This window comes from uncultured Paraglaciecola sp., assembly GCF_963977085.1.
Taxonomy (GTDB): Bacteria; Pseudomonadota; Gammaproteobacteria; order Enterobacterales; family Alteromonadaceae; genus Paraglaciecola.
This window is the reverse complement of sequence record NZ_CAXBNC010000001.1, coordinates 1-115,343: the sequence shown is the minus strand read 5'-3', so window position 1 is coordinate 115,343 and position 115,343 is coordinate 1. Positions and strand designations below refer to the sequence as shown.

89 protein-coding genes and 1 other RNA gene (1 of these 90 running past the window's edge) are annotated in these 115,343 nt (G+C 41.2%); 54 read left to right on the top strand and 36 right to left on the bottom strand.

All coding sequences use genetic code 11. The features are described 5' to 3' along the window. Both AAC000_RS00450 and AAC000_RS00445 read right to left on the bottom strand, forming a co-directional pair. Positions 1-1,065, bottom strand: partial view of a LamG domain-containing protein gene (locus tag AAC000_RS00450; RefSeq protein WP_339719073.1) — the beginning only. Its footprint begins 1,422 nt before the window's first position; 1,065 of the gene's 2,487 nt are visible here — the first part of the coding sequence; it begins with the start codon at positions 1,063-1,065; the stop codon falls past the left edge of the window. A 5-nt stretch (positions 1,066-1,070) separates the two neighbouring features. Continuing rightward, positions 1,071-2,303 carry a hypothetical protein gene (locus tag AAC000_RS00445; protein WP_339719071.1) on the bottom strand — a complete coding sequence of 411 codons (1,233 nt, stop codon included), beginning with the start codon at positions 2,301-2,303 and terminating at the stop codon, positions 1,071-1,073. 676 nt (positions 2,304-2,979) lie between these two features. On the opposite strand from AAC000_RS00445, the gene AAC000_RS00440 reads away from it, so the two are divergent. From AAC000_RS00440 to AAC000_RS00350, 19 genes are all read left to right on the top strand, one after another. Further along, on the top strand, positions 2,980-5,703 hold the full coding sequence (locus AAC000_RS00440) for a hypothetical protein (protein WP_339719069.1): 2,724 nt from the start codon (positions 2,980-2,982) through the stop codon (positions 5,701-5,703). Positions 5,704-5,774: 71 nt separating this feature from the next. Next, positions 5,775-6,479, top strand: a complete 705-nt coding sequence (locus tag AAC000_RS00435; RefSeq protein ID WP_339719067.1) for an SH3 domain-containing protein — start codon at positions 5,775-5,777, stop codon at positions 6,477-6,479. Next, a complete protein-coding gene (locus AAC000_RS00430) occupies positions 6,449-7,084 on the top strand; it encodes an outer membrane beta-barrel domain-containing protein (RefSeq protein ID WP_339719065.1) in 636 nt (211 codons plus the stop codon). Before AAC000_RS00435 ends, AAC000_RS00430 begins: the two co-directional genes overlap by 31 nt. Before the next feature lie 30 nt (positions 7,085-7,114). Then, a complete protein-coding gene (locus tag AAC000_RS00425) occupies positions 7,115-7,657 on the top strand; it encodes a TlpA disulfide reductase family protein (protein ID WP_339719063.1) in 543 nt (180 codons plus the stop codon). 12 nt (positions 7,658-7,669) lie between these two features. Continuing rightward, positions 7,670-7,906, top strand: a complete 237-nt coding sequence (locus AAC000_RS00420) for a DUF4266 domain-containing protein (protein ID WP_339719061.1) — start codon at positions 7,670-7,672, stop codon at positions 7,904-7,906. A 7-nt stretch (positions 7,907-7,913) separates the two neighbouring features. After that, positions 7,914-9,080: a DUF3570 domain-containing protein gene (locus AAC000_RS00415; protein ID WP_339719059.1), complete on the top strand. Its 1,167-nt coding sequence runs from the start codon at positions 7,914-7,916 to the stop codon at positions 9,078-9,080. 39 nt (positions 9,081-9,119) lie between these two features. After that, positions 9,120-9,686: a hypothetical protein gene (locus AAC000_RS00410; protein WP_339719057.1), complete on the top strand. Its 567-nt coding sequence runs from the start codon at positions 9,120-9,122 to the stop codon at positions 9,684-9,686. A gap of 1 nt (position 9,687) precedes the next feature. Further along, on the top strand, positions 9,688-11,736 hold the full coding sequence (locus AAC000_RS00405) for a tetratricopeptide repeat protein (RefSeq protein ID WP_339719055.1): 2,049 nt from the start codon (positions 9,688-9,690) through the stop codon (positions 11,734-11,736). Beyond that, a complete protein-coding gene (locus tag AAC000_RS00400; RefSeq protein WP_339719053.1) occupies positions 11,733-14,783 on the top strand; it encodes a tetratricopeptide repeat protein in 3,051 nt (1,016 codons plus the stop codon). The genes AAC000_RS00405 and AAC000_RS00400 overlap by 4 nt, the downstream gene beginning before the upstream one ends. Then, positions 14,770-15,498, top strand: coding sequence for a tetratricopeptide repeat protein (locus AAC000_RS00395; protein WP_339719051.1), 729 nt, complete (start codon positions 14,770-14,772; stop codon positions 15,496-15,498). Before AAC000_RS00400 ends, AAC000_RS00395 begins: the two co-directional genes overlap by 14 nt. After that, positions 15,498-15,791 (top strand): hypothetical protein, encoded by a 294-nt coding sequence (locus AAC000_RS00390; RefSeq protein ID WP_339719050.1) that lies wholly within the window; start codon positions 15,498-15,500, stop codon positions 15,789-15,791. The genes AAC000_RS00395 and AAC000_RS00390 overlap by 1 nt, the downstream gene beginning before the upstream one ends. A 64-nt stretch (positions 15,792-15,855) precedes the next feature. Then, positions 15,856-16,527, top strand: coding sequence for a MotA/TolQ/ExbB proton channel family protein (locus AAC000_RS00385; RefSeq protein ID WP_339719802.1), 672 nt, complete (start codon positions 15,856-15,858; stop codon positions 16,525-16,527). A 44-nt stretch (positions 16,528-16,571) separates the two neighbouring features. Beyond that, positions 16,572-17,135 (top strand): biopolymer transporter ExbD, encoded by a 564-nt coding sequence (locus AAC000_RS00380; protein WP_339719049.1) that lies wholly within the window; start codon positions 16,572-16,574, stop codon positions 17,133-17,135. Beyond that, entirely contained in the window at positions 17,132-17,698 is a 567-nt protein-coding gene (locus AAC000_RS00375; protein WP_339719048.1) for a biopolymer transporter ExbD, read from the top strand. Before AAC000_RS00380 ends, AAC000_RS00375 begins: the two co-directional genes overlap by 4 nt. After that, positions 17,695-18,750 carry an AgmX/PglI C-terminal domain-containing protein gene (locus AAC000_RS00370; protein ID WP_339719047.1) on the top strand — a complete coding sequence of 352 codons (1,056 nt, stop codon included), beginning with the start codon at positions 17,695-17,697 and terminating at the stop codon, positions 18,748-18,750. The genes AAC000_RS00375 and AAC000_RS00370 overlap by 4 nt, the downstream gene beginning before the upstream one ends. Positions 18,751-19,026: 276 nt before the next feature. Continuing rightward, positions 19,027-19,911: a hypothetical protein gene (locus AAC000_RS00365; protein ID WP_339719045.1), complete on the top strand. Its 885-nt coding sequence runs from the start codon at positions 19,027-19,029 to the stop codon at positions 19,909-19,911. A 78-nt stretch (positions 19,912-19,989) separates the two neighbouring features. Further along, an RNA gene (rnpB, locus tag AAC000_RS00360) (RNase P RNA component class A) lies at positions 19,990-20,372 on the top strand. 97 nt (positions 20,373-20,469) lie between these two features. Next, a complete protein-coding gene (locus AAC000_RS00355) occupies positions 20,470-21,381 on the top strand; it encodes a hypothetical protein (protein WP_339719043.1) in 912 nt (303 codons plus the stop codon). A gap of 77 nt (positions 21,382-21,458) precedes the next feature. Then, positions 21,459-21,782 carry a tyrosine-type recombinase/integrase gene (locus AAC000_RS00350; protein ID WP_339719042.1) on the top strand — a complete coding sequence of 108 codons (324 nt, stop codon included), beginning with the start codon at positions 21,459-21,461 and terminating at the stop codon, positions 21,780-21,782. Positions 21,783-21,886: 104 nt separating this feature from the next. Here AAC000_RS00350 and AAC000_RS00345 read toward each other — a convergent pair whose 3' ends face one another. From AAC000_RS00345 to AAC000_RS00330, 4 genes are all read right to left on the bottom strand, one after another. After that, complete coding sequence (locus tag AAC000_RS00345) at positions 21,887-22,612, bottom strand: hypothetical protein (protein ID WP_339719041.1); 726 nt, start codon at positions 22,610-22,612, stop codon at positions 21,887-21,889. Next, positions 22,602-23,444 (bottom strand): hypothetical protein, encoded by an 843-nt coding sequence (locus AAC000_RS00340; protein WP_339719039.1) that lies wholly within the window; start codon positions 23,442-23,444, stop codon positions 22,602-22,604. Before AAC000_RS00340 ends, AAC000_RS00345 begins: the two co-directional genes overlap by 11 nt. Before the next feature lie 570 nt (positions 23,445-24,014). Then, positions 24,015-24,440 (bottom strand): hypothetical protein, encoded by a 426-nt coding sequence (locus AAC000_RS00335; protein WP_339719037.1) that lies wholly within the window; start codon positions 24,438-24,440, stop codon positions 24,015-24,017. Between the two features lie 248 nt (positions 24,441-24,688). After that, a complete protein-coding gene (locus AAC000_RS00330) occupies positions 24,689-25,516 on the bottom strand; it encodes a hypothetical protein (protein ID WP_339719035.1) in 828 nt (275 codons plus the stop codon). Positions 25,517-26,277: 761 nt separating this feature from the next. Here AAC000_RS00330 and AAC000_RS00325 point away from each other — a divergent pair. The 8 genes from AAC000_RS00325 (at position 26,278) to AAC000_RS00290 (ending at position 40,368) form a co-directional block, all read left to right on the top strand. Further along, positions 26,278-27,360 carry a purine nucleoside permease gene (locus AAC000_RS00325; RefSeq protein ID WP_339719033.1) on the top strand — a complete coding sequence of 361 codons (1,083 nt, stop codon included), beginning with the start codon at positions 26,278-26,280 and terminating at the stop codon, positions 27,358-27,360. A 50-nt stretch (positions 27,361-27,410) separates the two neighbouring features. Further along, positions 27,411-28,832 (top strand): adenosine deaminase, encoded by a 1,422-nt coding sequence (locus tag AAC000_RS00320; RefSeq protein WP_339719031.1) that lies wholly within the window; start codon positions 27,411-27,413, stop codon positions 28,830-28,832. A 393-nt stretch (positions 28,833-29,225) separates the two neighbouring features. Beyond that, positions 29,226-30,920, top strand: coding sequence for a serine/threonine-protein kinase (locus tag AAC000_RS00315; RefSeq protein WP_339719029.1), 1,695 nt, complete (start codon positions 29,226-29,228; stop codon positions 30,918-30,920). A 66-nt stretch (positions 30,921-30,986) separates the two neighbouring features. After that, complete coding sequence (locus AAC000_RS00310) at positions 30,987-32,654, top strand: caspase family protein (protein ID WP_339719027.1); 1,668 nt, start codon at positions 30,987-30,989, stop codon at positions 32,652-32,654. Between the two features lie 80 nt (positions 32,655-32,734). Beyond that, positions 32,735-34,231 (top strand): autotransporter outer membrane beta-barrel domain-containing protein, encoded by a 1,497-nt coding sequence (locus AAC000_RS00305; protein ID WP_339719026.1) that lies wholly within the window; start codon positions 32,735-32,737, stop codon positions 34,229-34,231. Then, positions 34,221-38,627 carry a hypothetical protein gene (locus tag AAC000_RS00300; RefSeq protein ID WP_339719025.1) on the top strand — a complete coding sequence of 1,469 codons (4,407 nt, stop codon included), beginning with the start codon at positions 34,221-34,223 and terminating at the stop codon, positions 38,625-38,627. The genes AAC000_RS00305 and AAC000_RS00300 overlap by 11 nt, the downstream gene beginning before the upstream one ends. A gap of 295 nt (positions 38,628-38,922) precedes the next feature. Then, positions 38,923-39,465 carry a phosphoglycerate mutase family protein gene (locus AAC000_RS00295; protein ID WP_339719024.1) on the top strand — a complete coding sequence of 181 codons (543 nt, stop codon included), beginning with the start codon at positions 38,923-38,925 and terminating at the stop codon, positions 39,463-39,465. A gap of 60 nt (positions 39,466-39,525) precedes the next feature. Then, on the top strand, positions 39,526-40,368 hold the full coding sequence (locus AAC000_RS00290) for an alpha/beta hydrolase (RefSeq protein ID WP_339719022.1): 843 nt from the start codon (positions 39,526-39,528) through the stop codon (positions 40,366-40,368). Positions 40,369-40,440: 72 nt separating this feature from the next. On the opposite strand, the gene AAC000_RS00285 is transcribed toward AAC000_RS00290, so the two are convergent. After that, the gene (locus AAC000_RS00285; protein ID WP_339719020.1) at positions 40,441-41,388 is read right to left on the bottom strand and encodes a CvpA family protein; all 948 of its coding nucleotides are present in this window, start codon (positions 41,386-41,388) and stop codon (positions 40,441-40,443) included. 276 nt (positions 41,389-41,664) lie between these two features. Here AAC000_RS00285 and AAC000_RS00280 point away from each other — a divergent pair, with 276 nt between their 5' ends. Both AAC000_RS00280 and AAC000_RS00275 read left to right on the top strand, forming a co-directional pair. Further along, on the top strand, positions 41,665-42,744 hold the full coding sequence (locus tag AAC000_RS00280) for a cytochrome-c peroxidase (RefSeq protein ID WP_339719018.1): 1,080 nt from the start codon (positions 41,665-41,667) through the stop codon (positions 42,742-42,744). 60 nt (positions 42,745-42,804) lie between these two features. Next, positions 42,805-43,188 carry a hypothetical protein gene (locus AAC000_RS00275; RefSeq protein ID WP_339719016.1) on the top strand — a complete coding sequence of 128 codons (384 nt, stop codon included), beginning with the start codon at positions 42,805-42,807 and terminating at the stop codon, positions 43,186-43,188. Between the two features lie 226 nt (positions 43,189-43,414). Here AAC000_RS00275 and AAC000_RS00270 read toward each other — a convergent pair whose 3' ends face one another. Further along, positions 43,415-44,863 (bottom strand): hypothetical protein, encoded by a 1,449-nt coding sequence (locus AAC000_RS00270; RefSeq protein WP_339719014.1) that lies wholly within the window; start codon positions 44,861-44,863, stop codon positions 43,415-43,417. A 378-nt stretch (positions 44,864-45,241) separates the two neighbouring features. Between AAC000_RS00270 and AAC000_RS00265 the strand changes: the two genes are divergently transcribed. Beyond that, a complete protein-coding gene (locus tag AAC000_RS00265) occupies positions 45,242-45,871 on the top strand; it encodes an OmpA family protein (protein ID WP_339719012.1) in 630 nt (209 codons plus the stop codon). Between the two features lie 145 nt (positions 45,872-46,016). Here the strand turns inward: AAC000_RS00265 and AAC000_RS00260 are convergent, their stop codons facing one another. Next, positions 46,017-48,251, bottom strand: a complete 2,235-nt coding sequence (locus AAC000_RS00260; protein ID WP_339719010.1) for a TonB-dependent receptor — start codon at positions 48,249-48,251, stop codon at positions 46,017-46,019. Between the two features lie 563 nt (positions 48,252-48,814). Here AAC000_RS00260 and AAC000_RS00255 point away from each other — a divergent pair. Continuing rightward, positions 48,815-49,336, top strand: a complete 522-nt coding sequence (locus AAC000_RS00255; protein ID WP_339719008.1) for a MarR family transcriptional regulator — start codon at positions 48,815-48,817, stop codon at positions 49,334-49,336. Between the two features lies 1 nt (position 49,337). Then, positions 49,338-50,459, top strand: a complete 1,122-nt coding sequence (locus tag AAC000_RS00250) for a pectin acetylesterase-family hydrolase (protein WP_339719006.1) — start codon at positions 49,338-49,340, stop codon at positions 50,457-50,459. A 53-nt stretch (positions 50,460-50,512) separates the two neighbouring features. Here the strand turns inward: AAC000_RS00250 and AAC000_RS00245 are convergent, their stop codons facing one another. The 3 genes from AAC000_RS00245 to AAC000_RS00235 form a co-directional block, all read right to left on the bottom strand. Next, positions 50,513-53,680, bottom strand: a complete 3,168-nt coding sequence (locus tag AAC000_RS00245; RefSeq protein ID WP_339719004.1) for a multidrug efflux RND transporter permease subunit — start codon at positions 53,678-53,680, stop codon at positions 50,513-50,515. Positions 53,681-53,694: 14 nt separating this feature from the next. Continuing rightward, a complete protein-coding gene (locus AAC000_RS00240) occupies positions 53,695-54,807 on the bottom strand; it encodes an efflux RND transporter periplasmic adaptor subunit (protein ID WP_339719002.1) in 1,113 nt (370 codons plus the stop codon). A 133-nt stretch (positions 54,808-54,940) separates the two neighbouring features. Then, positions 54,941-56,419, bottom strand: a complete 1,479-nt coding sequence (locus AAC000_RS00235) for a hypothetical protein (protein WP_339719000.1) — start codon at positions 56,417-56,419, stop codon at positions 54,941-54,943. A 296-nt stretch (positions 56,420-56,715) separates the two neighbouring features. On the opposite strand from AAC000_RS00235, the gene AAC000_RS00230 reads away from it, so the two are divergent. The 5 genes from AAC000_RS00230 (at position 56,716) to AAC000_RS00210 (ending at position 62,729) form a co-directional block, all read left to right on the top strand. Then, entirely contained in the window at positions 56,716-59,388 is a 2,673-nt protein-coding gene (locus AAC000_RS00230; RefSeq protein WP_339718998.1) for an ATP-binding protein, read from the top strand. Positions 59,389-59,399: 11 nt separating this feature from the next. Next, positions 59,400-60,221 carry an MBL fold metallo-hydrolase gene (locus tag AAC000_RS00225; protein WP_339718996.1) on the top strand — a complete coding sequence of 274 codons (822 nt, stop codon included), beginning with the start codon at positions 59,400-59,402 and terminating at the stop codon, positions 60,219-60,221. A gap of 26 nt (positions 60,222-60,247) precedes the next feature. Further along, the gene (locus AAC000_RS00220; RefSeq protein ID WP_339718994.1) at positions 60,248-60,661 is read left to right on the top strand and encodes a VOC family protein; all 414 of its coding nucleotides are present in this window, start codon (positions 60,248-60,250) and stop codon (positions 60,659-60,661) included. A gap of 144 nt (positions 60,662-60,805) precedes the next feature. Further along, positions 60,806-61,285 carry a thioredoxin gene (locus AAC000_RS00215; protein ID WP_339718992.1) on the top strand — a complete coding sequence of 160 codons (480 nt, stop codon included), beginning with the start codon at positions 60,806-60,808 and terminating at the stop codon, positions 61,283-61,285. A gap of 145 nt (positions 61,286-61,430) precedes the next feature. Next, a complete protein-coding gene (locus AAC000_RS00210) occupies positions 61,431-62,729 on the top strand; it encodes a ribonuclease J (RefSeq protein WP_339719801.1) in 1,299 nt (432 codons plus the stop codon). Between the two features lie 64 nt (positions 62,730-62,793). Here the strand turns inward: AAC000_RS00210 and AAC000_RS00205 are convergent, their stop codons facing one another. Next, positions 62,794-63,681 (bottom strand): LysR family transcriptional regulator, encoded by an 888-nt coding sequence (locus AAC000_RS00205; protein WP_339718990.1) that lies wholly within the window; start codon positions 63,679-63,681, stop codon positions 62,794-62,796. Positions 63,682-63,842: 161 nt separating this feature from the next. On the opposite strand from AAC000_RS00205, the gene AAC000_RS00200 reads away from it, so the two are divergent. Beyond that, the gene (locus AAC000_RS00200; RefSeq protein WP_339718988.1) at positions 63,843-65,018 is read left to right on the top strand and encodes an MFS transporter; all 1,176 of its coding nucleotides are present in this window, start codon (positions 63,843-63,845) and stop codon (positions 65,016-65,018) included. A 39-nt stretch (positions 65,019-65,057) separates the two neighbouring features. Beyond that, positions 65,058-65,972 (top strand): TIGR03571 family LLM class oxidoreductase, encoded by a 915-nt coding sequence (locus AAC000_RS00195; protein WP_339718986.1) that lies wholly within the window; start codon positions 65,058-65,060, stop codon positions 65,970-65,972. 106 nt (positions 65,973-66,078) lie between these two features. On the opposite strand, the gene AAC000_RS00190 is transcribed toward AAC000_RS00195, so the two are convergent. Further along, positions 66,079-66,468 carry a Cd(II)/Pb(II)-responsive transcriptional regulator gene (locus tag AAC000_RS00190; protein ID WP_339718984.1) on the bottom strand — a complete coding sequence of 130 codons (390 nt, stop codon included), beginning with the start codon at positions 66,466-66,468 and terminating at the stop codon, positions 66,079-66,081. Positions 66,469-66,545: 77 nt separating this feature from the next. Here AAC000_RS00190 and AAC000_RS00185 point away from each other — a divergent pair, with 77 nt between their 5' ends. Further along, on the top strand, positions 66,546-68,615 hold the full coding sequence (locus AAC000_RS00185; RefSeq protein WP_339718982.1) for a TonB-dependent receptor: 2,070 nt from the start codon (positions 66,546-66,548) through the stop codon (positions 68,613-68,615). Between the two features lie 283 nt (positions 68,616-68,898). On the opposite strand, the gene AAC000_RS00180 is transcribed toward AAC000_RS00185, so the two are convergent. The 10 genes from AAC000_RS00180 to nspC all read right to left on the bottom strand — a co-directional run bounded on the left by AAC000_RS00180 (position 68,899) and on the right by nspC (position 80,645). Further along, the gene (locus AAC000_RS00180; RefSeq protein WP_339718980.1) at positions 68,899-70,062 is read right to left on the bottom strand and encodes a porin; all 1,164 of its coding nucleotides are present in this window, start codon (positions 70,060-70,062) and stop codon (positions 68,899-68,901) included. Between the two features lie 166 nt (positions 70,063-70,228). Continuing rightward, positions 70,229-71,287 carry a cyclase family protein gene (locus AAC000_RS00175; protein WP_339718978.1) on the bottom strand — a complete coding sequence of 353 codons (1,059 nt, stop codon included), beginning with the start codon at positions 71,285-71,287 and terminating at the stop codon, positions 70,229-70,231. An 88-nt stretch (positions 71,288-71,375) separates the two neighbouring features. Next, positions 71,376-72,821: an NAD-dependent succinate-semialdehyde dehydrogenase gene (locus AAC000_RS00170; protein WP_339718976.1), complete on the bottom strand. Its 1,446-nt coding sequence runs from the start codon at positions 72,819-72,821 to the stop codon at positions 71,376-71,378. Continuing rightward, entirely contained in the window at positions 72,818-74,194 is a 1,377-nt protein-coding gene (locus AAC000_RS00165) for a sigma 54-interacting transcriptional regulator (protein WP_339718974.1), read from the bottom strand. The genes AAC000_RS00170 and AAC000_RS00165 overlap by 4 nt, the downstream gene beginning before the upstream one ends. Then, positions 74,191-75,573 (bottom strand): hypothetical protein, encoded by a 1,383-nt coding sequence (locus AAC000_RS00160; protein WP_339718972.1) that lies wholly within the window; start codon positions 75,571-75,573, stop codon positions 74,191-74,193. Before AAC000_RS00160 ends, AAC000_RS00165 begins: the two co-directional genes overlap by 4 nt. Before the next feature lie 31 nt (positions 75,574-75,604). After that, positions 75,605-76,756, bottom strand: coding sequence for an iron-containing alcohol dehydrogenase (locus AAC000_RS00155; protein WP_339718971.1), 1,152 nt, complete (start codon positions 76,754-76,756; stop codon positions 75,605-75,607). A gap of 487 nt (positions 76,757-77,243) precedes the next feature. Beyond that, the gene (locus AAC000_RS00150) at positions 77,244-78,650 is read right to left on the bottom strand and encodes a M20/M25/M40 family metallo-hydrolase (protein ID WP_339718969.1); all 1,407 of its coding nucleotides are present in this window, start codon (positions 78,648-78,650) and stop codon (positions 77,244-77,246) included. Between the two features lie 124 nt (positions 78,651-78,774). Continuing rightward, complete coding sequence (locus tag AAC000_RS00145) at positions 78,775-78,975, bottom strand: helix-turn-helix transcriptional regulator (protein ID WP_339718967.1); 201 nt, start codon at positions 78,973-78,975, stop codon at positions 78,775-78,777. Then, positions 78,972-79,394: a hypothetical protein gene (locus tag AAC000_RS00140; protein ID WP_339718965.1), complete on the bottom strand. Its 423-nt coding sequence runs from the start codon at positions 79,392-79,394 to the stop codon at positions 78,972-78,974. Before AAC000_RS00140 ends, AAC000_RS00145 begins: the two co-directional genes overlap by 4 nt. Positions 79,395-79,505: 111 nt before the next feature. Further along, complete coding sequence (gene nspC / locus AAC000_RS00135; protein ID WP_339718963.1) at positions 79,506-80,645, bottom strand: carboxynorspermidine decarboxylase; 1,140 nt, start codon at positions 80,643-80,645, stop codon at positions 79,506-79,508. A gap of 619 nt (positions 80,646-81,264) precedes the next feature. Between nspC and AAC000_RS00130 the strand changes: the two genes are divergently transcribed. Continuing rightward, a complete protein-coding gene (locus tag AAC000_RS00130; protein ID WP_339718961.1) occupies positions 81,265-82,416 on the top strand; it encodes a serine hydrolase domain-containing protein in 1,152 nt (383 codons plus the stop codon). A gap of 219 nt (positions 82,417-82,635) precedes the next feature. Here the strand turns inward: AAC000_RS00130 and AAC000_RS00125 are convergent, their stop codons facing one another. From AAC000_RS00125 to AAC000_RS00110, 4 genes are all read right to left on the bottom strand, one after another. Beyond that, the gene (locus AAC000_RS00125; RefSeq protein WP_339718959.1) at positions 82,636-83,838 is read right to left on the bottom strand and encodes a saccharopine dehydrogenase family protein; all 1,203 of its coding nucleotides are present in this window, start codon (positions 83,836-83,838) and stop codon (positions 82,636-82,638) included. Between the two features lie 114 nt (positions 83,839-83,952). Then, positions 83,953-84,495, bottom strand: a complete 543-nt coding sequence (locus tag AAC000_RS00120; RefSeq protein WP_339718957.1) for an ATP-binding protein — start codon at positions 84,493-84,495, stop codon at positions 83,953-83,955. Continuing rightward, complete coding sequence (pnuC, locus tag AAC000_RS00115; RefSeq protein WP_339718955.1) at positions 84,492-85,112, bottom strand: nicotinamide riboside transporter PnuC; 621 nt, start codon at positions 85,110-85,112, stop codon at positions 84,492-84,494. Before pnuC ends, AAC000_RS00120 begins: the two co-directional genes overlap by 4 nt. Positions 85,113-85,223: 111 nt before the next feature. Further along, positions 85,224-86,141 carry a pyridoxal-phosphate dependent enzyme gene (locus tag AAC000_RS00110; RefSeq protein WP_339718954.1) on the bottom strand — a complete coding sequence of 306 codons (918 nt, stop codon included), beginning with the start codon at positions 86,139-86,141 and terminating at the stop codon, positions 85,224-85,226. Positions 86,142-86,200: 59 nt separating this feature from the next. On the opposite strand from AAC000_RS00110, the gene AAC000_RS00105 reads away from it, so the two are divergent. After that, on the top strand, positions 86,201-86,587 hold the full coding sequence (locus AAC000_RS00105) for an MAPEG family protein (protein WP_339718953.1): 387 nt from the start codon (positions 86,201-86,203) through the stop codon (positions 86,585-86,587). 246 nt (positions 86,588-86,833) lie between these two features. Continuing rightward, a complete protein-coding gene (gene soxR, locus AAC000_RS00100; protein ID WP_339718952.1) occupies positions 86,834-87,274 on the top strand; it encodes a redox-sensitive transcriptional activator SoxR in 441 nt (146 codons plus the stop codon). On the opposite strand, the gene AAC000_RS00095 is transcribed toward soxR, so the two are convergent. Continuing rightward, positions 87,275-87,793: a DUF6436 domain-containing protein gene (locus AAC000_RS00095; protein ID WP_339718951.1), complete on the bottom strand. Its 519-nt coding sequence runs from the start codon at positions 87,791-87,793 to the stop codon at positions 87,275-87,277. 3 nt (positions 87,794-87,796) lie between these two features. After that, complete coding sequence (locus tag AAC000_RS00090) at positions 87,797-89,278, bottom strand: methyl-accepting chemotaxis protein (protein ID WP_339718949.1); 1,482 nt, start codon at positions 89,276-89,278, stop codon at positions 87,797-87,799. 642 nt (positions 89,279-89,920) lie between these two features. On the opposite strand from AAC000_RS00090, the gene thrA reads away from it, so the two are divergent. The 5 genes from thrA (at position 89,921) to AAC000_RS00065 (ending at position 97,196) form a co-directional block, all read left to right on the top strand. Beyond that, positions 89,921-92,383 (top strand): bifunctional aspartate kinase/homoserine dehydrogenase I, encoded by a 2,463-nt coding sequence (gene thrA / locus AAC000_RS00085; RefSeq protein ID WP_339718948.1) that lies wholly within the window; start codon positions 89,921-89,923, stop codon positions 92,381-92,383. Between the two features lie 14 nt (positions 92,384-92,397). After that, entirely contained in the window at positions 92,398-93,378 is a 981-nt protein-coding gene (thrB, locus tag AAC000_RS00080) for a homoserine kinase (protein ID WP_339718947.1), read from the top strand. 87 nt (positions 93,379-93,465) lie between these two features. Beyond that, complete coding sequence (gene thrC, locus AAC000_RS00075; RefSeq protein ID WP_339718945.1) at positions 93,466-94,749, top strand: threonine synthase; 1,284 nt, start codon at positions 93,466-93,468, stop codon at positions 94,747-94,749. Positions 94,750-94,758: 9 nt separating this feature from the next. Further along, entirely contained in the window at positions 94,759-95,418 is a 660-nt protein-coding gene (ung, locus tag AAC000_RS00070) for a uracil-DNA glycosylase (RefSeq protein WP_339718943.1), read from the top strand. 140 nt (positions 95,419-95,558) lie between these two features. After that, complete coding sequence (locus AAC000_RS00065; RefSeq protein ID WP_339718941.1) at positions 95,559-97,196, top strand: FMN-binding glutamate synthase family protein; 1,638 nt, start codon at positions 95,559-95,561, stop codon at positions 97,194-97,196. Between the two features lie 80 nt (positions 97,197-97,276). Here AAC000_RS00065 and AAC000_RS00060 read toward each other — a convergent pair whose 3' ends face one another. The 4 genes from AAC000_RS00060 to AAC000_RS00045 all read right to left on the bottom strand — a co-directional run bounded on the left by AAC000_RS00060 (position 97,277) and on the right by AAC000_RS00045 (position 101,561). Further along, positions 97,277-97,447: a DUF3545 family protein gene (locus AAC000_RS00060; RefSeq protein WP_215930539.1), complete on the bottom strand. Its 171-nt coding sequence runs from the start codon at positions 97,445-97,447 to the stop codon at positions 97,277-97,279. Between the two features lie 510 nt (positions 97,448-97,957). Continuing rightward, on the bottom strand, positions 97,958-99,601 hold the full coding sequence (gene pgi / locus AAC000_RS00055) for a glucose-6-phosphate isomerase (protein WP_339718936.1): 1,644 nt from the start codon (positions 99,599-99,601) through the stop codon (positions 97,958-97,960). 100 nt (positions 99,602-99,701) lie between these two features. Beyond that, positions 99,702-100,655, bottom strand: a complete 954-nt coding sequence (gene tal / locus AAC000_RS00050; RefSeq protein ID WP_339718934.1) for a transaldolase — start codon at positions 100,653-100,655, stop codon at positions 99,702-99,704. A gap of 273 nt (positions 100,656-100,928) precedes the next feature. Beyond that, entirely contained in the window at positions 100,929-101,561 is a 633-nt protein-coding gene (locus tag AAC000_RS00045; protein ID WP_339718932.1) for a DUF2799 domain-containing protein, read from the bottom strand. Positions 101,562-101,715: 154 nt separating this feature from the next. Here AAC000_RS00045 and yaaA point away from each other — a divergent pair, with 154 nt between their 5' ends. After that, on the top strand, positions 101,716-102,492 hold the full coding sequence (gene yaaA / locus AAC000_RS00040; protein WP_339718930.1) for a peroxide stress protein YaaA: 777 nt from the start codon (positions 101,716-101,718) through the stop codon (positions 102,490-102,492). Between the two features lie 170 nt (positions 102,493-102,662). Here the strand turns inward: yaaA and AAC000_RS00035 are convergent, their stop codons facing one another. Beyond that, on the bottom strand, positions 102,663-103,676 hold the full coding sequence (locus AAC000_RS00035; RefSeq protein WP_339718928.1) for a hypothetical protein: 1,014 nt from the start codon (positions 103,674-103,676) through the stop codon (positions 102,663-102,665). Positions 103,677-103,880: 204 nt separating this feature from the next. Between AAC000_RS00035 and AAC000_RS00030 the strand changes: the two genes are divergently transcribed. Then, positions 103,881-106,541: an AAA family ATPase gene (locus AAC000_RS00030; protein ID WP_339718926.1), complete on the top strand. Its 2,661-nt coding sequence runs from the start codon at positions 103,881-103,883 to the stop codon at positions 106,539-106,541. A 318-nt stretch (positions 106,542-106,859) separates the two neighbouring features. Here AAC000_RS00030 and AAC000_RS00025 read toward each other — a convergent pair whose 3' ends face one another. Further along, a complete protein-coding gene (locus tag AAC000_RS00025; RefSeq protein ID WP_339718925.1) occupies positions 106,860-107,696 on the bottom strand; it encodes a hypothetical protein in 837 nt (278 codons plus the stop codon). Positions 107,697-107,900: 204 nt separating this feature from the next. Between AAC000_RS00025 and zapE the strand changes: the two genes are divergently transcribed. The 4 genes from zapE (at position 107,901) to AAC000_RS00005 (ending at position 114,988) form a co-directional block, all read left to right on the top strand. Then, complete coding sequence (gene zapE / locus AAC000_RS00020) at positions 107,901-109,091, top strand: cell division protein ZapE (RefSeq protein WP_339718923.1); 1,191 nt, start codon at positions 107,901-107,903, stop codon at positions 109,089-109,091. A gap of 145 nt (positions 109,092-109,236) precedes the next feature. Beyond that, positions 109,237-109,632 carry a DUF3718 domain-containing protein gene (locus tag AAC000_RS00015; protein WP_339718921.1) on the top strand — a complete coding sequence of 132 codons (396 nt, stop codon included), beginning with the start codon at positions 109,237-109,239 and terminating at the stop codon, positions 109,630-109,632. A gap of 301 nt (positions 109,633-109,933) precedes the next feature. After that, a complete protein-coding gene (locus tag AAC000_RS00010) occupies positions 109,934-112,501 on the top strand; it encodes an exo 1,3/1,4-beta-D-glucan glucohydrolase (RefSeq protein ID WP_339718919.1) in 2,568 nt (855 codons plus the stop codon). A gap of 135 nt (positions 112,502-112,636) precedes the next feature. Then, positions 112,637-114,988 (top strand): DNA polymerase II, encoded by a 2,352-nt coding sequence (locus AAC000_RS00005; RefSeq protein ID WP_339718917.1) that lies wholly within the window; start codon positions 112,637-112,639, stop codon positions 114,986-114,988. Positions 114,989-115,343: the final 355 nt, after the last annotated feature.

Here is a 115,343-nt window from a genome sequence, read left to right as displayed (position 1 = left end):
AGTGGTTGAACCTTGCGCTTTGCCGTTGGTTAACTGGATGCCCCAACCACCAATCCAGCTCGCATCGCCATTTAGGGTGAGGTCGATTGCAGGCTCTACTCCGCTGGTATCAAATGCAGTTGTGCCAGAGCCTGTTTTAAATTCCCACTTGGCTATGAGATCATTTTCAAAACGTCCGCCACCTGTGGCCAGTGTGCCATCAAACAGAGTTAATGCTTTGCTATTGATGAGTGCAGGGTCTAATTCAGTTAATTCAATGCCATCGGCCATATTTTGAATCGCGCTGATGAGATCATTGGCATTGCTACTGCAATCACTCCAACAATTGTGGAATCCGTCTCGTACTCTTTCCACAAAGCGAGAATTGGCCGGTGTGTCCAGTGAAATTCTCGCTTTTGATGCTTCATAGGCTTCGTCAATATCACTTGATGCAAAATACGGTGAAATAGGAATGGTGGCAGCACCAGTATGGCAATTGGCGCAGTAGGTTTCTAATAGCGGATACACAGTATCAGCAAAAAGTTGCGAATCAGCCGGAAAGTTTTTATTGGCTCCTGGATCTTTTGCAACAGGTGCCACTAGTTGTATTTCATTAGCAGCACTTTCTGTGTCCGCCCAGTTTGTGATCCAAGTTTCTATGATATCGGCGCAGGCGGCGTCGCTGCTTAACCAACAGTAATGTCCAGCGGCCACTTCTGTCACCAAAGCAGAGTCTTCTGGTGAGGTGAAATTCACTAGTTGAATTGCAGCGTCGTAAGCCAGGTTAATATCATCATTACGCACAAAAGCAGGTGACTGATTATCCTGTACATGGCACGCGCCACAGCGTTGTTGTGAACTAATATTGTCCCACAATTCCAATTTAAATTGGGTTACGTCAGGTGTCGCTGCAACAGGGCCCGAATAAGTAATAGGAGTGTTTTCTTGAGGTGGGGGCGCTGGTGTTTGTGTCACCTCAACCGAACTGCCTCCGCAGGCAGTCAATAACCAAGCTGAAAATACAAAGCCTAAACGAGAGAAAACCTTGTTGAGTTGTGTTGTGTTACAAGAGCTCATGTAAGCCATAGTGATTATTCCCCTTTGCAATAGTCAGCGGAATCGGCGAACACTTGTTTGATGTTGTAACCCGTGCTGGTGAATGTATTCGTTATACTGCTAATTTGCGCTCTATCTGCAGCGTCTTGTGGCGAGCGTAAACAAATGTTTTTGAACACTTTGGTGACTTGGCAAGTGGCAAATTGTTGACTGTTGGCGAGCTCTTGCCCCATAGATTTAGCTCCACTACCGCTAGCTGGCAAAGATTCATCCCAACCGAGGTTTTTATTAAGACCTTGTCGCCAATAGTTATTCCAGTCGTCATTGTTGGTGATAAAACCATAGGGAAAGTTGTTGCCATTAATATGGTATTTACCTTGTACTCGGGTACCGGTATCTGCATCTATTTGACCCGATTGATTGTATTGTAATGCGCCTTGTTCTCCATCTGGATCATTTTCAATATTGTATTCGTAATTATAATAAGCAAATGCCTGCGCTAAGGGATCCATACCCGAGTGACAGCCCACACAAGAATTATTGAATATACGGCTATCGCCTCCCGGACTGCGACTGACATCTTGACGAATACGGTCAGGGCTGCGACTGGTATCTTTTACACCTTCCAAATCAGTGCACAGGTGGTTAATTAAGGTAAAACGAAACATGGCGCGATTGGTACCGTCTTTAAAAAAAGATTTAGCGGCAGCACGTGTGGTCATTATGCCGGCAGTGGCTGCTGCAGGTATACCCATCACTGATGATTGGGTGGTGCCTTGTAAAACGTCTTTTAAATCTGCGCTTTGGTCGTCTAACGCCTGATAATGGGCGTTGTTAGTAGTGGAGTAGGCAGGCACACCAGCAGTTGCGTTTGCGATATATAAAATGTCACCACTGAGTATCTGCCTAAAATCAATTTCATCTCGGGTGATGCCGATTATAGTTGCGGTATAGTCATTTAAAGGAGCAAATACATCTGCGTCTTCGTTGGTCCAAGGGGTGATCCAGTTTTTTAGAGTCACTGAATAAAAAGCGGCGTCTTGCATCGCAATATCGGCTGCCTCGCTAACAAGTCCTTCACTAATAAGACTTTCCATTTGATCTAATACTTGGCTACTGGGTGGCACGCCTGTGAGTCGATCATGAATACGCTTAGCTTGTTCTCTTGGTCCTGCGTAGCTATGGGAAACACTGCTTAAAGCGGCGACAACTATGGCCAAACTGAACGCATATTTACTTCTGCCAATTTGTGCGACTAACTGTTTCAAATTGGAACTCCTCTTAGCGCCAGTAACGACTTGTTTGGCTTATGTTTTAGTCAATAAATCCATTTCTGACAATACCGCTGATACAAGTTAGGTTTGGTAATTCATACCTAACAAGGTGGTTTAGTTGAATATGCGAATTTTGCAGCAATAAAATAGCCCAAAAGTGAGCTGATATTCTCTACACGGCTGCAGAGCACGAATTACGCCATCTAGTTCAATGCTTTGAATTTCATAGAGTTTATAGGAAGTAATAGTAATAAAAAGTTGGATAGCTCGACTAAAGTGTTACTTATAACCGTCTTTTTTTTAAATTTTAAAGGTGTACTTTTGTCAGAACAACCTCCTGATTAAATGATAATTTATTATTTATCAATATGTTAGGTGTTGTTTGGATGTGGGCTTTTGGTGTCGTTAATTGCATACATTTATGCATGCATTCATTATTACTAAAATTAATCTAAATAGAGACTAGACTAAAATAGCATGACTTCCGTGGGGTTAGGGTTAAGGTATTGAATGACATTCCTAATGATAAAATCATAAATTGTCGCCCAAAGCCGTTAATGCAAGTATCTATGGCCTATTAATAGGCAAAAGGTAGCTGCCTGTAGACAGTTTTTGGCTACATCAGAAGCTGATATTCTATTAGCGAATTATTAACCATAGCGAAAATACCTTGAACCACAGGTCATTATCATTACATAGACATTTAAGCCTGACACGGGCAGTTATTGTTTTGCTTGGTGTTCAGCTTGTGGGCTGTGGTGGTGATCAAATATTGACCGCTGAGCAAGAGCCTGATCCTGTGGTGGTAGATGTCCCTATTGCCTATATCAAACGACCCGCACCTTTAGATGACGATTTACAGTTAGTTGCGCAAGATTTGCGAGCCCCTAATGACTTCTTACCCGGTGCTCAACTATTCATCAAACCAAGAGCTTCCGTCAGCGCTATTGCAACAAACATTAGCGACCGCGCATTTTTTTCTGAACAAGAAATATTAGCAGCAACAGAAACCTCCCCATTAGCAGGGTACGATATAAAGGATTTATGTGTGTCTTATGATGGCACTCGTTTGTTGTTTGCTATGCGCGCACCAGAAATTGAAGATGCTGATGAGGATGAACAACCAAGTTGGAATATTTGGCAGTTTGACCTGACAACCGATTCTTTGAACCGAGTAATCCCATCTGACTTAGATGCTGAATTTGGCCAAGATACTGCACCTACTTATTTGCCGGATGGCCGTATTGTATTTAGTTCTACTCGGCAACAGTCTAATCAAGCTCTTTTATTAGACGAAGGCAAACCCCAGTATCAAGGGCTAGATGAAAACCGCAGTCAAATTGCCTCTGTGTTACATGTTATGGATGCGGATGGCAGCAACATTCAGCAAATATCCTTTAATCAGAGTCATGATCTAGATCCTATGGTACTCAGTTCAGGCAAAATTCTATTTAGCCGCTGGGACAATATGGCAAACAACAATAGCATCAGTATTTATCAAATGAATGCTGACGGCAGTGGCTTAGAAATTGTGTATGGTCATCATAGTCATAGCAGTGAGCTCACTGATGAAGAATTACAATTTACTCAGTTAAGTGAACAGCCAAGTGGAGAATTACTAGCAGCACTTAGACCTTTTGATAGCGCTGCGTGGGGAGGGGAATACGTCAATATTGATATCCATAATTATATTGATAACACCATGGCAATTGCTGCACAAAGTGGATTAAGTGGACCTGCTCAAGAGTCAGCCATATTTGATAATGTTGTCATCGACGGCAGTATTTCACCTGGCGGTGTGTTCGCTTCGGTGTATCCACTTTGGGATGGTAGTCAAAGAATGCTGTTTAGCTGGAGCCAATGCCGAGTCTACGATCCTGAGCAAGTTTTGAATGAGGGAGATGTGCCTACTATTCTGCCTTGTGATGCTGAATTAATCACTCACCCACAAATTCAAGCCGCACCTATGTTATTCGGGTTGTGGATGTTTGATCCAATAGAAAACACCCAGTTAGTCATCAACGTGCCTGAAGAAGGTCAGTTTTATACTGAAGTGGTGGCTATGCAAGGCCGCGCCTTCCCTGCCGATCCACAACAGCCGGCAGACTTTAACCAAGATCTCGCTAACGAAGACTTAGGGCGAGTACATATAAAAAGTGTCTATGACTTTGCAGGTGTTGATGTGACAGAGCAAGGCATTGCAGTAATGGCTGATCCCACTCAAACTCCTGTCATAGATAGACCGGCGCGATTTTTACGCGTCGTCAAAGCGGTATCTATTCCCAGTAGAGAAGTACGGGACTTCGACAACGCTGCCTTTGGCCGTAGCCGCAATCAATTGATGCGGGAAATTATTGGTTATGTGCCTGTCGAGCCTGATGGTTCAGTATTATTTGATGTGCCTGCCAATGTGCCTTTAGCTTTTAGTGTGCTTGATGAAAACGGTAAACGTGTTAGCGAAAGGCATCAAAATTGGTTGCAGTTTGCCCCGGGTGAAGTACGCACCTGTAATGGTTGTCATAGCGCAGGTAACACATCCCCTCACGGCCGAGCAGATGCTGAAGTTGATAGTATTAACTTAGGCGCAACTACTACAGGTAGCCCGTTTCCCAACACCAACCCTGCATTATTTGCTGATCTAGGCGATACCATGGCACAAACATCAGGCAGAATTAATGGTATCTACTATCCTTCAGCAGATATCATTTTCGAAGATATTTGGAGCGATCCTGAGTTGCAAACCCCAGCAAGCAGTTTTGCTTATCGTTATGCCGATTTACAATCTTCTTTACCTATTACAGCCGCTTGTGCCCTTAATTGGACAAGATTGTGCCGTATTCAAATTCATTTTCCAGAGCATGTTCAACCTATATTGTCATTGGACCGAAAAGAGTTTGCAGAAGACGGCATAACATTACTCGAAGACCATAGTTGTTTAAGTTGCCATACGCCTGAAGGTGATGATGGTTTGACACAAATACCTGCAGCCCAATTAGACTTACGCGCCACACCATCTACAGATAACCCTGACTATTTTACGAGTTATCGGGAGTTGATGTTTACTGATAATGAACAAGAATTAGTTGCAGGGGTGTTGCTAGACCGCTTAGTGATAGTGACTGATGAAAATGGCAATACTGTGTTCGAACTTGATGAAGAGGGCGAATTAATATTGGACGCTGAAGGCAATGGAATTCCAGTGACTGAAACAGTCGCAGTGCGAAATAGTATGTCTGTAAATGGCGCCCGATCAAGTAGCCGATTCTTCAGTCCTTTTAATGCGGGGGGGTCACATTATGGGTGGTTATCGCCTGCCGAGCTAAAACTCTTATCTGAATGGTTAGATATTGGTGCTCAGTATTACAATAATCCTTTTTCGGCGCCGCTTAACTGATGTTATTTAGCAGCAAGCAGAGGGTTTATCATTTCATAAAACAGGCACCCATTATTTGCTGGATTTTGGTATTGATAACAAGCCAGGTTTTAGCTGATGAAAACATACAAGTGCAGATTGTAGAGCCTTATATTGAACTACATTCAGGACCCGCTGGTGGGTTTCCTGTTATTCATGTAGCGGCAAAAAATGAATGGATTACCGTGCTAAAGCGTCGTACTAATTGGTTTAAAGTCGAAACCAATAAAGGTGTGCAAGGGTGGATCAAACAAGAAGCACTGCACCTGACTCAAAGCAGTAGCGGTGAGTCTGTAAGGCTGGCAGATGGCTCATTTGAGTTATTTTCTGAGCGTGATTTTGAATTTGGGGCGTTAGGTGGATCCTTTGAAGGTGTGCCTGCAATGACAGTATTTGCTGATTGGGTGGCAACTGAAAATCTAATAGCAGGTATAACTGTGACCCAAGCCTTAGGGGATTTATCTGAAAATCAGTTGTTTTTAATACGCTTACAGCACACCACTTTTCCAGATTGGCGCTTGTCGCCTTATGTCACTTTAGGTGCAGGGAAAATTCGCACCACACCTAGAGCTAATCTAGTACAAAGTGGTGATGAAACCCGTACCAGTGATTTATTGGCTGCAGGATTAGGGCTGCGTTATTACATGGCGCAAAATTTTATACTAAAGCTTGAATATCAACACCTTCAGGCTTTAACCGACATAGATGAAAACGAGGATTTAGAACAATGGAAATTGGGATTCGCAGTTTTTTTCTAGCACTGCTGAGCACAGTAATCAGTTTATCTTCGTTTGCACAACAAGAAACGCAGCAAAGTGTTATCGAGCCTAGTGTTGAACGCAGAGACATCAACGAAGCGAATATAGATTCTGAAAATTTTGAGTTTGGTCTGTTAGTAGGAGTGATCAGTGTAGAAGATTTTTCATCGAGTATGGTTGTGGGCGCGCGAGCTGCTTATCACATCAATGAAGATTTTTTTGTTGAAGCCACTTATGGGCAGGCAGAAGCGGGACAAACCAGTTTTGAAGTACTCAGTGGTGGCGCTCCGTTTTTAACTGAAGAAGAGCGAGATTACCGTTATTACAACGTGTCTTTAGGTTACAACCTCAATGGTGAAACCTTCTTCAGCGACCGATGGGTGTTTAATTCTGCTACCTATTTCACCTTAGGTGCCGGTAGCACTGAGTTTGGCGGCGACGAACGCTTTACCTTGAGCTTAGGAGCCGGTTACCGATTGTTACTGACTGATTATTTTGCGTTACATATAAATATGAAAGATCACCTATTTAACTCAGAGTTAATTGGTGAAGAGAAAACCACCCATAATATTGAATATGGCCTAGGTGCCACTTTCTTTTTTTAAACAGTTATTTACTTATTAAGAGATTTATTTATGCCGTTATCTGTTAAAAAAACTCGTCCCGCTACTGGTGCTAAAACATCGGGATATGTGGGGATAGTAATGCTCTATTTTGGCTTTTTGTTTGTCTCTTTTAATCTCTTTGCCGCAGCTAATAAAGGCCCTGCACCAGACTTTACTTTGGCGAGTAAGCATGACGGTAATGTGCGTTTGCAAGAACAACTCGGCAATGTGGTTTTAATTAACTTTTGGGCCTCTTGGTGTGCGCCATGCCGTGAAGAATTACCCTATTTAGAAGCCTTGCAACAGCAATATGCCGATTTGGGTTTTACCATTTTGGCGGTCAATGTAGATGAAGAGCCGTCCAAAGCGGATAGTTTGCTAAAGGATATTGCGGTGACTTTTCCGGTGTTATTTGATGCCAACGACCAAGTAAGCAAGTTATATGATGTACAGGCTATGCCCACTACTGTGATAGTTGACCGCGACGGTAATCAGCGCTTATTGCACCAAGGTTATAAAAGTGGCGATGAAATTAAATACCAACAAGCTGTTAAAGCGTTACTTCGGGAGTAAGCAGTGAAGTCAATGAATTACAATAAAATGCGCTGCTTATTGACTGTTGTAGTTTTAGGCTTGGCGAGTGGTTGCAGCAGCACTTTTGAACCTTGGGTAAAACCTTATGAGCGTGACAACTTAGCCGACCCAATTATGAGTATGAATCGTAATCCTGTGTCTATGTCATATACCCAACATGTGTATCAAGCACGTGAAGGTGCAAGAGGCGCTGAAGGTGGCGCTGGGGGCGGTTGTGGCTGTAATTAGGCAAAAAATGAAGAGTCCTCATGGTACAGTGCGAAAATTGATGCTTCGATTAGTTGTTGCCTGCCTGATCCTTGGAGTGTTTGTTTGGCAGGCTAATGGGGCGGTGTTGCCACAAGACCGTTCTGATGCGATGTATCACTCCTACCAAGGTGGTGGCATCTCAATTGATGGCCCTTCAATCTTATTGCGAAAAAAAATCGGAAACCAGGTTTCTGTATCGGCAAATTATTATGTTGATACCATTTCTGGCGCATCTATAGATGTATTAGCAACGGCCAGTCCTTATTCAGAAGAACGCACAGAAAATAGTGTGGGTGTTGATTTCCTTCACAATAAAACCTTAATGAGCCTGAACTACACTACTAGTTCTGAAAACGACTTTGAAGCAGAGTCGATACATTTTGGTGTGAGTCAGGACTTTTTTGGCGACCTCACCACTTTAACTTTAGGTTATTCCAAAGGTAATGATGAAGTGGGCAAAACCGGTGATGACAGTTTTTTAGAATTAGCTGAACGACAAAATTATCAATTGGGGATCACTCAGGTCATAACTAAAAATATGATACTTGGCTTGAGCGTAGAGAACATCTCTGATCAAGGCTATTTGAATAACCCTTATCGGTCGGTACGATTTTTAGATGCAACTAGTGCCCGTGGTTATAGTTTTGAAACCGAGGTGTACCCTAACACCCGCAGAAGTAATGCCGCCGCTGTGACGGCTAATTATTACCTGCCATATCGGGCGTCTATTTACGGTGAAGCAAAAGTGTTTTCCGATTCGTGGGGCATTCAAGCTAATACCTATAAATTAGGTTATATCCATACGTTTGGTGAAGACTGGATTGTGGAGTTAAGGGCCCGACATTACCAGCAAGACAAGGCCGACTTTTATCAGGATTTATATAACCGCAGTGCTGAATTTAATTTCCGTGCTCGGGATAAAGAAATGAGTACCTTTAATAACTTGTCTTTAGGTCTGAGTGTGACCTATGAATTTCAGTTTTCTGCCACTAATTTTTTCAAGAAAAGCACTGTTAACTTAGATTTTGATCATGTGAATTTTGACTATGACGACTTTAGGAATGTGCTAGTTGTTGACACTGCGGTGGGGGAAGAACCTTTTTATGAATTTTCGGCCAATATCACACGTTTGTACCTGTCCATTTTTTATTAGCGCTATTGATTTAACAAGGCCTACAGGAAGTCTACTACTATGAGATTTTATTCAGAAAAAGCATCAAAGTTAACTATGGCTCAATGGCCTATGTTTTTACTTGTTGGCCTTATCTTAAGCATCAGTTTTAACCTAAGTGCTCAACAAAGTACGCAGACAGAAAACAACACTGTAGCTGAACAATTACAACAACTACGAAAAGAAGTGGTTTCGTTAAACCGAGACCTGTTTGTGCTAGAAGAAGATTTACTGTTTCCATCAAGCACTCAAGTTGTGGTGTATCTCTCTATGGATGTAGGCACTTACTTTAATTTAGATGCAGTTGAGTTGCAGATTGACGACAAAGTCGTGACTTATCATCTGTATACCGAAAAACAAGTGCAAGCTTTGTTTAAAGGTGGGGTGCAAAAATTACATATGGATAATCTGGCGCAAGGAGAACATCAACTGAGTGCATTTTTTATTGGTAAAGGGCCACAAAATAGAGAGTACAAACGAGCCACCAGTCTCAGTTTTACAAAAACCGCTGATGCCAAATCCTTGGAAATAAGCATTATTGATTCTAGCGTTAAACAACAGCCTATTTTTGAGGCGGCTGAACTTTAATATGTTGAAGTGCATCAATGCCTTAACTTGTTGCTTTGTATTGCTGGTAAACACCCAGGTGAATGCCCAACAAGTCTCTGAGCCTAATTCTGTGCAGTTACAAAAAGCGTATCAGCAGGTTCTGTATGAATACTATCAGGGAAATTTTGCTTTAGCCTTGACCCAAATGGCGATTTTGGAACAAAAATTTCCCAATGGTTTGACCCAGATCCCAGATTTTTTGAGTGCAAACTCAGTCGAACCTGAACTGCTTAAAGGCGGAATGAGTTTAGCTTATGGATTAGACAATCAAGCTTCTGAGATTTTTTTACGCTTGTTGAAAAACAATACTGCACCAGAAGTGACGGCTTATGCTTGGTTATTACTGGGTAAAACCTATTATCAGAAGCGCCAGTTTGAGGATGCAGCCAACGCCTTTCAGAAAATTTCTGCAGACGATGCCGCTGAATATTTTGACCTGCCTATTCGCGACAACTGGTTATATATGCAGTCGCAACTCCATGGTTTTTTATTGACTCAAGCTCCATCAGGAACCGACATCCAATGGTTAGAACAATTATCAGAGAATTCAATTTATCGCCATTATGTGCAATACAATCAAGCCTTAGCTTTATTGCAACAAGGAGAAAACCAGCAAGCCATTAGTCGTTTATCTACTTTAGCAAAAAACGACAAAGGCTTTGTGCGCCGCTGGATGGGCTGGGCGGATCCAATATTTAATGATAACGATGAACAGAGTATTACCGATGAACGCGATGCTATTAGAGATCGAGCAAACCTCACACTTGGCTATACTCTGTTGCAAAACGATGCACCTCACGAGGCCTTTAGAGTATTTGAAAATATTCGTACCTATGGCTTAGACGCAGAGGCTGCAATACTGGGGTATGGCTGGGCAGCAGCTAAAAAGGATGAGTTACAAACCGCTTTGGCTGTCTGGCAACGACTGATTTTAATGCCGCTAAATAATGAGTACACCTTAGAAGCCTATTTAGCCAGTGCTTACGCCTATGAAAAGGCTTTTGCGCCGAGGCAATCCTTACAAGTATTGCAGTTAGGTATGGCGCGTTTTGAGCAGGCTTTAACTGACCTAACGCAAGCTGAGCAACAGGTTAATCAGCGTCAATTTATATTAGATTTACTGCCCAATACAAAAACCTATCTTGATCCCGGGGAAGGCGTGAACCTAGCCTCCGAGGATAATCAGCAGTCTTTTAATAACAGTGGGCTATTTAGCAGTGTCACAGTCAGCAGTGAGTTTAGGGCTGGGCTGTCGGCCTTGCAGCAAAACCGAGACATACAACAGCAATTGCAAAATTGGCAACAACGTATGCAGCACTATCATTTGATGCTAGATGAAAGGCAAGCAGAGCGAATCAATCGCGCTAAACATATTTTGCAAAATCGCACTTTGGAACAATTGGCAGAATTACAAACCCAGCGTGAGGGGCTAGCCAAGGTGGTTGCAACAGCCCAACAACAGCGTGACGGACAAGTGTTTATGCCGCTGCAAAGTCAACAATGGGTGAGCAGAGTGGCACGAGCTGAAAAAAGTCTAGAGAGTATTTCTCGGCTCAAACAACAGCTAGGTCAAGCACCATTAGCTGAGAGTTATCAACAACGTTTAAAACGGGTATCGGGGCGCTTGATTTGGCAAGCAAGCGAAGCCTATGCTGCTAATCAATGGCAAGCGCAGAAAGCCTTGAATCAACTTGATAATGCAATCATTGAAACCCAGCAGCGACAGCAACAATTATTAGCACAATTGGCGGTGCAGCCAGATTTTGCTGAACAAAGACTTAGAGTCAGCAACTTGGCGCAGCGGATTAATACTGAAATCGCTAAAAGTAAAGATCTACAAGATGCACTGATTAGTCAGTTGTCTGACATCTTTAATGCGTCTATCCAAGAGCAAAAACAAAAGGTGACACACTATATTTTGCAAGGGCAATTAGCCATGGTGAGGTTGAGTGATCAAGCTTTGCAAAAAGACAATAACAGTACAGAAAAACCAGATGATGAACCGCAAATCGAGGGAGGCCAGTTATGAGAACAGGTCTTAGTCTTTATTGCCTGATAGTTCTGGTGTTGCTTTTGTCTGGTTGTGGCATGTTTTCTGGTGAGTCGGTCCCAAAAGCTCAACAATCGATCAGTAAACCCACACTTGGAGACCTCTATTTTGAGCCACTACCGCTTGATCATACGCCTCTAGAGCAGCCTGAAACCATTACTATGCGTGATGCATACAAAACCTTGCTTGAAATGGTTGGTGATCCTGATACTAAACAAATCGTTCAGTATAGGTTGGCTGATTTAGAAGTCTTGTTAGCAGAGCAAAAACAAGAAAATGGACTACCAATAGAATCGCCACTCAATAGTGCTAACCAGCCTGAACAAAATCCGCAAAAGTTATTTGATTTAGCCATAGCACAATATCAACAGCTGTTACTGGATCACCCGCAAAACCCAGACAATGTAGAAGTACTCTACCAACTTGCTAAAGCTTACGAACAGCAAGGGCAAATGCAGGCTAGCTTTGATACCTTGCAGCGCTTGTTACAGCAATTTCCAGACAATGACTACTTAGCAGAAATCCATTTTAGAATAGGTGAACTAGAGTTCAATCAAGACAATTATGCCCAAGCTATTAGTGCCTATAGCAAGGTATTGCTCCAAGGTGAACAAAATCCTTATTACGGTACTGCGGCCTATATGTTGGGTTGGAGTTATTTTAAAAATGAACAACAAGGGGAAGCGTTAAAAGCCTTTACTACCTTGCTTGATCATAAACTACCTAATGACATAGTTGCTCAATCTATGCTGTCTCAAGTCGACAGCCAAGGGCAAATTGAGCAGTTACCTGTAGGTGAAAAACGTTTGGTCACAGATACAATCCGTATCATGAGTTTATTGTTTTCTTATCAAGACAGCCAGCTTGCCTATCAAAGTAACCAAGAGGCCAATCCTGCTCAAAGTATCGCTGCGCATTTCGCTCAGGTTAACAGTAGGCACTATGAATATGTGTTATACGACGCATTGGCGCAGAACTATCTAAATCAAGACAGATATCATGACAGTGCTAAAGCCTACCAAGCTTTTACTGAGCGCCATGGGGAGCATTTTCAGGCGCCCATTTTTGCAGTGAAGCAAATTGACGCTTACATTTTGGGGAAATTCCCTACCTTGGTGTTACCTGCTAAACAACATTTTGTGACCCGTTATGGTATTGCGGGCCAGTATTGGCCTAATTGGCCCATAGTGTTGCAAGAGCAAGTTGCCCCTTTTTTGAAAGAGTATCTACAAGAACTTGCACAATATGAGCATAGTCTTGGACAGATGTTAGCCAGCGCGAGTCAAATCGCCACTCCTACTCCTAATACGTTAGACAAAGATACTGCTACCCCTGAAGAGCTAAAAACACAAGCCACGCAAGCGTTTTTGTTGGCTTCAAAGTGGTATCAGCAATTTATTTTGACTTTTCCTAAAGATCCCCAGGCTCCTGAAGCAACTTATAGTTTGGGGGAATCCTTATTTGAAGCGCAACAATACTCTGACTCTATCAAAGCATTCGAGGACTATGCTTATCAACATTTACAGCCTAATACCCATATCACCGCTATGCATCCCAAAGCGGCAGAAGCGGCTTATGCTGCGATTTTGGCTTACCAAAAAATTCAATTAGATACTGAACTCAAACAAGACAATGGGCTAGATAACAGCTGGTTGGATAAACAACTTATTGCGCAAGAAAATTTTGTGGCTACTTTTGCTGATGACCCAAGGGCCAGCGATATTCTGTATAGCAGCATGCAACAGTTATTTACCTTAAAACGTTATGACGCAGCCATGATATCCGCACAGACATTGTTGGTTTGGCAACCTAAGGTTGATGCTGACAAAACATTAGCCAGTTATTTAGTCATAGGGCACAGTCAATTTGCCTTACAGCAATATTCACTTAGCGAAAGCACCTACGAAAAAATTACACAATTATTGCCCGTTAATGATCCTCGCCGCCTTGATATACGGGATCGACTCGCGGCGAGTATTTACAAACAAGGCGAGCTGAATGTTAAAAACAACTATTTACCCCTAGCGGTGAATGATTTTTTAAGGGTGTTGGCGAAAACACCAGAGTCGGCTATTCGTGTTAACGCCCAATATGATGCGGCAACCTATCTATTGCAGATGCAAGAATGGCAACAGGGTATCGAATTATTTGTAGATTTTAGACGACGTTTTCCAACCAACACACTCACCGAAAACATCCAACAACAATTGATATTGGCCTACCAGCAAAATGAAAACTGGCAACTAGCTGCTGATGAATTGTTGCTGTTACACCAAGCCAATCCTGAATCTGAAGAGGCAAGGCAAGCTTTGTATGTCGCGGCGCAGTATTTGCACAAAATAGGTAACAGGGGTCAGGCATTAGATGCTTATCGCACCTATGCTCATAGCTATGCCACACCTTTTGCTGAAGCTAACGAAGCTCGATTTATTATGAGTGAGTTCTACCTAGCCAGTAATGAGCACAGCAAACGTCGTTTTTGGTTAAATAAATTGATTCAGGCAGATCTTCAAGCACAAAAGTCAGCGGATATTCAGCGAGATGATCGTACTCGTTATCTGGCGGCCCTGGCATCCAATGTATTTGCAGATGACAAGTTGTCTGCCTATAAAAAAATTAAACTCACTCAACCTTTAAAAGCCAGCTTAGCCAAGAAAAAAGCGGCATTAACTGCCGCACTTGACGCCTACAATAAAACCTTGAGTTATAAAGTGGAGGAATTCAGTACCTCTGCGAATTTTAGTATTGCGGATATATATCATCAACTCGCCAAAGATTTAATGGCATCCAGTAAACCTAAGAACCTCAACGCTTTGGAGCTTGAACAATATGATTTGTTACTTGAAGAGCAGGCGTATCCATTTGAAGAAAAAGCTATCGATATTCATGAAACCAATGCCAAACGAAGTTGGCAAGGTAGTTATGATGAGTGGGTTCAAAAAAGTTTTAGCGCCTTAGAAAAATTACTGCCTGGCAGGTATAACAAACAAGAAAAAAGCGCGGAGTTCACTGATGAAATTTACTAATGTAGTTGTATTTTCAGTGTTAAGTCTGGCCCTTTTGAACAGTTGTAGTACTTTGTTTACTGTCAATGAAATCGAAGCAAACAGCAAGACTGCAGAGGTGACGACTGAGGTGTTAACACCATTACAAACTCAGGCAAAAGCGTTACAGGCACAGCCTAATTTATATCAAACACAGGCAAGTGAACATATAGTTGATACTCAGACCTTAAGGCAATTTGACGCTGCTTTATCCCTGAAAAAACAAGGTGATTTCTCCCAAGCCCAGCAGCAATTGCTTGCCTTGTCGCAACAGTACCCAGATTTTTCAGGAATATGGTTGCAACTTGCCTTGTTGGCCAAGGAACTCAACAAAGATGACATCGCAATACAGCTTAAAGAGATGTCGAAATATCTGAATAACGCTGTTGCGGTTAACCCCCTCAATTATCAGGCTCACAATGAATTAGCCTTGGTATTGCGGCAACAAGGACAGTTTCAACAGGCCCAAAGCCACTATGAATTGGCCCTTAAAAGTTGGCCTGCTTTTGCTGCCGCGTATTTTAACCGAGGCATATTATATGACCTATATATGGGGGAAAAATCTTTGGCCTTGGCAGATTTTGAACTTTATAAGGTCTTGTCTAATGATGATTCACGGCAACTAACAGGTTGGATAATGGATTTGCAGCGACAAATAAAAAGCGCCACACAAAATGCGCAATCAGGAGGGATGTGATGACTAACGTAATAGGGTATTTCACTACACTATGTTTCGCACTGCCAATAGGTTTATGGGCTACTAGTGTTATTGCTCAAGAGCCTACTGTGATTGAGTTACAAGAGACAATTCGCGGTAACCAAGAGCAACCCAAAGTATTAACTATTGTGCCTTGGCAATCGCCTAAAACCAAACAGGCTTTGCCTAGTCCAATTGTTGAACGCATTAATAAGAAGTTTGTGCCGCTACAACGAGATGAACTGAAGCTTCAAATTCAAATGTTAAACAATAAAAACATACCCCAACCTTAAGGCTCATACCTAAAGGGTAGAGGCGAAAAGATACAGTGAATAGATTAGATAGTAGGAGTTAATGATGAATTTTTTTGAAGTAGTAGTACGGTTTTTTCAAGAGGGCGGTGCGTTTATGTTCCCCATTGCGATTGTTTTGGCAATAGGTTTGGCTATCGCAATCGAGCGTTATTTGTTTTTAAGCTTTTCTAAAAGTGTCAATAAAAAAGCCTTTAAACAAATGGAGCCACTACTTAACAAACATGATTACACCGCAGTGTTAAGTTTTGCCAGTACTGATACGTCACCCATTAGCCGTATAATTGGATCAGGTTTGGCTCGTTTGAATCATAGCCAAAGGCGTGAAGATATCGAATATGCGATGGAGGAAGGGTTGATGGAAACTACGCCTAGGCTAGAAAAGCGTACTGCTTATTTAGCGACTCTGGCAAATATCTCCACTTTGTTAGGTTTGCTGGGGACTATTATTGGTTTGATTGCAGCCTTCTCTGCTGTGGCCACTGCAGATCCATCTGAAAAGGCCAGTTTGTTATCTCAGAGTATCTCTGTGGCAATGAATACCACTGCTTTTGGATTGATTGCGGCCATCCCTCTTTTAGTTTTCCACTCAGTATTACAAACTAAAACCACTGAAATAATCGACAGTATGGAAATGGCTGGAGTGAAGTGTTTAAACGCGCTAATTGCCCGACATGACCTGAATACCAAATCTCGTTCTACAGATAATAATCAGTAATTTTAAGCAACAGATTATTCTGAGTTTAAGCATAGGAATTGGATATGGCGGGTAGAGCAAAATTCGGTCGTAGTAGTCGAAAAATCAAAAAGGAAGCTGAATTAGATATCACTTCTTTTATGAATTTGATGATAGTACTGGTGCCAGTATTATTAATGATGATGGTGTTCTCACGGATAACCGTATTAGAGCTGGCGTTGCCACAGCTTGGTGAGGCCAATGAACAAAATATCGATGTAAAAGATCAACGTTTAGAGCTGGTGGTCAGAGCAAATCATATTGCGGTTTATTACCCTCAAGGTTATCTCGTAAAAGACATAGCAGTGACCGAGCAAGGTTACGATTATGCGGCTTTACAACTGGTGCTTAGACAAATAAAACAAACTTTGATAAATAAAAATATCGATAAAAAAGCGGCCACACTGTTATTAGAAGAAGACATTCCTTATCAAGTCATTGTGGCACTTATGGATACCACACGTTCATACCAAGAAGTCTTAATCGCATCTGTGGTGGACGCTGAACTTTTCCCTGAAATTTCTTTAGGCGATGCACCCATCAAGACTAATGCCGCGGCTTCAGATGAATCTACAGGGAGTGCAAAATGAAACAATCCGCAAGATCCCTGCGTATGGCACGTCACCACAAGCGTATGGCAAAAGACTCAAAACTGAGTTTAGTTTCATTAATGGATATTTTTACAATATTAGTGTTTTTCTTGATGGTGAATGCATCAGAAGTACAAGTATTACAGAACAGTAAAAGTGTTGAATTACCCGAATCCACAGCACAACAAGCAGCCAAAGAAACCTTGATTTTGATGGTCAACAATAATGAGCTCATTCTACAAGGGCAAAAATTAGCCGATGTTCAAACTATTTTGAGTCAAAGTGAAGACATTATCCCAGCTCTTGCAACCGAACTGGCTTACCAAGTTAATCGAACAAGTAACAGTGCTGAAAAAGACGCTGAAGGTAACGATATCGAAAGAGCCATTACCATTATGGGCGATAAGGATATTCCCTATACCTTGCTGAAACGCATTATGCAGACCTGTGCCCAAGCAGGTTTTACCAATATCTCTTTAGCCGTTGCTGGACAAGAGCCTGCGGTGCCCCAAGGTGAAAGAGCAGTGGTTGATGATATGAACGCCCAGGGTGAAGCCCTATGAACACCGCGAGCATGAATGTGAACACTGCTACTACTAGCAGTAAAATGTTAGAGGCAAATGCATTTATAACGGTATTACCTTGGTCATCAAGTGAGCTCGAAAACAAACGTTTTAAAACCATCACCGCTATTATTTTGTTATTGACTTTGGTTTTTGCGGCACTAGTGAAATGGCAAGACTTACCTGAACGGCCACGGGCTGAAAAAGAAAAAGTACCTGCACAATTGACGCGTTTAATGACTCCCAAAAAAGTGGAACCTCCCAAACCCTTTCCCATTCCGGAGCCTCAGCCTGTTGAGCCCAAACCTGTACCAACCGAAGTCCCTCCAAAGGTCGACAAGCCTAAAGCTGCAGAGCCTAAAAAGGTAGAACCAAAAGAGGTTAAAGAAGAACCTCCAAAGCCGGTCAAGGTTAAAGTGCCCACTCAAGCAGAAATTACCGAACAGGCTAAAACTAAAGCTAAACAATCTGGCTTGTTGGCCTTTCAAGATGACTTAGCCAGTATGCGAGACAATGCCAGTCTAAATAATTTAGCTGATACTGACACCATAAAAGGTGCCGGAGCAAGTAACCAAACTCAGCGTAAGTTTATTGGCAAAAAGGTGGCCGGTAGTAGTGGCGGTGTCGATACCAGTCAATTAACTACTAATATCGGCTCACGGGGAGAGTTAGCAGGGCGCAAGAACACTGAATATGTTGCACCAAATGAAGGTCTTGCTTCATTGGCGGCTAAACAAGCTGTTACCGAGGATACGGTTTTAGGCAGTCGAGAGACCGAGTCAATTCGAAGAGTATTGGATGCAAACAAAGGGGCGATTTATGCTATTTATCGCAAAGCCTTGCGCTCTGATCCGAGTTTACAAGGCAAGTTAACTGTTAATTTGCAGATTGAACCCGATGGCTCGGTGTCCACAGTGAAATTGGTTTTTAGTGAGTTAAATTCGGCAGAAGTTGAGAATAAGTTGCTCAATAGAATACGCCTAATTAACTTTGGTGAACAAGCAGTGACACAAACCATATTGGATTATTCATTTAATTTTTTACCTTTTTAAACACGTTAAAATATGCCTTCTGAATAGGCTAATTTATGGCGAAACCTTAAGATAATCTTTTGCCCGTTTTGGCAACCTAGGCTGCTGTAAACATGATGACTATGCTGTGAAATAAAGCTACCTTTTTTCGATTCTCGCATATATCTGATTTAGGAAGCTTGCCTAGAGGTCCTTGTGCAAATGGATTTCTAGTCATATATTGTTGTTAACAAATCATTTACTTAATTCGGGAATGTCCATGCAGCCAATATTCCAGATCTTAGCCCGATGTTTTTTGTGACCTTTGTTGTAAAAAAAATTTATGTAACGCTGTGTTTAGTTTGGGTTTTGTTATTAACCTCTACTAGTAGTCATTCTGCTATCGACATCATTAAACATGTCAATTCAAGATCCGATAGAGATCAACAAAAAACCTATTATGTAGCTTTGCTAAAATTAGCCATTGAAAAAGCACAACATAAATTTGGTCCTGCCTCTTTACAATCTTTTGGCACTTCTATGGTGTATCAACGCAAACTGATGAGTCTCAATAGTGGCAAACTTGATGTGATGTGGGCCATCACATCAGAACAAAGGGAACGAGACTTGTTACCTATTATGATACCCGTATTAAAAGGACTTATTGGTTACCGAGTCATGGTAATTCAAGATACTAAGCAACAGGCACTAACACAGATTATCAGTACACAGCAGATTAAGAATATGGTTGCAATTCAAGGAATAGATTGGGTGGACACAGATGTCCTTCTGGCAAACGGTTTTAAAGTTGAAACGTCAGATTGGCACAATAGTTTGTATAAAGGTGTAAGCAAAGGACACTACGATTATTTTCCTAGATCCATTTTAGAGCCTTGGGCAGAAATGCAAAAATATCGATTTGACAATCTAGTAGTTGAAAACAAACATCTACTTTATTACCCCGCTGCCATGTACTTTTTTGTGCAAAAAGACAATAAAGCTTTAGCCCAGAGATTGGAATATGGTTTAAACCAAGCGATTGACGACGGTAGTTTTGACAAACTTTTTTATAACTACCCAGCACATCAAGAGGCCTTGTCTAAAGGAAAATTAAGCTCTAGGGTTATGCATAAATTATCCAATCCTTTTCTACCCAAAACCGCCCCCTTAAATGACAAACGTTTGTGGCATAAACTTCATTAACGATCTCAATTATTACTACAACTAATAGTTTTGGTTTTGTGATTGTAACTCATCTATAACCTGCGTAAAATCCGCCGCGGAGTTGGCCAGACAATCGTCGTTCAGTTTTCATTCGTGAATTTCTGAAGGGAGGAAAGTCCGGGCTCCATAGGGCAGGGTGCCAGGTAACGCCTGGGCGGCGCGAGCCGACGACAAGTGCAGCAGAGAGAAGACCGCCTAAGCGCGCAAGCGCCGGTAAGGGTGAAAGGGTGCGGTAAGAGCGCACCGCGTTGCTGGCAACAGTATACGGCAAGGTAAACTCCACCCGGAGCAAGACCAAATAGGATCTCGTATGGCGTGGCCCACGTTGAGATCGGGTGTGTTGCTGGAGCCAGTGAGCGATTGCTGGCCTAGATGAATGATTGTCGCTGTTTGTTTTCGAACAAGCTTCACAGAACCCGGCTTATCGGCCAACTCCAACTAATTTCAAGCCTTTGATTCTAAAGGTTTATGTGGAATTTTATTCGAATTGAAGAATGAAGTGCTACAAAAATTGCTACAGTGAAGTAAGGAATGCTTATGCTTGCTGTAGCCAATTTTTCCCATCTATATTGTCGTAATCGACGCTACTATCTGCGTTTAACTATTCAAAATAAACAAGTTTGGATAAGTCTTAAGACTGATTCTTTGGATATAGCCGTTCATATCAGGTCACAAATCAAATCACTTTTAGCCAATTCTCTAGTTATTTCTAGATTAAGGGCTAATCAATTATCAAAATTCCTGCTCACAATTAAACAAAAAATAAATGCTGCGTTAATCTCATTTGCATACATCGGTTTCCAAAGGGATGTGAGTTTAAATGGAGTGCTGCCCTCTGTAAGTCCACCAGCAAAAAAGCGACCCTTAAAGCCCAAGTTTTCACAAGTAGCCAAAGAGTCCATATTGCGTAGCAAGGCCAGTTTAAAAGGGCTGGAAGGGTATGAGCGCAACTTGGAAATATGGCTTAATTTGGTTAAAGATAAACCAATAGACCAATACACCACTAGAGAAATAGGCCAAGCGATTGACCGATGTTTTCAGCTTCCTGTAGCTAATAAATCTCCATACAACCGCATGACATGGAAACAAAGAGTTAAATGCAAAGTTAATGATGAGTCCGATAAGGTTTCTAGGAAATCAGTAGGGGCTATTTATAAGTGGCTTAAAAGTGTTTTTGCTTATGCGTGTGATGAAGAGATTGGCTACATTGAGAAAAATCCCTGCACTATTAAGCGTGACTTTAAGCCAGCAACCAGAGGTTATTTTGATGATTGTGAGTTGAGGTTAATGCAACAGGAGGTCATGAAGCCCGAAAAGTCATGGCAAAAATGGGTAACCCTTATCGCTATGTATCACGGAATGAGAAGGGGAGAAATATGTCAGCTTAGGCGAGAAGACATTCAACTCGACTCAAAAACTCAAAGGCCTTTTTTCTTGTTAGGTCGTTAGGTACTGACCAAAATGTTAAGAATGCTAACTCGATTAGGAGAATACCTATTCATAGTAATGTTTTGGACTTAGGTTTTATGGATTGGATTAACGAAAAGGAAGGCAAAATATTTGAAGGGGTTGAGTCTCGTGCTGTAACTGGCTGGTTTTCTAGGTTTATGAATAATTGCAAAGTTGCTAGCCATGATGAATATGGAAATACCAGAACATTTCACAGTTTTAGGCATAGCTTTATTACAAAAGTGAGAAATGTTTATCCTAACCTACACCACATACAAGAAGTTGTAGGACATAAGCTACAGCATGGTAAGACGACAGATATTTATACACACAAAGTTAATCAAATGAGTTACCTAATTGCGGTGGTTGATAGCTTTAATTTTTCATTTAATAGCGTTTAACTATCAAAAGAAAACCTCTAAGTTACACTAAAGTAAAAACGTAATAAGGAGATAAATAATAGGCTCAATAGCTCTATTTCTTAAATCAACACATTGAGAAGATGTTAAATTTCGCGGGCGTATTCTTCGATCCCAGCTGATTTTAACGTTTCTAAAAATTCTATATTTTCTCGCAATGCTGTTACTTGCGCGTTGTCAAAGTATTTCATTGTTATTAATATTAATCGTATTAAAGAATAATCGGTGAAATTTAATAAAACTTCGTAATACTCTTTTCGATCCTCATTAGTAAATCCGTTCTGATCTGATAACTTTTTTTGAACTAATTTAGCAATAATAGCAAATGTTCTAGTCGCAGAATAAATACTATCGTCATTATCAAGTGATTCTAATGCCACCTTGATATCCTCATTTTTCTTCCCGTTATCCTTTAGGTGAATCACAATATCTTCGATACTTATTACGGCAGCCCCAGCGGTCTTAATGACAGCCACATCACCGGCATCAAATTTCAACTTTAAGTTGTTAAAAAGAACTTTTTGAGAATCTATCATATTGAAAAAATGAAGCTCAAAAGATCTTATTTTTTCAAATTTTTTAGTTTTGTTATTCTCGTTTTTTTGTAAAGTTAAAGACTTTATTAATATTAAAATGGTCAAAAATGTTAGTATTGGGTTTAGCACACCTCCGAGAAAGTCGCCTAATAAAGCCCATTCATTTGCCGTTTTTGATATTCCTTGGCTCTGAAGATAGCCGAAGTTATACCAATACGCTCCCCAAGTGAATGCGAGAATTAGAAATGCAAATAATACTATTTTTTTAGACGTCATCTAGTAAACCCACCACTAGAAACTTCACGGTATCTCCTGTAGGTAAAGCAATTCTTTTAACCCTCAACTTTATAAAAGTTCCTTTTTCTGGCTCTACAAGATTATTAATATGTAAGTTTCCTGAAAGTTTTTGCCTAACTAATCTTTTAGCAACACTTAAAAGTGAGGCAAATCCAAATGAATAAAATTGGCTCCCACCCCTAATGTGCAATCTTCCGTTTCCGGTCTTAGAATGATATCTGATAATAACGGCTTCAATAGTGAAAATGTCTTCATCCACATGAGTTTCAGTTAGTTTTTTTGAAGTATCTTCAGTTAAACATACAAGTTGTTTATGTTCATCCTCTCCTCTTCTTTTATATCTGAGTTTTAAATCGTATTGGTAATATTTTGAAATTTGATGCATTTCAATCAAAGGCCGCTTAACTCGTTTAAACAAGTTGTCCGAAAGATCTCCTATGTCATCAAGCACAGCTGAAGCTTCATCTGATAAATTACCTGAATCTAAATAAAGTGCTTCTAAGATGAAATATGAAAGTACCTCTAAAAATACTAGATCTCCCATCCTTCTTAATTTTTGTTTCAGTTCAGGCTTAGATATTTCGATAGAGAAACGCTGTCCAAATGAACTTCTAAAGGATTGTTTGAGTTTAGTTCTAACGTCGTTGCTTCTGTGAGTTCTCCTTCCTGACGCTGGGATTTCACCTGCAAGGATGGCTTCAGTTATAAGACTTACTACATCCGATGTGCCCTTTAGAATGTCAAGCCCAAACTGCATATCTACTTCACATTCAGGTGAGCCTATAACTACGTCCAAGTTTATCTTTTTCAATGGCCGATTCCGTTCTATTCAAGATTGATAAAAACTTGATATTGCACAAAAAAGTACCGCTTATCAATAACTAACTGAAACTAATGAAATAAGCTAATTTATTAAATGTCAGTTGTAACACATTATTCCCAGTTGTAAGTGGTTCTCACTGTTTACGAATACCACGTAAAATTTAGCGAACAGCGCCAAAAACATGAATTCTTTGAAAACTCATATTTAGAATGTGGAAAGGGGTCTGTAGCGCACCAAAATTTTTGTAATAATTGGGGTCGCAGTCAATTTAAATACGCAGTCAATTTAAATAATAGTTTCACGCAAATCTGTTATTTCTTGGTTGAAAGTCGGCATCGCTTAAGTCAGTAATATCGCATTTGCTATCACTTATTAAAGAATGACTCGACTGTCCGGTATTAGGCTCAGAGCTGCCTGTCACGAAAACCCATTTCTATTTCTGCTAATGGCACACAGGTGCCATTAAACAAAGTCGCTTGGTGTTAACAAGGTAAATTGTATTAGTTCCGACTAAATCTGACACTACTTCTTGAAAATTAGTCCCGTAACCTGCGCTTGTCAGGGCTTTTCAGGTACATTTTCTTGGCTTTCGAGCTTTTGTGGGATACCTGCCGACTCATGTAGTTCTTTGGCTTTTTCAACAATTTTCTTGTGCTTGTCCATCATCGAAACTATTGCTGAATTTTCTGTGTCTATTGTTCCCTCAAGAGCACTAGTTAAGTTACCTATCTCGGTAACATCATCTCTTGCTCTCACACATAGCTGGGCAATCCTCCATTCTTCAGGTGTTTTTGGTTGTTGCAATAATGAAATCTGATTTTGCCAAGCAGTCTGTTTTTGAATTGCACTAGCATTAATACCTGCAAGGATATACTGAAGTTCATTTTTTCTTTTTTTACTTTCGTTGATAACCGCCCATTGATATATAGCAATACCAGTACCGATAAGTCCAACTATTAAACCCATAGCTTCTGAAATATCCATCATTTCTCCTTGTAAGTATTAGCACGCCGTTAGTGGTGAGTAATAGTTGCATCTTTGTTTTACTTGCAATCAAAGTGATAGCATTGCGAATCATAAATTCATGGGCTTGTTATGCCTAGCGGCCGAAACCTTTAGCTGACATTTGAAAAGCAATTCCTCGAACAGTAATTGTATTAACGACGGTGACTATTGCCTTGGTGGCCGATAGTTTAATGTATTAGGTAAAGTTTAAGCTACTACAAGTGAGGTTAATTTTCAGTCTGAAATTCTACTTCTTCTATTTCAGTATTATTTATTAATAGCTTTAAAAAGTAATAAGAAAAGAAAGGTAAAGCAATACCCAAAGTTACAATAATTAATGCACACCAAATTAGAAGTTGAAAAAATACACTGCCAAAACCAGTTCTATTACTTAATTTATATTTGCGAAACACTTCTTTTTTACTTGCTTCTTCAATAAGCAAAGGTTCGCTTTTTTCAGGTGTTGATAAATTAATATATCCAGATGCAATCATCTTATTATTTGCAAGCTTTACTGCATTTTTTGCTTGCGCGTTTGGAACCTTATCAAAAAGAACTTCAAATTCTATATCTTTGCGAGATAACAGTAGTTCAACTAATGAATTACTCTTTTCTAGACTTATTTGTTTAGGTGTATCAGTTATTGTTGGGTTGTTTGGGGAGAATTGAAATATGTAAAACTGCTTTAAAGATGCGCTACTAACAATGACAGTTTTGTTTAGATTGCTTTCTTTAAATTTCGATACTTTTTCTGCTTCTTGCTTGGCCTGAACTTCTAACTTTTTCCGTTGGATAGTATCAACAATATTAAATGCAAATCCATGATTTTTGCTTTTTACTTTACGGCTAAATGGTTGGCCATTGCGTTCAACAACAACTTGAATAAAATCCCCTGCTTTTTCAATCGCATTATCAAGCGCTTGTCGGATATCAAAATCAGAATCATAACTTGAAATATCAACATCATTGATATGTGTAAGAATGTCTCCTTCCCTATATCCGTTAACAACCGCCCCGCATTTTATCGAGCCTAATTTCAATTGAACTTCGTACATATTACATTCATCCTTGGAGAAGTTAGTTTCGTCTGAAACATTGAGGTTAACAGTATTTGTTTTATTTCGATATTGCAAAGTTAACCTGTTAATGGCGATAGCGCCCTAAAAAGCCCCACCATTTTTATTGATAGCGTACGTTAAGGCGCTTGAATGGAAAAATTCCTTGCCAAGTCTCTTAACCGCCCCCGACTATCACAGTACCAGTTGTAATCTAACTCTTTGGAATAAAAGTGCGATTTGAAATTTGTTTACGCTTGTTGCTCATCACATAAACAAAACTTAGATGCTTAATTAGAGCAATTGAAGCGTTGCGATAAAGTCTTTAAAGATAAAGTTGAGTGTTAGCAAAAGTGACGATCTTGAATAGCATAATGATCTTCTCCTAAAACTGTAGATACTTTTATTTAGAAACAAAGTAACGTAAAAGTATGGTGAAAAAGTATCCGGGATGATTTAAACAAGAAGTTGTGCATTAAGTGGTGGCAAAAATTATTCTGCTCTATGAAACATAGTTGGAAATTATGAAGTACATGCACTAAAGACGGGCATTTGCATTTAATTGAATCTAGTACGAATGATGAATAAAAATAACCACTACTTTTTTGATTATGTTTGTTTCTCTGTTTCTACCAACAAATTGCCTGTTTTGGGGCGTTTGAAGGCGGTGAACAAACTAAAATTAGCACTATGTGTGATTTGGTCTAAAATTTGCTGACCTTTTGGTCAACTTTTATTGCTCACTATGGATGTATCCACTTATGTCATTGCTAAAATGTGCAAAAATTGCGGTTTTTGTTTTGCTGTCTTTTAACGCTTTTAGTACTCATGCTGCTGATGGCGTGTCTTCTGGCACTATCCCTGTCAAAACGGTTGTAGTTACTATGTACGAAGACGGGGAAGCAATGGGAGATGGTGCAGGAGAATTGCAACTCTGGCTAGAGCGCGGCAACTTTTCGACTAAATTGGACTTTCCTTTGGGGGAATACGATTTATATCTCAGTGAAGATGGTGTGTTAGTCATATGTGTTGGAGGAGGTATTCCTAACGCAACAGCTTCAATCATGGCCCTTGGCCTTGACCCGCGTTTCGACTTGAGCAAATCATATTGGTTAATCGCGGGTATCGCAGGTGGTGATCCTGAAGATGTGTCATTAGGCACTGCTGCTTGGGCTAAGCATGTTGTTGATGGTGATTTAATTTATCAAATCGATGCACGAGAAATTCCCAAATCATGGCCTTACGGCATTATTCCTCTTGGTGCGACTGAACCTGCTGAAAAACCAGAAGACATATCAACGGGTTGGACGTTAGACACTGTCTCGTTTGATTTAAATGGCCAGCTTGCTGATTGGGCTTATGCACAGACAAAAGATGTAAAGATTGATGACTCAGACGCTCTTAAAGCCTTTAGAACGCTATACAAAACCTACCCAAATGCGCAAAAGCCGCCTTTTGTCACTATGGGTGATACCTTAAGTGCGAGTAAATATTGGCATGGTAAATATTTAAATCAGTGGGCAAATGATTGGCTAAAGTTATACGGAGGCGATTCAGCAAACTTTATGACCAGTAACATGGAAGATTCAGGTACGTTAACCTCATTAATGCGCCTAGCACGTATCAATAAAGTTGATCCTAATCGAGTGATGGTCTTAAGAACGGTTAGTAACTACACAATGGCGCCAGCTGACAAGGAAACCAGTTGGAGTGTTACTGCGCCTTATCCCGATGGTGGCTTTCCAGCTAAAGATGCGGCCTATGTAGTAGGTAATACTATTGTCCAAATGATTGTTAAAAATTGGAGTGAATACAAGAATAGCTTACCTTACGAAGCAAAATAGTTTATCTGTAAAAATTTTAATTTAAAGATTACCCCCTTGGAGTTGCTGTTATGAAAATGGTTTATTTACTCACCCTATTGTGGGTAAATTTAGGTACTTATGCTCAGGCAGGTACCTTTGATAATGAGTTCGTAGTGTTCAAAAAGACTGCATCAGCGCAAGCGCTTTATACCTTTTTATATGCCATGCCAAAGGGTGGTGATTTACATAATCATTCAACGGGCTCCAATTTGTCTGAATGGTGGTATGAGGAAATCCTAGCCCAAGAAAAAAAAGGCTATACCTATTATACAAAAGTAAAAATCAATAATTGCCGAGGTTACGGTACCAACGAGTTTTCTGGCTCACCTTACCTGATGTTTTTCATCAATATTCAGGCCTATGAATATAATCAGCTCAATCGCTGTGAACAAGGTGAGTACTTGCGAATACAGGACCTTAATGATGAGCAAAAACGAGCATGGTTGAATAGTATTCGAATTGATAACGCCAGCGAAGGCCGCGATGAGTTTTTTCAAAGACACTGGGCTCGTATAAATTCCTTGATGTCTAATCCCTATATGCAGGCCAATCTAATTGTCAAAAACATGCAAGCGTTTGGTGCTGAAGGCTTAACTTACTTAGAAACAGACGCGGGTGTGCGTGGCTTCGTACATCCAGATGGCAGCCCATTTGACAGTGAAGAGGTGTATCAAATATACCTCGACCGTTTTGCACAAAAAGATGCCTTAGCCACAGGGGTCACTGTCAGACTGCAATACGCGTTCGTCCGTTTTAATACCCATGCTGAAGATAGGCTTAAATGGATGTATGGATTCGTAACCTCGCATTCAGCGCTGTATGTTGGGGTTGATATTGTGGGCCGAGAAGACAACGACAAAGGCCACCCTCTGCGTTTTTTACCCACACTGAGAGAGCTAAGACATCAGTATCATGGTGTGAATTTGTCTCTTCATGCAGGGGAGTCAGATGAGCCGAATTATCATATACGCGATACGCTTTTGCTAGGAGCCACTCGGATTGGTCATGGGCTAAATTTAATCGATGACCCAGACACACTATTACTGATGCGTAACAGCCAATATTTGATTGAAATAAATCTTATTAGTAATTTGCTTTTAGAGTATGTGGATGATTATGCTAAACATCCATTCCCAGAATATTTACGCTTAGGTATACCTGTGGCGCTTTCAACGGATGATCGCGGCATGTGGGACTCAAACATGACGGATGAATACTACACAGCGGTGACAAATTTCAATTTATCTTGGTCTGAATTGGTTAAATTAGGTGCCAATTCAATCACATATTCATTCCTAGATGACAAAACAAAACAACAACTTCTAGATGACTATTACCAACGAATTACGGCCTTCGAAAGCGCCTATAGCGATAAAAAAATGGCAGCATTTGATAACCTAAAACCACAAAGTTACTCTTTCGCTTGTAAGAAATTTAAAATATGTTTTTGAGTGGTTTGTTGTAATAGCCAGTTAGTATTAGAAATAGTTCAATCTGCCCATGCGCTATCACGCTTGAATTGTTTAATTAAGCGTGTTTAGCTCTTGTCGAGCGTTTAAATGTGACAAAGTTTGCTACAGTAGTATAAGGCAACCTTATGTTCGCTGTAATCAATTAAATTATCTCTCTATGATTTGTGCTCGTTGAAGCATTTTCCCATTGCCAAAAGTCGCAAGAGGACAATACAATTTAACTGGATTCAGTATTGATTATAGGGCTGAGTGCAACACTGAATGTAAAAAATACTCTCGGGCAAGTAGCATTAACATCAAATTGCGGTTAATGTTTGTACATAATAGTGATTGTTTTCCTATTCTACATATCAAAAAAGAACCCGATTTATCATGACCAAAAAAACATCAGGTTTTGCAGAAGATAACGACGCTACTGTTGTTTTTACTGCAAAAGGAAAAGCCGCAAAAGATCTACTAGAAAATGATGATGATACCCGAGTGTCACCCTCTGTATTGTCGCCTCAGGATGATGATGGCACCGTCATTTCCAGCGTGCAAACAGACAATCAAATAGACAATGCTGACTCCACTGTAGTACCAACATCGAATAAAAAAACCTCTTCTGACCAGGGAAAATCAAAGGTGGTCGCAATACCACAAGCTGAATCCGCGACAGCACCAGATAATCAACACACTGTCAAAACACGTCCACCCCAAAAGCCGCAAGTTAAGCCGTCGAATACTCATGCTCCTTACGAAGCAACAGGTTCCTTTACAACTGGGAACTCTAATCGTACTTATTCAGATACTAAAAATCCGCTAACCAACACTTACCATAAACCCTTTGTGCTTGGTGGAGAAGCAATTAAAGAACGCTTTATTATACAAAAAATACTGGGGCAGGGTGGCATGGGAATGGTCTGCCAAGCACTAGATTTACGTAGAGTTGAAGCAGAAGATGATGCGCCTTATATCGCTATTAAGTTGTTGAGTAATGACTTTGAGCAATATCCTAACGCCTTTAAATCGTTACAGAGTGAAACCAGAAAAACGCAAGCCTTAGCACATCCAAATATTATCACTGTTTACGATTTTGATCGTGATGGCGACACAGTCTTTATGACTATGGAGGAGTTGGATGGCTATCCCCTTGACGCGGTCATTAAAGGAACAACAGACGTTGTACTGGATCCTAAATCCGCTTTAAAAATTGTCAAAGAGATTGCACTAGCACTTAAATATGCACACTCGAAAGGTATAGTTCATTCTGATTTAAAACCCGGAAATATCTTCTATACTAAAACGGGTCAAACTAAGGTACTTGATTTTGGCATTGCCCGAGCACTAAATAGTGAGTTGTATAAGGATAATTTCGACGCAGGTGAATTGAACGCACTCACACCTAGATATGCTAGTTTAGAAATGTTTGAAAATGGCGACCCTGATCCCAGAGATGATATCTATGCACTGGGGATAATAGCAGGTGAACTTTTAGGCGGGGGTCACCCTTATCTTGGGAAGAAAGCGACACAGGCTCGTGATGGCAAACTGAAACCTGTGTTCAGTAAGTCGCTTGGTTTGCTATATAAAAAAGCCATTACCAAGGCCGTCGCATTAAATCGTAACGAGCGTACACAATCAGCCAGTCAGTTTTTATCCAACCTAAATTGGGCGGAAAAAGGACCGCGGCGGGTAATGGCCGGGATTGCAGTGGCGCTTTTATTAGTGATTGGCAATGTGTTTCTCATTGAGTCTGTTGATACTAGGGTGCCCTTGACTGCTTTGCCTCCTATGGATCAGCAATCTGTAATGGAAAACATTGCTGAGGCTGATACGGCGTTAAGTTTTCAGGATTATAACGGGGCTTTGATCTATCTCGAACGGGTTTACGAGCTGCATCCCAGCAACGAAGATGTCGAACAACGCAGTGAACAAATTCTTAAGGTATTTCGAGAGCAATTGCAAAATAAGCAGGACGATGCCGACTATCGCCAATTTATGCGCACGCAACTCGTAGAAGTGGGTAAATATAAATTTATGGCAAACAATGAACAGTACCAAGCATTACAAAAACAACTGCGTTGAACACGCTAGATACTTATATCAGTCGCTATTTCGCTAACTTTGTATTAGTCCTAAGGGGGCTTAATTGTGTTAAATAAATTGTATTCTTTTCGTGAAGTCGCGACAGTAACTATTGTGGTTAGCCTACTTGGTTGTGCTGCAACCGACAAAACTCCAGCCGCGAATACTGCAGCGCTAAAAAATTCGAATCTGACCCCAGAAGATATGCGCGCTAGCCGCATCGCCGAATTGCAGGTTGTCGATTGTCTGCTGCCAGGACAGATGCGTATGTTAGGTAATCGCAGTTACATGACACCTCGTAGGCCCGCGACTGTTACAGCCGCCGAGTGTCAAACCCGTGGTGGCGAATATGTGGCGTATGATCGTGCTGATTTTAAAACTTCTTTGCGGGTGTGGATGCCGGCAGCTGAACTGGGTGATGCCGATGCACAGGTCAGTGTTGGTGAAATATTTGAGAAAGGCGCAGGTGGTAGTCCCAACTACGAAGCTGCCATTATTTGGTACAACAAAGCCGCCGAGCAAGGTAACAAACGAGCGCAATTTAATCTTGGTACTTTATATGAGCAAGGCCTAGGCGTAGAGAAAGATCCCATTGCAGCCCTTGGCTGGTATCGAAAGGCTTGGGATCTGCCAGAAGACAGTATCGTGTTTCAGTCTGCAGTTGAGCAAGAGCAAAAAAACGCCTTGGACGCATTGAACAAGGAGATACGGAAAAAAGATCTCCAAGTTAACATTATGAATAAACAAATCGCGAGTCTGAGTGATGAGTTAAAAAAACAAAACAATACTGACCTGTTGCAGCAAGTACAGGAGTTGAAGTCGTTGATTGTTGAGCTAGAAGCAGAAAGTAGGGTTGCCAAAGAGCAAAGAGTTTCAATTCAACAGCGCTCAGATGGTTTTAAATTAAGGTCTTCAAATGCCATCGCTGGCGTTTCAAGTATCGAAAATTTCAGTGATGATATTAAAAGCGGTGATATCAATTTTGGGAAGTACTACGCCCTAGTTATTGCTAATCAGGATTACGATAAAATCGAAAAGCTTGATACACCAGTAAACGATATCAATGTTGTGGCTGACTTGCTGACAAACCGTTACGGTTTCAATGTGCAAAAAATCATCAATGCGAATGATGTTGCTGTGATGGAAGCCATCAATAATATCAGTGAGCAATTAACCGAGGACGATAACCTATTAATTTATTATGCCGGTCATGGTGCACGATTACAGTCGGGAGCGATGGAGTCAGGTTATTGGTTACCTACCAATGCAGAGGCTCCACCTCGAGACACTTACTGGGTAGCTAATGAATTTGTGACTCGACATCTATCCAGATTCAAAGCCCGTCGAGTATTAGTTGTGGCGGACTCCTGTTACTCAGGATTGTTATCCACTGCCCCAGGGATTTTGATGATGGGGGAGAACGGTAAGTACAATAATGATTACATAAAATATAAGGCATCTAAGCGTTCACGGTTACTACTTACGTCAGGAGGTGATCAACCCATTCTCGACGGTGTTGGTGGCAGTAACTCGGTTTTTACTAAAGCCTTTGTTGACGTATTGCGTAGTAATAACGCCATTATGACTGGACCTCAGCTTTTTATGGAGGTCAGAAAAAAGGTGGTTAATGCCGCCAAAGCCGTTGATTTTGAGCAAAATCCTGAATATAAAACGATAAAAGGTGCGGGCCATGAAGTAGGAGATTTTTTCTTTGTCCCAAATACAAAGTCGTAAATACTATTACAACTATACAATTTTAAATTAGTAGAAACGCTTAAGTAGTGCGGTTTTCAATCAAGTAGAAAAGGAATCTAATGAAAAACACTTCAAACATCTGCCGAGTTTCACTATTACTTAATGGACTTATTTTGTTGGCCTCAACAACTGCCCATGCGGACTTGTTGAGTTTCGAAGGGCAGTACCAGTCTGAGTTGGAAGAACTAGCGGCAATTTCAAATCAAGCCACCTACGATCAACTAAAGGCCAAGGGTTGCCAAGATACTGACCGAGCGGCCACTGAAAGCTGTAGTGGTACCTTATTTATAGTTTGGAATAATGTGCGTGAGTTGGTCCATACTGCCAATGAATTATCGAATGAAGGACCCACACAATATAGTCTGGACTCGGATCTTGAGGGGTTAGGCTTTGCGCTGCGCTGGACTGCTGGTGAAGAATTTTCAAGTCAGGAGTCTATGGCGGATAGTTTTGTAAGTGGACAGCTTAACAGTTTAGCCTCTCGCGTTACCGCTCTTCGAAGTGGGGCTCGTGGTTTTAATATTACCGGGCTGGCGATTGATAGTAACGATCAGTTAGTGCGTAGTTCACATACTTCGCCACAGCAATCGGGGCTTAACTCAGGGGACGAAACCAATGAAGCTTGGTCGCGACTAGGCGGTTTTATAAATGCCAGTTATACCTATGGTGATCAGAGGGCCAGTGAGCGAGAGGATGCATTTGATTTCGATGGTGCGGAGATTAGTGCTGGGCTTGATTATCGTGTTGACGACAACTGGGTAGTGGGCGCTATATTGGGTTATCAGCAGCAAGAAATCGATTTTGATTCCTCCCAAAGTATTGTTGATGGCGGCGTCACTATGGATGCTTTTTCGATTATGCCTTTTGGGCTTTATCAATCTGATGATTGGTATTACAGCTTGTCTGTTGGCTATCAACAAGGGCAATTTGAAACAGAGCGCGCGATCCGTTACCCGTCAATTAATCCTAATGTAGGCAATACCGATACTGTTGCTATCAGTGATAACAATTCAGATACTTTGTCTGCTAATTTGGCTGCGGGTTATACCTTTCGTGTCGCCGACAATTTTATCATCGAGCCATCATTAACTCTTAACTACCAAGATTTGTCTATTGATCAATATCAAGAGACAGATATCAAGAATGACGGCTTTGACTTTATCGTCGATGCTCAAAAAATTAAGTCTCTGGAGACTGTGCTTGGTTTAAAAACTCAGTATATTGTGAGTAGTGATTACGGCATTTTTATGCCTTATATTGACTTACAGTTTTATACGCAACATGAAGATGATGAACGTTTTATCGGTGCTGTTTATGCTAATGCTGCGGAACAAATTACTGATGATGCCCGCTTTTTGTTACCCACAAATAGTACAGATCCTAATTATCAAATATTTGGAGTCGGTGTAGCTGCGGTCATACGTGGAGCCCAGCAAACCACTTTTGGCTCAAGCGCAAGTGGTGGTATTCAAGTCTTTTTGAATTATCGCGAGCTAAAAGGTATTGATGATTATAATCAGAAAATCCTCTCTGGAGGATTGCGTTATGAATTTTAATGCTGCTGATACCTTAGTAAAATCGACAATATTTGCGTTACTTTTTGCCTTTCTGACTGCCTGCGGTGGGGAAAGTAGCGGCGGCGTTGGTTATCAAAAAGATGACTTACCCCCTGTGGCTAATGCCACTGCGATTGGGCTAGGAAAAAGCCAAAGTACTACCACTAAATCTTTTTCTGCCCGAGGTAAGAGTGAAATAGTACTTACAGGTAAAGATAGCTACAGTGACTATGCGCCAATACAACATTATTCTTGGCAGCAGACTGGTACGGGACCCACAGTTGAATTTATAGAGCGCACCAACACCACAGTCATGTTTAACGCCCCTAATGTGGGGGTCGATACTGAACTTAACTTTCAACTCACCATTACAGATGCTAATGGTAAAACCGATACTGACGAACTTAGCATAACCATTATTGCAGTCGATGATGCAGAAAGGTTTCTAACCGATCCGTCAGCGCCTGAGCAGCAACTGAGTATTGTAGCTGCGCTGCGGGGTGGCGAAACTACAGGTAATAGCAGCCAACCCTTTACTCTTGAGGTCATCACTACGGCACATTGGCTAAATAGGCGAGGCGAAATGGATCAGTTAGTGATTAAAACCGACACTATCAGCGATGCCTTCGAGAGCAATTTCAGTCCTGAGCTTGACTATGACCCATTGACTGAGCCCGCAAATCCTACAGTAGTGATTGAGCTTTATCCGCTAGATCTTGATGACATTAACAAACATTTTGAGACGGTTGAGCGGGATAGACGTTTAGAGCCTTATGAGGCAGGCTCTGCATATCTGGATATACAGATCAAGATTGTCGAAAAAACCAGTGTCGACTTTGAACTCATAGCCCTAAACATTTCTGGAGATGATTCCATTGATATTTCGGAGAGTAGTGTCCTAGCAAATGAAACGTCATTTGGTGCTAACGCTGCTTTAGCGAGTTTACTGACCAAGCCTACCATACGTAGCAAAATTAACGCAAAGACCTTGAGCAAATCGACTAAAAGGTCGGCAGCAAAAAACGGGGCTTTGTTGCAAACTTGGAATGGTGAACTAACGGCTACCTTATTAACCACTAATGTTTTAGCCGCTTTGGGATTGGGAAACAGCATTTCCGCCAATAACTATTATGCTTTGATTGATCCCCAGGGACAGTTTGCGACTTTAAGTAACTGGCTAGAATATGCTGGTTTCCAAGATGCTTATGGTAAGCCGATTGATGATGCGGGTATCTCTCATGCTTTGTACCTTAATAATTTCGATTTGGGTTTTGCTCGTGATATGTGGATGCGTAAAGATGTAAATGGCAATGTGTATTCTTATGTTACTAATTATCCTACATTGGAAGCGGCACTTGAGGCCCGTGGCGAGTTTGCAGTGGTGGCAATGGAATACAGTGAGAACCCTGATCCCGATGGAGAGAATGCAAAAATTGTAAAATTTTATGCCTTTGTTCCCGATGAAAGAAATGGTGACTTTATTCGTTCCGCAAGTATGAATTTTGATGGTGCGGGAGAGAAATTTTTACCTGGCGTCTGCGCTGCCTGTCACCAAAGTAACCCTGATACTCGTCAATTTACTAATGTCGCAGAAGCTGATATTGATGCCACATTTATGCCTTGGGATCTGGATTCGTTTTTGTATGCTCATGCCAGTGACTCGGAATATGTTGAACCTACATTGGACACCTCTAAATTCTCGCAAGAAGTGTTAAATGCCAATAGCCGTGAGGCTTTAGAAGAGCAACTACGACAACTAAACTTGGGCACTTTGGCCACTTATGTTGATAATCCAGAACGGCATGCCGCGTCTATTCAGTTGATTCACGGTTGGTATGGCGATGAGGAGCTAGCGTTACCGGTAGATCAGTTACCTACTAGTAGTTTTAATGGCGCTTATACACAGCCAGGTTGGGCCGGACAGGAAGATCTTTATCATGATGTATACGCGCGTAACTGTCGCATTTGTCATACCCAAGTCAATAATGAAGAGACTAACTTTGATAATTACGACGAGTTTATAAATAGACCTAATCTTATTCCATATGTTTTTGAACTTGGATTGATGCCGATGGCGCGTCTCAGTCTTGATAGACTGTGGGTACCCTATGATGGTGGCGAAAGTAGTGCCAGTATATTACGTAGTCATTTACAGTCACTTGGGAATTTTGTCCCTAGAGCGCCAGGTGCACCAGTGCCTCGTTTTACTTTTAGTACAATTACGCCAACGATTGACGATCAGGTGATCATGGATGCGAGCACCAGTTCTTATGCAGAGTCATACAGTTGGGCTTTGCTTGCACCGCAAGGATCAGCTGCTAGCCTTAGTAAACTCACTGGTGTCAGCACTGCCTTTGAGCCAGACATAGCTGGTGCAGATTTTGGCGTTAGTCTGACGATAACCAATGAAAACGGCGTGCAGGAAACACTGAGCCAAAATATTACTATTGTAGATCGCGCTCCGATTGCAACATGTTTCAGTACCGACAGTGCAGATCTAAGCAACAATGGGCTGCTTGCAGGCATACCTATAAGCACTCGTATTGGGCCAAATGAAGACGGTGATGGCGATGTCACTATTGATTCCTTGATGGACGGTACATTGGGTTCAGCCAGTATTGATGCCGGCAGCTTAGATTTTAGCTACCAATTGTTTAATCCCTTTATTCGTGGCGAAGATCGTATCGCTTATCAACTGGTTGATGCCGATGGCAGTTTGTCGACTACCAGCATTGATTGTCTAAATTCCCCTCCTGCAGGTTTTGGGTATATAACTATAGATACTAGCTCAGCTGGTTTGTTGCCAACCAATGTATTAGCTGAAGTAGATTCGATAAATAACAGCTTCGAGGTTGATATCAGTTGGGATCCACCTACAGATGTAACGGCTGACAGCTACACACTCTGGCGTGATGGAGTCGAACTTTCACTCAGTGAAGAACAGCAAAACAGCCGCAGTTATACTGACTCACCACTGACCTATGACACTTTGTATAGCTACACTGTGCGTGCAGTGATCAATGGCTTTCAGTCGGACGACTCTTTCCCCGCCGAAGTCACAACGGCCTCTCTTGTACCCGATGCGTTGGTTGGAACCAGTTTGAGTCCTACTGAGATCAACTTAGTATGGGAAGCGCCAGAAGGTAATGCCACCTCCTACAATATTTATCGAGATGACGGTACAGGTAGTGTGTTGTTACAAGCCAACATACTAGATGAGACTTATACAGATAACAGTGTGTCTGGGAATACCCTTTATGAATATGTGGTGACAGGACTTGACGATTCGGGCCAAGAATCTGTGCCTTCCAATATCGCCAGTAATGCCCCTAAACCTGAGCCTCCTACCAGTCTCAGCGCCGAGTCAGTTTCTACCAGCCAAATAAATCTAAGTTGGCCAGCGGTTACTGATGCCGATAGTTATAAAATCTATCGCAAGTTGAGCTCCGAGCCAGGTTTCCCTGCAACGCCTTTGGCCACGCCTGGAACCAATAGCTATTCAGATACAAGTGTCAGTGCCGGTTTCAGTTATGACTACCAAGTTGGCGTGACTATAGGTTTTGAAGATTCCATTGAGTTTGCCACTGACAGTGAAACAGCCTTTCCTGCAGCACCGGTATTACAAAGCGCTGCGGTCAACGGCACCAGTACCTCAAGAATTAATCTAAGTTGGTCAGCCGTTTCCGGCAATATCAGTGGTTATACCGTTTATCGAGGGGCTGTAGCGATAGCTACTGTTTCAAATGGTACAACTTATGCCGACACTGGTGCTTCTTCGGGTACCCAGCACAGCTATACGATAAAAGCATTGGCAGGTGGCCATGAATCGGCCTCTTCAAACTTGCTTTCTGCCGCGACCTATCCTGTTAATCCTGCACCATCAGCGGCAGCTGTAGCAGCAAATGTTGACGTAGATGGTTCAGGTAAAGTGACTGTAAGCTGGAATAGAGTGTCCGGAAATAATGTGAGCTATACCGTATCTGCATCAGGATCGAAAGTAGGTGGTGGCGGTGCCAACGCTGGCAGTATCGCTAGTTTTACGGATCCAAATGGGTCGATCAGTCGAACTATGACAGGACTTAGTAGTTACAGTAACTACACCGTAACGGTGACAGCTACGGCCAATGGTTTGTCAGCCAGTGCTAGCACAGCTGTGCAGACCGGGGTTTCTTATGCTGCGGATATTTTAACTGGGCCCGCTACGAATCACTCCTGCGCAGCTTGTCATGTTAATCCCGCACCCACCTTGAGACAGCGTTTTACAGATGTATGTGTAACCTCTAATAATCTTCCTTCTTGTCCTACAGGAGCTGATGCCGGCGCTATGGATGGGTATTCTTTAACGGCCTCAGAGGTAAATATGATTAATCTCTGGAATGGGAGCCAGTATAACTAGTTAATGAATGGGCTGTAATTATTTGAAAGTGTTTCATTTAAGACTGTCACATCAAACAAATAGTGGTGTGACAGCGGAAACGCTGATAGGAAATTTTGATTTTGGAGCACATTGTATAAGTTAACTTCTTTCTTTGGTTTATCCGTATCCGCTGAATTTTCGCAGGTACAACTGCTCAATATCACATGTGCTGTTTAAAGGATTGAATTTGCCATAGATTGTTTATTGGCTGTATTTTTGCCATTGCGAGGAGTGCATAAAGAAAAACCGAAGATGAATTTTGGGAACTAAGATAATGAATAGTAAAATTTCCTCCATGAAAACTCCGATCTTGTTTTTACTGCTTACAATTTACTTATTTATTAGTACTTCTCAAGCAGCGCAAGATGATTCTTTCGCAATATATCTAATCAGGCATGCTGAAAAAAACACTCTACCACCAGCGGACCTTACCTCCTGTGGCTTGCAGCGATCCAAAGACTTAATCAAAGTATTCCAAAATATTGATTTCGATGTGATCTATAGCACCGATGTTTTAAGATCCATCAGCACCGCCCAGCCAATTGCTGAACAACGAAATTTACCCATTGAATTGTATGATCGACCCAAGCTCACTGATTTTGCAAAAAAGCTATTGCAACAAAAGAAAAATGCCTTAGTCGTGGGGCATTTAAATACCACGCCAATGCTAGCGGGGTTTTTAAGTGATAACAGCTATGACATGATCAAAGGACCTGACTACAGTCGAATTTACCAAGTTGTAGTTATCGCAGGGCAACCCCATGTCTCCATCTTACACCAGTCATTTAAATGTAGTGAAACAGAAGCTAGCCCATAGACAATGGCTGAAAATCAGCTGTTTTAAATGGGTTTATTGGCCGTCTTGTAGAGGTGTTTAGTGCGTTGTCTAAATTGTATTTTGTTGTTTGTTGTTACTATTGCAGTCACGGGCTGCAGCAACGTACCGAGCTCAGCTACTAGAATTAAACACATAACCTCTACTGCCACTCAGCAGGGCTGGAAAAGTCATATTATTGAAGGGGAACAATTGGATTTGTTGGCCTTTCTTCCTCCACAAGCTCCCCCAAAAGGGTTACTTACAATTTATATTGAAGGCGACGGGTACGCTTGGAAAAGTCGTTTCGAAGTTTCTGATAACCCAACACCGGTAAAAGCTATTGCTCTGGAATTGGCACTGCAACACCCTGGGGCGGTTTATCTTTCACGTCCTTGCCAGTCGATAACAGGTCCAATTTGCACTCCAACATTATGGACTAAGGCGCGTTTTTCCGAGACAGTTATCAATGCGAGTAACAAGGCCATTGATAAGTTAAAAGCACGGTATCAGGCTAAAAACATACAACTTATTGGCTACAGTGGCGGTGGGGCAGTGGCAGCGCTGATTGCAGCAAGGCGCAAAGATGTGAAGCGACTGGTAACAGTAGCTGGTAATCTTGACCATAGCCGCTGGACTAGGCTGCACGGCGTGTCACCACTATCCGACTCGTTAAATCCTGCTGACTTTCGCCAATCTCTCGAGACTATCAGCCAATATCATTTTGTAGGGCAAAAGGATCGCATTGTTCCGGCCCAATTAGCCCAAGAGTTTGTAGCGGAGTTTAGTTTAACTGCAGACATTACCTTGCATATTGTTGCTGACTTTGACCACCACTGTTGTTGGCAAACGCAGTGGCAGTCACTAATGACGGAGCTCGACAGTACCCGTCCTACATTGCAGTAGCTAAGTATAAAGTGTCAAAAGTAATGGCAAACCATTCATGGGTTCGCTTCAATAATAATTGAACCTATACCACTATTTTATAATCCCCGAGTCCATAATGATTTGCGACATTTCTTTGACTTTAGGGCTGTTCATTAAACCAAAGACATCGCCTTTATTTAACATGCGATTAAGCCCAGGATCGTTACTAAGTGTTTTAAAACGTGGGTTTTGTTTCACTGCTTCAACGCGAATAAGGGTTGTCATTACTTCTTCTGTCAGGCGCATTTTGACCGCAGTTTTATCAGTAACATCCACATCGCCGAGCACATTGGTTCCATCCAAGATGCGTTGCACTGTTGTATTGTCGAGAACCGCATTGATCTCGCTAGCAGTCATTAATCCAAGTACATCTCTTTTTTGAACCATTCGGTTAATTCTTTGACTGTTTACCAAACGTTCTACATCTGGGTCATTAGCGAGAGCGATACCATCTTTAATGCTGCTAGCTGGATTTTTCAACACATAAGAAGCCACGCCGACTAATTGTGGTGCTTGAGGAAATTGCTGCGTCAGCACGTTATCGATAGCACCACCCATAAGTTTTTGCGACCAATTGTTGACGAGATTGTCTTCTGGTAACTCGCCTTGTGTTATGGCTGTATTTGCCATGTTTGCAAACCAAACCAATCCCAATCCCACAAATACACCGATTAGACCATTGGCAACTGCTCCAGGAATGGGCAGTGCGGATTGCCCATCTGTCGCTTTGCCTAAAATATGCAGTAAGATCCTTAATACGATTGAAATTACGATGGCGCTAACAATGAATATTGCTAGTCCTGCCACAAAATATGCGGCGAGCCCCTGAAGTGGGGTTTTTTCGCTAAGTAGAGTTGCGCCTTTGGCCGCAAAAGTGATAGCGAGAAAATAGGCACCTACCAGGCTTGCCAGTCGTGCTAACACTAAACCTAAACCAAGTCGGTAACCTCGGTAGATGAAATAAAGTAAAACTATTGAGAATATCGCAATGCCGATCATGTATATGTCCTTTTAGGTGTGAGTCGCATACTGCTAGTGTTTAAACACTATACTGGCAGATAACCCAAGACTAAAGCGGCTAATACAAAATAGTTCAATCAAATCCCTTGATTAATCTTCATTAGGTAGTATTTTATTTCACCTCTTAAATTTTTTGTTGAATAATTTATTCTCAAATTTGTGATAAAACATTTTTCTAGGTAAAAATACTACATGTATCTGAATCATCCGCAGCAAATCCAACTTAATCAGCTCTTCTTTTTCAAACACAGTTCTATGATAAAAAGCACTTTTTTGGGGGCCTTAACACTATTTTTAGTTGCTTGTAGCGGCGATGATATCGAAGAGGACGTATCAACTGATCCGGTAGACCAAGTGGATACCACTTTAGACTCAGACCTCAGAGCCATTATTGTTAAACAGGCGCTAACAGGTGACCCTAGTATTGGTCGAGCATTGCCTGATATCGAGGAACCTAAGGCGCAGTTAGGTATGAAACTGTTTTTTACTAAGAGTTTAGGTGGTGATTTCGATTCCGCCTGTGTTACCTGTCATCATCCAATGTTGGGCGGTGGTGATGATTTGGTTTTACCTATTGGTGTTGATGCCGAAATAGATGATTTGTTAGGTCCTGGGCGTTTGCATAATGTAAATGGTGATCATTTTGATGGTGGTCCTACTGTACCCAGAAATTCGCCAACAACCTTTAATGTTGCTTTATGGGATGATTATTTGTTTCATGATGGTCGCGTAGAAAGCTTAGGAAAAACCCCAAAAATGGGTGGTAAAGACGGCTTAGGGATCCGTACTCCAGACGTGCCTTTTGAACAAAGTGACGGCTATGCAGGGGATAATTTAGTGGTGGCTCAGGCTAGATTTCCAGTCACATCAGATGAAGAAATGAAAAACTTTAGTAACTTTGGTGGTACAGATAATCATCAAGTGAGAGAAAATTTAGAGCAACGTTTAGGTGATTATGGCAATCCTTTAGGTGGCAAGTTAATTGTTAATAACTGGTTAGCTGAATTTAGAGAAGGCTTTGCCGAGCCAGATGGCACTGCAGAGGAATTAATTACCTTTGATAATATTGCGAAAGCCATTGGTGAGTATGAAAGTTCACAGATATTTGTGGATACACCTTGGAAAGCCTATGTTCAAGGGGATGATTCTGCCATTAGCGATGTTGCGAAACGTGGCGCTAAGTTATTCTTTAGTGCTTATGAAGATGGCGGTGCAAACTGCAGCGCTTGTCATTCAGGTGATTTTTTTACTGATGAAGATTTTCATGTGATCGGCATGGCGCAGATTGGTCGCGGTAAAGGTGACGGTGAATATGGCACTGAAGACTTTGGTTGATTCCGAGAATCTGGGGATGAAAAAGACAAGTATGCTTTTAGAACGCCTTCGTTACTTAATGTGACTGCAACAGGTCCATGGGGTCATGCCGGTGCCTCAACCACACTAGAACAAGCGATTCGTACTCATTTAGATCCCCAAGCCGAATTAAACAATTATGACTTTTCTCAATTGGCGCCGAATATTCAAGCATTTGATATGCAAGTTAACACCCAACGAGCGATTGATAAAATTGAGCTTAACCGAGAAAATGGAATTGCTAGCATTGAACACTTGAGTTTAACCGATACTGAAGTCGCAGAATTATTGGCCTTTCTTGCAGTGCTAACAGATCCTTGTGTTGAAGACAGAGAATGTTTGAGTAAGTGGATCCCAGATGCAAGCGACACTAATCCTGATTCATTGCGTCTTAATGCAGTTGATAGTGAAGGGAATTATTTATAAAAGCCTATGCGGTGAGTTATTAATATCAATAACTTGCTGCTCCAATAGGTGAATTTTGAGTAAGTAACTATCATGCTAGGAGGCACTAATATTGGCTCTTAGCATCGTATCTATGAATCTATGAATCTATGAATCTATGAAACTAGAAAATAACCACACTTTTTTACAAGAATAGTAAGAGTTTTGTATACACAATAAAAAAGTAAGAGGCGCACATTGCGTCCTCTTAGGACCAAAGATTTTGATGCTTTTGAATGCTAAAATAACGATAGGGATTCCAAAAGCCTTTCACATAACTTGGCAATCTTGCATCGCCGAGATCCTCTATATGCACCTCATGGATTTCTGCCAAAGTTTCCTCGGTCAAATTTTCCAATTTTTTTTGTACCGAAGGATAAAATAAATTATTTTCTGGCTTCAAAGCGAAGTGTTTTGGTTCTGAGCCTTCCTCTCCTTTTTCAGTAATTTTCCGACAAGTTGGGATAGTGGGTTGTTGCGGATTTAAACGAGTGACTATGCCGTAAAAATAATCTTTTAGCTGTTCATTGGGCGAGCTATTTTGAACATATATTATGCCAAAGCCTAAAGGAAAGTGTCCCACCAAATTAATAAAGCATTGGCTAGCATTAGTGCAAATAGCGCCATTTTTAGCAGAATTGTTTAGAATTGTTATTACTTTAGGTAGATCTTGAAAGTGATACTCTGGTTTCGTTGACAGAATAAAAGATGAATAAATTTGTGGGATTTTAATGATGTTTCCGATACTACCTTCAGAGGGCTTAACAGCATCAACCAGCAAGCCTAAAACAAATTTTAAACGATTATTTTGCTTTTTTTCATAGCGTATTTTTTTTTCGAGATCATCTCCTTCATATACAGAAATACCAATACCATTAGTAATGAAATCCTGAGTCTGTTCATGATTCATGATGAGCAAAGGTATACGCGTTTCTTTATCTAACACCCGAAACTCGTCAATTGAACCATCAGCTCCTTTTAATAACCTTTGAATTTCCACATGTTGCATACCTATATCTTGTGTTATTGCGGCAATGATGACAGGAATAGCCACATCTAATTGAAATTGACTGTATTTATTGGGGACAGCAGAAAAACGAGTCTCTGGTTTGAATCGGGTAACAATATAGTTATTAGACAGTTTTTTTTCTGCCAACATTTTGTCTAATAAACGTAATGCCAAGACAGCTTTATATAAAGGTTTATATAGCTGATGCATCTGCTTTCTATTTTTACCTTCTGTGCTCGACAACATAAAAAGTGTGGCTAATAATTTAGCGCTTCTGGTGTTAGTTTGTTGTTGATTATTACCCTCTGTCAATTTCAGAACGTTAATGCAAATACTCGCAATACACTTGTAGCACTGTTGTTGTTTATGAAGTTGTTTTAGTTTCTCATCATGCAGTTCTTTTTGAAGTTTTTTTACCTGATTATGGGCTGCAGCGCGTTTCGCTTCGGGTACCGATTTTAGATACTCCTTGGTACTTGTGAGGTTTTCTTGGCAAGTACGCAGCACTCTTGCGTTAGCATCAGAAGAGGTGAAATAGAGTGCAGCAAGTTCGAACAATGAGTCTTTTTTTGCTGAGCTATTTTGAATTTGCTTAACCAGTGTTTGTACTGAGGTGGTATACTGTGAATCACTCAAGGTTGAAGACATAGTTGACTACTCACAAAATCATTTTCTTTTTAGGCCTAAACTACTTCAATTAAAGTCGTCATTTAAAGTAAGCACATTATTAATATAGGGTTTGTTTACCTTTAAAGCAATTTCAGTCAATACACCTTTCCTGTGACCAGTTGGCGATTACTTCTTTAGCGAACAACATTTTTCTACCTTTCCTAAGTAATATTTACAAATTGATTGTAAATATTATCTATTCGCCCTATCGCAAATTGAAATACCCAAAACTTTACCTTCTTAAGTTAGTTAAGTATTTGATTATTATAATAAAATAATTCTCCATGTTGTTTCTGTTATTGGAATGTTTTGTGCAGAAGACTCCATGAGTTTAATGATTGTTATTGAGGAGTAAACATGAAAAAAACAATGATTGCAGTAGCGTTAACTAGCGTTATATTTTCTGGGTGTGCATCCAATACTAGTAATACCCAAAAAGGTGCTGGAATAGGCGCTGTGCTTGGGGCACTGGCTGGAAAAGGTACGGGTGATAATGATAAAAGTCGTTATGTTTGGGGAGCTGCTTTAGGTGCATTAGCTGGTGGCGCAATTGGCAACTATATGGACAAACAAGAACAAGAGTTTCGAGAAGAACTCGCGGATAGTGGTGTAGAAGTGTATCGGGAAGGAGACAATATACGTTTATCTATCCCTGGCAACATTACTTTTGCTAACGACAGCGCTGCCCTTGTAACAGGTTTTTATCCCGTTCTTGAGGATGTCGCAAAAGTCCTTAACCGTTATGATAAAACTAAGCTAAGCATTGAGGGGCACACTGACTCTGTAGGTGACTCAAATTATAATACTCAGTTGTCGATCCAAAGAGCGAACAGTGTCGCAAATTACCTGCAAGGTACTAATGTAGACGCCAATCGTTTACAAACCCTTGGAATGGGTGAGAGTCAACCAGTAGGGAGTAATGATAATGCGCAAGGTCGTCAAGAAAATAGACGTGTTGAATTGCGTATTATTCCAATACAAGCCTAACTGATTCAAAAAAAGTGGCTGATATTCAGCCACTTTTTATTTATTCAAACCTTTCTACAACTACTGGAGATAAATACAAAAAATTTAATAAACTCAACAATTCCCCGCAAAATATTTCTATTAAGATAGTGGTAGTTGAATAACGCTAAAATTTGTATTCAAGTTCGATCCCAAATGTCCTTGGTGTACCATAGTAGTTAACTAAGGTTCCAAAAAAATCTCGGTTGTTATTGGTTAGGTAAACTTCGTCAGTTAAGTTTCTGGCCCAAAGTGAAACCGTCCAATCATCATCATGTGAAATTAAACCAAGTCGTGCATTGAGTAGAGAGTTTGACGGTACAGAACCAAATGCAACATTGTCCCCGGATGCTAATAATTGACTCTTAATATTGTTCACATCTGTGTAGTAGGAATCTGAATAGGCATAATCCAGTCGCGCTAAAAGGTCAGCCCCAAATGCATCTATTGGATAATAATACTGCAAACCTAAGTTAAATGATGATTCAGGCGCTCTAGGAAGTTGATTACCTGATGCGTCACTACCACCGGCACCACCACCTGGAAAACTAACAAATTCTGTGTCGAGTAAACCGGCTGAAAAATTCAATGTTAATTCATCAGTCAGTAAATAGGTCACCTCAGCTTCTAATCCATTTGTTTCGACCTCAGCTGCATTACGAATGCTGATAGACGTTTGGCCTTCTCCCAAATCAATGAATTGATTCACTTGGTAATCGCTGTATTTGGCGTGGAATGCGGCAAATGAAAAAGATAAATTTTTGTCTAAGACTGAGCCTTTTACACCGACTTCGAAATTATCTACAGTCTCTTTATCGTAACCAATACCGCCTTCAAGTGTAGACGTATCAATGAAGTCAAGGTTGTAGCCACCACTTTTATAGCCATTGCCGTATTTAATATAAGTATTTAGCTCGTCATTTAATGCATAATTTAAACTAACAGTTGGGGCAATGTGATTATCAGTTCTTTTATCAATTACACTGCCAGTTGCAATACCAAAAGCACCAGAGCCAGTGCCAATTGTTACCCAATCGACCTTTTTGTCTTCAGTTGATAGCCTTACGCCAAATCCCAATTTTAAATGTTCAGAGAGTTCGTAATCACCACTAACAAATAACGCCACTGTAGTGGTCTCCACATCTCCGTGGTTTGTTGTGGGATTGCTTGGGTCGGTACCAAATAGTTGTGCAGAAATTGCGGATGCAAATACCGTTCTAGATGTTTCAGAATCTTGGCTATATAGATATAAACCCGCTACATATTCGAGTTTCGAATTGGCTGGTGAAATATACTGAAACTCTTGGCTAGTTTGTTCATAGGCATCGTTATAACCTATGTATAATAAATCCAATGAAGAGTAGTCACTATCGTTACTATATGAAATTTCGCTGTCTCTAAACGCAGTAATCGAACGAACATCATGGCCATTATCTAAAGACCAATCTAAGGTGAGTGCGATCCCATTAATGTCTCGTTCTTCCACTGGATCAGAGGTTGAGCTTATCTCAAATAGTTCTGGTGATTCAGAGGTGAGTTCACTGCCAAAAGTGTTGGTAATCGGTTCCCCTGTATAGGATGTTCGGTCACTTTGCATTCCATCTATTGATAAGTTGGCCTTAACGTTTTCACTCATGTCATAGCGAATCTGAGCTCGATATGAAGTGGCATCTTGCTCGTTAATGTTGTCATTTCCGGTAGCAAGGTTGGTAACAAAACCATCTCGAGTTTGTTTATTAAAAGAAAACTTGGCTGCTAGTTTGTCACTTAAAGGTAGGTTGAGAGAAGCGGTCAATTGTTTGGCATTTAAATTACCTAATTCAGCGCCAACATGACCTTCTAAAGTATCTGTGGGCTCTTTAGAGATAAGATTGATGGCGCCTGCTACGGTATTTTTTCCAAACAAAGTGCCTTGTGGACCACGTAACACTTCAATTCGTTCCAGATCTAATAGTTCTTGATTCAGCGCTGGAGACTGGCCTAAATATACACCATCAAGATACACACCTACGCGGGTATCAAATCCAATGTTACGGCTATTTGCTCCGACTCCACGAATCCTTACTTCTGAGGAAAAATCGGTGCCATCACTGATGGTTAAGTTTGGTACAAACTCGGCAACGTCTTTGAGCTGTCTAACCCCAGTTTGCGAAATGGCATCACTGCTCATAGTCGAAATAGATATGGGGACTTCATTAATATTTTGGGTACGCTTTTGCGCAGTAACCAATATTTTTTCCAGACCTTTTGATTCTTTTTCTGCGAGAGTCGATTCCGAGTCAACTTGTGCCATGCTGTTAAAAGCAAAAACAGGGCTCATTAAGATAGAAATTAGAATCGGATTAAGTTTACTCTTATGCATTAGATGTCTCCTATAAGCCTCACTTAAGTGGCTGGTTTTACGAATTAGGCAAAGTGCAAATCCGCGTTGGTTATTTTTCTAACATTTAGGTCCACTATCTTTATCGGTTAAAACTCACAGTGAAAAAATATAACCCAAACATTGCCATGTCGCGTATTCCAATGCAACTCAAGAACCATTTGGCTGCATGACTTGTGAGATGTTATCAGTGAAGATTAATTGATGTTTGATATGAACAACCTAGGGGCAGTGACAAAACTGACACTAGTGATAAAACCATTAAATGGCCGTAAAGAACCGCCAATTAACCCGATAATAATGTGCACGCATTAAGTTCGTTTCCTTATTTAATTTAATGTTTTGGTTACATTGTGTTAAATATATTGCAATAGTTTGTTATTGAGTGCAATTACATTTAATTGTATGCTTTTGCTGTGTATATTTTCATCACGTTGAAATGATATGAGCCTAGATGTGCCGGAAGGCCTTGTGTCTATCTATGATTGATATTTACAAAATACGAAATACTTTCTGTGTCTCGCTATTATCTGGAGGGTACTATTATGTCGAATCTCGTAAAAATTAATTCACCACAGAGAAAGCTACCTAAAGATCTGATGGTCAGAAAACCTCTTAATTTGGCGGAATATTTGCCATACCGTGTTTTTAAACTGACCCGGGATCTTGCATTTCGCGGTAAAGTTGAGGTTAACGGTATCTCCGTCAGTATGCGAGACTGGAGAATTTTAGCCTTTCTTGCTGCCACAGGGCCAAAAACTAATAAGGAGTTAGCCAATGAAATTGGCATAGATTCCACGACTATTTCTCGTGCCGTAAAACATTTAAAAAAAGTTGGGGTTATTGATGTGAGACGCTCAAAACGGGATCGTCGGACTCAACTTGTCGCTTTGACACAGAAAGGTGCTGATACTCACGATGCCTTGTCACCTGAACGTAAACGGTTTGCCGAAGAAATCGAGTCTTGCCTGACAAAAAATGAACGAGATGGACTGTATTTAGCTCTGGATAAAATTGATATTTTTTTTGCTGAACAACGAATTGAACATGATGAATGGGAATCCTAATATGTTTTTACTAAACTTTCGACGAATAGTGCTATTAAGTAGTGGCTATTTGACTTTGTCTTTATTTAGTCAGTCTGCTTTTTCTGCTGAGATTTTGGACCAAACAACCAAGACTAACGCTGGTTCTACTTGGCAGGTAGTTGAGCCAGGTGGGGATACGCAGTGTTCTGATGGTAGTCCATATAAATTTCATGTTAAGCCAGGTAAAACAGACAAACTTTTTGTTTTTTTTAACGGTGGTGGGGCGTGTTGGAATGCACAAACCTGTGACGTCCGAGCAGAAAGAAAAGCGTTTGTACCTAGAGCTGACCTTGCACATAATGATCCTAGCCAGCATAACGGCATTTTCGACTTAGATAACCCCGAAAACCCTGTTAAAGATTGGAGCATGGTTTTTGCCCCTTATTGTACAGGTGATGTGCATTTAGGCTCAGCACAACGTAAATATGTCACCGCTGATAAACATGAATTCGAAATAAAACATGCGGGTGCGGCAAACAGTCAAGCTGTGTTGCAATGGGTCGAGGACAATATGTCACCAGAAAAAGTGGTGATTGCAGGGGCTAGCGCCGGCGCTTTGGCAGCACCAATATATGCTGGGCGTGCGGCTACCATGTTTCCTAATGCGGATGTACTTAGCTTTGCTGACGGTGCGGCAGGTTATCGTTCCAACCAAGTGCCAAAAATTCTAGAACAATGGTCGGTTTATACTCCTTTAGATATAAATAAATACGCTGGTTTTCAGAAGGAAATGACTAGTTTTTATTCGTTTTATGGTGTTGAAGACAAACATCATTCTAAGATCAATTTTGCGCTTTATGATAGCGCTGAAGATAAAGTCCAGGTTATGTTTAAAAAAATGCTGGGAGACACTGACGTGCTTGTTGATGCTATTGGTCAAACATACAAGTCCTTACGTAGTCAGGTTGCACCTTTAAGTTATTATTTGGCAAGAGGTGACGTACATACTATTTTACGCTTTAAACATTTTTATTCGACAGAAGTTGATGGTGTGCGATTTGTGGATTGGTTCAATAATTTGCTAAATAGTCGTTTCCCAGATGTTGTTGATTGTCGTTCTTTATCTGGCAAGTGCCAGAATGATGCGCTTACTCAACAATAACAAATAAAAAGTGGCTGTTGGCTACAGCCACTTTTTACCTTGATAGCAATATTTTACTCAGCGACTTTTACCGGTACACAACCCTTTTCATCAAGCTTTTGTCCCTTGACTAACATAGACAGTTTTCGACAGAGTACGTAAAAAACTGGCGTGAATATTAATCCAAAGAAAGTCACACCTAACATGCCACTAAACACTGTGACTCCTAACGCCTGTCGCATTTCAGCACCGGCACCAGTGGCAATAGCAAGCGGAATAACACCTAGGATAAAGGCGAAAGAAGTCATAAGAATAGGGCGTAGCCTTAGTTTTGCAGCTTCAACAGCGGCCTCGTAAAGTGGGCTGCCTTGTTGCTCTAGATGTCGGGCAAACTCAACAATTAAAATCGCATTTTTACTTGCAAGCCCTACTAAAACTATCAAGCCCACTTGAGTCAGAATATTATTATCCATACCCATTATCCAAACGCCTGTAATCGCACTAAGCAAACACATAGGTACAATTAATATAACCGCCAAGGGTAAAGTCCAGCTTTCGTATAACGCTACTAATAACAAAAACACAAATACCACGGCCATGATAAAAGCAATGATCGCCGAGTTACCGGCTATTTGTTGTTGGTAGGCTAATTCTGTCCACTCAAATCCTATTCCTTCAGGGAGTATTTCTGCTGCGAGTTTTTCCATGCTAGCAATGGCTTCACCTGAACTGAAGCCTGGAGATGTGCTACCTAATAAGTCTGCGGCGGGATATAAATTATATCTAGGTACACGAGAGGGGCCAGATTGATACTTAAAAGTCACCACCGAACTCAGCGGCACCATATCACCAGAAGAGTTTTTAACACGAATGCGGCCAATGTCATCTGGTGTCATTCTAAAAGGTGAGTCAGCTTGTGCTGTTACTCTAAAGGTTCTTCCTAAGTAACTGAAATCATTTACAAAGGCACTGCCTAAATAGATCTCTAACGCGCTAAACACCTCTGATACTGGCACCCCTAAACGTTCAACGCGCTCTCTGTCTATATCCACATAGAGTTGTGGAGTGTTGGTTTCAAACAAACTAAATACAGCTTGTGTTGCAGGCGCTTGATTCGCTGCGCCTGCTAATTGCCACATGGCTTGTTCCAACACAGGAAGGCCACGACCGGCTCTGTCTTCAATCATCATTTTAAAGCCACCACCATTACCAATACCACGGACAGATGGAGGAGGAATGACCACCACAAAGGCTTCTTTGATTTGCGACATTTGCTTGCGTACTTCAGCTAAAATTTGCTCGAAAGTTAAACCTTTAGCAGAGCGATCTTCAAAATAGTCCATCATAGTGAATATGGCCGCAGAGTTAGAAGCATTAGTAAAAGTTGCGCCAGAAAACCCAGCAAAACCCACCGATGTTCGAATTCCGTCAATTTTTAATAACCTGCCTACCGCGTCTTTTACGACGTCGTCGGTACGGGATAAAGACGACCCTGCAGGCAATTGAATACTAACAATTAGGTAGCCTTGATCTTGCGCCGGAATAAAGCCTTGGGGTACAGAAGTGAATAAATACCCTGCCAAAACCATTAGCCCTACATAGACGAAAGACATCAGCGCACCTAGTCGAATTAGTTTGGTTGTTAACCTTCCGTATAACTGAGACGTTTTGTCCATCAAGCGGTTAAACGCATTGCCTAGTCGCGTTAACAAACTCGGTTTATTTGTTGCTGGCTTATGGGGTTTAAGCAACACAGCAGATAGAGCGGGACTTAAGATTAAGGATACCGCCACAGAAATAATGGTGGCTACGGCTATAGTGATACCAAATTGGCTATAGAATTGCCCTGAAATACCTCCAACAAATGCCGTTGGCAAAAATACTGCGACTAAAACCAAACCAATTGCCATGACTGCACCACCTACTTCGCGCATGGTTTCTCTGGCAGCTTGTATGGGTTTTTGTCCTTCGGCTAGCAGTCGTTCCATGTTTTCAACTACCACTATGGCGTCATCTACTACTATGCCAATGGCTAACACTAAACCAAATAGGGTCAAGTTATTCAGCGAAAATCCTAGTGCACTCATTATTGCAAAGGTACCGATTAAGGAGACTGGAATGGCGATGATGGGAATAATCGCGGCTCGCCAATTTTGTAAAAATACCAGTATTACCAAGACCACTAAACCTATGGCTTCATAGATAGTGATTTCAACCGCATCAATAGATTGACTAATAAACTCAGTAGGGTTGTAGGCAATGTCGTAGGCTAAATCAGGTGGGAAGTTGGCTGATAATTCTTCCATAATGCTACGAATAGTGGCTGCGGTTTCTAAGGCGTTAGTACCCGGGCGTTGAAAAATGGGCATGGCTACGGCTTTTTTATCACCTAAATAACCTCTAGTGGCGTAACTCTCGGCGCCTAGCTCAACTCTACCTACGTCTTTAAAGCGAACAATTTTACCGTTATTATTTTTGATAATGACGTTGTTAAACTGTTCCGGCTCAATAAGCCGACCTTGAGTTTGTACACTTAATTCAAATGCAGTTTGACCTTGAGTGATAGGTGATTTATTTAAGGTACCACTGGCCACTTGGATATTTTGACCTTGTAATGCGCTAATCACTTCTCCTGCGGTCATGTCGATAGAAGCGATACGATCTGGATCTAACCAAACTCGCATAGAATACTGACTGGCTCCAAATACTAAAATGTTACCTACACCTTGTACTCGAGCCAATTGGTCACGTATTTGTAAGGTCACATAGTTCGCAATGTAGGTTTGATCATAAGTGCCATTTGGCGAAAACATATTCACTACTAACATTAAATCTGGTGAGTTTTTAATAGTGGTGACACCAATGCGTCGAACCGGTTCTGGTAGGCGTGGTTCCGCAATGGCAACACGGTTTTGCACTTGCACTTGAGCCGTGTCTAAATCGGTACCTAATTTAAATGTCACGGTAATAGTGACATTACCGTCTGCAGTAGATTGTGATGAGATATACAGCATGTTTTCCACGCCATTTATCTGTTGCTCTAATGGAGTGGCCACCGTTTGTGCAGCTATTTCCGCATTGGCACCGGGATAGGAAGCGGTTACTTGTATAGTTGGCGGGGCAACTTGTGGGTATTGTTCGATGGGCAATATTTGGTAGGCAAGGCTACCAATAATCAGCACAATAATAGCTAAAACAGAGGCAAACTTAGGCCGAGAGATAAAAAACTGAGAAAAATTCATTTGGCTATTCCCAGTTAGTAGCTGTATTGGCTAGAAAGGTCGACATGTTTTGGTGTCACTAAAGCACCGGGTCTAGCTCGCATCATGCCATTCACTATTACATTATCTTTTGGGGTTAAACCGTCACTAATAATACGTAACTCTTGCGTGTGTAATTCACCTAATGAGACAAATTTTCTCTCAATTTTATTTTCACTATTCACTACATACACAAATTTACGTGACTGATCTGTGCCGACACTCGTATCTGGTACTAAGATAACTGATACATTTTCTTGGGATAACAAACGCATACGACCAAAAAAGCCCGGTAAAATAAACCCTCCAGGATTATCTAAAATCGCTCTACCTTGAATAGTACCTGTACCTGCGTCTATTTGATTATCAACAAAATCCATGACACCTAAATGACTAAATTCCTCTTCATCTTGTAAGCGTACTTGTACTGGATTGGATTTAGTACGTGAGCTTTCACGTTTATCTGATTGACTCAGGCGGATATATTTTAAAAGATCTCTTTCTCCCGCATCAAAATAGAAGTGGATAGGATCCACTGATACAACTGTAGTCAGCAAGGTTGCTCCTGACGCTCCGCCAGTAACAAGGTTACCTATATTCACGAAGTCCCTAGAAACGACTCCATCTATAGGTGACTTAACTTCAGTGAACTCCATATCCAGTTTGGCATTTTCAAGGGCCGCCCAAGCGAGATCGTATTCATTGATCCTACGATCAACTTCTTCCTGCGACAGTGAATTTTTGCTACGTAAGTCTTTGCCTCTTTCCAGCTCTTTTTTGGCCAAAGCGAATCTTGATTCCGCGCTTTTAAGGGCAATTTTGAATGAACGTTGGTCTATTACATACAATACGTCGCCTTTTTTGACTGCTTGACCGTCTTTAAAATTGGTTTGTTGTAAATATCCACTCACTCGTGCACGTATTTCCACATGGTTAACTGCGGCAAATCTTCCGGTGTATTCATCCCACTGAGTAATAACAGTTTGAATAGGGGAACTCACATCAACTTCTGGCGCTGGCCTTTGTTGAGTTTGTGACTCTTGCTCAGAGCACCCTGCCAAAAATATAAATGATAGAAAAAGTAAATGGCTAGGCGTAATAAAGCGCATAACATGGGGTCCTTAAATTATTGATAAAAACGGAACGAAATTAACGAGTATGCGAGGAAGTACAAGCAACGAGGTATAGAACGTATTGTAACGATAAATCTTTCGCTAAACACGTCCTATTCATTATAACTTTTCATTTTAAGGTAATCGTAAAAGCTTGTTTAAAGTCTTTTACAGGGAGTCGCTCTTTATCTTGCTGACGAATTCGCCACGCTTGCACTGACATGCCTACACTTGCAGTATTTTTATGAAAACTTACCGTCATAAAATGTTCACGGGTGCGTTCTTTCCAATAGGCCGATAATGGGTAGCCTTTTTTGGTATGCACATTAAAGTTTTTGTCGTATTGCACAGCTTGTGCTTCAAATCCAGCTATCTCTATGGTGGCTGGGTCGGGAAAGAGTTTAGGTGTGGTTTTAGCTTTATCTGAAGCTAGGCTATTTAACCCTGTTAAATTTGACATAGGCGACGACACTACCTCAATCAACTTACCGCCGTTTGCCCCCATTTTTACCTGAGCAATACGCCCAAAATGCACGTCACCTGACATCACTACTATGTCATGTCCTGAACTGGCCATGGCAATAAGCAACTCTGAATATTGCTTTTTGAAACTCAATAAATTGCGTTCCAACTTGTTTTTTTCAGCTAGTAATACTTGCGGAATCACCAACACCCCAGGTTTATTCAGCCCTTGCGCCCAGCTAAGCATTTTATCAAAGCCTTGTTTATCGATAAATTGTGTTTTACTGCGATAAGATCGTAAATCAGCTATGCAAAATGACAGGTCACTACCAATTTCAAAGGTATCGACCTTACTACTTTGCTGCACTTTTAAAACGCCATCTCGGGAAGCCGCTTTCCAAGCATTGCGAATTTTGTTTATTTTTAACATAAACAAGGTAGGTAATAAGCTGTCGTAAAACGGGTAATCATTCCAAAATTCGTGATCATCTGGCAGCATCCAAGCTCCGCCACGTGCTAAAATGCTGCCCAAAGCTTGCCAATGTTTGGCATAGTCTTCCGCCACTCTTTGACGAACCTCATTGGTCAGCGGTGATAGAGAGTCAAGACCTATATCCAAATACACCTGATCGCCCACCATAAATTTAATATCTGGCTTAACTGACTCTTCGCCACGCTCGTACAGCGCTTTAAAAGCTCGAGCTGCCTGACCACAATCGCGATGCTCATAAAAACAGCTACTCAGCGCCACAGTGAAGGCCTTATTTTTATGTGTAGGTAGCGCTGCAGGTAAAGTTGTAAAGGTTCCACTACGTAACAATTGCCATTGGTCTAATCCCTGATGTTCCTCTCCCTCTAAGCGCTGGTAAAAATCTACTTTGTAGTTTTTCCCAGCTAGAAGGCCAGAGGCTAAACGGGTGTCGTAAAAGCGTTGGCTTAAGCCGTTGAAGGGGCGTTGCCATTGTTTAAGGGTGATATCTTCTCGCCTGACTTCATTACCTTCTAAGCTCACAATTAATCTAGCAAGTTTGGGTTTTCGCAATGTACCAAACAGAGTGCCGGCCCAAAGTTCCACTGATGTTTGACTGACCTTATGAATTACCAAACTCCACTGTGAAGTGTTGGTTGTAAAATTGACTATGTTCATATAGCTATCCATGTTTTATAGAAACAAATTAAGCATAGAAGGCAATTTTGTTATTGGTAGTTTTTTATACTGGAAACGAACTTCAAAATGAGCGGTGATTTCTAATACGGCAAAAGTGATAAAAACGTGAATATTTGAGGCTTACCAAGTTTTATAATCAAGTGTGAAATGACTCAATACGAAAAATCAGCTAAACGTGCTAGCCTCAGCTTTGGTTTGTTAATGGGTAAAAGTTGCGGGGCAGTGGTCTTTCATCCTTTCAAGTTGGCGCTTCTCTCGTGGCATAGGAATTATATGTGAAATCGCACCTACAAAAAGGTAAGCAGCTGATTTGGACACCACTGCAAAGAAAGATATTTTTGCTGGTAGTGAGCTTATTTACTTTGGTGTTTGCTTTGACCTTAGTGAGTATCTATCAGGCTGCCTATAATCAAGCCGAACGTGAATTTGTTGCTCGTTTAAACGTCGGCAAAAATGTGTTTATGAATGAAGTGGTTATTGCCAAACAGCATCTGGATTCAAGTGTAGAAACTATCGCTAAAGACTGGGCGCTGCGCAGTGCAATAGGTCAAGGTGAAGACACCAAGTCAATCAAAAGTGTGTTGTTTAATCATGGTAAACGCATAAATGCGGATATTGCTCTGGTGTTAGATAAAAGTTTTATGTTAATCGCCCAATATGGTGGGGAAGATCTCACTGTTGAGCGGTTTTTAGCTGCAGATTTAGATGACAAACAGCAAAATAATCCATGGATTGCCATGGTTGGAAACGAACCTTTTTTGATGGCAGCTAAGCCAATTAAGGCGCCAGCCACTATTGGTTGGTTGTTGATGGGCAAGAAGTTGAATCTTACTTTTCTAAATAGAATAAAGAGCCTGATTTCCTTGGACATTAACATGCTGGTGGTAGGTAATAACCAAAATGAGGTACTTTTGTCGACCCAGACTAATAGTGCCGCTGTGCAGCAAGAGCTAAAGCAAGTGACAGAGCGTTTTGTTACTCAAGGCGCAACAGTTGATATGCATGTGATGGGCTCAGAAGATTGGGTCGCCTTGCCCTTTAGTATATTTAATAATCAACAGCAGTATTTCGTCGTGTTGTTACAAGACTCAATACGTGAATGGCTAAAAACTCGCAATACCTTTATGTTGGAATTATTGCCCTTTTTTATGGTGGGGATATTACTCGCCTTGTTAGGTTCATTTTTTATTGCTCGCAGTATTACCCGGCCAGTGGGGCGTTTATTACAAGCTGCTAAATTGGTAGCAAGTGGCAGTTATACTGACCCAATCGAGGTTTCGGAAAAAAGTGAGTTGGGTGAATTGGCCCGAGAATTCAGCAGTATGCAAAGCGCAGTAATGGAGCGTGAGCAGAAAATAAAAGACCAAGCTGAAGAAATACGTCAAACCAATACGATTAAATATCAGGTAGAAATTGCGCAAAAAGAACAACATCTTGCGGCATCGGCAACAGAAGCTAAAAGCCGCTTTTTGGCTAATGTTAGCCACGAAATCCGTACTCCACTTAATTCTATTATTGGTTATTCAGAAATTCTTAGTGATGTGCATGCCAGTGAGGATGCGAAAACCAAAGCTATCTTGGCGGTGCATAATGGCGGGCAATATTTACTCAACATAGTGAATGATGTCTTAGATTTATCAAAAATTGAAGCGGGTAAGATTCAATTAGAAAAAGCCGACATCAACTTAGTTGGTTTACTGCAAGAAGTGAGCGCTTACATGGAAGGTTTTGCTAAAGAAAAGCACCTTGCTTTTAACCTCAAGCTTAACTTTCCTCTGCCATACGAATTTACATCAGACCCCACCCGACTGAAACAAATTTTGCTGAATTTGTGCAATAACGCGATTAAGTTCACTCATCAAGGTCAAGTTGATTTACAGGTTCATTGGGATACTTTTAGGCAACGTTTTATTTTTGTGGTATCTGATACGGGTCCTGGTATGAGTGATGCGCAACAATTGCGTTTATTTACTGCTTTTTCACAGGGTAACCAATCGACTAGCCGAAAATATGGCGGCACAGGTTTAGGTTTGTATATCAGTAAGCAGTTAACAGAAATGCTTGGTGGACATATCAAAGTCACTAGTCAAGAAGGGCACGGAAGTCAGTTTGCCGTGTATATGCCTTATATAGCGGCATCAAATAAACAGGTCATGATTAATCAGAGTCAGGCTGATGCAGTATTGAGTACAGGCGCTAAACCCAATCTAGAGATACCTGAATTAACTGGGCATATATTGTGCGCCGACGATAACGAAGATAATCGTCAATTAGTGGCGTATTTGGTGGCTAAAACAGGGGCGCAACTGACTCTTGTTGAAGACGGGAAGCAGGCATTAGGTGTAGCAGCAAATACGCCATTCGATTTAATTTTGATGGACATGCAAATGCCTGAAATGGATGGTTTGCAAGCCACCACTATTTTAAAACAAAGGGGCTTTGATAGGCCAATTATTATGCTCACAGCCAACGTAGACGCAAATAGTAAAGACAAAATGTTGGCAGCAGGAGCAACAGCACATTTTCCAAAGCCTATTGATAGTCGCCGTTTCTATATCATGTTGGCAAAGTACTTAGGTAAAACAATAGGGGATGAAACAAACTATCAGGCTAGCGGCATTAATTTTTACAACAATCAAGACCGCAACACAGGCTCTGAATTTGCACAATTAATACAAAATTATCGTGTGAGTTTTAAAGACAAACTAGTTGCGATACAAAGTGCAATGGAACAACAAAACTGGATACAAGTTAAATCGCTTATGCATAAATTGAAAGGCTCAGCGGGAAGTTATGGCTTTCAAGAACTCAGCGATTGTGCAATTTTAGTGGAACAGCATATAGATTCAGATAACCTGCAGCAAGCTAATCGTTGCCTTATTACTTTGCAAAAACACATGCAGCAGTTGTATAGGGAAACTGAGTCACCGAATGCAAAAACCGTTTAAAAGGATAATGAATGAAACAATTGTTTTTCTTAGTGTGGAGCATTATCTGTAGCCAATCCTTAGTTTTGGCACATCAACAGTCTATAACCTACGTAGCAAATGAAGCCGTATTGATTACTAAGGGTGACTACAAAGTGTTGTTCGACCCATTTTTTCATCAAGCTTTTGGAACATATCAGTTGGTGCCAGAAGACATCAAACAAGCCATTTTTAGTGGAACGCCTCCTTTTGACAATCTCACTGCTATTGTTATTAGTCACGCCCATGGCGACCATTTTGCCGCGGACGATCTATTACTATATTTGCAGCAATTCCCGACTACCCAATTAATTGCGCCTGAACAGGCGGTGACAGAACTCATGGCATTACAGGGGGCAGACTCAATAGGCCCTCAAGTCACCAGTATTAAATTGGCATTTAAGCAACCACCAATAACCCTTGAAATAGCTGGGTTAGTGATTGAAGCCGTGCGCATTCCTCATGCTGGTTGGCCTAGTCGAGCAAAGGTTGAAAACTTGGTTTTTAGAGTGACGTTAAAAAATCACGATTCGTCTGTCACTGTTATGCATATGGGCGATGCCGATCCAAATGATGATCACTACCTTTTGTATAAAGATCATTGGCAAAAGCGAATGAGTGATACTGCATTACCACCCTATTGGTTCTATTTTTCAGCCGAGGGTAGGGATATCTTAACGGATATTCTTAACGTTAAAAAAACGATTGGGATCCACGTACCTACAGACATTCCCAACCAACTAAAATCTAGCGGTCAGGACTATTTTTCCAAGCCAGGTGAAGTTCGCATGCTTGATGAGTCCCACAGCCATTAATCACACAAATAGCAGGCAGAAATACAATGAAACAGTTAGTTCCTTATCTTAACTTTAATGGCCAGTGCCATGATGCTTTACATTTTTATCAAAGTTGTTTTGGAGGTGCAGAAGTATCTATTCAAACGTTTGCCGATGCTAAGGTCGACGATATGCCACAACAGTCAAAAGATAAGGTAATGCACGGCGAATTTAAAAGTGATGGCTTATTTTTTATGGCTTCTGACGGTCAAGTTGGGGGCGATTTTGCAATGGGGAATAATATCCATTTGAATGTGCAATTGGATTCTGTTGATGAACAAACAGTGTTGTTCGAAAAACTGTCAGAGAATGGTTCAGTAATAATGCCGCTACAGCACACATTTTGGGATGCGCGTTTTGGCATGTTGACAGACAAATTTGGTATTCAGTGGATGCTCAACGTGATGAAAAGTCACTAGTCTTTAATACCGCGCGAGTAAATTAAGAAGTAAAATAATTAAAAATCAAGGGATTCAATTACAAGGGGGTAATTGAATTTTTTATATTCTTATTTATGCCATTCTTAGGTAGTCTAGTGCCTTCAAAAATACAAGGATATTTATATGAAGTCATTTTTGTTGGCTGTCTTGGTCATTGTGTCTGTTGGGTGCGGTTCGACAGAACAGCCTTCGGCAAAATCTGAGCCTTTTACCGGTGTAATTTCAGCCAGCCAGCTAATTGCAGAGTACCCGCAATTTCGCTCTGGGTACCAACAATACCAACCTAGCTCAGCAGAAATTGCCGCTGTTAAGTCTTTATCAGGAAAATCTTTGATCGTACTGTTTGGCACATGGTGCCACGATAGTGAGCGAGAAGTGCCAAGACTATTGAAGTTATTAGATTTGTCTGGGGTCGAGTTGCAAAATTTGTCGCTACACGGTGTCAATTACAGCAAACAAGAGCCCTCTAATTTACATGAACTGCATGCTTTAAAATACTCTCCTACTATTATCCTGATGCAAGGTGAAAATGAACTGGGACGCATAGTTGAAAAGCCAATTGTTAGCTTAGGAGAGGATTTAGCGGGCTTTGTTTCTGAGTAAACACTCCGCTTTTGTCGCGCTTCTAACAGAACGTCCTTTTTGATTTCGCACTTTATTTTGGGAATTAACTATTCAGTCACTCACACCCAGCGATAAAGATCTTTGGTTTCTGCCACTAGGTGGAACCGGTGAAATAGGCATGAATATGAACTTGTATGGTCATGCTGGGCAATGGTTGATGATGGATTGTGGTATCACTTTTAATAGTCCTCTTTGCGCCCAAGCTGAAGCAAACAATGCTGGGTTACATAAACATGATGTTGTGGCGGCTGACCCTTTGTTTATCAGTCAGCGTAAAGAACAACTAGCGGGTATAGTGATCACCCATGCCCATGAAGATCATTTGGGTGCATTGCCCTATTTATGGCGGCGCTTTAAATGCCCCGTTTACACCACAAAGTACACGGCAGAAATATTGCGGCGTAAGCTTGCCCGTGATGGTCAAGGTGACAACATTCCTATCATCGAAATAAGCAGTGGAAAGCGTGTTGATATTGGTGTGTTTAATGTTGAATGGATGCTGATTACCCATTCACTCCCTGAGCCCCATGCTTTTGTGATCAGAACGCCTGCCGGCAATGTTTTTCATACCGCGGATTGGAAAATTGACTTAGCGCCTGTGACTGATAAACCTTTCGATGCCCATTCTTTTAAATTATTGGCAAAGCAAAACATATTGGCCATGATCTGTGACTCAACCAATGCCAATCGGGAAGGTCATTCTGTGTCTGAGCAGCAATGTTATTTGGGGTTAAAACAAGCGGTCTTAAACGCAAAAGGCAGAGTGGTAGTTGGGTGTTTTAGTAGTAATATTGCCCGTTTGATTACCCTTGCAAAAATAGCTAAAGAGACAGGACGTTATTTTGCGTTGTTTGGTCGCTCATTACAAAACACTGTTGGCGCTGCTAAGGCAACCGGGCATTGGCCAGATGATTTGCCTGTGCTGGATGCTTTTAATACTGGGTATCTATTGCCGGAGGAAGTCTTGGCGGTTGCAACAGGCAGCCAAGGTGAGCCTAGAGCTGCATTAAATCAATTGGCTAAAGACAGCTATCGTAATGTGTCATTAGATGAAGGGGACCTAGTGATATTCAGCTCTATTGTGATCCCTGGCAACGAAGAGCCCATTAAAAACTTGCTTAAAGCCTACAAAGCCCGAAAAATATACACCTTGATGGCAGATGACTCAACACTCCCTATCCATGCCTCAGGTCATCCATGCCAAGAAGAGCTAAAACAGATGTACGAATGGGTACGTCCACAAATCGCCGTGCCCACTCACGGAGAAGCCGAACATCTGCAAGCTAATGCAGAAATAGCACGATTAAGCCATGTGCCAAGAAGTCTTACGGGATTAAATGGAGACTTGTTTAAACTGGCTCCAGAAGTAAAAGTAATAAAACAGGCTGTGAGAACAGGAAGGATTGCTTTGCAGCAATCTTAAGGTACCAGAGCTTTGGATAAACCAATCCCTCAAATCAATCTGCTTCCCTTTTCTGAACCATTATTCATAACCTGAATTTATCTACATAGAAATTGATAAAGGCCATTATGCGCGATGAAGCTGCAGAGTTTTTATAATATACGGCATTAACTTCTTCTCTTGGATTAGGGCTAACCACACTTTCAGGTAATACCTCAATGAGGGTTTTACTGTCTAAGTCTTTTTTTATCATAAAGTTAGATAAAATAGCGATACCATTGCCATTTAACGCGAGTTGCCGAATTGATTCGCCATTACTGGCGGTAATAGTGGGTGTGATAGGGATATCTTGTTTTAAAAACCAATTATTAAGTTTCGGTGAATCGGCAAAACCTATCAACTTATGTTCTTTTAACTCAGCAAGGTTTTGGGGTTTGTTAAATTTGGCAAAATAACGTGGGCTGGCAACTATATGCAGTTTACTGCTGCCAATATTTTTGGCGTATAAATTTGAATCTGCTAATCTCCCAATTCTGATAGCCACATCGGTCTTTTTTTCAATTAGATCCACAATATTTTCATTTGATATCAAATTTACTTGGATATCTGGGTAGGCCAATTGAAAGTCTTCCATGTAGGGAATAATTTGATGAAACAAAAATGGGCTTGCGGCGTCAATTCTGAGTTTACCTTTCGGAGTGCCTTTTAGGTTGTTTAGGGCTTCTTCGCCGCGATTCAGGGTTTCTAAGGCGTTTCTCGCATAGTTGAGAAATAGCTGTCCTGCTTCTGTTAGCTCAACTCGTCTGGTACTTCGATTAAACAAAGTGACATCAAGCTCACGCTCAAGTCGTGCAATTGATCTTGATATTTTGGCGACTTGGTTATCCAACAAATTTGCAGCGCTTGTAAAACTACCACAATCCACCACAGTGATAAAAATTTCAAGATCCTCAGTTTTTGACTTAACAATCATAGGCAACCCCTAAGCATTTAGTGACGAATAAGATGTCATAGTTCAACAAAAGTATTGTTAATTATTACATTTTTAACAAAAGTAATTTGTTATTAATGCTATTTTTGCAAGTTTGTTTTTCAATAAGAATAGCCTCACTTTAATTATGTGAGGAAGTTCAAATGCCATTGGCTCTATGGGCGCTTACTTTAAGCGCATTCGCTATCGGAACAACTGAATTTGTAATTGTTGGCTTAGTGCCAACCATTGCAACTGATTTAGCCGTTTCGTTACCTTCTGCTGGTTTGTTAGTGAGTTTATACGCTTTAGGCGTAGCAATTGGCGCGCCGGTATTAACCGCTTTAACGGGTAGGTGGAATAGAAAATCTGTATTAATCAGCCTGATGGCTATTTTTGTAGCTGGAAACATTTTAGCTTGGCAGGCGCCTAGTTATGAAACACTCATTCTGGCGAGAATTTTCACTGGTTTAGCCCATGGTGTGTTTTTCTCCATTGGTTCCACTATTGCAACTAGCCTAGTGCCTAAGGAAAAAGAGGCCAGTGCCATTGCTATTATGTTTACCGGTTTAACGGTTGCCTTAGTTACAGGTGTGCCTTTAGGTACATGGATTGGGCAAGAGTTGGGGTGGAGAGCAACATTTTTAATTGTTTCAATTCTTGGTCTCATTGCCTTAATGGGGAGCGCTATTCTGGTGCCTTCAAACTTGAAACAATCGGCTCCAGCCAAGTTTTCTGAACAGTTAAAGGTATTGACCCAACCAAGGTTATTGTTGGTGTATGCCATGACAGCTGTAGGTTATGGCGGCACATTTGTAGCCTTTACTTACCTAGCGCCGATCTTAGAAGAAGTGTCAGGCTTTGAGTCCAGTGCCATAGGATTGATCATGCTTGTGTATGGTGTATCTGTTGCTGTGGGCAATATCTGGGGCGGAAAGTTAGCCGACAAGATGGGGCCAGTCAAAGCGCTGCATATCATTTTCACTGCCCTTGCTTTAGTACTTTTAGCTTTTACCTTCACTGCGGGTAATCAAATCGCCGCGGTCATTACTGTGCTTATATGGGGGGCTTTTGCATTTGGCAATGTGCCTGGATTACAGGTTTATGTAGTGCAACTCGCTGAAAAGTACACACCTAATGCAGTTGACGTAGCCTCTGGTTTAAATATCGCAGCTTTTAATGTGGGTATCGCTTTGGGTTCAATTATTGGTGGTGTGGTAGTGGAGGAAATGGAGTTAAGTGATACACCTTGGATTGGTGCCTTAATTGTTGTTTTAGCCATCATTCTAACAAAAGTGTCTGGTTTTCTTGATTCACGAGATCAAGGTGCAGCAGCCTAATATTAAGGGGTGGGGCTGTGCCCCATCAAGGAAATTATCATGACGTTCGATAAATTAAAGGCCCGCGGCTTTACTGTAGGCGTGGAGTTACCTTTAGATAATGACTGGTCTAAAGAGGGGCAATACAAAGGCTTAAAGGCAGGTAGGCCTTTTGGTGTACCTGACATGGCCCACCATAAAACGCGCATACAGTTGGCGGATAAACTGGGATTCAGTACTGCATGGGTTCGCGACGTACCTCTATATGAGCCAAGTTTTGGTGATGCCGCTCAAGTATTTGAGGCTTTTACCTATCTAGGCTATTTAGCAGCTTTGACCGAAAATATCTTACTGGGTACAGCTGCAATAGTCTTACCTTTAAGGCAACCTTGGTTAGTAAAAAAGGCCGCCAATATCACAGCACAACTCAGCAACGACCGGCTGATATTGGGTGTAGCCAGTGGCGACCGACCTTCTGAGTATCCTTTATTTGGTGTTAATTATGGGGCAAGAGGGCAATTATTTAGAGAGGCGGTCGAAGTATTAAAAGATCACTCGAACTTTAAATTAAAGGGCGACCAAAAGATTTACCCTGAAGTGGCTAAGTTTCCTATTTATGCAGCCGGCCTTGCACAACAGTCTCCTGAGTGGGTAGGTAGTCACTTAGATGGTTGGTTAGCTTATCCTGGCACACCAGATGATCACCAAAAGCGTGTAGCAATGTGGCGTAATGTTGCTGGCTCAAAACCTTATGTCAGCTTTATACATTTAGATTTAGTGACAGATAATGATGCGCCCCTCGAAAGACATAGGTTTGGCGTTAAAACCGGTGTAAATGGCCTGATTAAAGAATTGCAAAATATGCAAAAGGCAGGGGTAGACCATATAGGGCTACACTTTAGAAAAAATGAAAGAAACTTAGAAGATAGTATGCTTGATATAGCAAATAGTGTACTACCGGTTTTTCACAAATAATCATTGAATACCAAAGTATCGCTCGTCTCATCACTTGGGATGGGCAACTTTAGCTGTAAAGAGAGGCGCTACATAACTTGGCTGCGATTAATGATTACAAGCAATGTTAAGGCGCATTTAATTGATGCAAAATAGAACAATCTTCAACCTGATGACTTTTACAAGAGGTGGCGAGTGTTGTTAAGGATTTTTCTAACTTAGCCAATTCACGTTGGGTTTGTTGGATGCGGGCAAGTTGCTCAGCAATAATATTATCGACCACTGCGCAAGAATTTTTGGGACTATGCTGAACATCTACAAGGCGTTTAATGTCATCAATTGTAATATTGAGTTCTCTACAGCGGCGAATAAAAACCAGTGTTTCAACATCTTTTAGTTGGTAATGTCTATAACCATTGTCTGCTCTTAGAGGTGCTGACAATAATCCAACCTGTTCATAGTAGCGTATGGTTTTCGCTGAGACCTTGGTAATAGTGGCGAGTTCGCTAATTATCATCTTGACCTTCCAGTTACTGTAAGCTTTATTCTAAATCATACCATTTATTACTTATGTTAAGTTGCAAGAAATCATTTATGCCTTTTTTATTCCGCTCCACCGTGGTCGTTTTCTCCCTTAGTTTAAATCCCTTAAGTCACGCTGATGATCTCAGCTCAATTTCTTTAGCCTTTAATGATTCGAATCAAATTGTGGATAAAGTGCCGACTCATCAAGATAAGAAGAAAGACTCACAAGAAAAGCATAATGATGAACATGAACATGAACATGAAGAAAGCGTTGAGAAAATTGTCATACAGGCTACGCGTTCAGGGCGTATTGCTGATGAGCAATCCATTCGTGTGGAAATAATTAACCGTGAAGAAATTGAAGAAAAAGCGGCCATGCGGCCAGGTAACATCTCTATGTTGGTCGCCGAAACCGGTGGGGTGCGGGTGCAAACGACCTCTCCTGCATTGGGCAGTGCCAATATTCGACTACAAGGCATGTCTGGACGCTATACCCAATTGTTAGCAGATGGCCTACCGCTTTACGGCAACCAAGCGGCTTCTATTGGTTTATTACAAATTCCTCCAACAGATCTTGGGCGGGTTGAAATTATCAAAGGTTCTGCCTCATCCCTTTATGGTGGGTCAGCCCTTGGTGGAGTCATTAACCTAGTTTCAAGACAGCCAAAAGATGCACTCAGTGGTGAAATGTTGCTAAATTTCACCACCGAAAATGGCCAAGATTTTACCTCTTATGTGGAAAGTCCACTGAGTGAAGGTTTAAAAGGTTCGATTACTGCCGGTGCTCACCACCAGAATGGACAAGACATTGATAATGATGGCTGGATTGATCTCGCTGGATACGAAAGGTATACCGCACGGCCTCGACTTTTTTGGGAAGGCAACAATGGTGAAACCCTGTATGCAACTGCGGGCTTTATGACAGAACAACGAGCAGGAGGAACTCTACAAGGTAGTACAGTTGCGGATGGGACTTCATTTGAGAAAACCCAAGATTCACAGCGACTAGACGGAGGCTTGGTATTTAACATGCCAATTCTAAATTCAGTCACCTTGAGTACCAGAGCTTCCGCTATGGTGCAAGATCATGAACATGGCTATGGTGGAGTGATGGAAGATGATCAACACCAGAGTTACCTGCTAGAAAGCAGCCTTGCTGGTTATAGTGATGCGAGCGATTGGGTTATTGGTATTGCTTTCCAATCTGACATTTACGCCTCTACTACTTTTCCTGAGTTCGATTATTCCTACGACGTACCTGGATTATTTGCACAAATGGATTATGAACTTAGCGAACTAGTCACTACTTCATTTAGTGCCCGCTTAGATGAGCACAGTGAGTATGGTACCCAATTCAGTCCAAGAATTTCGCTGTTATACAGACCCGGTGACTTAACCATTAGAGGCTCTTATGGCAAAGGCTACTTTGCGCCAACCCCTTTTGTTGAAGAGATTGAAGCCGCAGGACTATCGAGACTGGAAACCCTCCAAAATATTCAAGAAGAGCACGCAGAAACCGCATCTGTTGACTTCACTTATACCTATGAAAGTATTGAAACGAGTTTGACCTTATTTGCTTCGAATGTGGATAACGCCACCGAACTTGAATCCTTTGCTTCGACTAACGAAGGCGTACTCGACAGAGTTCGCTTGGTGAATGCCGAAGGCGAAAGTCAAATTCGCGGATCCGAGCTGTTGTTTCGCTACAAGTGGCAGGATATCAAACTGACTGCCAGCTACCTGTTTTTGGATGCCACTGAATTAGCGCCAAATGGGCAAGGCACAAGGGAGATAGCACTAACCCCTAAACACTCTGCTGGCTTTGTGGCGATGTGGGAGCAACACGGCAGTTTCAGAACGGGCTTTGAAGCCTACTACACTGGGTCACAACGCTTAAATGACAACCCTTATATTGATGAGTCAAAGCCATACTGGCACTTAGGTTTAATGGGGGAAATTACCATAGGTCGAGCCAGTTGGTTTATTAATCTTGAAAACCTACTGAACGTAAAACAAACCGATGAACATCCGTTGCTTTTGCCTTCCAGAGCACCAAGTGGCCAATGGACCACAGATATTTGGTCACGCAATGACGGCTTTATTGTTAATGCTGGGGTGAGAGTGAAGTTTGGCGGTTAAGGTAAAATAATTTTCGAGAGCACAACATTTATAGTCCGGTACTTCCATATGACCAACTTTCAAAGAATTAAGCGGGTGAATGGACATCAATAGTTATTGGTTTAATGGTTGTGCCCCTGCGCAAACAAATCGATGGTTTACGCAGGGGAGGGTGGATATTGTGTCTAAAACTGCCATTTAAAAGAAAATAGCATAGCCAATAAAAACGCGCCTTGAGGTGCAAAGCGCGTTGTGGGACTAGTAAAATAAACTTACTAACACCGTTTGGGGATAAATTCTTTTACTAAAAACTGAGTGCAGCGCCTAAACTAATAGCTTGGTTTTTAATCTCCCCCCCTTCTTGGTTTTCTGCATTAATGTTTGAGTATTCTGCCGATAGCGTCACCATGCTCCACAATGTATGGTATACACCAAGAGTAATTTTACTTTGTTGTTTCACTTGAATTGCGGTGTCTTCTGGGGCTAATTCAACATTAGAAATACCATAATTAATACCTAACTTAGTATTGTCCCATTTATGCGTAGCCTGTAAGAAATAGCCATCACTATCTCGTGGATTTGCCGCACTGTCTGAACCGTCGATTAATAGCCCGTAGTACCCTAAACCTTCGGCTGAAAAACCAGATGCTAATACACTCGTATCGCCGATATTGTATACGATAGTCAGGTCTACGCCTGTAGCCTTGTAGTCATTTAATGGGCTGTCGACACTCTGTGACAAAAAGGTAGTTGATACAAAACCACTGTCAAAGTCGTACCTTAATTTACCGTGTAAGCCAGGCGTTTTAGAACCACTGTCTCCGGCAAAACCATTACCACCGAAGGTAACAGGGTCAAGAGGCTGAAAGACTCCAATCGCACCACTGATGCCGTTTTTTGCAAAGGAATAAGTGAGTTGTGATAAGCGGTCGGCAAAGATGTAACCGTATCCTGCGCCGCCTAAACTGGTATTCAATGGGGTTGTCACTAAAGCTGGGGCTCCGACACCCCCTAAGGATATGTCTTGTAACACTATGTCTATGCCAAATACACCGTAATCACGGCCCGCTTTAAAGGTGCCAATGTCGTTATTTCCAACAGTGAAAAACGCGCGATACGCTTTATTGTCGCCTCCACCATTAAACGCGCTGTTATCGGTGTTACCCGGCTCGTAAGCCAATACGGCTTTAATATCCATGCCATTTTTTTGAGTGGCGGCACTAAACTGAAAACTAGCGGGACTATAACCATTAGAAACGGAAGTCGCGTCGTCGCCACTGCATAACAGTGCATTACCCGCTACGTTATCAGGATTATCATCACAGTTAACATACACAAGATGGGTATTGACGTAACCATTAAACCCAAATGTATAGCCTTTACTTTCAATTTCTACTGCCTGAGCTGCTGTGATTGAAAACAAGATACTCCCAAGTGCCGAAATTTTAAATTTATTTATACTATTCATGTGCTTACCTTAATTTTATAAGTGCTTTCATCGCTTTTTATCAAGGCAAACTCTGTGCTAAATCTTAAAATTTAGGCACAAAGAACCCTGAACAGGCTTTTGCCTATTCAAAATGCGACGAGAAATGATGTGCGGGGCAGATTTGCCCCGTCGATTTACTTACTGACTATTTGATGACCATTGGGTTGATAGGTGAACCGGTGCCACCTTTCATTTTTAAAGGCGCAACAGAGAAGAAGAAACTATATTGACCATCTTCTGCAGAGTCTGCGGCTAAGTCGTCTAGCCAATATAATTCTGTTAATACCACACCCAAATTTCTGATTAATGCACCATGTAATGGGATCACCATATTGGTTCCTTTGACATCTTGAGCGGCTAATTCAACGGCTAAATTATCGGCTGCGATAACAGGAATTTCCATGTCGTCGATCCATTTAACTAATTCAGCACTGTAACAAAGACCTGGTTCATCTAAGGCTGTCCAGTTTTGTTTATCGTCTTCATCATAAAAGCGCCCCATCGAGCCTGTTCTGATCATTAATATGTCTCTTTTTTCAATGGTCAGCTTTTGTTTTTTGGCTGTATTTTTAATGTCATCTAAAGTCACGCAGGTACCTGGGGCCAAGCGGTGTTTTTTATCGCCACGTAATCGACCCACATCAATCAATACTCCTCTTCCGGCTACGCCTACATCACCTAGTTGAGCAATATCTACATAATCGTGACCATGTACAGTGGTGTCGGCTGATTTGCCGTTATACACTTTGTCAGAATACCAAGCATGACCCAAGGCATCCATATGAGTGGTGCCTTGTAAATACATGAAAACAGCATCGTCCGAATATTTCATGCCCCCACTTAAGGGTTCAGACTTGTTTGAGGAATAAATGCCTTCATCTTGCGACATAAAATGCATTACCGGTACACGACCTGGAAATACCGGGCCTATACCGTGGATCATTGGCAGTTGTAGCGTAAAACGCTCGCCTGATTTAACGGCTTTTATGCCTCGTTTAACTTGGTTTTCGTCTAAATAATTTAAGGCTCCAATTTGATCATTTTCACCCCACTTACCCCAATTGTTAGGTGCATCGGCTAACAATTTTTCAATGTAAGTTTCGTCAGCGGCAGTTGAGGTAAGCGGAGCGCAAGCAAATGAAATACCGACAAGCAGAGCTGAAAGAGTTGTTTTTAGTGATGTTTTATTCGTTGTATGTGACATGTTTCACCTTTTTCTTCTTGTTATGCCTTTATTGGCAAAGTGTATTCTTTGTACTGATGCACAAAGAGGTAATGCCCACTCATGACGCTCATCGTATGTCATAGCAGACGTATTTCGTTTCTAAGTATTCATCTAATCCTATTCGTCCGCCTTCACGGCCCAAGCCGCTGGCTTTAATGCCACCAAATGGCGCCACAGCAGTTGAAATAATGCCTGTGTTGACGCCCACCATACCCACTTCCAACTGCGCACTAATGTGCTCAATAGTGCGGTGATTTTCACTGAACAAATAAGCAGCTAGACCAAATTGCGTGTCATTTGCCATAGCGATGACATCAGCAATAGTAGAGAAGCGTATAAGTGGCGCTAGTGGGCCGAAGGTTTCCTCTTTAGCGCAGAGCATATTTTGCGTGACATTGAGTAAGACAGTGGGGCTAAACCAGTTCCCTCCTAACTCGAGTACTTCACCGCCAAAAGCAATTGAAGCACCTTTTGACTGTGCATCATTGATATGTTCAGTGACCTTTTTTGCGGCATTTGCATCTATTAAAGGGCCAATATCAGTAGCTGATTCAAGACCATTACCGACCTTTAATTGTGCTACTTTATTTATAAATATTTGAGCAAATTTGTCGTACACAGTCTCATGCACATAAATACGATTAGCACACACGCAAGTTTGCCCTGCATTTCTAAATTTACTTTTAATTAATTCAGTTGCTGCTAGCTGCAGGTCGGCGTCTTCACAAATGATAAATGGTGCATTGCCACCTAACTCAAGGGATAACTTCTTAATGGATGGTGCACAGGCTGCCATTAATTGTGCCCCTACAGCTGTAGATCCTGTAAAGCTTAATTTTTTGACGAGAGGGTTAGCCGTCATTTGTGCACCAATCTTTCTGGCGTCACCACTTATTACATTGATAACTCCATCGGGAACCCCCGCTTCTTGTGCCAAGCCCATTAAAGCAAAGGCAGTCAAAGGTGTTTCTAAGGCAGGCTTTACAACCATAGTGCATCCAGCGGCTAGGGCCGGGGCGACTTTTCGGGTAATCATTGCAGCAGGAAAATTCCAAGGGGTAATTGCCACGCATACCCCTACAGGCTCTTTACTCACATAAAGCTTCTTGGTGGTATCGTCGCTGGGAATAATGTCGCCGTAAATTCGTCTTGCTTCTTCTGCGTACCATTTAATATAACTGGCCGCGTAAAGTACCTCACCTTGGGCTTCATGTAAGGGTTTACCTTGTTCTAGGGTCATAATAGTGGCCAGATCATCCACATGCTTAATAATGAGATCGTGCCATTTAAGCAATATGTCTGACCGCGAGGCGCCACTTAATAACTTCCAAGACCCTAACGCCTGTTGTGCAGCCTCAATAGCTAAAGTGGTTTCAGCTGCTCCCATAAAAGGGACGTGAGTTAATCGCGTACCATCGGCCGGATTAGTCACATCAGCTAATGACCCATGGGATATCCATTGCCCATTGATCAAACATTTATTTTTAAATACTGATAAGGTTTCTAACATCATGATTTGTCACTCCCTGTGGCGAGAAGGCTTTGTCGTTTTTTCACAAGCGTTGACTGGTTAATGCCTAGTGATGCGGCTGCCGCTCGGGTGGAGCCATATAAACTCATTGCATTGTTGATTAATTCTCGCTCCAAATTTGACACTTGTTGCTTAAGGCTGCCGGAAGAATAAGGGTCGCAATGTGTCATTAAAGGTCTGATAGATTCGGGTAAATCGTTAGGCAGTATTTCGGTATGCTCAGTAATTAAAACCAAGCGTTCTGCTAGGTTCATTAATTCGCGAATATTCCCCGGCCATTTATAGTGTAAAAGCACTTCTGAGGTTTCCGGGTGTAAGGTTTTTTGTGTGTTATAGCGTTTCGCATAATGAGTTAAATAATGCTCAAGTAGTGATAGTATTTCGTCTTGACGTTGACGCAAAGGCGGTAAATCAAGGGGCATAATTTGTAGACGATAATACAAGTCTTCTCTAAAACGGCCATCAGCAATGGCTTCTTTCAGATCATGATGTGTCGCGGTAATGAGCCTTATATTGGTGGTTTTAAAGCGTGTAGCACCTAAAGGTAAAAATTTATTTTCTTCAATTACTTTTAGTAATTTAGCTTGTAACGACAAGGGTAAATCACCAATTTCATCAAGAAAAAGTGTGCCACCATTGGCAATATCAAGTAATCCTTCTTTTCCTTTTACCGACGCACCTGTAAAGGCACCCGACGTGTAGCCAAACAACTCAGCTTCTATTAAACCTTCAGGCATGGCGGCACAATTTAAAGAAATAAAAGGCGCTGCAGCACGCAGACTATTGTCATGAATAAACTGCGCCAATAATGTTTTTCCGGTACCGGTTTCCCCTTGAATTAAAATTTTAACGTCTGTGGGGGCGACTTTTTCAGCCAACTTATAACATAAACGTGTATTGGTGCCGGTTAGCACTCCCGCCTTGTCTGTGTGAACATCTACATCTATCCCGTATTCCTTTCTAACGGTTAATATTTGTTCCAACTGTTCTTCAGCATGTTTAGCCCGTAATAGAGCGGTAACGTCACGTACCGAACTAATCACAAATTCAAGTTTGCCATCTTGGTCGAACATGGGATTACCACTGACTACTATTTTTCGGTCACCTTTGATGGTTTGTACACGAGTGATAGGTTGTTGCTCGCGGATCACTTCTAGGGATACTGATTTAGAAATGTAGCCGTCTGTGACTATGTCTTTCATGTGTTTACCTAACACACGATGACGCTGTAAACCGGTGATTCTTTCGTAAGCCTTATTCACCGTTATGGTAATACCCTCACCATCTGTAATGTAAACTCCGTCGGGGAGTGCGTCTAAAACGGGTTGCAAAAGTTTGGCGTTAAGTGATTTCATTGCTCTTCGTCACTCATAGTCGTTGGGTTAAAATTATTGTGGGGATCACCTTTGAAGAAGTTTTTGCCGTAAATCAACAGCACTAATAAAATGCCTACTCCAAAGGCCCAGGTGGCACCTTTAATGACTAAAATAGCGGCGATAATGCCTGCAATGCCCAAATCTCGCTGACTTTTGGCTTCCATCACGCCAATTCTAAAACTCACAAACCCTTGTATTAACAGCGTTAATGCAAGTGCAACACCCAGAATAGGCTGCACTAAACTCACCACAGGTAACAACAGCAAGCCCGAGTTGGTGCCCCATCGGAATGACCCTGAGCCACCGAAAATAGATTGCATTGCTTCTCGACCTTGCTTGTAACGTTCAACAATAACAACATGCATCGCCGCCCATAAGGGTCCGCACATCACAACATCAGGACCAAATATGCTCATGAATACATTTCTACCACCAAAAATCAGATGTGAGCGATTAGGATCATAATCAATTTTTTCATCAGGGCGCTTTTCGTCAGCTTCATCTAAAATGGCTTTGGTTTGCAGTACATCACCAAACAACACTATATAAGCGGCTAGGGCAGTGGGTAGAGCTGTCAGAAACATTGAAGCATCGGGCAAACCTACGCCAAACACAGTGTACTCTTGAAACATCAGCGCGAAATTGGGACTGGTAATACCCCATTCAATATCGGGCCAACTCGCTTCCGACACTAAAGGCGCCAAAATGACGGCCAAAATAATGATAGGGAAGATCCCCAACTTGCCTAAATTGGCCCAAAACGCATTGTGTTGTTTCAGTTGTGCAAAATGCGGAGAAAATATTAAGTAAAATGCCAATCCTACGGCAACTGTGATGGTGATTGGAAATTGCTCGAACCGACCTCCTTCTTTAAATACCACCACTATAGCGGCTAAGCCTGCGCCTATAATCACCCCTGATTTGATCGCTGAAGGGATCAGCCTGACCACCTTTGATGCTAATTTGGTTTGGCCGAGAATAATTGCCAATAACCCAAGCATGATTTGAAACGCAATTAATGCATGTACTCTATCGGTACCTGGATCAAAGGTTTGCACGTATGCGATCAGTAAAGGCACCGCTGGGGTTATCCACCCTGGTACCACGGGATCCCCTAAAATATGGTGAAACAAATATAAAAAGCCATTTATCATCACAATCGCAATCGCCGCTTCAAATGGCATTCCTAATAATTCTACCATCAGTGGAATAGCCGCAAGATCAACGGCGCACATTAGCAATCCTTGCAAATAATCAGGCCACTCGAATCGGTAATGCAAAAAAGGTAAACGTACTTTAAATGGGCCTAAAGGAAAAAAAGTAGTTTCAGTTCCATATTGGTGGTTTTTCCATTTCATGGGTTAGTATTCCAAATAATAAAAGGGTAAATTAATAGGCCGCGTTATAGATGCTTTCAATATCAGACAGGGACAATTTTCTAGGGTTGTTTTTAAGCAAGCGTTCTACTTTAAAGGCTTCTGTGGCGAGTTCAGGAATATCTTCTTCTTTTATGCCAAGTGCGCGCATACCTCGCGGAATACCCACTGTTTCACATAAATCATGCAATTGTTGGATTACCTTGTTGGCAATCGTTTCAGCATCGTCGTTGGGGGTAATGGCTGTCGACAATGCATTTGCCATATCAGTAAAACGTGTCAAACAAACACTCTTGTTCCACTCCATAACATAGGGTAGTAATAATGCGTTACTCACACCATGGGAAATATGGTAGCGCCCACCCAAAGGGTAAGCCAGCGCATGAACCGCGCCTACTCCTGCATTACCAAAGGCCAATCCTGCCATTAAACTGGCAGTAGCCATATTTTCGCGAGCATCAATATCTTGCGGTGAACGATACGCAGTTGGTAAATGATTAATAATCATACCCATGGCTTTGATTGCAAGGGCGTCTGTAATAGGGCTAGAGAAATTTGATAAATAAGATTCTATGGCATGCACTAAGGCGTCTACACCACTTGCTGCGGTAATATGTTGAGGACAACTTAGGGTCATTTCTGGGGCCACAATGGCTAAATCAGGCAATAAAAAATCGCTTACAATTCCTTTTTTAGTTTGCTCTGAAGGCACCGATAAGATCGCAATATTAGTGACTTCCGAGCCCGTCCCAGCGGTTGTGGGTATAGCAATGTGAGGTATGCCTCGTTTTACAACCTTATTTTCACCAAACATCGCACTTAGGGGCTGATTGTTAGCTGCTAAGACGGCTACACATTTGGCAATATCAATTGCACTGCCGCCGCCAACACTAATAATGGCATCATGTGGTTTGGCCTTATATGCAGTAAAACAAAGTTCAACCACATTGTTGTCTGGTTCAGCGGCAACATTGTCAAATATAGAATACTGATATGCTGCGAGTTGAGCCGTAATGAGATCTAAAGTGCCTGAATTTCTGACTCCTTTGTCGGTCACTACCAGTGGATAACGAAAGTTCAGGCTATCAATATGTTCTCTTAGAGTAGAGGAAGCACCTTGACCAGTAATCAGTACATGGGCACTTTTGAAGGACGAAATTTGCATGGGATTCCTCATTTCTATTTAATCATGGAAAGCGACGATTTAACGCTGATTTGCAAAACAGATGCCAACACCAAAATATATTTGTAAACCCAATGTTAATGGCGCTTATCTCTGCCGTTGCTAGTTTGTTAATCACTAAAATGATAATAAAGTGATTCTATTTGGAATCAAGTTGATTAGTATTGGAATCGAAAAATGAGCCTGTCTAGATTATCTGAAAGGGTTTATGGACTGAGCATTTAGGTCAGGCATTGTTAATAACGCTTAAAAGCTGACCTTGCTTGATAACAAACTTTACAGTTTGTCTGTTTTGTGGAGCGTGTTGGATTGATACTGCCAATATATTTTTGGGGTGGTGTCTTTAGTGGATAATCATTTAGGCTGAGGTTTAAAACTGCTGTTAAGTATCAATAATAAGCATACAGGGGATGTTTCCCCTAAAGCTCATAGTTAGCTATAGGGGGCAATAGGTTGATTTCTAAAGACTTTACTTGAACGTTCCAGGCCATTCAGCTGCGATATAAGTAAACACTGTCCAAGCCGCGACATTCTGGCGCATATGTTCAGGGTTGACCTTGTCAAAGGTGTCGTCTGGAGTGTGATGTAAGTCAAAATAGTCAGTGCCGTCTTGCATCAGGTTTAATGCTGGTACACCTAGTGCAGCCAAGGGCATCATATCTGGACCGCCGCTGGTATTGCCACTGCGACGACTGACACCTAGTTCGCCCATCAGTGCTGCCATAGTATCCACAACGTGAAGCGCGTTAGGTGAAATATTATCTGAAGATTGCAGACCATAAACAGGCCCGGCACCAAAGTCAGATTCTGAGCCAATGATATGCTTAGCAATAGTGCCATCTTCTTTTCGTGCCTTGGCATAGGCACGGGCACCGATTAATCCGAGTTCTTCAGCACCCCAAAGGATAACGCGTATGGTGCGTCGAGGGCGCTGTTGAGTGTTGTTTTTAATCAGGGCTGCCGTTGCCATTGCAATTGCAACTCCTGCGCCGTCATCCACTGCGCCTGTGCCTAAGTCCCAGCTATCTAAATGGCCGCCAATTACTACCACTTCGTTAGGATGTTCTCGACCCGTTATTTCGCCTATGACATTTTTGGTGACTATTGCGCCTAGATCTTTAGTTTGAATATTTAGACGAATTTTAGGGTTGTGGCCGTATTCCATTAAACGCATTAATTGATCGGCATCAGGGTTAGATAGAGCAACAGCAGGTACCTTAGTATAACCCATAGCCACATTGGTTGCCCCTGTGTGAGGGTTGCGGTGGTCGTCTGTTCCAATAGACCGAATGAGTATGGCCTCGGCGCCTTTTTGCGCCGCTAACTCATGACCTTTTGAACGGGCGATATTCGCAGGTCCATAACCCCCACCATTTTTAACGCGTTCCATACGATTACTGATGAAGGCAATTTTGCCTTTTAAACTGCCATCAGCGGCTTTCTCTAGATCTGCGTAACTTTCAAAGTGTGCTATTGGTGCTTCTAAGCCACCTTCGGGGGTTGATTTTGAGCGACCTAGGGCGGTGATGGTCATTTTTTGATAGGAAGGGATGAGGATTTCAGCTGTTTCAATACCGCGCACCCAACCATTCATGTTTACATCTTCGGTATATACTTTATCGAATCCCAGTGCTTGTAATTTTTTAATGCCCCATTCAATCCCTGCTTTTTCGCCAGGTGTACCTGGGTGGCGAGCGCCCACTTCTGTGGTCAGGGATTTTAATATTTCGTAAGCATTATCATCTTTGGCAGCTTTATCGCGCAGACTTACAGCCATTTCTTGGGTTTCTTTTGAAACTGGGATAATAGCGTTGCTGGCAAATGTTGGAGTAGTGAGTATAAAGGTGGTTAGGATCAATACTTTAGTTAATTTCAAATTAACTCCTTTGTGTGTCTTTTATTATTTTCTGCAAGTTAATCGCTGAGCATAACCAAAATCGCCGCTAGATCCATCCTTAACTTAACGGCTTACACTAGGTTTTTTTGTTTCTGAATGTGTTTTAGCTTGCGTCTTCATCGATAAATATATCTTCTACACTCAATTTAAATAAGCGAGCAATTTTAAAGGCTAATGGCAAGCTAGGGTCAAATTTGCCTTTTTCGATGGCATTGGCGGTTTGTCGTGACACTGCCAAGGCATTAGCTAAATCGGCCTGAGTCCAGTCGCGTTCAGCTCTCAGTACTTTTAAGCGGTTTTTCATTGGTACTTCCTATTGCCGATTAAAATACTGATGATGTAAGTGAATGCCATGATCATTATTAGGTGGTTAATTTCAGGTTCGAAGCTGATCAATTTGATGTCTTCTAATTGCTCATAGGCAATACCGGCTATTAAACCTACGCCTAAAGTGATCCCCATGGCATCCATAGTAATTTTGCGTTGCAATTCGTCAAGGTTGGCTAGGTGTTTCACGTTTACCATGATCATCGCTAATCCCAATGCCAGATGTGCCATTAATGCAGCAATAGAAAAGGCCACTTGATAATCCCAAATAAATTCTGCACCAAATCTCAGTAGTGCGGTACTGGCCACCCAAGCTAACGTCCATAAAGCTAACTGCTTAATAAAATGGTTGCCCTGTTGTTCACAGTTTGTTTCGTTGTGTTTAATATTATTCATAAGTCAAACTCCTAAGTCATAAAGTAAAATAAGCTTTACTTTTAAGGTGAGTTTAACCTCTAGATAAGTTATGTCAAGTGTATTTTACAAAAAGAATGCTTTACATGACAATTAAGATAGTTTGTTTTTAAAATCTTCATATTCAAACTTGCGTACAAGTTCAAAGCTACCATCCTTGCGAATGATACCAATTGAGGGGTGTTCAACGCCGTTAAAAAAGGTGGTTTTGACCATAGTGTAGTGGATCATATCTTCAAAAATAATTCGTTCACCGATCTGTAATTCGTGATCAAAACTATATAAATCAATAGCATCACCGGTTAAACATGAGTTGCCGCCAAATCGATAAGTAAACGCCTTTTCACCGGCCTTGCCTGCGCCTCGCACATCTGGACGGTAAGGCATTTCTAATACATCTGGCATGTGCGCAGTAGCAGACATATCGACTATGGCTATTTTATCGCGGTTCTCGACTATATCGATCACTTCACAGACCAACGAACCTGTTTGCCATGCTACAGCTGAGCCCGGCTCCAATATAACCTTAAGGTGAGGATGGCGGGTTTTAAATGCTTTTAATGTAGCGATGAGGTGCTCTACGTCATAACCTTGTTTAGTCATTAGATGACCGCCACCAAAGTTGATCCACTTTATTTGAGCAAAGTACTGACTGAATTTCTTTTCTACTGCGAGGATAGTCCTCTCTGTGGCATAAGAGTCACACTCACATAAATTATGAATATGAAATCCTTCTATGCCGTTTAAATCGGCATCGACTAAATCTTTGGCAAGTATTCCAAAACGAGATCCCGGTGCGCTAGGGTCATATAGCTCAGTTTCGGTTTCCCGGTGTTCTACATTTAGACGTATACCCGGCGACACGGTAGAGTTTAAAATTTGCTTTTTATAGCGCTGCCATTGGCCAAGGCTGTTAAAAGAAATATGATCAACTAAATCGACTAATTGATCGATGTCGGTGGGTTTAAATGCTGGCGAAAACGCATGTACCTGTTTACCTATTTCTTCTTTTCCTAGCCTAGCTTCCCATACTGCACTTGCAGTAGAACCTTGTAAGTACTTGCTAACTAAATCAAAAGTGGACCACATAGAAAACCCTTTCAGCGCTAAAATAATCTCCACGCCGCTCTCTTGTTGCACATGCTGCATAAGTTGTAAGTTGGTTTCGAGTTTGTCTTCTTCACACACATAACAAGGTGAGGGGATGGCAGGGTTTAACATTGGGTCGGTCATATTGTCACTACATTCTTGGCACTGATAAGTAAGCCGGTAAGAATATCTCTGACAGTAATAGAGTTAAAGTGAAAACTGTGTATGAATAAATTTAGTTCCTAATTATCTAACTAATTATTAGGTGTTTTTACGGCTTAGTTTTCAATTGCGAAAACCTCTATTTAAAATTTAGTGACCTACTCTGCAAAGCCCCATTTTTCGATGATCAGCTTATACTCGCCATTATTTTTGAATTGCTGAAGACCCAAGCGCAAAGGCTAAGTCGCTTTCCGATCGGCTAAATGTCCGATCGCCATTTCTAAATTGGCATTGAGCGTTTCTATACGCATTAATGAAGTAACGTCCTCAACACTAAACCCCGCGTTCTTAATTTCAAATTGTGCGGTCGTCAAGTTGTCTAATACTAAGTCGGTTCGCCCTTTAAATAGCATTGACCATAATTGTGTTTGACTGCTTAAATCTTCGAGAATTAGTGTTTAAACGGACTTTGTTCGCATTTTAACCTAAGGCTAGGTAAATTTTTGAATATTTGGCATTTCAAAAATCTATACAGGGTGAAATAGTATCAATGCTAATCTTGAATTATTATTTTATGAGAATAACTAAAATGCTAAACCAAATGATAACTAACTTAGTGTTTCTGTGCTGCCTTTTTTGTTTGCACGCCACTGCCCAAACCAAGCCTGATATTGAAGATATTTCTGATGCACGTGCTGCTATGTTGAACGATTCTTTTAAACAGTTAGTTGATAGGCATAAAATTAATACTGCCGGTGTGGCAGTGATTAAAAATCGTAAGGTTATTTGGCAGAATCAATTCGGGTTACAGTCTCCAAACATCCCTGCGTCATCCAGTACACTATTTAACGTTGCGTCACTCACTAAGACTGTAACAGCAGAAACCATTCTACGACTTGTTACCCAGAATAAACTTGCCCTTGATGAACCAGTCGTACCATTTTGGCTAGATCCTGACTTAAAGAGCAATCCAAGTGCCAAGCAGTTAACAGCAAGAATGTTGCTCACCCACACAAGTGGATTTATGAATTGGCGTTATTTTTCTGAGAATAAAAAACTCAGTTTTATCCATCCTCCAGGCTCGAAATTTGGCTATTCAGGAGAAGGATTTGAATATTTAGCAAAATATGCAGAAAACAAGTTAGGCATACCTTTTGAGCAGCTTGTTAAATCAACGGTTTTTAAACCACTTGGCATGAATAACGCTTTTTTAGGTGTATATGAGAAAAACTTTTCGCGCATTGCTAAGTCGCAAGATGAAAATGGAAAAGTTTATAGAGATTACTGCACGCCTTATGGCTATTGCAGTCAGGAAGGAAGTTATTCTGCTGCGGCCAATTTGGTTATCACCGTAGAAGATTATGCCAAGTTCCTAATTTCTTCGATGCAGGGTCAAGGGCTGAGCAGCGAATTAAAAGAAGATAGAAATACAATGCAGGGGATTCAGTTTGATAAAAGTGATATTGATTGCAGCAGCTTACCTCACGTCCTTTGCCCTACTAAACTGGGGTACGGTTTGGGTTGGGGCCTGTCATACCTTGCACATGACAAGTTGATTGGTCATAGAGGCACAAATTGGACTGTGGTATCGATCGCCTATTATTACCAGAACAGTGGTGATGGTTTGATTATTTTTCTAAATGCGCCTAACAAAAGCGGTATGGCAGGGATGATTGATGCACTTTATTTGCTTGATCCTGACTCCCCCGAAATTCACGGTTACAAACTGCGCCTTGCAAGAGCCAACAGATAGCGCGTTTTTTATATGGCTACCGAATCAAAATCGACAACCTATCATACTTGCCCTAGTGAGTTTCCGTGCTTCATTAAATCTTGATGCAAACTTTAGGTATCTTTTGTATTGTATTTAACCAGGCCTAGGTAGCATTTTTCTTTTACAGAATGTGATCATATTAACGGTGTGTCTCATACAATAAATGTTAAAAGCCTCAATCCATCGAGGCTCTAGCTTCTATTGTTTAAAAGGGCTTTGCTCACATTCAATTACATGCCATGGCAAACCATGAATATTCAGCATATCCATAAAGGGGTCTGGATCAAATTGCTCCATATTCCATACACCCGGTTTTTTCCATGTGCCATTTAACATCAATGACGCGCCAATCATGGCGGGAACACCTGTAGTGTAAGACACCGCTTGTGCACCTACTTCTTCATGACATTTGGCATGTTCACAATTGTTGTAAATAAAGATGGTTTTTTCTTTTCCATCTTTTAGGCCTGTGATGTAGGTACCGATACAAGTTTGACCTGTGTAGCCATCAGCCAATGAACCTGGATCTGGCAACACTGCTTTCAAAAACTCTAAAGGTACAATTTGTTGACCTTGGAAGTTAATCGGCTCGATGCTAGTCATGCCTATGCCTTCGAGCACTTTTAGGTGAGTTAAATAGGCGTCACCAAAAGTCATCCAAAAACGTGCACGTTTAAGGGTAGGGAAGTGTTTAACGATAGACTCGAGTTCTTCATGGAACATCAAATAAGAGGCGCGTACACCTATATTTTGGTAATCTAAGTCTTCACGGACACTTAATGGATCGGTTTCTTTCCATTCGCCATTTTCGTAAAAACGTCCACGCTGGGTGATTTCGCGAATATTGATTTCTGGGTTGAAGTTAGTCGCAAAGGCCTGACCGTGATCGCCGCCATTACAATCGACTATGTCTAGGTAATGGATTTCATCAAAGTAGTGCTTAGCTGCGTAAGCCGTGTAAACATTGGTGACACCGGGATCAAACCCACTGCCTAATAATGCCATCAAGCCTGCTTTTTGGAATTTCTCTTGGTACGCCCATTGCCAAGAATATTCGAATTTAGCGACATCTTTGGGTTCATAATTGGCGGTATCTAGGTAGTCTACGCCTGTCTCTAGGCAAGCATCCATAATGGCTAAGTCTTGGTATGGTAAAGCCAAGTTTACCACTAAGTCAGGTTTAACTTGGTTGATGACCGCTGCCACTTCGCTAGCATGATCGGCATCTACAGCAAATACGCCTTTGACTCTGTCTATTCCAACTTCTTTTTGTAGCGCTTCACATTTTGAAACTGTGCGGCTCGCTAAGTAAATTTCATCAAATAGCTCAGGTAAACGAGCACATTTTTTAATGGTCACTGCGGCCACGCCGCCAGCGCCAATTATCAAAACTCGGGACATAGGTTGTTCCTAGTATTCAGGGTTAGGTAATAAAACGTGAATGCTAGCAGTAATTTATTGAGGTGCAAGTTGAATATTGAAAAACTCAGTTGAGCGCCTGAATTTGAGGAGCGTTTAATTGGTACACACTTCCTTGGTTACTAGACTAAGCGCATCAAGCACGGCTTGTTTTCTTTGTAAAATGTCACCGGAAACTTGAATGTGTTTAATGTTATTGTCTTGCAGATATTGGCGGTTAAACGCTTGGAATTCATGGCGATTGGCATCTCCTGAGCGCTCCCAAGTATCGTCGTAAGGAATATCGTCATCACATAACACCACTAAGTCATAACGTTGCCAACACGCATTAGCTAACTTTTCCAACTCTGGAAGGGCAGTTTGGTGGTAATGTAAAGCAAAATGCCAAGTGGTAAATGCACTGGTATCACAGAATAGAAATTTGTTTGCCCGTGATATAGCTTGGTCTTCCCACTGGTTTTGAGTTTTAGCTATATGCAACAGTTGTTCTGGCGTTAATCGTCGGTCTACTTGGTGGGTTATCCAATATTCGCGACCATATTCTGGCACAGTGATTGTTCCCAGTTGATTTGCGAGGATTTCACACAAGCTGGTTTTACCGGTAGACGGGCCTCCTAAAAATACAATTTTTTTAATCACGAAATGCACGAGCCTTTATTAGAATTGAATGAAAAGTGTTTATACCATTGCCATTGGCCGATAATCGCCATAACTAAGAAACAGGCGTATAAAACTGAAGTGGGAAATAAACCCTTTTGCCAATATATTGTCATAGCCACTATGTCTACGATAATCCATACCGCCCAGTTCAATAATTTTTTATGTGACAATAACCATTGTGCTACCAAACTTGCGCAAGTCGTAAAGGCATCAGGGTAGGGGAAGCTGGCATCTGTGTAGTGAGCCATTACCGTACCGAGTAAAGCTGTACTAACAAGAATAGCGAAAACCCAAGAAACATATTCTTTGGTTGTACCTTGGTTGACTATGACGTGGCCCGTTGAGTCTTGTGCATTTTTCCACAGTAGCCAACCGTATATTTGAAAACCAATATAAAATACATGTAGCGCCATGTCTGAATACAGCTTCACATCATAAAATATCCAAGTGTAAATACTGACTTGTACAAAGCCAAAAGCAAAACACCAAATATTACGTTTAATGACCAAATAGACGCAGATAAAGCCTGAGATTGTGGCGACCCATTCATGAGGTGATGCGCCAGCAAAACCTTGCAACCATTCAAGCCAGTTCATAAAAATCCGCAGAATATATTCAAAAGTGTCATCATTGTAGGGAGTTTTGTAAAATTAAAGGAGAGCTAAGTAACAATTTACCGTACCTTTGACGCGTAAAGCAAACAAGACTTACCTAGCGCCCTGTAAACCACCAGTATGTAACGCTAATATACGACTTTTAGCTGGAAAGTAGTCCTTATTAATTAGATCTCGTAACGCGAAAAACAGTTTTCCACTATAGACTGGCTCTATTTCTATTGCGGTTTGTTGATAAAAGTCATCACAAAATTTCCCAAGTTCATGATTAGACTTTGCGTAACCACCAAGATGGTAATTGTGATTAATTTGCCAGTTTTTTGTTTGGTGATCTTTTCCCAATAGATCTGTCACCAGCTGTTCTAAATAGAGTTCCCCCTTGAGCACTGCAATCCCCAATATTTTACAGTCTGGTTGTTTTGTGTGTTTACCTATACCCGAGATTAACCCAGCAAGTGTGCCTCCGCTGGCAACAGGCGCCACAATATAGTCGTAGGCATTACTTAATTCTTCCACAATTTCAGTCACACCCTTTAAGGCTTCTTGCTGAGAACCGCCTTCTGGAATAAGCAAAGCACCGGGGTTTTGTTGCTGCAGCATGAGTAAATAGTCTGGTTCAGTTCGTTTTTGGTAAGTCTTACGGTCAACATATTGAATCGTTGTTTTCCAATTACTTAAATCTTGCAACATAGGGCTAGGGTTGTGTGAATAATCCCCTCTAACAATAGCGGTGAATTGTATGTTGAGTTGCTGACAGCAGTAACCTAAAGCATGTAAATGATTTGAAAACCCGCCTCCAAAACTGATGATGTGTTTTGTGTCAGCGGCTATTGCAGGTGTTAACGCATATTTTAATTTACGCCACTTATTACCCGATATAATTGGGTGTAACATATCGTCACGTTTTACCGTTATTGTTAAGTCATGGGGGAGTGCCCAATCTGGTTGGATAATTGCCTCAGCTGAAGGAGCGACTATATTTAATTGGTTCAACAAATTATTTTTATTCAATCTAGTTCTGTTTTAATCTCTTGGGTTGGATGCTAGCGAGTTAACATTAAAGGTTTACCATGACTATCATAATTATCTGCTTATTTATCGCCACCGCAATGCCCATTATCGCTAAAGCGCCCTTAGCCATAGCCATGAACAAAGCTGGTGGTTATGATAATCGAAACCCTAGGGAGCAACAAAAGTCTTTAACGGGTTTTGGAGCTAGGGCTAAAGCGGCGCACGAAAACTGTTTTGAAGCCTTAATCATGTTTACGCCCGGCGCTTTATTAGTGCTTATAACCAACAATACTGGGCAGTTAGCCGAGTATTTTGCCATAGGATTTGTTGTTTCCAGAATTGTCTATCTATTCGCCTATTACGCCGATAAACATCTGTTGCGTAGCTGCAGTTGGGGCATAGGTTTTATCTCTTCCCTAGCCCTTATTTGTTTAGCCATTCCTTAAGTTAGCTGTTTTGTTCTAATACCTGTCTGCATTATTTTAAATACATAGTGCCATTGTAGGTCTCTAGGGTGATTGCGGTGATGTCTCCAATATTATTTTTGAGTGTATTGATTAGATTTTTCAAACTACTATTCCTCATTACTGATTCTAAATTGATTGATATACATACTAAAACCTCAGGTTAACTTGAGGTAAAGCCTTTTTTTCCTTATATTCGAAGTGCAGGTTTATTGAGGAGTTAAGGGAATGCTAGACGCAAATTTGTCGGTAGGTTATGTGGCTAAACGCACTGGGGTGAAAGTGTCCACTTTGCATTTCTACGAACAAAAAGGCTTAATAAAAAGTTGGCGTAATCAAGGAAATCAAAGACGTTACAAACGTGATGTGTTACGCAGAATTTCAGTGATAAAAGCAGCCCAAAGGTTAGGTATCAGTTTGCAGAGTATTCATCAAACTTTCCTAGGCATGCCAAATGAACGCACTCCTGATAAAAACGACTGGGCACAATTGTCGAAGCGTTGGCAGCAACAACTTGATCAACAAATCAATTCGTTAATTAAGCTTCGAGACTCACTGGATGGATGTATAGGTTGTGGGTGTTTGTCGATGCAAAATTGCCCTATCTATAATCCTGATGACGAATTAGAAGAGTTGGGACCTGGCCCAGTTATTTTAGACAGAAAGTGACTAGGTTTGACAATAGCAGCCTTTTGCATCTGTTATCAGTAGAGTATTTTCAACAGCAGAGCTATTTATTTTCGGAAGAATTGCATCGACTAATCCGGTGCCTTGTAAGCAGCCGTAACCTTCTGAATAAGGGCCCAAATATATCAGCTCTTTTAGCGCTCCAATTATTGCTACTGCTGGCGTAGAAGGAACAAAGCGAGCAAACTCAGGAAGTGCCTTTACATTGATATAAACATTTTGGAAACCGTTAGCAGCCATGTCGTTAGATAAGCGAGCAATGTGGCTTTGCGCTATGGTTTCACAGAAACAGTTGTTGTCAGAAAAATGTATGATCGACTGGGCCTCTAAGGTGTTTTTTTGTTGTAGTTGAGAGATGAAATTCTGCTCAAACTTGACGTCAGTTATTGCTAACGAGAGTTTCGAATCAGGATCAAACTCGTCTAGCTGATTAACCGATAACATCAGTAGCCCAGCCAGACAAGTTAAACCCCACAGAGCCACAATCCATTTTGCAGACAAAACTTATACCGAAAATTGTTGCAATTGATGTTCAAGCTTTTTGCATAACTGGGCCAATTCTATGGCCTCGTTTTTAACGATATTGACGTTGCTTTGTTCCTCAGCTGATAACTCTCGTAATAAGCGAGTAGAATCGTTAATGGATTTTACATTTTTAGATTGTTTGTCGGCAGATGTAGCTACATTGGTTATATTGTCTGATACCAATTGAAAGCTATTGACCACACTATCCATCTTTTCCATGGCGGTGCTTGAAGAGTGAACCGCTTCGTCAACCATAATCACACAGTCATTCATTTGGGCGACTGAAGCATTTGCACTGGTGATTAATCCCACTGTAATTTGTTCTATTTCTTCTGCGCTTTCTTTAGACTTAATGGCCAAGTTTCTCACTTCGTCGGCTACTACAGCAAAACCTCTACCATGCTCTCCCGCTCTAGCAGATTCAATGGCGGCATTTAGCGCCAGCAAATTGGTTTGTTCAGCGACAGATTTAATTGATTGCATCACTTCTGAAATGTTATTGCATTTGTCGCTCAGTGTTTGGATTGCATCTGATGCGACAGTTAAAGTTTGCCTTAATTGGGACACATTTTGGCTAGAACCTGCAATAGACTCTTTGGTTTCTACTGTGCTACTTTTGGCTTTTTCAGCATGCACATTTGACTCTTTGGAGCGTGTGGCAACATCTTCTATTGTATGACTGATTTCTTCTATTGAAGCAGAAATTAACTTTACTTGTTCAGCGCTGAGTGTCACCGATGTATCGAGTGTCCCTGACGACGCATTCACGCGTTGCGCTACCGCTGACACGTTACTGCTGAGTGTATTGGACTCTATAATTAACGATTTAAATGCTTCAATTAGAGACTTAAACTCTTCAATACTTTGAATGTCATGGGGAATTTCAACCTTGAGATTGAGTACGCCTTTTTCATGCATAATGCCTGATACTGACTTATTTAATAAAACTGCTCCTCTCGCTTCAACGAAGCTACTTTGGGCCATGAATCCCAGAATGACACCTTCAGCGACAGCAAATGCTGCGTGAATGGCCAGGATGTAAAATGCGACGCGGCCCTCTTCGAATATCACTAGGCTGCCACCACTACTCTGTACAAAGTAAAAAAGAATATGATGTACAGCAACAGTTGCAGTGCCAACCGCAATTGTTTTCCAATCACGAAAATAAGATAAAAACGCCAACATCACGAACACTTCAAAGTGTAGCTCCGTCATGCCAAAAGCTTGCTGAATATGTAGCGCCGCGAACAGTTGTACTGCAATAGCAAAAGCATAGCGACTGACAGGATTTGTCCCATGGGTATAGCTGAGAATAATAGGCAAAGCCAAAATAGGTAAGCCGAGTAAAAAGGGTTCGAGCCAACTAGTCGTTAGATAAGCGATAAATAACGATATTAGCCATTGAACAACTACAACAATTCTAAAAATTTTATTAGCGCTGTGTAACCAAGGGTAATTCATAAATGCTCCTAGAAAAATTGACCTTTGAGTATTATCGACCTTCTTTATAAATTTAGAATAGTCAATTAGTCGCAGGTATCAATGTAAATAACGCAGCGATGTGGCGACGCTTTGAACTGATTGTTCTAAAAACAACTAATTTGTTGGCAGCAAATGTTTGGCCTAACTAAACAACTGAATCGTAACAACCCCTGTACTACTTGCTTTGCTAGGCAATAGATCAATTTTAAAGTTTAAAAAGTGTGTCACAGAGTAAGTAGTCAGCCTCTATCCATTAAACTCAACGGATAAATTATTAATGATGCGCAACCTTGGAACATTCTCATTCAAATGGAGAGGCATAAAATCCAGCAATTTTCTGGCTTAATTCTTTAGGTTTTTATGGCTTTTGACAAAGCAGCTATATCAAATAACAAAACATCGTTAACAGCCAGTTGACATATAGACGTCTATACGGCAAATTGCGCACATGAAAAAAATAATAACAATCACCACCGGCATGACGATTATCACCTTCGATAGGGTGGTCGCTGGCTAGTGCATAAGAATTACACATAAAAAGCCCGCAACCACAGCGGGCTTTTTTGTAGCTCAAAAAAATACGTGATAATTATAGTGTTGAAACTTTTAAGGAATTAAAAAATGAAGGTATTGAAGTTTGGCGGATCGTCTCTCGCTGATGCAGAACGTTACTTAAGAGTGAAAGACATCAGTGTTGCATGTCACACCGAAAACGGTGCGGCTGTTGTATTGTCTGCTCCAAAAGGCGTTACCAATGCCTTGTCGTTATTATGTGATGAAGCGGCTGCGGGCAAAGATTACGGCGAGTTATTTGCCAAATTAAATATGGTGCTTTTTGGTATCTTGGATGATTTGCAAACAACTTTACCCAACTTTTCGCAAGCTAAATTAGCGGAATTCATTCAACAAACGTTAAATGAACTTAACCAGCATTTAGAAGGTTTTGCATTGCTTCGTTGTGCGCCTGAGCAAGTTGTCGCTAAAGTGTTGAGTATTGGCGAATACGTCAGTGTGAATATTTTTAGTGAAATTTTAAGCACCTTAGGTCATAAAAACAGCATTATAGATCCGGTTAACTATATCATTGCTGAGGGCGACTATTTAGACAGCATCGCCGATGTATCTGCCAGTAAAGCTCGCTTTAGTGATGTCGATATTTCTGGTGAACAAATTTTAATCATGCCTGGGTTTGTCGCAGTAAATGAAGAAGGTGAAAAAGTCACCTTAGGTCGCAATGGTTCTGATTATTCAGCGGCTATATTAGCTGCATGTATCGATGCACAATGTTGCGAAATTTGGACAGATGTAGACGGCGTATATAATGCTGATCCCAACCAAGTAGAAGGCGCTGTGTTACTCGATAAGCTGACTTATCAAGAAGCCATGGAGTTATCTTATTTTGGTGCAAAAGTATTACACCCAAAAACTATCGGTCCCATAGCGCAGCACCATATCCCGTGTTTAATTCGTAATACCCTTAATCCAGCTGCTCCAGGTACCTTAATCAGTAACGAAGCCAGCACTAAGTGGACGAGTGTAAAAGGTATCTCGCATTTAGATGATATGACTATGTTTAACGTGGCAGGTCCGGGTATGAAAGGCATGGTGGGCATGGCGAGTCGCGTGTTTGAAATTATGTCGAATGCTAATATTTCCATTAGTTTAATTACCCAGTCTTCGTCTGAATACAGCATCAGTTTTTGTATTCACAGTAAAGATGCCAGTCGCGCACAGGATTTATTAGAAGATTCATTTGCGTTAGAGCTTAGCAACCAATTATTAGACCCTATAGAAGTGCGTCACGAATTGGCCATTGTAACTTTGGTAGGTGATGGAATGCGTCATTCTCAAGGTTTAGCGGCTAAGTTCTTTAGCTCACTTGCACAAGCTAGAGTGAACAATGTGGCTATTGCGCAAGGTTCATCAGAGCGCTCAATTTCTACTGTTATTGAATCAAACAAGGCTAAAAAAGCAGTGAAAGTGGTACATCAGAACTTTTTCTCTAATTTACATGCCATAGACGTTTTTTTAGTGGGCTGCGGTAGTGTAGGTAAAGAGCTTTTAGCTCAAATTGCTCGTCAACAAGCGTCTTTACTTGAAAAAAATATCAGTTTAAAGGTGTATGGCATAGCCAACAGTAAAAAATTATTACTGCAAGCCAATGGCATAGATTTGAATGTGTCTTGGCAAGCAGCTTTAGAGCAAAGTGACAAACAGCTTTCTATCGATACTTTGATGAATTTTGTACATGACAATAGTTTAGTTAACCCAGTTATTATCGACTGTACCAGTAGCGCACAGATTGCTGAGCAATATCCTCAAATGATGCTTGATGGCTTTCACGTTGTGACACCGAATAAAAAAGCCAATACCGCTAGCACCGAATTTTATAAGTTACTAAGAGATACGGCGCAACAGACCAATCGTCAATTTTTGTACGAAACAACAGTAGGCGCAGGTCTACCCGTTATCGATAATTTACAAAACTTGTTTTATGCCGGTGATGAATTAGTCCGTTTTGAGGGGATTTTGTCTGGTTCGCTGTCTTTTGTGTTTGGAAAATTAGACGAGGGTTTGACCCTGTCTGAGGCAACTGAGATTGCTAAGCAGAATGGATTTACTGAGCCTGATCCTCGTGATGATTTGAGTGGTATGGATGTCGCTAGAAAACTTCTTATTATGGCCCGTGAGTCTGGTTTAACCCTTGAGTTATCTGATATCACAATAGAACCCATCTTACCGGCTTCTTTTGATGCCAGTGGCAGTATCAAAGACTTTATGTCGCGATTACCGGAATTAGATAGTTTCTACGCCCAAAAAGTCGCAGCTGCCAAGGACGAAGGTAAAGTATTACGTTATGTAGGTTCGATTGAGCATGGTAAATGTGTTGTCAGTATCGAAGCTGTCAATGAATCCCATCCACTGTACATGGTAAAAGAGGGCGAAAATGCCTTGGCGATCCATAGCCATTATTACCAACCCATACCTTACGTTATTAGAGGTTATGGTGCCGGTGCGGCGGTGACTGCGGCAGGTGTATTTGCTGATGTCATGCGTACTATGCCTTGGAAACAATCTATATAATGTCAGAAGCTAATATGAAAAATACTATCCTAAGGGCCTATGCGCCTGCTTCTATCGGTAATGTCAGCTTAGGTTTTGATTTACTTGGCGCAGCATTAAAACCAATAGACGGCAGTTTATTGGGAGATGAAGTTGATATCGAAATTGCAGAGCAGTTTAGTCTAGTCGTCAAAGGGCGCTTTGCAGATAAATTACCGCCTGATGCAGACAGTAATATTGTTACTCGTTGTTACCAGCACTTTATTGGCGAATTGGAAAGTCAAGGTCACCCCAAAAGTGCTATACCTGCACTGAAAATGACACTTTATAAACATCTGCCCATTGGCAGTGGATTAGGATCAAGCGCCAGTTCGATTGTGGCGGCATTGTTTGGTCTAAATCAGTTTTTTACTGAATATTTTGGTAAGGCACCATTCAACGACAACGAGTTGTTGTTAGTGATGGGAGAGCTCGAAGGACAAATAAGTGGCAGTGTACATTACGATAATGTTGCGCCATGCTTCCTTGGTGGACTAACCTTAATGGCCGAACATAAAGACCAGGTTGCCTTGCAGTTGCCCGTATTTGAAAATTGGTATTGGGTGTCTTGTTATTCAGGTATTAGCGTGTCCACCGCAGCAGCGCGGGATATTTTACCCAAACAGGTTTCGATGCCTGATACCATTCAGTTTGGCCGGCAGTTAGCAGTGTTTGTTGATGCTTTGTACCGCCGCGATGAAAAACTCGCTGCTGCCATGATGTTTGATGTGATTGCTGAACCTTACCGTAAGTCACTGTTGCCAAAATTTGATGAATCCCGTACGTTCGCAGAACAACAGGGCGCACTGGCTTTTGGTATTTCAGGCTCTGGCCCAACAGTGTTTGCCGTATGCGACAATTTAGAAAATGCGAAAATAATTAATCAATGGCTAGCTGATAACTATATTCAAAATGACACGGGTTTTAGTCATATTTGCCAGCTAGACACGAGTGGTGCATCCGTAAGCCACTCTTGAAAGCAGATGCTTTCAAAGGAGCTAGTCACAACGAGCCTACAAGCCCTGTAACTAGCGCAACATCAAAAGTATTAAAAAGGTAGTAAAGTGGAACTTGTTAATTTAAAAGACGCCTCTGAGCAAGTAACGTTCGCAGAAGCGGTAAAAAAAGGTTTAGGAAAGAATCAAGGTTTGTTTTTTCCTAAAGAATTACCCAAATTTGATGATATTGAATCAATATTGGCCATGCCTTTTGTTGAGCGAAGCGTAGAGATATTAAGTGCCTTAATTGGTGATGAGTTACCTCGTGAGACTGTCGCTGGCATAGTAGAACGCGCTTTTGTGTTTGAAGCTCCTTTGGCTAAAGTCACAGATAACGTGTATACATTAGAGTTGTTTCACGGCCCTACACTGGCATTTAAAGATTTTGGTGGCCGTTTTATGGCGCAGTGTTTGGTTGAAATTTCTAATGGGCAACCGATCACTATTTTGACGGCAACTTCCGGTGATACGGGAGCTGCTGTGGCTCATGCATTCCATGGTATCGACAATATCAATGTGGTGATCTTGTATCCAAAAGGTAAAATCAGCCAGCTACAAGAGAAGTTATTCACTACTTTAGGTGACAATATCCATACAGTCGCAATTGAAGATGATTTTGATGCTTGTCAGCAATTGGTTAAAAGTGCTTTTGATGATCCTGAAGTACGTGATGGTTTACACCTAAACTCTGCAAACTCCATTAATATTAGCCGTTTAGCCGCACAAGTTTGTTATTACTTTGAAGCAGTGTCACAGCTCACATCAGAAGAGCGCAATGACTTAGTGATTTCAGTCCCTAGCGGCAACTTTGGCAACTTAACTGCCGGTTTAATTGCTAAAGTGATGGGGCTTCCGGTTAAACATTTTGTGGCCGCCACTAACTTGAACGATACAGTGCCTCGTTATTTAAAAACCGGTGAGTGGTTACCTAAAGATACAGTGGCTACTTTGTCTAATGCTATGGACGTGAGTCAACCCAACAACTGGCCGCGTATTGAAGCACTAATTGAATTAGGAATGGTCGATAAGTCTGTTATCTCTGGTGACACGGTAGACGAAGAATATACCCAAGTAGCCATGCGTCAACTAGCCCAACTGGGTTACGTGAGTGAGCCCCATGCTGCTATTGCTTACAAAGCCTTGACCAGAAAAATGGAGGAAGGGCAAACCGGTATTTTCCTAGGTACTGCTCATCCAGCTAAATTTCGCGAAACTGTGGAAAATGTTTTAGGCCAACCTATCAGCTTGCCTAAACCTTTGGCAGATTGTGCGGGTAAAGAAGGGTTATCAGCTGAATTGCCCAGTGATTATCAGGCGCTAAAAGCACATTTGTTTACTATTTTAAGCTAAAGATATTTGATGACCACTTGGGAAGATATTTTAGGTCAGGAAAAGCAGCAGCCTTACTTTCAACAAATGATGCAATTTGTTGAAAGTGAGAGAGCTGCTGGCAAGACCATTTATCCTCCCAAACAAGATGTGTTTAACGCCTTTAATCTAACTGAGCTAGACAAAGTGAAGGTAGTGATTTTAGGGCAAGACCCTTATCACGGACCTAATCAAGCCCATGGATTATGTTTTTCGGTTTTGCCTAAGATAAAAACGCCCCCCTCTTTGGTTAATATGTACAAAGAGTTAGCCGCAGATATTCCCGGTTTTACTATCCCGCAACATGGCTATTTAAAGAGTTGGGCAGAGCAAGGTGTATTGCTACTTAATACTGTGCTCACTGTAGAACAAGCTCAGGCACACTCCCATGCTAAAATTGGCTGGGAGCAATTTACCGATACCGTTATTCATCAATTGAATGAACATTGCAATGGATTGGTGTTTTTGCTGTGGGGCAATCATGCTCAGAAAAAAGGTGTGGCCATAGATACCCAAAAACATCACGTGCTTACTGCCCCTCATCCTTCGCCATTATCAGCACATCGCGGCTTTTTTGGATGTAAACATTTCTCTGAAACCAACACTCTTTTAAAACAGCAAAATAAAACCCCAATTATTTGGCAAGTTTAACTTTCTAATTTTACTCTCAATCTTCTTCTAAACTTCACTCTTGATATTTATATTGAAAGAGTTTGTTAGCTATGTTGTTCTTATGATGCGCTAGTAAGGTTGGAACACGAATTTATTCTCCATATAAATGAGGTCACGAAATGAGAAACACTTTTGTTAGAGCGAATGTCACAGCTTGGGTTGTGATGTTATTACTGAGTTTTAAGTGGCCGAGTATTATTTGGTTGAGTTTATTGCTTATTCCAATATCTGTAATCGGCCTATATGACATGAATCAAACTAAACATGCGCTTAGGCGAAATTTTCCTTTTGTAGGTCGCGGACGTTGGGTAATGGAATTTTTCCGCCCTTTTCTACGTCAATATTTCTTCGAGTCTGAAACTGATGGTGTACCTATCAGTCGAATGTTTAGGTCGGTGATTTATCAGCGCGCTAAAGGAGCACAGGATTCTGTACCTTATGGCACTAAGGTTGATACTCAGGCGGTAGGGTATGAATGGATTGGTCATTCATTAGCCGCCATTCATGCTGATGAAGAAACCTTAAGTCAGCGAATCGTGGTGGGGGGAAGTGATTGTTTGCAACCTTACTCTGCGAGTGTTTTTAATATATCAGCTATGAGTTACGGCGCATTAAGTGGCAATGCAATAGAAGCGCTAAACAAAGGTGCTAAAAAAGGTGGTTTTTACCACAATACCGGTGAAGGTAGTGTCAGCCCTTCACACTTAAAGCATGGTGGTGATTTAGTTTGGCAGATTGGTACAGGTTATTTTGGTTGTCGAGCGTCCGATGGAGGTTTTGATGAGGAAAGTTTCGCCAAAACAGCCATAAAAGAAAACATCAAGATGATTGAAATTAAATTATCTCAAGGTGCCAAGCCAGGGCATGGGGGAATTTTGCCCGCCCATAAAAACACCATAGAAATAGCGCAAATTCGACAGGTAGAGCCAGGCACTCGAGTCGAGTCACCACCGGTTCATTCAGCATTTTCTACACCTCTGGAAATGATGCATTTTATAAAGCTGCTGAGAGATTTGTCTGGTGGTAAACCCATAGGTTTTAAATTGTGTATTGGTCGTAAAAGTGAATTTATTGCACTTTGTAAAGCCATGGTTCAAACAAAAATTCAACCTGATTTTATCACTGTTGATGGAGGGGAAGGTGGCACTGGTGCTGCGCCTTTAGAATATTCTAATTCAGTTGGCATGCCCTTGCGTGAAGCCTTAGTGTTTGTGGTAGACGTACTGGTGGGTTTTGGTTTGAAAAAAGACATTAGAGTGATTGCCAGTGGTAAGACATTTACAGGATTTCACCTAGTTAAAAATTTGGCTTTGGGTGCGGATATGTGCAATAGCGCTAGAGGTATGATGGTAGCGCTGGGTTGTGTTCAGTCCTTGATTTGCCATACCAATGAGTGTCCAACAGGGATTGCAACTCAAGACCCGAGCTTAGCTTCCGGTTTGGTTGTGGGAGATAAAGCCACGCGTATAGCCCGTTTTCATAAAGGTACAGTGCACGCTACTTTTGACCTAGTTTCTTCTGCGGGCTTATCAAACCCAAATCAGTTAAATCGTTCACACATTTACCGTAGAGTCAGCCAATCAGAAATAAAACGTTATGATGAAATTTACCCAAATTTAACAGAAGGGTGTTTGTTACAAGAAAACTGTAACCCTGACCTGTTTACGCTAGAAATGAAAGAGTCGACAGTTGATAGTTTCATGCCGAAAAATTATGTAGTAGCAGGACACTCTGGATCAGAAAAAGTAGCGAGTTAAGCCACTATTATATGTTCACATTTGCCTGTTAAGTGTTTCTGAATTATATAAAAAAGCCCTGAATATTCAGGGCTTTACATTTATAAAAATTCTAATTCATCTTCTGGTGACATACCTAACTCTCTTAATTCTAGCTTGAGTCGGTGTCTGTCGTGTATGGCTTCAATTTCCCGCCATTTTCGTTTACTGGTTTTGCTTTTTGACGACTTGGTTTCTGAATCTAAGGTAGACAATAATTCGGACTTATCCATTTTGATCTCCTTTATTATTTTTATAGCGCACTTATTACAAAGGTACTCTTTAAGCAATTGTGATTTTCAACATAAAACAACAGCTTAATGACTATGTACCATACGGATAGTTAAAATAGAATAAGTATTTGTACTTTTTATTAACAAAAGGTGAAGGTTTAATGACAAGGAAAAGGCATAAAAGAGCAGGAACGAGCTTCGAGCAGAGAGCTTCTAGCTTTAAAAACTAGACAAAAAAGGGTGTCATTTGATTAAAATGACACCCTTTTTGATTAACAGTGAAATTTACAGAGCAACAATGCTTGTTTAGCTACTAGCTAGTATCACATGGCGACCGGCTCGTATCCAAAATAGCGCAGAGCAAAAAAATTTAAACCTCAGAGGAAAAAGAGGACACAGAAGAAAACAAGGTGTTTTTATCTCAGTGTAGCGAAGCGCTCGGCGCCCGACGCCCAACGCTCCTTTTCCTCTGTGGTGAATAGCTTTTATCTTTTAGCGCGTATCACGGGTTTATCCATTAGCTTGTCTAAATTTACTGATTAGTTGATTGGTTGATGCATCAAAACTTAAGTCCGCATCGGTGTTAACGAGTTTATCAAGTACTTGATTGCCTAACTCTTTACCTAGCTCAACTCCCCATTGATCGAAAGAGTTCACGCCCCAAATTGCCCCTTGCACAAATACTTTATGTTCATACATGGCAACCAGCGCACCTAAAGTTTTAGGATCTACTTGCTTGAATAGCAGGGTATTACTGGGTTTGTTACCTGGCATGGTTTTATGGGTGGCGAGTGATTCAAGTGTCTCTTCATCTAAGCCCTTTGCGGCTAAATCAGTCTTACATTCGGCAAAAGTTTTACCTTGCATTAGGGCTTGTGTCTGACCAAAACAGTTAGAGGCTAACATGGCATGATGGGTATCATCTTGATTCGGTACCTTGAGAGGTAACATAAAGTCAGCGGGTACTAATACTGTTCCTTGGTGAATAAGCTGATGGAATGAATGTTGTCCATTAGTGCCTTCGCTACCCCAAATTATAGGGCCAGTGGCGTAATCTACTGCTGTGTTAGAACCAGTAATTCGTTTACCATTACTTTCCATGTCCAACTGTTGTACGTAAGCGGGGAAACCACGTAAATAGTGATAATATGGTAGTAACACATGACTTTGTGCTGCGAAGAAGTTTACATACCAAACTCCTAACAATCCCAGAATCATTGGCAAGTTTTGCTCTATGGGAGCTGTTTGGAAATGTTCATCCATCTCAAACGCACCTTGGAGTAATTCACGATAATTGTCGTAACCTATAGTCAGTGCAATAGGCAATCCAATGGCTGACCAAAGTGAATAACGACCACCAACCCAATCCCACATTGGGAAAATGTTGTCTTCAGCCATACCAAATTCAGTGGCGGCTTTAATATTTGAAGACACCGCTATAAAGTGTTTGGCAATATCTTGTTGTGTTCCACCCGCCCCCAAAAACCACGCTTTAGCAGTAAGGGTATTTTGTAAGGTTTCTTGGGTAGTGAAGGATTTAGATGACATCACAACTAAGGTTTCTTCGTGGTCAACTGAGGCTAATACGTCTTGGATATGACAACCGTCAACGTTCGCAACGTAATGCACTTTTACCCCTTCAAACCAATAAGGTTTTAGGGCTTCTGACATTATCTTAGGGCCAAGAAAAGAGCCGCCTATACCTATGGCCACAATTTGTTTTAATGACTTTCCGGTATAACCCTTGCGTTCACCACTGTGCACGCTGGCTACAAAGTCTTGGATTTTTTTCTGACATGCCAACACTTCAGGCATCACATCTATGCCGTCTACTAAAACGGGCTTGCCTGAAAAGTTACGTAGCGCAGTATGCAAAACCGCGCGTTGTTCTGTATGGTTAATGATGTCACCGGCAAACATGGCCTGACTTTTTTCAGTGACATTACATTCACTGGCCAAAGCTTGCAGTGCTTGCATAACTTGGTCGGTGATGAGATTTTTTGAATAATCTAACTCAATACCACAAGCAGATTGAGTAAAGGTTTCAGCGCGATTAGGGTCTGCAGCAAACCAGTCACGCATGTGCTGAGTTTTTATTTGAGCTGCTAAGTGTTCTAGGTTTTTCCAAGCAGGGGATGCCGTTAGTGAAGTCATAATATGTTCTCTATCTAGGGTCAAGGTGAAGTCCGGCTATTAAGGTTGACTAAAAAGCAAAAAGCGCCGGTTCCGACGCTTCCAAGATTAACAATTTAGCTTATAGATAACTTCTTAGCATGGCTTCTAATTTAACTTGGTCAGCGGCAAAGTTGCGGATACCTTCAGATAACTTTTCTGTAGCCATAGCGTCTTGATTCATTTCCCAACGGAATTGCGCTTCTGTTAAAGGCGCTCCAGGAGTTTTAGTTGCTCCTTTATCTTGCAGCTTAATTGGCAAAGGTGCGTCAGTTTGTGACAATTCTTCCAATAAGCCTGGTCCAATAGTTAAACGATCACAACCGGCTAATTCGGTTATTTCACCTGTGTTACGGAAGCTAGCGCCCATAACAACAGTTTTATAACCATGGTCTTTGTAATAGTTATAGATTTTAGTGACTGATACTACGCCAGGATCTTCGGCAGAGCTGTAGTCAGTTTTACCGGTACTTTTCTTGTACCAATCTAAAATTCGGCCAACAAAAGGAGAAATTAAGAAAGCTCCTGCTTCGGCACATGCTTGTGCCTGAGCGAAACCAAACAACAAAGTAAGATTACAGTTAATGCCTTCTTTTTCTAATACTTCTGCTGCTCTGATGCCTTCCCAAGTAGAGGCCAACTTAATCAAGATGCGACTCTTATCGATACCCGCTTCTTTGTAAAGAGCAATCAACTTATGGGCTTTTTCAATACTTCCTGCAGTGTCAAATGATAAACGCGCATCTACTTCTGTAGAAATACGTCCGGGTACAATATTGACAATATCGGTACCAATAGTGACAGAAAGTTTGTCACCAGCATCAATTATTTGTTGTTCTGCGTCAGAAGACTGTTCTTTTGCCCATGCCACTGCACTTTCCAAATGAGATTTATACTGCGGCATCTCTGCTGCTTTAAGTAACAAAGACGGGTTAGTGGTGGCATCTACTGGTTGGTATTTTTTAATGGCTTCAATATCGCCGGTATCAGCAACAACAGTAGTGATTTCTCGTAAAGCTTGTAATTGATTAGACATATTATCCTCTATAAGTAGTGACGCTTCATGGGCTATCACATTGCAATGTGTATAGCTTGGCAAAATTGTTTAGGAATTCAAAGAAGTAAGCTGACTATCATATGTCTTAATGCTTACTGTAACGCGAAAAATAAGAATAGCTATAGGGTATAACCGTTGCATAACAGACGCCAGTAAAACGCTAGCTTTGCTAACAAAAATAAAGACGATGTGAAATCACATAATCGTTTTTCTAACGTAAAATGATAATGTTTTCTGATCACTCAAGGCTAATTAGTTTGTCGGTGAATAGTTAGCAAACTCGCGCTTTGCTTGTTCGTAGGCAAGCGAAGCGTTTTCAAATTCCTGTTTTAATTCTCGTAGCACAGCATATAAATGCTGTTGTTGTGTTTGATGCTCTGCAATTTCATCTCTAATAGCTATTCGCTGATTTCGATTTAGGCCATCAGAGATCATAACTTCACTTTTTTCAGCGATAGTGTGCTCTAGCCAATCTAATTCTTTGTAGGTGTCTTCGAGGTCATCTGTTCTTTGGTTTAGCACCTTTTTTAGTCCATATAAATTTTGGCCATCGCTGAATCCAGTTAGGAATGCTTTTTCAAATGCTTCTGGACAGTTACGCTTATACTCTTTGCCTTGCAGGCCTCGAGTGAACCCGTTGTGTGTTGTACAAAAAGCTTTAGCCCCTTCATAGTGACCTTTGCGATAAGCCGTCAAATCTGGGGTAACACCGTGTTCAGAACAGTCTTTTCTGTGCTGAGAAATAGACACTTCATTCTTACCCAAACTTCCGTCTTCGAAACCTATTAATTGCCAATCTGCGTTCAAACAATCTGCTTTATTCATAGTGGCGCAATTTGATAACAATATAATAATGCCAGTGAGCCCTAAAAGTTTTAGGTACATATTTATCCTTAATTGCATTTTGGTTTAGCTTAATTTTGGCTGAAGCCTATGTGAAATACAAAGAATAATAAAATCCAACTTGTATTTGGCAACGTATCCCACATATCACTGCAGTAGTTTTTTATAAATTTATACCATTACAGGATCCCATTGAATGTTAGTTGTTATTTCGCCAGCCAAAAATCTCGATTATGATACCCCTGCAGTAACAGAGACATTCACATATCCAGATATGTTGGATGATTCTGAGGCGCTAATAAAACATTGCCGTAAGTTAAGCCCAGCCAAAATTGCGTCATTAATGAAAATTAGCGATAAATTGGCAGGTTTAAACGCAGATCGCTATGCCAGTTGGCACACTCCTTTTGACATCAACAACGCCAAACAAGCTCTTTTGGCATTCAATGGAGATGTATACACAGGGTTAGATGCGACTTCATTTGAGCAAGACGACTTTCACTATGCCCAGCAACACTTGCGCATTTTATCTGGCTTATATGGTGTATTACGACCATTGGATTTGATGCAAGCCTATCGATTGGAAATGGGCACCAAACTAGACACAGGGAAAAATAAAAACCTCTATCAGTTTTGGGATGACCGTATCAGCCATAAGTTAAATGAAGCCATTGCAGTCCAAGGCGACAATGTATTGGTTAACCTTGCTTCAAACGAATATTTTAAAGCCGTGAAGCCTAAGGCGTTACACGCAGAAATTTATACGCCTGTTTTTCAAGATTGTAAAAACGGTCAATTTAAAGTGATTAGTTTTTTTGCCAAAAAAGCAAGAGGCATGATGGCTAGGTATATTATTCAAAACCGCTTAACTGAGATTAGTCAATTGAAAGAGTTTGATACTGCAGGCTATCGTTTTTCAGCCTCTAAGAGTAAAGGCAACGAGTTAGTGTTTACGCGAGATGAGCAGGGGTAGAGGGCTGCTGCTATTGTGTATAGTTACCTGCAACGCCAGCCCGATGCGCTGAGTTATCCTATTTTTCAAGAGTTATGTCGGTCCCATGGCTTTCGAGTCGTTGCGACCTTTGCCATTAAGCATTGGCAGTAAGGCGAGCATAGGGCGCAATACCGACATAATGTTATTCATTAAAGCTCGATAGAATACTGTTTTCTAAAAATTGAGATACCCAAAGCGAACAGCATCAGTAATAGGCTTGAAGGTTCGTTTACTTCCGTAACCCTCTGTTCAATGGCAGCTAAATTAGAATAGGTAACAAGGTGAGACATGGTGATTTCTTCGCCAGGCTGCAAGGTAATGCCTATTGCATAGGACATTACGCTACCACCCAATGCTTGTTGAGCTCCTCCTCCATCTAAGCCCGATGCGCTCGCCATGCCGGTTAAGCTTAAATGTCCAGTACCGGCAACGTTAGTTTCTCGAATCAGTGAAATGCTGGCGTTGCCTCCTGATTCAGTCTGGTTAGTGCTGTATGGAGAAATATCTGCAAATTGAATATCGAGTATATTGCTCGAACTAAAAAACATATCTAATGTAGCGAATGCTTCGGCAACACTATGTTCGCCATTGGCAATGGCAAACATATCCATCTCAAAGACGCCTTGGATACCAAAGGTCATGGCAAAGGCGTTTTGATTTGAAAAGGTAAACTCGCGTTCAAAAGACACCTCAGACGTTGCTCTAGTATCAAAAACGGAAGTAGTAAGGGAAGCCTGAGCAACACCATTACCCCATAAACCACGTTCAGACACATCATTGCTGCCGTCAGGGATTATTTCCAATTCTCTTATTTGATATAACTGAGTATTGTTACTCGAAATTGAGCCTTCAGTTCCGGCGTTGCGAGTACTGGTACTTATTGAAGAAAACGTAGAAGGTGCATCCCGTGTTAATCCAGCAATTACTATATCAGTATCGTCAAAATCAACAGCATCTGGTGCATATAAGCTACTGTTTGTTAAAAACGAATAGCTAGGTGGGCCGTCAATGGATTCAAGCCCAATAGGGAGCTGACCACCAGTGGCGATTACCATGTCATTATTAAATGAGATGCCACTATTGGCCGTTATTGGAATGGCCATGCCTGTGTTTAGCCAGGACATTGTCATTATGGCAATAATAGTTTGGGATAATGCTTTCATAGTAGGTCCTTTTATCTATTTTAGATTGAGAGCGGTTTTATTAGAGTAGGTTTAAAAAGGTTAAGCAAAATTGGGTTATTTTCATTGAGTGTTGCTACCTATATTTTGTGATATCAGTACCTAATTTAAGAAAAACGTCTGCAATGAGAGGTTATTTAGCTTAAATTTAAATAATGGAACAAGTGCAAGGCTTAGGTACATCCGATGCTTTTGGAACGTGATAACGCGATAGATAAGATCACTGAAAGTATGTCAAAGATCTCTCAATCGGGAAAAATCTTATTGCTAAGTGGTGAGGCGGGGATCGGGAAGACCAGCTTACTCGAACATATTCGTATGCATGCTGACACATCCATTGATATTCTTTGGTCTGGATGCGACCCTTTATTTACCCCTCGACCTTATGCACCTATCTACGATTTTGCTCAAATTATCTCTCTTGATTTGCTAAGCCACTTAGAAAATGGTGCCACTCCTAGCATTATATTTGGCAGTTTTTTTCAGGCGATAAGCAAACTGACAAAACCTACTGTTCTGATTATTGAAGACGTACATTGGGCAGATCATGCCAGTCTCGACTTATTAAAATATGTCGCCAGAAGGATCTCTTTTATACCGTGTTTGCTGTGTTTGAGTTATCGAGAAGATGAAGTGACTCATGACCACCCCTTTCACTCTGTTCTTTCTTTGATGCCGTCTGCGCATACCATTCGAGTGCACCTCGAACAATTGAGTCAGAATGCGGTGACAAAGCTTAGTAGCAAAAGTACTTACGACCCCGAAATTTTATATAAAATCACAGCAGGTAATCCCTTTTTTATCGCTGAGTTATTGGCTAACAATGACTACAATCACCATGCTATCCCAGCTTCAATTAGGGAAGCTGTGAGTAGTCGAGTACAGCATTTAACCCATGGTGAACGAGAGCTTATGCAGGTGTTAAGCCTTATTCCGTATAGTATTCCAGTTGCACTAATAACTGCGCTTTTTGGTGAAAATGGCGAGTCATTTGCTATGGCTAGTGTTGCCAGAAAACTTTTGCAATGTGACCCACATAGAATATTCCGATTTAAGCACGAATTAGTCAGGCGGACTATCTTAGAAAATCAACCTGCGCATCATCAAAAAAATGCCCATAAGCGAATTCTTGAATGTTTAAATCAAATATCGTTGCCTGTTAATTTGGCATGGCTTGTTCATCATGCGGAAGGGGCGTTAGACTCAGAAAATGTACTTAAGTATGCGCCCACTGCAGCTGCTAATGCAGCCGCATTGGGTGCACATAAGGAAGCTGCATCGTTTTATGGAAAAGCACTCAATTTTGTTGAATATGCAGATACCGAACTCGCTGCTAGTCTCCACGAAAACTGGGCTTACGAAGTGGGCTTAACTACCCATATGAAACAATCAGTTATTGATGCAAGACGACATGCCATAAGTCTTTGGCGTGCGTTAGGCAGACAAGACAAAGTGGGCGAAAACTTACGCTCGTTATCGCGACTATATTGGTATCAAGGCGACGCAGAAAAGGCCGAGCAGTATGCGAATCAAGCAATTAATACATTTGAGTCTATTCCAGCATCGAGTGAATTAGCCATGGCATATTCTATGCGCTCACAATTAGATATGCTTAATGATAGAACTGATGACGCGATTAAGTGGGGCAATAAGGCACTTGAATTAGCTGAACAGTTTTCTAGTCCTATTGTTAAAGCCCATGCCCTAAATAACATAGGCACAGCTTTGGTCATTCGAGGGAATGAAGAGGGAGAGGAAATGCTCATGCAAAGCCTTGTTATTGCAGAACAACATGGTTTGCATGAGGATGTCGCACGGGTTTACACCAATTTCTCAGATTATTGCGTTCGCTTTAAAAAGCTTGAAATGGCGGAAGACTTAACAACCAAAGGGATCCAATACGACATTTCTCACGATTTAGATTCGTGGACATATTATCTTGTAGGTCTTCAGGCGCAATTACGCCAAGAACAAGGGCGTTTAATTGATGCACAAACTATTGCTGCAGGTGTCCAAGGAGTTGATAATCAAACATTGTTAATGAAACTACCTGCCTTGATTGTGCTCGCTCGAGTTAGTTCACGTCTTGCTGTTGAGGACAGCTATGCTTTGCTTTGTCAGGCACTAAAAGATGCACAATCTACCAATGAATATCAGTACATGATCCCAGCAAGACTTGGTCTGATAGAGCATAGCTGGTTGTATGCCTTTGACGACTTTCAACAAGAGGATGCCAAAAAACATATTAACTGGCTAGATGAGCTGGCAGAAGGTGTGTTAAACAAATGGCAATTAGGCGAGTTAATTATATGGAAGAAACGATTTAATATTGAAGTTGGCGATAGTCACTCTAGTGCTAATGTGATGGCACAACCCTATCAGCTTGAGTTAAATGGTGACATTGAAGCAGCATACTGCGCTTGGCAAAGGCTTGGTATGCCTTTTAATGCAGGTATGAGTTTATTACATAATCAACCTAAGCAAAGTCAGGTTCGGCAATCCTATCTTATTAAGGCTTGGGAAATATTTGAAAACATACAGGCAAGATCTGCACTGCAATGGATTAGAAATGCTGCAATCATTGAAGGATTGACAGATATTCTCCCTAAATCTCGCCGTGGACCCTATGCTAAAACTCGACAGCATCCAATTGGTCTAACAAACAAAGAGCAGCAAGTGCTTAAGCTTTTGGTGACTGGGGCAAGTAATCAACAAATTGCTGAGTCACTCTCGCGATCAAACCGTACAATTGAAAATCACGTATCTTCAATTTTAAGTAAACTTAATGTAGATAATCGAGTTGAAGCCATGCTCAGAGTGCAAAATGAACCTTGGTTGTCGGAGTGAAACCTTGTGGCCGAGTGAATTTAGTTTATTGATTTGGTGTTTATGCGGGAGGAACAGTAGTTAAGCTAAACCCTGGTTAAGGCGTGCCGCTTCCTTTAAAGTAATTGCAATCAAAACAGTATGTTAGAAGGCTGCAATTTCATTGAAAAGTCAAATGCTATTGGGTTTGTCGAGGCGAGCTTGCGAAGGAATAGCCCACAATTGTAAGTAATTTCAACTAAGATAGGCATGATAATAGTGGCTGGACGGTATGGCTAAAAGGTGAAAAAGGCAGCTATGACAATGCGCCAGTTTCGCCTCTTCCATGTTTCATAATAATTAGAGAGTTATGTAAAGGGCTGTTTCATCACTGGGAATGTTGGGAGCGAATGAATTGGGTATTTCAATTAATGTTCGTTGCTCTAGTTTTGCACGTTTAATAAAACCTTCATGGTACTTATTAAACAAAGCATCAAAGCTACCGTTCTCTATTGCTACTTTAAAGCCGTTCTCAAGAGCTTGGCGTAACTCAGGTTCATTCTTCCTAATAAAATAAAACATAGCCAAGGGATAGTGCAAGATTATATTAGGTTCAACACTAATGCCGAGTGTTGAAAATGTTTGCTCTTCGCGCCAGATTTCTAGAATTGATCTTGGAAATAGTTCAAATCTATTTTTGCCGAGCATTTCAAATAAGCGGTTGTAGTGTCGACTGGTGATAACCACAAAGCCATTTTCCGAAAATATTTTAGTATCTTGCCATTGGCTTCCTTGACCTATAGTAAATTGTTTCAAAGCCTGAATATCGGTAATTTTTTCTAAAATCTGGCGGTTTTCATTTTTCACTAGCATAAGCCGGTAACCCATTAAACCTTTGAATATTGGATACCGAATAGCATGGTATTGTTGCTCAAGTTTTTCGTCGGAAGGCATCGCAAATACATCAATTGCATGATTATCCAATAGGACTCTATGTTGTTGGTCACTTGGGAATGGCACCCAATCCACTTCAATATCTGCAGGTGAGGAAGCAATAATGAGTTTTTGTAGCTGCTGTGAATATTCATGACGTAAGTCATTTTTTGAATTTATCACCGCTAGACGAATGGTTATGGGTTCCCCAGCATTGGCGGATAAGACAAGCAAAACACTTAAAATAAAAATTACTAATTTCATGGGTATTTCTCAATTCGTGTTAACAACTTTTACTCCAAGCTTATTTGTCACTACCTACTATTTTAAGGTTAACTGATATCTCATTTTGCCAATAGAAACTATGATATTTTGCTGTCGATTTAACTTTGTCAATTCGTTTGGCTGCAGCACTAAAAATAGTTAGACTTCTTATCTGCATTTCGTCATTTGTGGAAAATATTCACTATGCCCGATGGGTTAAACCATATATCAACCCTTAACTCTCCCCTTGCTGTATATCAATCACAATTGGGAGAAAAGCTTGTTGAGGATCTGTCACAACTACAAGCCATTAATACATTGGACACACTATTTTGGCAATTAACTCAGCAAAACTCAACGACTTCCCTGCCTATTAAAGGGCTATATTTGTGGGGGGATGTGGGTCGCGGTAAAACATTTTTAATGGACTTGTTTTACGATTGTTTGCCACAAAAAGGCAAATTGAGATTACATTTCCATCATTTTATGGCACGCATTCATCGGGATCTTAAAGCCCTAGTAGGTCAACAAGATCCTTTGGTTATTGTTGCCAAAAACCTTACTAAAGAATGCCGCATATTATGTTTCGATGAATTTTTTGTCTCCGATATTGGCGATGCCATGATTTTGGCAGGATTGTTTGAATGTTTATTTAAGCAAGGCGTTGTGTTAGTCGCTACCTCAAATATTCCCATTGAGCGCTTATACGAAAATGGCTTAGCCAGACATAAATTTTTGCCATGTATTACCTTACTGCAACAACATACATCACTTTTGCATCTGAACGGCAAGCAAGATCACCGTTTACATCGCCTGCGAGCAGAGCAAAACGAATCGGAGTTTGTCGCAACATTCAAATTCATAGGTATGACTGCAGAGATGGATTTTTCTATTATTTTTGCTGATCTCATAGCTGCAACTAATCTTGTTCAAATCAATGCCTCCAGCATAGAAATCTGTCACCGCGAAATCAGTGTAAAAAGCGTGACTGAATCTAACTGTCCCAACTCAATGGTATGGTTCGACTTTTACGCCTTGTGTGAAGGTCCACGTTCACAACTCGATTACATGGAAATTGCTACTCGTTATGACACTGTAATGTTAAGTGGCGTTCCCCAGTTTGCAGGTGAAGTGCGTGGATGGATTAAGGCTCGCGGAACCGAAGACGGTATAGGAGATAACCAAGCCCAAATCACAGGCGAGCGTATTTTATCTTATGGTGAGAATGATGATATGGCCCGACGTTTTATCAGTTTAATTGATGAGTTATATGATCAAAAAGTGAGCTTGTATTTAAGCAGTGACGTGCCATTGGCTGAACTTTATCTAGAGGGCGCTCTGAAATTCGAGTTTCGCCGAACCTATAGCCGTTTAATGGAGATGAGTCAAAACTAAGGGAATTTAAAGAAAATTAAGTTATCACTTCACATACCTAAGTATTACCTTAAAGATACATTTAACACACAAACTGCTTTCTAATACGCATCATCGAAATAGAACCAACTTTTATTTACTTAAATTACCCTCCAGGAACTTGACCATGTTGAAATTAGTTAAAACTACCATCGCAATCGCTACTATCTCTTTATTCACGGCAGGTAATGCACAAGCCGATGTAAGTGAAGCCCTACAGAACATTTGTACTATTGTTAAGGCTGACGATAAAGGTGAACTTCGTAAAAAAATGAAACGTGTTGAATCTGATTTTAAACTGAAGTTAAAAGATTATTATGCAGGTATTTCTTGTGGGGGCAACAGCCTTATCCGCACAGCTATGCTTAGCAATGCTGTTGAAACAGGCACTTTGATGGTTAAGAAAATGTCTAAAGGTGATTTAAATACGCCTGAGCAAGACGGTAAAACAGTTATTGCTTGGGCGTCTGAAAATGGCTTAGAGACTTCACCAATTGTGACTGCCCTTAAAGATAGAATTTAATTTATTCACAAAATTGTGAGTCAGACTTTCTTTAAATAAAAGGCTGCTCCCTCTATAAAAAATGGTCTCAATTGAGGCCATTTTTTTTGAATACAAAACACAGAGGAAAACCCAATACTTAGCAATCTATTCCTCTTTGTCGCGAAGTGCTCTGTGGTATTTATGGTGCAAATGTTTCTAGGCGTTTTTATTGTAAATAGGTCTGCAGTTTGTGGTTTTTTGTTGATTAATTGTGAGCAGTTGTTTACTTTTGTGAAAACGTTTCCAATAAAAAAGAAAAATAAAGGCCTTATTCTTGCCAATGATAAATCTTAAATATAAACAATTACTCAAATCTACAGTATTACTTTCCTCACTATTGGCGACCTTAGCCGCATGTTCTAATGGTACTTCCGAACAAACGACTGAAAAACTTGCACCAGTTTTAGCTGAAAAAATTACTGCTATTGATGTCACACCTGAAAACTGGCCTAAACAAGTGTCTCCTATAAAACGAGATCCACAACAGGAAGCTAAAATCGCGGCGATCTTGGCAAAGATGACCCTTGAAGAAAAAGTAGGTCAAGTTATTCAGGCTGATATTGCGTCTATTACGCCCCAAGAGGCTGGGGAATATAACTTAGGCTCGGTATTAAATGGGGGCAGCAGTGCACCTAATGGCGATATTCACGCGCCGCCAGAAGAATGGTTAAAGTTAGCAGATAAGTTTTACCAAGCATCGACAGATACCAGTGACGGAGGAGTGGGCATTCCTTTGTTATGGGGTATAGACGCGGTGCATGGCAATAACAATGTAGTAGGGGCGACGCTTTTTCCCCATAACATTGGATTGGGAGCGGCGAACGATCCAGACCTGATGCGTAAGATTGGTGAAATTACGGCTAAGGAAATATTAGTTGTAGGGATTGATTGGACATTCGCCCCTACTTTAGCTGTGGTGCAAAATGATAAGTGGGGACGAACCTACGAAAGTTATTCTGAAAATCCTGAGATAGTCGCGAGTTTTGCAGGGCCTTTAGTTGAAGGGATCCAAGGGAAAGTCAATAGCGATAATTTTCTAGGCAAAAATCATTTATTAGCCAATGTTAAACACTTTTTGGGCGACGGCGGTACTAAAGACGGGAAGGATCAAGGTGACACTCTTGTTAGCGAAGCTATCATGCGCGACATTCATGGTGCCGGTTATCCTCCTGCAATCCAGCACGGAGCACTAGTCGTCATGGCGTCATTTAATAGCTGGCATGGCAGAAAAATGCACGGTAGCCGCGAAATGTTAAATGATATTTTGGTGGAACGTTTAGGCTTTGATGGCATAGTCGTAGGCGATTGGAATGGCCACGGACAAGTGGCAGGGTGTAGCAATGTGTCTTGTCCTCAGGCGTTTAATGCGGGTTTAGACATGTTTATGGCCCCCGATAGCTGGAAAGACTTATACAAAAACACCCTGAAACAAGTTAAGTCGGGCGAGATCAGTATGGCGCGCTTGGATGAAGCCGTGTCACGGGTTTTACGGGTTAAATTACGTGCTGGGTTATTTGCGGCTAAGTTGCCATCTCAACGTCCTTATGCCGGTAAATTCGAATTGTTAAGCTCAAGTGAGCATAAAGCGATTGCCAGAGAAGCGGTACGTAAGTCGCTGGTGTTACTTAAAAATAATAATCAGTTGTTACCACTACATGCCAGCTCAAAAGTCTTAGTAGCAGGTGGTGGCGCCCATAACATTGGTCAGCAATCTGGCGGTTGGACCTTAAGTTGGCAAGGAACGGGTAACAATAATTCTCACTTTCCTAATGGTGAATCGATTTATCAAGGCATTCAAAAAGCGGTTCAGCAAGCTGGCGGGCAAGTGGAATTGAGTGAAAAAGGAGAGTTTGAGACAAAACCTGATGTCGCGATAGTTGTATTTGGCGAGCAGCCTTACGCTGAGTTTCAAGGTGATGTGACAGATCTCGACTATAAACCTAACGAAGATCTAGCCTTATTAAAATCACTCAAAGCGCAAGGTATTCCCACGGTAACAGTATTTTTGTCTGGTCGTGGCATGTGGGTGAATCCTGAATTAAATGCCTCAGATGCGTTTGTTGCCGCTTGGTTACCGGGATCAGAAGGCGGCGGTGTGGCTGATCTATTGTTTAAAGATGCGCAAGGTAATGTGCAATATGACTTTACGGGCCGATTGTCGTTCTCTTGGCCAGCGAGTCCTTTGGATGTTGAGGTAAATATAGGTGATGACAATTATCAACCTTTGTTTGCTTATGGTTATGGATTGTCGCTAAAGGATAGCCAAAACTTAGCGCCTTTGAGTGAAGAAGTGGACCCTTCTGTGAGCCAAATTAATGATAATAAATTTCTATTTGCTGGTTATCCGGTGCAGCCTTGGCGATTAGTCCTTAACGATGCAGGGGGTAACACACAAGTTAGTGCCAGTTCACAAGCCAGTTCCTTATCTAAGTTGTTGCTGCAAGCCACAGATCATCAAGCACAAGAGGATACGATCCAAGCTACGTGGGAAGGTGAAGCCAATTTATCGATACAGGGTAATCCTGTTGATTTAACTGAAAAAATGGCAGCAGGCAGTGCTCTGACTTTTAATTACAATGTTTTGCAGCAAGGAGCGAGCAAAGTTTCCCTAAGTATCGGCTGCGGAGTAGATTGTGTCGGTGATTTAGATCTCACTGGTTCACTCAAATCTAAGGCTGGCCAAGGTTGGCAACAAGCCACAATCCCATTGAGTTGTTTTGCTGATGTAGGTAGCAACATGGAAAAAGTGGACATGCCATTTTTGTTGGCCGCAAAGGCCGGATTGATAATACAATTAAGCGAAATAAAGATTATAGAGGCTGATAATCCATTGAATTGCGATCTGTAAAGGATTGCGCATATATCACTATTATTAGGGTATAGACATTCCGCATCAGTGAGTGTCTATGCCTTAGCTTGCTTTCTAAGGTAATAACCCTTACCTTGCCCTCAAATAAACTATTAAAAGCTTAGTCTCAACTATATGAAAGTCTCCTTAGAGGGATTTATTCTTACTGCCCACTCTATAGAGCGCCAGGGTAAAACCTATATCGAATTCTGGTTTATTACTGAAACGGGTGTAATACAGGGGATATCAACAGCGCAACAAGCGTTGTTTTTTATTGAGCAAAAAAATCACTCCCAAGCATCAACTCTACTCAAGCAAAGTGGTATTGAACACAGTTTTAAACCTTTAGAACTAAACACTTTTGCCCATCAAGCAGTGGGTGCACTGTACTTTGATAAAAACAATTCATTGTACAAAGCTAAAACATTATTAAAGCAGCATCAAATTAGTTGTTTCGAAGATGATATACGTTTAACCGAACGTTATCTGATGGAACGTTTTATTTATGGCAGTGCTGTTTTTACAGGCAAGCAAGTTCCTCACAAATCAACACAACTCACCAATATTCAATGTAAACCCAGCCAATATGTACCTAATTTTAAGCTGTTATCTATCGATATCGAATGCAGTGAACAGGGTGAACTGTTTTCTATAGGTCTTGCCAGTGACACCTACAGGTGTGTATTGATGATTGGCAAATCCCAAGTAGCAGAAGAGTGGATACACTGGGTAGACAATGAAAAGACCTTATTACAGCAGTTTGTGATACAAATCGCTCAAATCGACCCAGACATTATTATTGGATGGAACGTCGTCAATTTTGATTTTCGTTTGTTGATTAAGCGGGCAACATTACACCGGGTTGAATTGACCTTGGGACGCAATAATCAACCACTTTTTTGGCGAGACGCCAGAAATGAAGTGAATCAAGGCTTTGTTTCTATGCCAGGTAGAATTGTTGTAGACGGTATAGATGCTTTAAAAACAGCGACTTATCAGTTTGCGAGTTTTAGTTTAGAAAATGTAGCGCAAAGCTTACTTGGTAAAGGTAAAAAGACGGAAGATGTAGATGATAGACTCGCACAGATTGAATATGATTTTATACATAATAAAGTCAAATTAGCGGAATATAATCTGCAAGATTGCCAATTGGTGTTAGCTATTTTTGAACACACCAAAGTACTGGATTTTTTAACTTTACGTAGTCAGCTTACTGGCCTTGAATTAGACCGAATGGGGGGGTCGGTAGCCGCTTTTATCAATTTGTATTTACCCAAATTACATCGGGCTGGCTACATCGCGCCTAATCGCCCAAAAGACGGTGGTTTAGCCAGTCCCGGTGGTTATGTAATGAGCTCAATACCAGGCCTATATAAAAACGTTTTAGTGCTGGATTTTAAGAGTTTGTATCCTTCTATTATGCGCACCTTTAAAATAGATCCACTTGGATTAGTGGAAGGCTTATTAAATCCAGAACAAGCTATTGAAGGTTATCGGGGAGCAAAATTTAGCCGTGATAAACACTTTTTGCCGGAGATTATTACTTCACTGTGGATGCAACGTGATGCAGCGAAGAAAAATCAAGATGCGGCGCGAAGTCAGGCTATCAAAATTTTAATGAATTCCTTTTACGGGGTGCTAGGCTCAGGCGGATGCCCATTTTACGATACACGATTAGCTAGCTCAATCACCATGCGCGGCCATGATATTATGCAAACCACTGCAAAATGGATTGAAGAAGCGGGTTATCAAGTGATTTATGGAGATACTGACTCGACTTTTGTGTGGTTACAAGGGGAATTATCCAAGGAACAAGCGAATCAAGTGGGGCACTCTCTAGCCATGCAAATTAATCAAAAATGGCGGGACAACATTCAACAAACACACCAACTTGATTGTGAGTTAGAAATAGAATTTGAAACCCATTTTAGCCAGTTTCTAATGCCTACTATTCGTGGCTCTGAGCTCGGCAGTAAAAAACGTTATGCGGGATTAAAAACCACAAAAGAGGGGGACGAACTGGTATTTAAAGGTTTAGAAACGGTTCGTTCTGATTGGACTCAGCTTGCAAAAGGCTTTCAACTCACGCTATATAAAATGGTGTTTTCAGGGCAAAATGTGCATGACTATTTGCTGCAGATCATCGCAGACACACGCTCTGGCAAGCTAGATGAACAACTTGTATATCGTAAACGTATTCGGCGCAGATTAGATTTGTATGTTAAAAACGTACCGCCACATGTAAAGGCGGCAAGGCTAGCCGACCAACAAAATGTGGCATTAGGTAAAACACCCAGATACCAACACAAGGGCTGGATATCTTATGTGATTACAGTCAATGGACCACAACCAATAGAATATCTAAGCAGCCAAATTGATTATGACCACTACGTGGATAAACAAATTAAACCTATTGCCGAAGGAATATTACCCTTTATCAATTTATCCTTCGCAGACATGACCAGCCAACAAATGGGATTGTTTTAACACGGCTGCGAGTGAGAAGTTTAAAGCATAAAAAAATCAAAAGCCTATCACCACAGAGGAAAATGAGAGTTCCGGGTGCCGAGCACCGGGGGCCGAGTTCCGGGGGCCGAGCATCGGGTGCTGGAACTCGACACCCGGGCACAGAGAAAGACAATTGGCATTTTTCCACTGTGCAGCGAAGCGGTCGGCGCCAGACCTTCTGTGTCCTCTGTGGTTCAAAATCCTTAATGTGTTGATTTTTAAATTTGGAATTAAAAAAGCCAGTTGCTATACAACTGGCTAAAAGAGTTATTATTTTTGCGAAGCTAGAAGCTAGAAGCTAGAAGCTAGAAGCTAGAAGCTAGAAGCTAGAAGC

Coding starts and splice junctions, on each gene's coding strand:
- AAC000_RS00025 (WP_339718925.1), bottom strand. CDS start 107,696: ATGAAATTAGTAATTTTTATTTTAAGTGTTTTGCTTGTCTTATCCGCC.
- AAC000_RS00355 (WP_339719043.1), top strand. CDS start 20,470: ATGCTTGCTGTAGCCAATTTTTCCCATCTATATTGTCGTAATCGACGC.
- AAC000_RS00165 (WP_339718974.1), bottom strand. CDS start 74,194: ATGAAATCACTTAACGCCAAACTTTTGCAACCCGTTTTAGACGCACTC.
- AAC000_RS00420 (WP_339719061.1), top strand. CDS start 7,670: ATGAATTACAATAAAATGCGCTGCTTATTGACTGTTGTAGTTTTAGGC.
- AAC000_RS00180 (WP_339718980.1), bottom strand. CDS start 70,062: ATGAATAGTATAAATAAATTTAAAATTTCGGCACTTGGGAGTATCTTG.
- AAC000_RS00035 (WP_339718928.1), bottom strand. CDS start 103,676: ATGAAAGCATTATCCCAAACTATTATTGCCATAATGACAATGTCCTGG.
- AAC000_RS00335 (WP_339719037.1), bottom strand. CDS start 24,440: ATGGATATTTCAGAAGCTATGGGTTTAATAGTTGGACTTATCGGTACT.
- AAC000_RS00370 (WP_339719047.1), top strand. CDS start 17,695: ATGAACACCGCGAGCATGAATGTGAACACTGCTACTACTAGCAGTAAA.
- AAC000_RS00175 (WP_339718978.1), bottom strand. CDS start 71,287: ATGTCACATACAACGAATAAAACATCACTAAAAACAACTCTTTCAGCT.
- AAC000_RS00130 (WP_339718961.1), top strand. CDS start 81,265: ATGATAACTAACTTAGTGTTTCTGTGCTGCCTTTTTTGTTTGCACGCC.
- AAC000_RS00305 (WP_339719026.1), top strand. CDS start 32,735: ATGAAAAACACTTCAAACATCTGCCGAGTTTCACTATTACTTAATGGA.
- AAC000_RS00315 (WP_339719029.1), top strand. CDS start 29,226: ATGACCAAAAAAACATCAGGTTTTGCAGAAGATAACGACGCTACTGTT.
- AAC000_RS00285 (WP_339719020.1), bottom strand. CDS start 41,388: ATGATCGGCATTGCGATATTCTCAATAGTTTTACTTTATTTCATCTAC.
- AAC000_RS00235 (WP_339719000.1), bottom strand. CDS start 56,419: ATGAACATAGTCAATTTTACAACCAACACTTCACAGTGGAGTTTGGTA.
- AAC000_RS00350 (WP_339719042.1), top strand. CDS start 21,459: ATGGATTGGATTAACGAAAAGGAAGGCAAAATATTTGAAGGGGTTGAG.
- AAC000_RS00005 (WP_339718917.1), top strand. CDS start 112,637: ATGAAAGTCTCCTTAGAGGGATTTATTCTTACTGCCCACTCTATAGAG.
- pnuC (WP_339718955.1), bottom strand. CDS start 85,112: ATGAACTGGCTTGAATGGTTGCAAGGTTTTGCTGGCGCATCACCTCAT.
- AAC000_RS00170 (WP_339718976.1), bottom strand. CDS start 72,821: ATGATGTTAGAAACCTTATCAGTATTTAAAAATAAATGTTTGATCAAT.
- AAC000_RS00405 (WP_339719055.1), top strand. CDS start 9,688: ATGTTGAAGTGCATCAATGCCTTAACTTGTTGCTTTGTATTGCTGGTA.
- AAC000_RS00320 (WP_339719031.1), top strand. CDS start 27,411: ATGAAAATGGTTTATTTACTCACCCTATTGTGGGTAAATTTAGGTACT.
- AAC000_RS00385 (WP_339719802.1), top strand. CDS start 15,856: ATGAATTTTTTTGAAGTAGTAGTACGGTTTTTTCAAGAGGGCGGTGCG.
- AAC000_RS00345 (WP_339719041.1), bottom strand. CDS start 22,612: ATGACGTCTAAAAAAATAGTATTATTTGCATTTCTAATTCTCGCATTC.
- AAC000_RS00065 (WP_339718941.1), top strand. CDS start 95,559: ATGAGAAACACTTTTGTTAGAGCGAATGTCACAGCTTGGGTTGTGATG.
- AAC000_RS00245 (WP_339719004.1), bottom strand. CDS start 53,680: ATGAATTTTTCTCAGTTTTTTATCTCTCGGCCTAAGTTTGCCTCTGTT.
- AAC000_RS00010 (WP_339718919.1), top strand. CDS start 109,934: ATGATAAATCTTAAATATAAACAATTACTCAAATCTACAGTATTACTT.
- AAC000_RS00390 (WP_339719050.1), top strand. CDS start 15,498: ATGACTAACGTAATAGGGTATTTCACTACACTATGTTTCGCACTGCCA.
- zapE (WP_339718923.1), top strand. CDS start 107,901: ATGCCCGATGGGTTAAACCATATATCAACCCTTAACTCTCCCCTTGCT.
- AAC000_RS00295 (WP_339719024.1), top strand. CDS start 38,923: ATGAATAGTAAAATTTCCTCCATGAAAACTCCGATCTTGTTTTTACTG.
- soxR (WP_339718952.1), top strand. CDS start 86,834: ATGCTAGACGCAAATTTGTCGGTAGGTTATGTGGCTAAACGCACTGGG.
- AAC000_RS00155 (WP_339718971.1), bottom strand. CDS start 76,756: ATGCAAATTTCGTCCTTCAAAAGTGCCCATGTACTGATTACTGGTCAA.
- AAC000_RS00325 (WP_339719033.1), top strand. CDS start 26,278: ATGTCATTGCTAAAATGTGCAAAAATTGCGGTTTTTGTTTTGCTGTCT.
- AAC000_RS00410 (WP_339719057.1), top strand. CDS start 9,120: ATGAGATTTTATTCAGAAAAAGCATCAAAGTTAACTATGGCTCAATGG.
- AAC000_RS00205 (WP_339718990.1), bottom strand. CDS start 63,681: ATGATTGTTAAGTCAAAAACTGAGGATCTTGAAATTTTTATCACTGTG.
- AAC000_RS00260 (WP_339719010.1), bottom strand. CDS start 48,251: ATGCATAAGAGTAAACTTAATCCGATTCTAATTTCTATCTTAATGAGC.
- nspC (WP_339718963.1), bottom strand. CDS start 80,645: ATGACCGACCCAATGTTAAACCCTGCCATCCCCTCACCTTGTTATGTG.
- AAC000_RS00195 (WP_339718986.1), top strand. CDS start 65,058: ATGACGTTCGATAAATTAAAGGCCCGCGGCTTTACTGTAGGCGTGGAG.
- AAC000_RS00190 (WP_339718984.1), bottom strand. CDS start 66,468: ATGATAATTAGCGAACTCGCCACTATTACCAAGGTCTCAGCGAAAACC.
- pgi (WP_339718936.1), bottom strand. CDS start 99,601: ATGACTTCACTAACGGCATCCCCTGCTTGGAAAAACCTAGAACACTTA.
- yaaA (WP_339718930.1), top strand. CDS start 101,716: ATGTTAGTTGTTATTTCGCCAGCCAAAAATCTCGATTATGATACCCCT.
- AAC000_RS00280 (WP_339719018.1), top strand. CDS start 41,665: ATGATAAAAAGCACTTTTTTGGGGGCCTTAACACTATTTTTAGTTGCT.
- AAC000_RS00375 (WP_339719048.1), top strand. CDS start 17,132: ATGAAACAATCCGCAAGATCCCTGCGTATGGCACGTCACCACAAGCGT.
- AAC000_RS00265 (WP_339719012.1), top strand. CDS start 45,242: ATGAAAAAAACAATGATTGCAGTAGCGTTAACTAGCGTTATATTTTCT.
- AAC000_RS00430 (WP_339719065.1), top strand. CDS start 6,449: ATGGAAATTGGGATTCGCAGTTTTTTTCTAGCACTGCTGAGCACAGTA.
- AAC000_RS00300 (WP_339719025.1), top strand. CDS start 34,221: ATGAATTTTAATGCTGCTGATACCTTAGTAAAATCGACAATATTTGCG.
- ung (WP_339718943.1), top strand. CDS start 94,759: ATGACCACTTGGGAAGATATTTTAGGTCAGGAAAAGCAGCAGCCTTAC.
- AAC000_RS00045 (WP_339718932.1), bottom strand. CDS start 101,561: ATGTACCTAAAACTTTTAGGGCTCACTGGCATTATTATATTGTTATCA.
- AAC000_RS00030 (WP_339718926.1), top strand. CDS start 103,881: ATGCTTTTGGAACGTGATAACGCGATAGATAAGATCACTGAAAGTATG.
- AAC000_RS00015 (WP_339718921.1), top strand. CDS start 109,237: ATGTTGAAATTAGTTAAAACTACCATCGCAATCGCTACTATCTCTTTA.
- AAC000_RS00380 (WP_339719049.1), top strand. CDS start 16,572: ATGGCGGGTAGAGCAAAATTCGGTCGTAGTAGTCGAAAAATCAAAAAG.
- thrB (WP_339718947.1), top strand. CDS start 92,398: ATGAAAAATACTATCCTAAGGGCCTATGCGCCTGCTTCTATCGGTAAT.
- AAC000_RS00395 (WP_339719051.1), top strand. CDS start 14,770: ATGAAATTTACTAATGTAGTTGTATTTTCAGTGTTAAGTCTGGCCCTT.
- AAC000_RS00270 (WP_339719014.1), bottom strand. CDS start 44,863: ATGTCTTCAACCTTGAGTGATTCACAGTATACCACCTCAGTACAAACA.
- AAC000_RS00185 (WP_339718982.1), top strand. CDS start 66,546: ATGCCTTTTTTATTCCGCTCCACCGTGGTCGTTTTCTCCCTTAGTTTA.
- AAC000_RS00225 (WP_339718996.1), top strand. CDS start 59,400: ATGAAACAATTGTTTTTCTTAGTGTGGAGCATTATCTGTAGCCAATCC.
- AAC000_RS00200 (WP_339718988.1), top strand. CDS start 63,843: ATGCCATTGGCTCTATGGGCGCTTACTTTAAGCGCATTCGCTATCGGA.
- AAC000_RS00125 (WP_339718959.1), bottom strand. CDS start 83,838: ATGTCCCGAGTTTTGATAATTGGCGCTGGCGGCGTGGCCGCAGTGACC.
- AAC000_RS00215 (WP_339718992.1), top strand. CDS start 60,806: ATGAAGTCATTTTTGTTGGCTGTCTTGGTCATTGTGTCTGTTGGGTGC.
- AAC000_RS00400 (WP_339719053.1), top strand. CDS start 11,733: ATGAGAACAGGTCTTAGTCTTTATTGCCTGATAGTTCTGGTGTTGCTT.
- AAC000_RS00220 (WP_339718994.1), top strand. CDS start 60,248: ATGAAACAGTTAGTTCCTTATCTTAACTTTAATGGCCAGTGCCATGAT.
- AAC000_RS00415 (WP_339719059.1), top strand. CDS start 7,914: ATGAAGAGTCCTCATGGTACAGTGCGAAAATTGATGCTTCGATTAGTT.
- AAC000_RS00330 (WP_339719035.1), bottom strand. CDS start 25,516: ATGTACGAAGTTCAATTGAAATTAGGCTCGATAAAATGCGGGGCGGTT.
- AAC000_RS00145 (WP_339718967.1), bottom strand. CDS start 78,975: ATGAAAAACCGCTTAAAAGTACTGAGAGCTGAACGCGACTGGACTCAG.
- AAC000_RS00210 (WP_339719801.1), top strand. CDS start 61,431: ATGAACTTGTATGGTCATGCTGGGCAATGGTTGATGATGGATTGTGGT.
- tal (WP_339718934.1), bottom strand. CDS start 100,655: ATGTCTAATCAATTACAAGCTTTACGAGAAATCACTACTGTTGTTGCT.
- AAC000_RS00240 (WP_339719002.1), bottom strand. CDS start 54,807: ATGCGCTTTATTACGCCTAGCCATTTACTTTTTCTATCATTTATATTT.
- AAC000_RS00060 (WP_215930539.1), bottom strand. CDS start 97,447: ATGGATAAGTCCGAATTATTGTCTACCTTAGATTCAGAAACCAAGTCG.
- AAC000_RS00250 (WP_339719006.1), top strand. CDS start 49,338: ATGTTTTTACTAAACTTTCGACGAATAGTGCTATTAAGTAGTGGCTAT.
- AAC000_RS00105 (WP_339718953.1), top strand. CDS start 86,201: ATGACTATCATAATTATCTGCTTATTTATCGCCACCGCAATGCCCATT.
- AAC000_RS00160 (WP_339718972.1), bottom strand. CDS start 75,573: ATGAAATGGAAAAACCACCAATATGGAACTGAAACTACTTTTTTTCCT.
- AAC000_RS00090 (WP_339718949.1), bottom strand. CDS start 89,278: ATGAATTACCCTTGGTTACACAGCGCTAATAAAATTTTTAGAATTGTT.
- thrA (WP_339718948.1), top strand. CDS start 89,921: ATGAAGGTATTGAAGTTTGGCGGATCGTCTCTCGCTGATGCAGAACGT.
- AAC000_RS00425 (WP_339719063.1), top strand. CDS start 7,115: ATGCCGTTATCTGTTAAAAAAACTCGTCCCGCTACTGGTGCTAAAACA.
- AAC000_RS00255 (WP_339719008.1), top strand. CDS start 48,815: ATGTCGAATCTCGTAAAAATTAATTCACCACAGAGAAAGCTACCTAAA.
- AAC000_RS00140 (WP_339718965.1), bottom strand. CDS start 79,394: ATGAATAATATTAAACACAACGAAACAAACTGTGAACAACAGGGCAAC.